General features: G+C 61.5%; 67 protein-coding genes and 3 pseudogenes (1 of these 70 only partly in view). 37 read left to right on the top strand and 33 right to left on the bottom strand.

The annotated features are described in order from the left end of the window. From A4R35_RS03745 to A4R35_RS03730, 4 genes are all read left to right on the top strand, one after another. Positions 1 to 649, top strand: a 649-nt coding sequence (locus A4R35_RS03745) for a class I SAM-dependent methyltransferase (protein WP_112426676.1), incomplete at its 5' end; no start/stop codon positions are given. 479 nt (positions 650 to 1,128) lie between these two features. After that, positions 1,129 to 2,508: a cystathionine beta-synthase gene (locus A4R35_RS03740; protein WP_112433973.1), complete on the top strand. Its 1,380-nt coding sequence runs from the start codon at positions 1,129 to 1,131 to the stop codon at positions 2,506 to 2,508. A gap of 335 nt (positions 2,509 to 2,843) precedes the next feature. Then, positions 2,844 to 3,272 (top strand): archease, encoded by a 429-nt coding sequence (locus tag A4R35_RS03735; protein ID WP_112426674.1) that lies wholly within the window; start codon positions 2,844 to 2,846, stop codon positions 3,270 to 3,272. Between the two features lie 364 nt (positions 3,273 to 3,636). Continuing rightward, the gene (locus tag A4R35_RS03730; RefSeq protein WP_112426672.1) at positions 3,637 to 5,097 is read left to right on the top strand and encodes an RtcB family protein; all 1,461 of its coding nucleotides are present in this window, start codon (positions 3,637 to 3,639) and stop codon (positions 5,095 to 5,097) included. 214 nt (positions 5,098 to 5,311) lie between these two features. Here the strand turns inward: A4R35_RS03730 and A4R35_RS03720 are convergent, their stop codons facing one another. Beyond that, a complete protein-coding gene (locus A4R35_RS03720; RefSeq protein ID WP_112426668.1) occupies positions 5,312 to 7,267 on the bottom strand; it encodes a DUF505 domain-containing protein in 1,956 nt (651 codons plus the stop codon). 632 nt (positions 7,268 to 7,899) lie between these two features. On the opposite strand from A4R35_RS03720, the gene ftsH reads away from it, so the two are divergent. From ftsH to A4R35_RS03705, 3 genes are all read left to right on the top strand, one after another. Beyond that, positions 7,900 to 9,990 carry an ATP-dependent zinc metalloprotease FtsH gene (gene ftsH, locus A4R35_RS03715; RefSeq protein ID WP_112426666.1) on the top strand — a complete coding sequence of 697 codons (2,091 nt, stop codon included), beginning with the start codon at positions 7,900 to 7,902 and terminating at the stop codon, positions 9,988 to 9,990. Positions 9,991 to 10,116: 126 nt separating this feature from the next. Then, on the top strand, positions 10,117 to 10,806 hold the full coding sequence (locus A4R35_RS03710) for a metallophosphoesterase (protein WP_112426664.1): 690 nt from the start codon (positions 10,117 to 10,119) through the stop codon (positions 10,804 to 10,806). Positions 10,807 to 11,023: 217 nt separating this feature from the next. Further along, a complete protein-coding gene (locus tag A4R35_RS03705) occupies positions 11,024 to 11,509 on the top strand; it encodes an Hsp20/alpha crystallin family protein (protein WP_112426662.1) in 486 nt (161 codons plus the stop codon). Positions 11,510 to 11,627: 118 nt separating this feature from the next. Here A4R35_RS03705 and A4R35_RS03700 read toward each other — a convergent pair whose 3' ends face one another. Continuing rightward, complete coding sequence (locus tag A4R35_RS03700) at positions 11,628 to 13,103, bottom strand: glycosyltransferase 87 family protein (protein WP_112426660.1); 1,476 nt, start codon at positions 13,101 to 13,103, stop codon at positions 11,628 to 11,630. A 417-nt stretch (positions 13,104 to 13,520) separates the two neighbouring features. On the opposite strand from A4R35_RS03700, the gene A4R35_RS03695 reads away from it, so the two are divergent. From A4R35_RS03695 to A4R35_RS03685, 3 genes are all read left to right on the top strand, one after another. Next, positions 13,521 to 14,021 (top strand): redoxin domain-containing protein, encoded by a 501-nt coding sequence (locus A4R35_RS03695; RefSeq protein WP_112426658.1) that lies wholly within the window; start codon positions 13,521 to 13,523, stop codon positions 14,019 to 14,021. Between the two features lie 517 nt (positions 14,022 to 14,538). Next, positions 14,539 to 15,984 carry an NfeD family protein gene (locus tag A4R35_RS03690; protein WP_112426656.1) on the top strand — a complete coding sequence of 482 codons (1,446 nt, stop codon included), beginning with the start codon at positions 14,539 to 14,541 and terminating at the stop codon, positions 15,982 to 15,984. Continuing rightward, complete coding sequence (locus A4R35_RS03685; protein WP_112426654.1) at positions 15,963 to 16,802, top strand: slipin family protein; 840 nt, start codon at positions 15,963 to 15,965, stop codon at positions 16,800 to 16,802. The genes A4R35_RS03690 and A4R35_RS03685 overlap by 22 nt, the downstream gene beginning before the upstream one ends. A 169-nt stretch (positions 16,803 to 16,971) precedes the next feature. Here A4R35_RS03685 and A4R35_RS03680 read toward each other — a convergent pair whose 3' ends face one another. Next, positions 16,972 to 17,631, bottom strand: coding sequence for an orotate phosphoribosyltransferase (locus tag A4R35_RS03680; RefSeq protein ID WP_052889045.1), 660 nt, complete (start codon positions 17,629 to 17,631; stop codon positions 16,972 to 16,974). Between the two features lie 1,035 nt (positions 17,632 to 18,666). Here A4R35_RS03680 and abc-f point away from each other — a divergent pair. Then, complete coding sequence (gene abc-f / locus A4R35_RS03675; protein WP_112426652.1) at positions 18,667 to 20,673, top strand: ribosomal protection-like ABC-F family protein; 2,007 nt, start codon at positions 18,667 to 18,669, stop codon at positions 20,671 to 20,673. Between the two features lie 39 nt (positions 20,674 to 20,712). Here abc-f and A4R35_RS03670 read toward each other — a convergent pair whose 3' ends face one another. Further along, positions 20,713 to 22,578 carry a caspase family protein gene (locus A4R35_RS03670; RefSeq protein WP_112426650.1) on the bottom strand — a complete coding sequence of 622 codons (1,866 nt, stop codon included), beginning with the start codon at positions 22,576 to 22,578 and terminating at the stop codon, positions 20,713 to 20,715. Between the two features lie 240 nt (positions 22,579 to 22,818). On the opposite strand from A4R35_RS03670, the gene coaE reads away from it, so the two are divergent. Continuing rightward, positions 22,819 to 23,427: a dephospho-CoA kinase gene (gene coaE, locus A4R35_RS03665; RefSeq protein WP_112426648.1), complete on the top strand. Its 609-nt coding sequence runs from the start codon at positions 22,819 to 22,821 to the stop codon at positions 23,425 to 23,427. A gap of 222 nt (positions 23,428 to 23,649) precedes the next feature. Here coaE and A4R35_RS03660 read toward each other — a convergent pair whose 3' ends face one another. Next, positions 23,650 to 23,832 carry a hypothetical protein gene (locus tag A4R35_RS03660; protein ID WP_112426646.1) on the bottom strand — a complete coding sequence of 61 codons (183 nt, stop codon included), beginning with the start codon at positions 23,830 to 23,832 and terminating at the stop codon, positions 23,650 to 23,652. 63 nt (positions 23,833 to 23,895) lie between these two features. Continuing rightward, positions 23,896 to 25,227: a TolB family protein gene (locus A4R35_RS03655; protein ID WP_146747101.1), complete on the bottom strand. Its 1,332-nt coding sequence runs from the start codon at positions 25,225 to 25,227 to the stop codon at positions 23,896 to 23,898. Between the two features lie 282 nt (positions 25,228 to 25,509). Here A4R35_RS03655 and A4R35_RS03650 point away from each other — a divergent pair, with 282 nt between their 5' ends. Beyond that, positions 25,510 to 25,812, top strand: coding sequence for a GlsB/YeaQ/YmgE family stress response membrane protein (locus tag A4R35_RS03650; RefSeq protein ID WP_112426642.1), 303 nt, complete (start codon positions 25,510 to 25,512; stop codon positions 25,810 to 25,812). A 252-nt stretch (positions 25,813 to 26,064) separates the two neighbouring features. On the opposite strand, the gene A4R35_RS03645 is transcribed toward A4R35_RS03650, so the two are convergent. After that, positions 26,065 to 27,090 (bottom strand): alpha/beta hydrolase family esterase, encoded by a 1,026-nt coding sequence (locus tag A4R35_RS03645; protein WP_189361283.1) that lies wholly within the window; start codon positions 27,088 to 27,090, stop codon positions 26,065 to 26,067. A gap of 364 nt (positions 27,091 to 27,454) precedes the next feature. On the opposite strand from A4R35_RS03645, the gene A4R35_RS03640 reads away from it, so the two are divergent. Then, the gene (locus tag A4R35_RS03640) at positions 27,455 to 29,329 is read left to right on the top strand and encodes an ATP-binding protein (RefSeq protein WP_112426639.1); all 1,875 of its coding nucleotides are present in this window, start codon (positions 27,455 to 27,457) and stop codon (positions 29,327 to 29,329) included. Beyond that, positions 29,326 to 30,057, top strand: a complete 732-nt coding sequence (locus A4R35_RS03635; protein WP_112426637.1) for a response regulator transcription factor — start codon at positions 29,326 to 29,328, stop codon at positions 30,055 to 30,057. The genes A4R35_RS03640 and A4R35_RS03635 overlap by 4 nt, the downstream gene beginning before the upstream one ends. Before the next feature lie 806 nt (positions 30,058 to 30,863). On the opposite strand, the gene A4R35_RS03630 is transcribed toward A4R35_RS03635, so the two are convergent. The 4 genes from A4R35_RS03630 to A4R35_RS03615 all read right to left on the bottom strand — a co-directional run bounded on the left by A4R35_RS03630 (position 30,864) and on the right by A4R35_RS03615 (position 34,305). Next, positions 30,864 to 31,334 (bottom strand): hypothetical protein, encoded by a 471-nt coding sequence (locus tag A4R35_RS03630; RefSeq protein WP_112426635.1) that lies wholly within the window; start codon positions 31,332 to 31,334, stop codon positions 30,864 to 30,866. 219 nt (positions 31,335 to 31,553) lie between these two features. Then, positions 31,554 to 32,279, bottom strand: a complete 726-nt coding sequence (locus A4R35_RS03625) for a universal stress protein (RefSeq protein ID WP_112426633.1) — start codon at positions 32,277 to 32,279, stop codon at positions 31,554 to 31,556. Beyond that, a complete protein-coding gene (locus tag A4R35_RS03620; protein ID WP_112426631.1) occupies positions 32,279 to 32,560 on the bottom strand; it encodes a TMEM128 family protein in 282 nt (93 codons plus the stop codon). Before A4R35_RS03620 ends, A4R35_RS03625 begins: the two co-directional genes overlap by 1 nt. Then, the gene (locus tag A4R35_RS03615; RefSeq protein ID WP_112426629.1) at positions 32,557 to 34,305 is read right to left on the bottom strand and encodes an APC family permease; all 1,749 of its coding nucleotides are present in this window, start codon (positions 34,303 to 34,305) and stop codon (positions 32,557 to 32,559) included. Before A4R35_RS03615 ends, A4R35_RS03620 begins: the two co-directional genes overlap by 4 nt. Positions 34,306 to 34,951: 646 nt before the next feature. Here A4R35_RS03615 and A4R35_RS03610 point away from each other — a divergent pair. The 3 genes from A4R35_RS03610 (at position 34,952) to rsmG (ending at position 39,363) form a co-directional block, all read left to right on the top strand. After that, positions 34,952 to 36,355, top strand: coding sequence for a sigma 54-interacting transcriptional regulator (locus tag A4R35_RS03610; RefSeq protein WP_112426627.1), 1,404 nt, complete (start codon positions 34,952 to 34,954; stop codon positions 36,353 to 36,355). A 147-nt stretch (positions 36,356 to 36,502) separates the two neighbouring features. Beyond that, positions 36,503 to 38,608 (top strand): VWA domain-containing protein, encoded by a 2,106-nt coding sequence (locus A4R35_RS03605; protein ID WP_112426625.1) that lies wholly within the window; start codon positions 36,503 to 36,505, stop codon positions 38,606 to 38,608. Beyond that, on the top strand, positions 38,608 to 39,363 hold the full coding sequence (rsmG, locus tag A4R35_RS03600) for a 16S rRNA (guanine(527)-N(7))-methyltransferase RsmG (RefSeq protein WP_112426624.1): 756 nt from the start codon (positions 38,608 to 38,610) through the stop codon (positions 39,361 to 39,363). The genes A4R35_RS03605 and rsmG overlap by 1 nt, the downstream gene beginning before the upstream one ends. 77 nt (positions 39,364 to 39,440) lie before the next feature. Here rsmG and A4R35_RS03595 read toward each other — a convergent pair whose 3' ends face one another. Next, positions 39,441 to 40,481, bottom strand: a complete 1,041-nt coding sequence (locus A4R35_RS03595) for an alpha/beta hydrolase family protein (RefSeq protein ID WP_112426622.1) — start codon at positions 40,479 to 40,481, stop codon at positions 39,441 to 39,443. Between the two features lie 561 nt (positions 40,482 to 41,042). Here A4R35_RS03595 and A4R35_RS03590 point away from each other — a divergent pair. From A4R35_RS03590 to A4R35_RS23835, 4 genes are all read left to right on the top strand, one after another. After that, positions 41,043 to 41,933 (top strand): FAD binding domain-containing protein, encoded by an 891-nt coding sequence (locus A4R35_RS03590; protein WP_112426620.1) that lies wholly within the window; start codon positions 41,043 to 41,045, stop codon positions 41,931 to 41,933. A gap of 383 nt (positions 41,934 to 42,316) precedes the next feature. Next, positions 42,317 to 42,856, top strand: coding sequence for a (2Fe-2S)-binding protein (locus A4R35_RS03585; protein WP_112426618.1), 540 nt, complete (start codon positions 42,317 to 42,319; stop codon positions 42,854 to 42,856). 6 nt (positions 42,857 to 42,862) lie between these two features. Beyond that, positions 42,863 to 45,256, top strand: coding sequence for an aerobic carbon-monoxide dehydrogenase large subunit (gene cutA / locus A4R35_RS03580; RefSeq protein WP_112426616.1), 2,394 nt, complete (start codon positions 42,863 to 42,865; stop codon positions 45,254 to 45,256). A gap of 139 nt (positions 45,257 to 45,395) precedes the next feature. After that, a complete protein-coding gene (locus A4R35_RS23835; protein WP_146747100.1) occupies positions 45,396 to 46,616 on the top strand; it encodes a family 16 glycoside hydrolase in 1,221 nt (406 codons plus the stop codon). Between the two features lie 157 nt (positions 46,617 to 46,773). On the opposite strand, the gene A4R35_RS03570 is transcribed toward A4R35_RS23835, so the two are convergent. From A4R35_RS03570 to A4R35_RS03560, 3 genes are all read right to left on the bottom strand, one after another. Beyond that, positions 46,774 to 48,714, bottom strand: coding sequence for an ArnT family glycosyltransferase (locus A4R35_RS03570; RefSeq protein ID WP_146747099.1), 1,941 nt, complete (start codon positions 48,712 to 48,714; stop codon positions 46,774 to 46,776). A 358-nt stretch (positions 48,715 to 49,072) separates the two neighbouring features. After that, complete coding sequence (locus tag A4R35_RS03565) at positions 49,073 to 50,047, bottom strand: threonine ammonia-lyase (RefSeq protein WP_112426610.1); 975 nt, start codon at positions 50,045 to 50,047, stop codon at positions 49,073 to 49,075. Positions 50,048 to 50,458: 411 nt separating this feature from the next. Then, positions 50,459 to 51,865, bottom strand: a complete 1,407-nt coding sequence (locus tag A4R35_RS03560; RefSeq protein WP_112426608.1) for a solute carrier family 23 protein — start codon at positions 51,863 to 51,865, stop codon at positions 50,459 to 50,461. Positions 51,866 to 52,688: 823 nt separating this feature from the next. Here A4R35_RS03560 and A4R35_RS03555 point away from each other — a divergent pair. Beyond that, a pseudogene (locus A4R35_RS03555) lies at positions 52,689 to 53,300 on the top strand (TetR/AcrR family transcriptional regulator); the annotation flags it as partial. A 43-nt stretch (positions 53,301 to 53,343) separates the two neighbouring features. Here A4R35_RS03555 and A4R35_RS24585 read toward each other — a convergent pair. From A4R35_RS24585 to A4R35_RS03530, 5 genes are all read right to left on the bottom strand, one after another. Next, positions 53,344 to 54,435: a zinc-dependent alcohol dehydrogenase gene (locus tag A4R35_RS24585; RefSeq protein WP_262982317.1), complete on the bottom strand. Its 1,092-nt coding sequence runs from the start codon at positions 54,433 to 54,435 to the stop codon at positions 53,344 to 53,346. 182 nt (positions 54,436 to 54,617) lie between these two features. Beyond that, positions 54,618 to 55,742, bottom strand: coding sequence for a mannosyl-3-phosphoglycerate synthase (locus A4R35_RS03545; RefSeq protein ID WP_112426604.1), 1,125 nt, complete (start codon positions 55,740 to 55,742; stop codon positions 54,618 to 54,620). A gap of 617 nt (positions 55,743 to 56,359) precedes the next feature. After that, a complete protein-coding gene (locus tag A4R35_RS03540; protein ID WP_146747098.1) occupies positions 56,360 to 57,538 on the bottom strand; it encodes a helix-turn-helix domain-containing protein in 1,179 nt (392 codons plus the stop codon). 267 nt (positions 57,539 to 57,805) lie between these two features. Then, a complete protein-coding gene (locus tag A4R35_RS03535) occupies positions 57,806 to 59,011 on the bottom strand; it encodes a glucosaminidase domain-containing protein (protein WP_112426600.1) in 1,206 nt (401 codons plus the stop codon). Positions 59,012 to 59,129: 118 nt separating this feature from the next. Next, complete coding sequence (locus A4R35_RS03530; RefSeq protein WP_112426598.1) at positions 59,130 to 60,920, bottom strand: glycosyltransferase family 39 protein; 1,791 nt, start codon at positions 60,918 to 60,920, stop codon at positions 59,130 to 59,132. A gap of 293 nt (positions 60,921 to 61,213) precedes the next feature. Here A4R35_RS03530 and A4R35_RS03525 point away from each other — a divergent pair, with 293 nt between their 5' ends. Both A4R35_RS03525 and A4R35_RS03520 read left to right on the top strand, forming a co-directional pair. Next, positions 61,214 to 63,493 (top strand): glycoside hydrolase family 3 N-terminal domain-containing protein, encoded by a 2,280-nt coding sequence (locus tag A4R35_RS03525; protein WP_112426596.1) that lies wholly within the window; start codon positions 61,214 to 61,216, stop codon positions 63,491 to 63,493. Positions 63,494 to 63,629: 136 nt separating this feature from the next. Continuing rightward, entirely contained in the window at positions 63,630 to 65,201 is a 1,572-nt protein-coding gene (locus A4R35_RS03520; protein ID WP_112426594.1) for a glycoside hydrolase family 43 protein, read from the top strand. A 166-nt stretch (positions 65,202 to 65,367) separates the two neighbouring features. Here the strand turns inward: A4R35_RS03520 and A4R35_RS03515 are convergent, their stop codons facing one another. The 4 genes from A4R35_RS03515 to A4R35_RS03500 all read right to left on the bottom strand — a co-directional run bounded on the left by A4R35_RS03515 (position 65,368) and on the right by A4R35_RS03500 (position 73,398). Beyond that, the gene (locus A4R35_RS03515) at positions 65,368 to 67,308 is read right to left on the bottom strand and encodes a methyl-accepting chemotaxis protein (protein ID WP_112426592.1); all 1,941 of its coding nucleotides are present in this window, start codon (positions 67,306 to 67,308) and stop codon (positions 65,368 to 65,370) included. 84 nt (positions 67,309 to 67,392) lie between these two features. Further along, positions 67,393 to 69,198: an ABC transporter substrate-binding protein gene (locus tag A4R35_RS03510; protein WP_112426590.1), complete on the bottom strand. Its 1,806-nt coding sequence runs from the start codon at positions 69,196 to 69,198 to the stop codon at positions 67,393 to 67,395. A 31-nt stretch (positions 69,199 to 69,229) separates the two neighbouring features. Further along, positions 69,230 to 71,425: a methyl-accepting chemotaxis protein gene (locus A4R35_RS03505; RefSeq protein WP_189361279.1), complete on the bottom strand. Its 2,196-nt coding sequence runs from the start codon at positions 71,423 to 71,425 to the stop codon at positions 69,230 to 69,232. A 389-nt stretch (positions 71,426 to 71,814) separates the two neighbouring features. Beyond that, positions 71,815 to 73,398, bottom strand: coding sequence for a serine/threonine protein kinase (locus tag A4R35_RS03500; protein WP_112426586.1), 1,584 nt, complete (start codon positions 73,396 to 73,398; stop codon positions 71,815 to 71,817). A 529-nt stretch (positions 73,399 to 73,927) separates the two neighbouring features. Between A4R35_RS03500 and A4R35_RS03495 the strand changes: the two genes are divergently transcribed. After that, a complete protein-coding gene (locus tag A4R35_RS03495) occupies positions 73,928 to 75,073 on the top strand; it encodes a class II histone deacetylase (RefSeq protein ID WP_189361277.1) in 1,146 nt (381 codons plus the stop codon). A 137-nt stretch (positions 75,074 to 75,210) separates the two neighbouring features. Then, positions 75,211 to 76,263 carry an EamA family transporter gene (locus tag A4R35_RS03490; protein ID WP_189361275.1) on the top strand — a complete coding sequence of 351 codons (1,053 nt, stop codon included), beginning with the start codon at positions 75,211 to 75,213 and terminating at the stop codon, positions 76,261 to 76,263. A gap of 57 nt (positions 76,264 to 76,320) precedes the next feature. Here A4R35_RS03490 and A4R35_RS03485 read toward each other — a convergent pair whose 3' ends face one another. Together A4R35_RS03485 and glgB are read right to left on the bottom strand one after the other, a co-directional pair. Beyond that, on the bottom strand, positions 76,321 to 77,232 hold the full coding sequence (locus tag A4R35_RS03485) for an LOG family protein (protein ID WP_112426580.1): 912 nt from the start codon (positions 77,230 to 77,232) through the stop codon (positions 76,321 to 76,323). Between the two features lie 48 nt (positions 77,233 to 77,280). Next, positions 77,281 to 79,314: a 1,4-alpha-glucan branching protein GlgB gene (glgB, locus tag A4R35_RS03480; RefSeq protein WP_223258174.1), complete on the bottom strand. Its 2,034-nt coding sequence runs from the start codon at positions 79,312 to 79,314 to the stop codon at positions 77,281 to 77,283. Between the two features lie 789 nt (positions 79,315 to 80,103). Here glgB and A4R35_RS03475 point away from each other — a divergent pair. The 4 genes from A4R35_RS03475 (at position 80,104) to A4R35_RS03460 (ending at position 83,904) form a co-directional block, all read left to right on the top strand. Continuing rightward, a complete protein-coding gene (locus A4R35_RS03475) occupies positions 80,104 to 80,463 on the top strand; it encodes a TraR/DksA family transcriptional regulator (protein ID WP_112426576.1) in 360 nt (119 codons plus the stop codon). A gap of 327 nt (positions 80,464 to 80,790) precedes the next feature. Continuing rightward, entirely contained in the window at positions 80,791 to 81,420 is a 630-nt protein-coding gene (lspA, locus tag A4R35_RS03470) for a signal peptidase II (RefSeq protein WP_112426574.1), read from the top strand. A 98-nt stretch (positions 81,421 to 81,518) separates the two neighbouring features. Continuing rightward, the gene (locus tag A4R35_RS03465) at positions 81,519 to 82,457 is read left to right on the top strand and encodes an RluA family pseudouridine synthase (protein WP_223258173.1); all 939 of its coding nucleotides are present in this window, start codon (positions 81,519 to 81,521) and stop codon (positions 82,455 to 82,457) included. Between the two features lie 574 nt (positions 82,458 to 83,031). Continuing rightward, entirely contained in the window at positions 83,032 to 83,904 is an 873-nt protein-coding gene (locus A4R35_RS03460) for a hypothetical protein (RefSeq protein ID WP_112426570.1), read from the top strand. Positions 83,905 to 84,421: 517 nt separating this feature from the next. Here the strand turns inward: A4R35_RS03460 and A4R35_RS03455 are convergent. Then, positions 84,422 to 84,787, bottom strand: coding sequence for an HU family DNA-binding protein (locus A4R35_RS03455; RefSeq protein WP_052889087.1), 366 nt, complete (start codon positions 84,785 to 84,787; stop codon positions 84,422 to 84,424). 272 nt (positions 84,788 to 85,059) lie between these two features. Here A4R35_RS03455 and A4R35_RS03450 point away from each other — a divergent pair, with 272 nt between their 5' ends. The 5 genes and pseudogenes from A4R35_RS03450 to A4R35_RS03430 all read left to right on the top strand — a co-directional run bounded on the left by A4R35_RS03450 (position 85,060) and on the right by A4R35_RS03430 (position 89,945). Continuing rightward, positions 85,060 to 85,794, top strand: a complete 735-nt coding sequence (locus A4R35_RS03450; protein WP_112426568.1) for a GntR family transcriptional regulator — start codon at positions 85,060 to 85,062, stop codon at positions 85,792 to 85,794. A 5-nt stretch (positions 85,795 to 85,799) separates the two neighbouring features. Beyond that, positions 85,800 to 86,852 carry an ADP-ribosylglycohydrolase family protein gene (locus A4R35_RS03445; RefSeq protein ID WP_223258172.1) on the top strand — a complete coding sequence of 351 codons (1,053 nt, stop codon included), beginning with the start codon at positions 85,800 to 85,802 and terminating at the stop codon, positions 86,850 to 86,852. Next, positions 86,849 to 87,067, top strand: a pseudogene (locus A4R35_RS25230) (cytosine permease); the annotation flags it as partial. The gene A4R35_RS03445 and the pseudogene A4R35_RS25230, both read left to right, overlap by 4 nt. A gap of 67 nt (positions 87,068 to 87,134) precedes the next feature. After that, positions 87,135 to 89,297: a PfkB family carbohydrate kinase gene (locus tag A4R35_RS24945; protein WP_262982316.1), complete on the top strand. Its 2,163-nt coding sequence runs from the start codon at positions 87,135 to 87,137 to the stop codon at positions 89,295 to 89,297. Positions 89,298 to 89,468: 171 nt separating this feature from the next. Beyond that, positions 89,469 to 89,945, top strand: coding sequence for an Hsp20/alpha crystallin family protein (locus A4R35_RS03430; protein WP_112426566.1), 477 nt, complete (start codon positions 89,469 to 89,471; stop codon positions 89,943 to 89,945). Positions 89,946 to 90,113: 168 nt separating this feature from the next. Here A4R35_RS03430 and A4R35_RS03425 read toward each other — a convergent pair whose 3' ends face one another. Continuing rightward, positions 90,114 to 90,701, bottom strand: a complete 588-nt coding sequence (locus A4R35_RS03425; RefSeq protein WP_112426565.1) for an SLOG cluster 4 domain-containing protein — start codon at positions 90,699 to 90,701, stop codon at positions 90,114 to 90,116. A gap of 117 nt (positions 90,702 to 90,818) precedes the next feature. After that, positions 90,819 to 91,982: a tyrosine-type recombinase/integrase gene (locus A4R35_RS03420; protein ID WP_112426563.1), complete on the bottom strand. Its 1,164-nt coding sequence runs from the start codon at positions 91,980 to 91,982 to the stop codon at positions 90,819 to 90,821. An 805-nt stretch (positions 91,983 to 92,787) separates the two neighbouring features. Here A4R35_RS03420 and A4R35_RS03410 point away from each other — a divergent pair. Then, positions 92,788 to 93,771, top strand: a complete 984-nt coding sequence (locus A4R35_RS03410) for an aldo/keto reductase (RefSeq protein ID WP_112426559.1) — start codon at positions 92,788 to 92,790, stop codon at positions 93,769 to 93,771. 387 nt (positions 93,772 to 94,158) lie between these two features. Here the strand turns inward: A4R35_RS03410 and A4R35_RS24580 are convergent. The 4 genes and pseudogenes from A4R35_RS24580 to A4R35_RS03390 all read right to left on the bottom strand — a co-directional run. Next, positions 94,159 to 94,932 (bottom strand): annotated as a pseudogene (locus A4R35_RS24580) (phosphotransferase); the annotation flags it as partial. 124 nt (positions 94,933 to 95,056) lie between these two features. After that, positions 95,057 to 95,941, bottom strand: coding sequence for a sulfurtransferase (locus A4R35_RS03400; RefSeq protein WP_112426555.1), 885 nt, complete (start codon positions 95,939 to 95,941; stop codon positions 95,057 to 95,059). Positions 95,942 to 95,965: 24 nt separating this feature from the next. After that, the gene (locus tag A4R35_RS03395) at positions 95,966 to 96,508 is read right to left on the bottom strand and encodes a DUF6391 domain-containing protein (protein ID WP_112426553.1); all 543 of its coding nucleotides are present in this window, start codon (positions 96,506 to 96,508) and stop codon (positions 95,966 to 95,968) included. A gap of 114 nt (positions 96,509 to 96,622) precedes the next feature. Continuing rightward, positions 96,623 to 97,571, bottom strand: partial view of an FHA domain-containing serine/threonine-protein kinase gene (locus tag A4R35_RS03390; RefSeq protein WP_189361273.1) — the 3' portion only. 614 nt of this gene lie beyond the right edge of the window; 949 of the gene's 1,563 nt are visible here — the last part of the coding sequence; its start codon lies off the right edge, out of view — the gene reads right to left on this strand; the stop codon is at positions 96,623 to 96,625.

Genomic DNA, 97,571 nt, shown 5'->3' with positions numbered 1-97,571 from the left:
CCGGGCCACCCTGATCGGCGTCGACCTCAGCCCGGCAGTGATCGAATACGCCACCGCGCAAGCCTGGTCGCGCGGCCTGGAGAACGTCCACTTTCAGGTCATGGACGTCATGGAGCCGCTCGCTTTCCCCGATGCCTCCTTCGACCTGATCAATGGCCGGCTCCTGTGCGGCTTCATGCTGCCGGAGGCCTGGCCGCGGCTGCTCGCGGAGTGTCGCCGCCTGCTCGTCCCCGGCGGGGTCGTGCGCCTGACCGAGATGGAGGAGCCGCTGACGACCAGTCCCGCCTTCGAACGCTTTAGCGCCTTGGTGACCGAGGCACTGCGGAGGGCCGGCCAGAGCTTTTCCCCGGACGGGCGGCATCTGGGCATCACTCCGGTGCTGCCCCGGCTGGTGCGGCAGGCCGGCTTTGTCGACGTGCGGCTGCGACCCACCGCCATCGAGTGGTCGATGGGCACCGAGCAGCACTATCCGGTCTTCAAGGACGCGCTCATCGGGTTGGAGCTGGTCCAGCCCTTCCTGATCAGGGCAGGCGTCGCCACGCCCGAGGAACTGACCTCCTTGTATCAGCAAGCGGTGGCTGAGATGCAGGCCGACAACTTCTGTGCCATCTGGCAGCTCCTTACGGTTTGGGGAAACCAACCTGCATGAAACCTCCTCGGGAGAGGGTGAGCTGGGTGGCTTCCCTCTCCCGAGGAGGTTATTCCTCCTGCTCCCTATTCTCTTGCTCCTTTGGAAGAGAAAGATAGCCCCGTTTCCCTGGCGGGTATATAAAATGTTGTCCGTTTCCATGCAGTCCACAACCTACTCTGGTGGTGGCAGCGGCTCATAGCAGCAACACCCAGGCCTGGAGGGGGGAGGTCACTCTCCTCTGCCAGCCTGACACTTGCTCTGCTGATAGCCATGCTTCTGGGCCTCTGGCCAGGCTACGTTTCCTCATGCTATACTGTGGCTACGAGATCAAGCAGGTCCCGGTCCACTGGGTGCGTCGCTTGCGTGGTGGGCCGGGTCGGGTCTCATCTCTCTTATCCAACACGTGCCCACCCAACGAAAGAAGGCCAGTAACTGCTGCAGAGAGGAAGCGTGGAGATATGCAGGAGAAGCATGCGGCTGAACCCGCTCCAGGAGACATGCGCTACTATGATTCCATCCTCGATGCCATCGGCAACACCCCACTGGTGCGCCTGCGCAAAGTCGCTGCCGATGTTCCCCCCCTTGTGCTCGCCAAGATCGAGATGCTCAATCCTGGCGGCAGCGTCAAAGACCGTATCGGACCGGCAATGATCGAATACTGTGAGCGTCAGGGCCTGCTGCGTCCTGGGGGGACCATTGTCGAACCCACCAGCGGCAATACCGGTCATGGCCTGGCCATAGCTGCCGCCATCAAAGGCTACCACTGCATCTTTGTCATGACGGACAAAGTCAGCGAAGAGAAGCGCAGCTTGCTGCGGGCCTATGGGGCTGAAGTTGTCATCTGCCCGAGTACCGTGCCCCCCGATTCGCCCGAGCATTACAAGAACGTGGCCCATCGTCTCGCTAAGGAGATTCCCGGGGCCTGCTGTCCCGATCAGTATTCCAACCCCGCCAATCCGGCTGCTCACTATGCCAGCACTGGACCTGAGATCTGGCGCGATACCGCCGGGCGCATCACGGCCTTTGTGGCGGGCATTGGCACCGGCGGCACCATCACCGGTACCGCTCGCTATCTCAAGGAGCAGAATCCGGCTATCAAGGTCATCGGCGCCGACCCGGCAGGCTCTGTCTACTCGGGCGACACTCCCAAGCCCTACAAAGTCGAGGGCATTGGTATGGAGGTCTTTCCCAAGAATTACGATCCCTCCATCGTCGATGAAGTCATTCGCGTCGAAGATCGCATCTCCTTCTACTGGGCCCGGCGCCTGGCTCGCGAAGAAGGGATTCTCGTTGGTGGCTCCTCGGGCACCGCGCTGGCGGCAGCTCTTACCTACGCACGCCGGCTCACTCCCAATGATGTCGTTGTGGTGCTCTTCCCCGATACCGGACGTGGCTACCTGAGCAAGCAGTTTAACGACACCTGGATGCGCGAGAACAACCTGCTCATGCAGGCTGAGAGTGAGCAGCCAACACTGCGCGACGTGCTCACTTATCGGCGCACGCATGAGGGTAGCATGCCGCTGGTTGTCAGCGTCGCCCCCCAGGACTCGATCGCTGATGCTGTTCAGCTGCTCCGTCGCTATGGGATCAGCCAGACGCCTGTGATGGAGAACGGGCGCATGGTGGGCAGCCTGACCGAGGATCTGCTGCTCCTGCATCTGGCAAGCGGAGAAGCGCTGAGCGAGAAGACGGTCGGCTCGCTCCAAGGCCCACCTTTTCCCGAGCTGCCCGCTGATGCCCCTATCCAGGAAGCCTATACCCTCTTTCGGAGTGGTCAATCGGCGGTGGCCGTCATGCAAGGTTCCCAGCTCGAAGGCATTGTCACCCGCAGCGACCTGCTGGAGTTCTGGGCTCACAGCCGGGAGCGAACCTGCTAGCTAGCACCCCGCCGCACCCACACCCGCATCGCTCCCCGCTTTATGAGACTGCGGCGCTGGGCTGCGCTATACTTGAGCGGCATAACAGGGAGCAGGGGAGAGCGCGGCCCAGCAGCATCTGCGCTCCCCCTCATCTTGACAAAGCGCAAATCTGCTGCTACCATCGAAACGTGGTGTTTGAATGCAGCGGACTGGCCGGCATTCGGGAAGGAGGCAGCCATGAAACACAATACCAGAGCGGTGTCTCCGAGGTGGAGAAGTGCCACACGCTGACCAGCGCTTGCCCAGATGCAAGCAGGGAGTACAATCCCAGGTGGCAGAAAGTGGGCAGAGCTATGGATGAGCTGCCGTTTGAAGTCTTCGAGCACACGGCAGACGTCGGATTGCAGGTCTATGGGCGGACACTGCCGGAACTCTTCATCCATGCAGCAGAGGGGATGGAGAGCCTGATGGTGCCTCTGGAGCAGGTCGAGCCCAGAATCAGAAGGGAGGTGGAGGTTGAGGGGGACGATCTGGTCTCGCTGCTGATTGCCTGGCTAAGTCGTCTGATCTTCCTGTTCGATACCGAGTTCTTGCTCTTTCGCCAGTTCGAGATTGAGGACTTCTCCGAGACCCAGCTGAAGATGAAGGCGCGTGCGAGCGGCGAGCCATATGATGAGCAACGCCACGAGCTGAGCAGTGCCATCAAGGCGGTCACCTGGCATCAGGCCGAGGTTGTCTCCACCGCTAACGGCTATCGGGCACGCATCATCTTCGACATCTAGTCCTCGGCCCTGCTCGCCGGAAGCGCTACCGCGTCTCTGTGTGCGCCTGTCGCTCTCCTGCTTCACTCACCCAGGCCCTGCTATCTCCTCAGCTATCCATAGCCAGGTGCTCGCAGGAGGGAGAGAGTGCCTTGCTGTTCACTGCTACCGATCCCTTGGCCCTCCTGTCAAATGACCCCGTGCCGTGCTCGGGACTCGACTGGTCCAATGGCGTCGTCTTCCATAAAGGTCGTTGACCAGCGAAGAACGGACTGTCGCGCGCTATCCCACCGCTGGCTGGTTGGCAGTAACAGCGCAAGCAGCCCACGTTTCTCCTTTGAAGCAAAGTTGAGGCAAGCACAAGAAGAGCAAGGAGGGATTCACGATGAGCGATACCGGGGTGAAGGTTCCTCTCCAGCGGATTGATGCCTATCGCTGGCGCATCCCCCAGAGCTACCAGCCGGAGATGCGCGTGCCGGGCATTGTCTATGCCGATGACGTTCTCATCGAACAGATTCGCCAGGACAACTCGCTGCAGCAGGTAGCCAATGTGGCCACGCTGCCGGGCATTGTCGGCTACTCGCTGGCCATGCCTGATATCCATTGGGGCTATGGCTTCCCTGTCGGGGGCGTAGCTGCCACCGATGTTGAAACAGGAGTGGTTTCCCCAGGAGGGATCGGCTTCGATATCAACTGTGGGGTGCGCTTGCTTGCTACGGGTCTGAGCTATCAGGAAGTGAAAGGGAAGGCCGATCGCCTGGCCGATGAACTCTTCCAGCATCTGCCCTCGGGTGTGGGCGGCAAGGGCATGCGCAGCCTGAGCGAAAGAGAGCTGCGGGAGGTTATGGTGCGGGGGGCGGCCTGGGCTGTGGAACAGGGCTATGGCTTTCCGGAGGACCTGGAAGTCACCGAGGAAGGAGGCTGTTTGACGGGAGCCAGTCCTGAAGCCGTCTCAACGACGGCCATCCAGCGCGGCGTCAACCAGCTCGGGAGCCTGGGCGCCGGTAATCACTTCTGCGAGGTCCAGGTCGTCGATTACATCTACGACGAAGAGGCGGCGCGAGCACTTGGCCTCTACAAGGACCAGGTCGTGACGACCATTCACTGCGGGTCCCGGGGATTTGGGCACCAGATTGCCGAGGATTACATTCGCGTTGCTGAGAGCAAGCAGAAGGACTTTGGCTTCAAGCTTGTCGATCGACAGCTGGCCTGTCTGCCGCTGCGCTCGGATCTGGGCAAATCCTATCTGGGGGCTATGGCCTGCGGGGCAAACTTTGCCTGGGCCAACCGCCAGTTACTCATGCACGGCGTGCGCCAGGCTTTTTCCAGAGTCTTCGGGCGCCAGGCGCGGCCTGCAGAGATGCCGCTGGTCTACGATGTATGTCATAATATCGCCAAGATTGAGGAGTACCGCATCAACGGCGAGCTGCAGCGCGTCTGCGTCCATCGCAAAGGGGCCACGCGCGCCTTTCCTGCCGGGCATCCTGCTGTTCCTGAGAAGTATCGCGCGGTGGGCCAGCCGGTGCTGATCCCGGGCGACATGGGACGCTACTCGTTCGTCCTCGTCGGTGCCCCTGGCTCGATGGAGCAGAGCTTTGGGACAACCTGCCACGGCGCCGGACGCCAGCGCAGCCGGACGGCTGCCAAGAAAGCTATCAGCAGCAAAGACTTGATGGCCCAGTTGGAGGCGAAAGGCATCGCGGTGCGGGTGCACAGCAAGGGCCTGCTGGCTGAAGAGGCGCCTTTGGCTTATAAGGACGCCGAGCAGGTGGTGCGCGTCGTTCACAACGCCGGCCTGGCCAGGCTCGTAGTGCGACTACGCCCGATCATCGTCGTCAAGGGCTAAGCTGCCTGGCCTGATCAATGGCCGCTGCCGGTACCGCTGCCGGACAGAAGGGCGGGCTGCCAACCAGCCTGACCGGATCAATAGCCTGGCTGGTTGGCAGCTGAAAGGCCGGACAGCCTGTCAGCCAGTGCTGTCCTCCGGGCTGTCTACCCTCCTCTCGCCAGAGGAGTGCGGACAAGACAGAAGGTCGAACAACTTCCCCGAGCCGCTCTGCTCAGACGCGCTGCTGAAGCAGGGCAGCCGCCTCCAGCACCTCTAGCCCGGCCTCGTTAAGCGTTACCTCACCAATATAATGGCCCATACGCGCTACATGTCGCGTTTCCAGGAACTCCTGCGGCCCCAGGCCCGTGAGACGCTCCACTTCCTTCCACTGCTCCGGCTGAAGACGGACCTTCTGCTCCTTGACATAGAGCGTTCCGACCTGGCGCATGGCCTCAAGCAGGCGTACAATGCGTGGCGTAATGGGATGAGCCAGCTTTGTCGCCCCGGCCACCGCTCGCGCTAGTAGCCGGCCCGCCTCTGTGCGCACAATCTGTCCATCTGCCAGGCGGTCAATCAGCCCGTGTGCCTCCAGCTTATCCAGAGCCCAGGCCAGGCGTTCCCCCTCTAGAGACGCCTGATACTCCGAGACAAATGGCCCTGGCTCCGTCTCTGGAAGGTTGGCCAGCACCTCTGCCTCCACTCGTGTCAGCATTGGCTGGCGCGGGCAATGCTCAGCCAACCAGGAGTAGAGCCGGCCCGCACGGGTCACGCCTCCGCCGCTACCGACGAGGCCCTCCTCGCGCGCTCGCTCCACCCAGGAAGTTGCCAGCCCTGTCCAGCGCGTCACAGCCATGCTCACGGCTTTGACCGCCGTCGAGGAGATAGCGCGTATCTGCTCCTGCTGCTGCTCCTCGACCACACGCTGGCCATAGGGTGTCAGCCGATAGAGCGTCCGCTCGCCATCGCTCTCGGTCCGCACCAGTGCCAGGGCCTCTAGACTGGCTATCAGCTCCTCCAGGTCCCACAGCGAATCAAACCACTCATCGCGGCTACGTAACTCCCCCAGCAGCTCCACAGCACGTCGCTTCAGGGCCGAGCGCTCCTCCAGACGCCGACCATAACGTCCGACGATCTCCCGATAGCGTTCGGCCAACTGCTCTACCAGCGTTTTGCGCAGACGTTCCAGATCAGGAGAAGGTCCGCCATTCTCCTGACGAGCTGCGAGCTGGTGGAGCGTCAGCAAGACCTCGACTTCGGCCTCTGTGAGAGCGAAAGTCCGCACCGAGACGGGCCGCTCGCTCTGCAGGAGAGCGTAGGCACGCAGAGCTGCCTCACCGGCAGGCGTGAGATAGCTATCCAGCCCCATAAAACCCAGTTCCTGAAGCCGCTCTCTCTGGTCAGCTGTGAGAGCCTCGCTGCCGCGATCTACCAGGAGGGCCAGCAGCTTGAGAGTAGGCTCGTCGAGGACGACGGCCCCGAGCGTATAGCCTCCCTTGCGCAGCGCCTCATAGACAGCCTCACCCAGCGCCGTCAGGGCATAGAATCGTCCATCGGGCAGCGACCAGGTGATCAGCTCCATTGCTTCTAGCAGATCAATGAAGTCTCCTGATAGGCCGGGAGCCGGGCGCCCACTGTAGCCCGGAATCATACGCTGAATGGCGTTAGCCAGCTCTCCATCGATCTCCAAACGGGGCCGATGGCGCCGCGCGAAGTCCAGCCAGGCCCGCCCATGCCGATTCAAGCGCTGCACCACGCTCTTATGGAGCGGATCAGTCGCCTCCTCGGTCAGGCCACGGGCCTGCAGCAAGCCCGCGGTCGCTGGCCCCACTCTTCCACCAGCGTGCTCGGCAGCCTGCAGCGCTGCCAGAATATCCGATCCCAAGAAGCGCCAGTTTTGCTCTCCGTTCTCGTGCTCGCCCGCCAGAAGAAGCTGTCCGCGCTCATCGAGTCTGAGGCTGCCCGCCTGCCAGTCGCGGCGCATCTCCTCCAGCAGCTGGAGGGCCTCTCGTCCGGCATAGGTCAGACGATAGGAGCGTGGCAGCTCCAGGGCCGCCAGCCCCTGCAACTCCAAGGCTCGATAGGTCAAGGCCCGGCGATCATCCTCTGCCAGCTCGTAGGCAGCCTGGCCGGCCTCTTCACTGCTTGCTAGCTCCCGTAAGGCTGCTACATGAGCTCCCGTCAAGAGCATGACAACCAACCTCCTTCCTGGCTCCGTTCCTACTCGGCCACAAAAAAAACAGCATGCACACTATCGCCTGATGAGGAAGTGGCGGATCAAGGTTCGTGTCTCAAATCATGACACGAGCCTGCTCTTCTTCCCTTCTCCCAGAAGCGGAACCGCCGACATTGGGCAGGCCAGAACGAGACGGGCTTTTCCAGTGTACGGCTTCTGCTCTCCTCAGTCAAGGTCATCATGACGTATCATAATTCAGACTATCTCATTCTATAGTTAGGAGAACGGGGAGCGCACTTCTTTGCCCTGCTCCTTCACCTGATGAGCTAATTGAGGCACTTGACAAAGAGCGCCAACTTGTCTATAGATTCCCTTGAGAGGAAAATGACTGTCATCAGCTGATCCGGTTCCGAGAACTTGCGCCCGAGCGCCGAGAGGAGAGGCGCTCACGTTCTTTGGTTCGTTTGCTTCAAGCGCTGTTTGCCGGCCTCCGCTCTTCCTTCGTCCGTCCACGTCTTCGTTTTCGGTCCATTGTAGTTGCAAGAGAGAGAGGAGCTTTTTGTGCGTCAGGCAGGCCAGTTACCAGTGGGGTCTCTCTAGCGAATGCCAGACTTGCTGGTGACTGCGGCCTGCCGGAGGAGGCGGCGATGCTCGAACAAAAGCCAAGCACCACGTCAGGCAGGCAGCCAAAGACTCAACGTCTCGGCAGCAATCACCCAGCCAATAAAGGCGCTCCCAGCCCCAGTGGAGAGCAGCGACCGGGGTCATCTTCTCAGCAGAATCAGCCCCAGCCCCGTCTTGGCTTCTGGCTACGGCTCCTGCTGATCATGGTACTCATCAACCTGGTCTTCTATGGCCCGTTTTTCTTCAACCTGACGGGCTGGGGGCAGACGACTACCATCGACCTGCCCTATAGCGCCTTCATCCAGCAGGTTCAGCGAGACAACGTTGCCAGTGTGACCATTAAGAGCGACAATAGTGTCACCGGGACGCTCAAGTCGCCCATCGAGCAACGGCAGCCAGATGGCCAAACAATCTCGGCCACCCACTTCTCGACGTACATCCCCGCACCTGGCGACCCTAATCTGCTGCCCCTCCTGGAGCAGAAGGGAGTCGAGGTGAGCGCTGAACCTGTGCAGCCGTCCTGGTGGCAGACGGCGCTCTCCTGGTTCATCAATTTGTTGCCAGTCCTGTTGCTCCTCTACTTTGCCTTCATGAGCTGGCGGGGCATGCGCCAGCTCCAAGACATGCAAGGTGGAGGACTCTTCGGTTTCGGACGCAGCCGGGCCAAGCTCTATACTGAAGAGCGACCGACGACTACTTTCGCCGATGTGGCTGGAGTCGAGGAGGCCAAAGCTGAGCTGCGTGAAGTTATCGACTTCCTGCGCGATCCTCAGCGTTTCCTGCAGATCGGTGCTCATATTCCCAAGGGAGTCCTGCTTGTTGGTCCGCCGGGCACGGGCAAGACACTGCTCGCCCGCGCCGTGGCTGGTGAGGCTGGCGTCCCCTTCTTCAGCTGCAGCGCGACCGATTTTGTAGAACTGTTCGTTGGCGTCGGGGCCAGTCGTGTACGCGATCTGTTTGCCCAGGCGCGTAAGCAGGCTCCATGTATCATCTTCATCGATGAGATCGACGCCATCGGACGCGCTCGCAGTGGGGCCGGTACCCTGGCCAGCAATGATGAGCGCGAGCATACGCTCGAACAGCTCCTGGTCGAAATGGACGGCTTTGAGCCGCACGAGGCCGTTGTCGTGCTGGCTGCAACCAACCGTCCAGATGTGCTTGATCCAGCCCTGCTGCGGCCTGGTCGCTTTGATCGCCAGGTGGTGGTCGATCGCCCGGAGCGGCGCGGACGCGAGGCCATTCTGCGCATCCACACGCGCCAGGTGCCTCTGGCCCCCGATGTCAATCTAGAGGAGCTGGCCCGCAGTACGCCCGGCTTCTCGGGGGCTGATCTAGCCAATCTTGTGAACGAAGCCGCCCTGGCGGCGGCCCGCAAGGGCAAGTCCCAGGTTGATCGCGAGGACTTCCAGGAAGCCCTCGACAAGCTGTTGCTTGGCGGCAAGCGCGAGGCCCTGATGGATGAGCGCGAACGGCGCACGGTCGCCTACCACGAGGCAGGCCACGCCCTGGTGGCCGCCGTTCTGCCGGATGTCGATCCACTCTACAAGGTGACGATTGTCCCACGCGGGCGCGCTCTAGGCGTCACGCAGTTCTTACCCGAAGATGATCGCCATAACTATCCGCGCTCCTACCTGCTGCAACGCCTGGCAGTGGCCTTGGGTGGGCGCACCGCCGAGGAAGTAGCCCTGGGTGAAATTACCTCGGGGGCCGAGAACGATCTCAAAGAAGCCACACGCCTTGCTCGCCGCATGGTCACCGAGTGGGGCATGGGTGAGAGCACGGGCCTGGTGGCCTACGACTTGGAGCAGGGCGATGGCTTCCTCGGAGGGACCTTGCCGGGCGAACATCAGCGTCTCTACGCTGAAGCAACAGCCCAACGCGTCGATGCTGAGGTGGAGCGCATTGTCGAGCAGGCCCATCAACAAGCCCGTGCCGTCTTGACTGAGCATCGCGCCGCCCTCGATCGCCTGGCAGAGGCCCTGCTCCGCGAGGAGGTCCTGGAGCGCGAGCAGGTGCTTCAGATCATCCGCGAGGCCACTACCCCCGGAGCTGCCTCTGCGGTCGAGGTCAAGGCTGGAAACTCAGCCCCGAGCCGCGCGCCTCTGCTCGAATAGGGAAAGCCAGCCGGCGGCCCGCTTACCACTCTCTATTGGCGTGGTGGCACAGCCCTCACGCGGTTTGAGGGATGGGCAGGCTGCACCTGTTGTTGTCGTCGTTGTTGAAAGGGAGGTGAACCGCTTATGCGGAAGCACGTCAACACCATTCTAGCTACGGCAGAGCCATCGGGCCAATTGGCAGCACTGGAGCGACTGATGCGCCAGGCTCAAGAGCTGGATATTCAGGCAGTGGCCATACTGGGCAACCTGGCAGCGCGTAGCCTCAGCCCGCGCGACTACGGTCGCTTCTTCTCGCTGTTAGCCCAGAGCCGCCTGCCCACCTTCTACGTCCCAGGGCCAGAGGATGGGCCGTTGGCCCTCTACCTGCAGGAAGCAGCCCAGATCGAGGTTATCTATCCCTACCTGCATGGCGTCCACGGGACTTTCGCCCTGGCCCCGGGCTACGTGGTCTTCACTGGCATGGGGGGGACAATTACAGATGACCCTCAGCAGGCTCGCGAGGAAGAGGAGAGCCTGCGCTATCCGGCCTGGGAGGTGGTCTATCGCCTGAAGTTCCTCTCGGAGCTGAAGGATTATGAGAAGGTTTTCCTGTTCCACACCCCACCCTACCATAAGGGCTTCCATGAATCCGGCAGTCCAACTCTGGCCGAGCTGATCAAGAGCTATAGCCCGCGCCTGGTCCTGGTCAGCGGCCCCGAACGCAAGCGTGAGCTGCTTGGCACTTCCGCCGTTGTAGCTCCCGGCTCGCTCGCCAGAGGTGAGTACAGCATCATCGATTTGCAGCACCAGACCGTCGAGGGGCGAACACTGTAATAGAGGAGAAGAAAGCAAAAAGCGTATGGAGTGATTTATAGCCTGATCGGCGCCAGCCTGCCCCGATTGCCGCCGGTCAGGCGTCTCTCCCGGCGGAGGGTGAATAGTCACCTTTCTCTCGCTTCATCTGACCCTGCCAGGAACCGGAATGTGGCCAGCGTAACGGTGCGTAAAAGCTTACACCATTGATTGGACCGCATTGAAAGGAGGTTATAGCATGGCGCTGACACGAGGCTTCGATCCTTTCGCGGAGATGCTCAGCTTGCGCGATGCCATGAATCGCCTGCTGGAGCAAAGCTTCGTGCGACCAAGCTCAGCCCTCCTCGGCACTACTGGCTCGCGCATGATTCCTGTAGATGTGCTGGAGACAGAGCAGGGCTATCGCATTACCGCTCTGCTGCCGGGGGTCAAACCTGAAGATATTGAACTGCTTGCTCACGAGCATAGTCTGACCCTCAAAGCCAAATACCGTGGCGGCGAGGAGGATGAGGGCCAGCAGCAAGGCTCCTGGTTGCTGCGCGAAATCGGCAGTGGCACCGTCGAGCGCACGCTGGCCTTTGAGCGCCCTGTCGATGCCAACAAAATCGAGGCACGCTATGAAAACGGGCGCCTCACCATCTCGGTTCCCTTAAGCGAAGGCAGTCGCCCGCGCCGCATCAGTGTCCGGGCGGCTACACCTGTCTCTGCTGGTGCCACTCCCTGATCCCTTCCCTGGCATCTGGCCTGGCAGGTACCCTGAAGATGCGCCTGAGACGTACGGCAGAGGCAGAGGGAAGAGAGCCGGAAGGAGAGAGCGGCGCCATGACCTGGTGGCCGTCTCCTCAGCGGCTCCCCTCTGCTTCTCTCAAGGCCCCGGCACCGACCGCCAGTTGCGGCTCACTGCGCCGACGCAGGTCCAACAGATTGAACAGGTAGCCAAGGGTCAACAGCAGAAAGAGCAGGTTGCGCAGCTCGACCACAGGAAGAAAGCCAGGCACGCGCCAGACCTGGGTGGCATCCTGAACACGGGTATAGAGGAAGGGATAGATGAGCGAGGTCAGCAGAGCGATCAGCCCGAACCATAACAACCAGCGCCGCTGCGTTGCCGTCAGATAGGCCACCAGCGGCATCAACCACATCAGATACTGTGGGCTAAACACTTTGCCTGTTGCCACGAAGACCAGCAGCGCCGCTAGCGCGGCTTCGGAGAAAGCCAGCCGCCCGCGTACACTTTGCCAGAGCACCAGCCCATAGCCGGCCAGCAGCGCCAGCGTACTGCCGAGAGAAACGGCTGGGACCAGGGGACTCAGCAGGTTAATCGAACCATAGGTGTAGACCACGCGCACCGTCTGTCCCGCCAACGTCGCCAGCCAGATCAGCAGCGTACCGCTGGACTCAATCTGCACGGGGCGCTGGGCGAAATAAGCGAGCTGACTGGCCACTGCTCCCTGAAAGTCCAGGAGGGCGAAGGCCCCTGTCGTTCCGACCACCAGCGCGAGACAGAGCAGCAGATTCCGCCACTGCCAGCGCCGCAGGTACGAGGGAACTTGCGCCACCCACCCCACGATTCCCGCGGCAGTTCTGGCCCCATCCTGCTCAGCGGTGACCCTTGCCGCTTTTCTCGCCTGCTGCTCCGCGAAGAAGAGCGGAGGCAACAGCAGGAGCGGATAGATCTTCAACAGAATAGCCAGAGCCAGAGCGCAATAGGCCGCTGTCCAATGACGACGCTCTGCCGCCAACACGCAGAGCAAGGTTAAGGCTGCTGGCACAAGATCAAAGCGCAACAGAGCCAGGCCCCACTCGCCGAGGAACAGGTAGAACGTGAAGGCGAGCGCCGCCCCACGTGGACCCCAGCGCAGCAAGAGCCAATAGATCAACAGCGCTGCCAGCGCCATCAGCAGCCCAAAAAGCAGGGGATAGTAAGCGGAGGGCACGAGCAGGCCGGGAGTGAAGAGGACAAGCGTCAGCGGTGGGTACTCGATGGGCAGCATATGTAAAGGCGGCAGCCTCTCCACCTGGGCAGGCAAAAACGAGCAATCAATCTGAGGCGCCAGCGCTCGGGCCTGTCCCCCGAACCAGAAAGCCAGCGCGTAGCACTCGTAGCGCGTCACATCAGAAGTTGACCAGACCATCTGCCAGGAGGAGAGCGCCAGCATGACCAACAGTGCCAGCGCCAGAGGCAGAAAGGAGAGCGCTCCCCCGGCGGGATCGACCAGACGCTCTAGCCCGCGTCTGATCCCCAGAGCAACGGAAGAGAGAGCGGAGCCGAGAGTCTTCGTAGCGGGGAGGCATCCCGAACTGCTGCGCACATTTGACATACCTTTCTCACCAGGACTACAATTCGGAACAGCGTAAGATAAGAGAGGAACCGCCCTGCAGGGCGACTTGTTTCTCCTCTCTTAGATGTTGGCCTACTGCCTTGCCTGCCTTATCCCATCGGGAGCGGGGTGCTCAGCGCGGGGCGCGCCCACTGCCCTATCGCGTTGGCCCCGACGCTGCTAGCGCAGCTCGATCCTGCTCGCGCACTCCATGCGCCCAGCGTAAGACTGAAGCGGGCCGAAGCCAGAGCGAGAAGGCCCCCTCTGGGAAAGGCAGCTCGCACCAAGGATAGAGCAATCGCTCTGGTCTGTCAAGCAGCCTGGGGACGGGCATGCTGCCCACTCATAGCCCCAGCCGCCACCAGATCCAGAGGCCAGACAGTATTGCACTGCTTGTGAGAGGAGGACCCAATTCACATGGCTGAGTCCGCCCGTTCCTACACAAAAACCCTCAAGATCGGCGATGTCGCGCCCGACTTTACCCTCAAAAGCCATGTCCGTGAGGACTGGCATCTCGCCGACTTCCGCGGCAAGAAGAACGTTGTTCTGGCCTTCGTACCCTTTGCCTTCAGCCGTGTCTGCTCAGCACAGCTGCCCTCCTATGAGCGCGAACTGGAGCGCTTCCGAAGTGCCGACACCGAGGTTGTTGCCATCAGCATGGACAGTGTCTATACGCTGGACGCCTGGTCACAGGCAATGCGCACCTCCTTCCCGCTGCTGTCCGACTTCTATCCCCAGGGAGCGGTCGTCGATCTCTATGGGCTGCGCCATCCCGCAGGGATGTCGGAGCGTGCCGTCATCGTGATCGATAAGGAGGGCATCATCCGTCACATCGAGGTTACCGCTAGCCCTTCCGATCTGCCAGACAACCAGCAGCTCTTCCAAGTCCTGCACGCGCTCCAGGCCCAGACCAACTAGCTCACCAGGAGCCTCCCTTCTCCAACCAACCAGCCAATCGGACGGCCAGCCTCTTCCTGCACCAGTGAGAGACCCTGGCCGGCTGATTGGCTGGAAAAGAGGCCAATGGACCGACCAGGCACTACGCTCTCTCTCCTCTCTGTTCCGCCCAAGGGTAACCAGTCAGACGGAGCACATTGACGCAGTGAGAAATTTGCGCTATCATCTCGTATAGCAATAAGCAATACCCCAGACCAGTCAGCGGTAAGCACAGCCGAAGCGAGCACAGCGCCGGTCAGGACCACTCAGGCTCAGACTCGGAGAGGAGCGGGAGAGAGGGGCAAGAGAAACCGCAAGATTGATCAAGAGTAAGGGGGACCCAATGGAAAGAGGCAGAGAAGGAGGGACTGTGACCGGCAATCTTCCTCCGGGCTAAGTGCGGGCCTCGCTGGGTGGAACTGGCCTGGGGGCCTGGGATCGGCAGCAGGACAGAGCTGCAGCGCCCCGCTGCAGCCTTTGACCGCAAAGGACAGAAGCTATGGACATGCGCCACCATCGACGAGCGTCAACTGGCGTGCGATCCCTGGTGCTCGGGCTTGTCTCCCTGAGTATGGCTCTACTGGCTATGGCCGGAATAGCCTGCCTGGGCGCCCAACCCGCATGGGCCGCCTCCCCACACGTTGATGTGGCCAATCTCGACAGCGACATCAACCCGGGCGCGGTGCGTTTCCTCCAGCAGGCCATTGCCACTGCGACCAGCGATGGAGCACAAGCGCTTGTCATCGTCATCGACACGCCTGGCGGTGACCTGGACTCCATGAAGCAAATCACCCAGGCCGAGCTGGCTAGCACAGTTCCTATCATCACCTACGTCTATCCGCCTGGCGCACGGGCTGCCTCTGCTGGGGCCTTTGTGGCACTCTCTGCTCCTATCGCTGCTATGGCTCCAACCACACGTATTGGAGCATCCAGTCCTGTGAGCAGCACTGGCAGCAACCTCGATTCTACACTACTCAAGAAGATCGAGAATGACCTTGTAGCGCAGATCACCGGCACGCAGAATCGCTACGGGCGAAACGCCACCCTGGCTGCAAAAATGGTCACCGAGGCTGCTTCCTACGATGATCAGACCGCTGTGCGCGAGCACATCGTTGACCTCGGTGCCCGTTCGCTCTCCGAGCTTCTCCACAGTGTTGACGGACGCAGCGTTACCCTGGTCTCCGGGCGCAGTGTGGTGTTGCATACCACTGGGGTAGCCCTCACGACCTTCAACCCGGGGCTGTTTGAGGCGCTCTATAGCTTTCTTCTTGACCCCAACGTTGTCTTTCTCCTCTTCATTGTCGCCTTGATCGGCCTCTATCTTGAGATCGCCCATCCCGGGGCCATCGTGCCGGGCGTCGTTGGCGGCATTGCTCTCATCCTCTTCCTTCTGGGGGCCGGGTCACTCTCCCCCAACTGGACTGGCCTGCTGCTCATGGGCCTGGCCCTGGTCTTGCTGGTCCTTGATGTCCGTCTGCCTTCGCATGGTGTGCTGACCGTGGGTGCGGTCATCTCACTTATTATCGGCTCCTTGCTCTTCTTCAACAGTGATCAGGTGGAGCATGGACCAGGTGTCACCCCCTGGATCGTCTACCTCATGGCGGCGGTTGTTGGCTCGCTCAGCCTGGCTCTGGTAAGCGTCGTTGTCCGGGCTCAGCGCCAGCGTCGACCCTCGGGAGTCGAGAGTATGATCGGGGCCCGCGCAGTCACGCTCACGCCGCTGACGCCCGGCGGCAGAGTGAATTACAGTGGTGAGAACTGGGCAGCCAGTCTGGTTGAACCCTATACTTCCCTCGATGAAGGCTGTGAGGTCACCATTGTGGCTGTCGAAGGTCTCCGTCTCTATGTCCGACCAAACCAGCCGCCGGCTCCACCCGCCGATGGCACACCGACAGTCCCACCCTCAGAAAAGGAGGATTCCCAATGGGAAACTCTCTCGCTATAAGCGCCATTGTAGTCATTGTCCTCATTGTCGTGCTCATTCTGCTTTCTGGCCTGCGCGTCATCCAACAGTATGAGCGCGGCGTCCTCTTCGTTCTTGGCAACCTGCGCGGCACGCGCGGCCCGGGTCTATGCTGGATTCCTCCCGTGATTGCGCGCCTGCTGAAAGTCGACCTGCGCATCGTCACCCTGACTGTGCCGCCGCAGGAGGTCATCACCCGAGACAATGTGACCGTCAAGGTGACCGCTGTCGTCTACTTCTACGTGGTCAATCCCGAGGCCGCCATTGTCAACGTCATGAACTACCTGCAGGCCACGACACAGATTGGCCAGACTACCTTGCGCAATGTCTTGGGGCAGTCAGAGCTAGATGAGCTGCTCGCCCAACGCAACAAGATCAATCGCGAGCTGCAGGCCATCATTGACGAGTTCACAGAGCGTTGGGGTGTGAAAGTGACTGCGGTAGAGATCAAAGACGTGGAACTGCCAGCCACCATGCAGCGGGCTATGGCCAAGCAAGCGGAGGCTGAACGCGAGAAACGCGCCAAGATTATTCATGCCGAAGGCGAGCTACAAGCGGCCACACAGCTGTCCCAGGCGGCTAATATCATCGCCTCGGAGCCAGGGGCCCTGCAGCTGCGCTATCTGCAGACCCTGACCGAGATCGCCGTGGAGAAAAACTCGACCATCATTTTCCCGCTGCCGCTTGATCTCATCGAGCCGCTTCTCAAGACGCTGCATACGGCTCGTGAGGGCCGGACTGCACCAGTGCCCCAGGATGGCCCGCGTCCTGCCCCTGCCTCGCCTTACCCCCAGGGCTGAGAGCCGCTGCTTGAACAGACTGACAGCTTGCAGCAGGTGAAGAGAAGAGGCCACGGCCCATAACCTCAGCTGGCAGGAGTCCCTGGCCTCTTCCCTCTCTGTACCACGCTGTTGGCCATCCAACAGCTGACCAGGTCCCACGTAGCGAGCGGCTGTCAGTTCTTGCGAGCTATGACTGCCGCAGCTCTGCTCGCTTGCTCTGAAGATATTCTGAGCACACCCGATAGGTTTCTTCGGAGATCAGACCCCGCGACATATAGTGATTGAGCATCACATCGAGCTTGAGGATGCTGATCAGATTATAGCCATGCTGACGAAGACGCTCCGTAGCTCCATGCTCGCGGTCGATCAGCACAATAACATCTTTGACCTTCAGGCCGTGCTCTTCGAGCAGGGCAGCTGTCTCCAGCACGCTGCCACCGCGCGTGATCAGATCATCAATAATCAGCGCTGTATCTCCCGGTGTGTAGCGGCCCTCGATCCCTCGCTGGCCAGTCCCCTCTGGACGAATACGCGCGTAAATCAGCGGCGTATTCGTCTCTAAGGAATAAGCCGTTGCCAGAAGCAGCCCGCCGACTGGCACGCCAGCAACTACATTGAAGGGGTGGACCCGCGGACGCCTCAGCGACTGGGCAAGGCTGATCTCTTGCTGCATGAGTTTGCTGGCCACGCGCAGCGCCAGTGGATTGCTGATCAGCACCTTGGGATTGACAAAGACCGGGGAACTTACCGCCGACTCGCTGACCGTGAAGTTCCCAAACTGGACTCCATTTAGATCGAATAGGGCCTGGGCTAGCCAGAGGTTGTCAAGAGACTGCTCTTTGACCACGTGACATCCTTCCTTGCGACGAAGAGTTGGGTGGTAGGAGGATAAAATAGGCCTCTCGCTTGAGCACAGTATACCATACCAGCAAAGCAAGAAGGCAGAGGAGCAGGAATCCAACCAGGGAGGAAAACCCTCTGCCTGTCGTCTCTCATCATTAATGAAAAAACTGTCATGCTACTGGAATAATCCGACCCATATCTTCCCCTTTCCATGAAAAAATATTCATCTGACCAGGTGCGCCGTTCATGCAGTGTTCACGAGAATGAGCTATACTCTTTGACGTAGATGGTTGCCCGTGCCTTATACAAGCACATGCATCTTTGGATATGGCGGGGATCAGTGGCAAGGGATGAGGCCGGGAGGTAGGGAGGTGAATAGGGATCACAAGGGGTGGCTGGCTGACAGTGTAGAGGGGAGGAGAATCCGCTGTATAAGGCAAAAAGTCGATGACGGGGAGTGGATGGTAGGGAGGCAAAAGGGACAGCAGAGCGGAATCACCGGCACCGAGGAAACGAGAACGGGCTTGGAGGAACCAACCGCTGTTTGGGCTTATCCCAAAGAGGGAAGTGTTGGAGGATGGGGTGGCAAGGGAGCGGGATGAGAGTAGGTGGCATCGCTCACGGGCAATCTTCTCTCCACCATGCGGCTGACTGGACGCTTCTCTGATCGGTCCTCTCTGGGCAGTGCACGGAGAAAAGACCGTCGAGCATCTGGTCAGCCGCTCTGTCTTGGGGACGGTAGGGCCACCGCTCTCTCTGGAGACCCGCCATTCCTGCTGGGCGGGGGCAAGATCTCGGAGGAATCCGGGAGTGCTTGCACCAGGCTTGCTTTTATGATACCCTGTCTCTGCCTGCCGATCCGGGATGCGACGCGGGACCTTCGGGCGAGGAGAGAGCGGCGCGTCCGCTTGACCTGGCGAGCGTGCGACCTCGCCGGCGGGCGCGGGCGGCCAGTCCTTCCCACAGCGAAGGTGGCCGAAGCGCGGCTGGTCTATACTCGTACTCACACACTCTCACTCAGAAGCAACTGCACTGCTCTATGCCACTGATTAGCGTCAACGGTCTCGGGAAAGTCTATGGTGCTGAGCATCTCTTTGCCGGTGTCACCTTCCAGATCAACGAGCGCGATCGCATTGGACTGGTTGGCCCCAACGGGGCCGGTAAGTCAACGCTGCTGAAGCTCCTGGCCGGCTACGAGGAACCCGATGAGGGCACCATCCTGGTCGCGCGCGGGACCCGTATCGGCTACCTCTCCCAGACGCTCGACCTGCAACCGCAGCGCACTCTCCGCGAGGAGCTGCTGACGGTCTTCGACTACCTGCGCTCCTGGGAGCAGGAGCTGCAGGCGCTTGCCAATGCGATTGCCAGCGCCAGCGAGCGCGGTGACATCCGACAGCGCGAGCAGTTGCTGCAGCGCTACGCCGAACTCCAGCTGCGCTTTGAACATGCCGGTGGCTATACCTATGAGCAGCGTGTGCAGCAGGTGCTCGATGGCCTGGGATTCAGTCGCGAGTTGCACGATATGCCCATTGCCCAGCTCAGCGGCGGTCAGCAACGGCGGGCGGCCCTGGCTCGTCTTCTCCTGCAAGAACCCGACGTGCTCCTGCTGGATGAGCCAACCAACCATCTTGATCTGGAAGCTCTGGAGTGGCTGGAGGACTACCTGCAGGAGTGGAAAGGGGCGCTGGTCGTCGTTGAGCACGACCGTTACTTTCTCGACAAGATTGTCTCCCGCATTCTGGAGCTGGCCTTTGGGCGGGTCGAGGAGTATCCTGGCAACTATAGCAAATATCTGCAGCTGCGTGCCGAGCGCTTTGAGCGCCGCCTGCAGGAATACGAAGAGCAGCAGGAATTCATCCAGCGAACCGAGGAATTCATCCGCCGTTACAAAGCCGGTCAGCGCAGCCGGCAGGCCCGGGGACGCGAGAAACTGCTCAGCCGCCTGGAACGCCTCAACCGCCCCCAGGAATTCCAGGAGCTGCACTTCGATCTGAAGCCCTCGGTGGAAAGTGGGCGTGTCGTCCTCTCTACGCAGGGACTGGTTGTCGGCTATCGCCAGCCGGGTCGTGAACCCCGGGTGCTGGTGCATATGCCCGACTTGGAGATCATCCGCGGCGAGCGCATTGGTCTGCTCGGTCCCAATGGGGCTGGTAAGACTTCGCTGCTGCGTACCCTGATTGGCCAGCTGCCGCCGCTGCGTGGCAAAGTGGTCCTTGGCCACAATGTCCATGTCGGCTACTACTCGCAAACTCATGAGGATCTCGATCCCAGTCGCACGGTCCTGGATGAGATTCGCGAAGTAGCGGCCCTCAGCGAAGAAAGTGCCCGTGCCCTGCTAGCACGTTTCCTCTTCGAGGGCGACGATGTCTTTAAGACTATCGGGAGCCTGAGCGGCGGCGAGCGTAGCCGCGTGGTGTTGGCCAAGCTGACACTGCAGGGACCCAATTTTCTGGTGCTTGACGAGCCTACCAATCACCTTGATCTGCCCTCTCGTCAGTTCCTGGAGGAGGTACTGGCTACTTTCAGTGGAACTCTGCTCTTTGTTTCGCACGATCGCTACTTCATTGATCGCCTGGCGAGCAAGGTCTGGGTGATTGGTGAGGGCAGGCTGCACTCCTATGAGGGCAACTATAGTGACTATCGCCAGCATCTCCAGCGCGAACGCGGGCGCTTGCTGGCGCATGAACGCCAGGAGGAAAACGCTCGCGCTGCCTCTCAGGAGGCGGCCAGGCCGGAGACAGCGCTCGCGGAGGTCGGGACAGACCATGCTGGGGCTGGGCGGCGTCCCGGACGCGAGCGGCGCAGCCGCCGGGTAGGGCAGCCGCGCCTGCGCAGTCTGACCGAGGTTGAGCAGGAGATCGAACAGCGTGAGCAGCGTGCCCGCGCCCTGGAGGAGGCCCTCAATGAGGCCGCTGGCAGAGGAGACGTCGCCGAATTGCAGCGACTGACCAGCGACTACGAGGCAACCAGAGCAGAGCTAGAGCAGCTCCTCGCTGAGTGGGAGCAACTGGCGGCAAGCCAGAGCCAGATGGAGGCCTCCCGCTAAGGAACAGAACGGGCGGCGCCTCTGTTCTGTTGGCTTGCCTTAGCGACGGCGCGCGCCGCGCAGCCAGCCGCTCAGCAATCCAACAAGGGCCAGCAGGAATGGCAAGATGGCTACCAGGCCGAACCAGAGCAAGGCAAATTGGATAGCCGTAAAGCCCCGCGGATTGGCCTCAACCAGAGCCGCCAGGCGCGTTCGTCCGCTTTGGGTCAGAAGCAGATAGGCAGGCAAAGCCGTGGCTAGCAGGCTTACCAAAGGGATAGGGAGAAAGCGCCAGATGCCGTCGAAATAGCAACCAGAGAGCGCATTGGCACAGAGCAAAGCCAGGCCCAGGCCCTCGATGGTCAAGGACAAGGCTCCAGGCGCTCCTGGATGCTTGATGGCCAGCCAGGCCCCAAGCAATCCCAGCCCCAAACCGGCCACCTGCAACGCCAGGCTCATCAGCAAGGCCCGTCCCCGCCGACGTGGGCCTCGACCACTCTCCGCAGAGGCGCCAGCCGTTGCGGCAGCCCCGGCGCTAGACGAAGCCGTGCTAGGGCTGGGGCCGGGGAGAGGCGCGCCAGTGGGCGCTGCCGGCGTCTGGGCGACCGCCATCTTGACTAGAATTGCCGATCTGATCGTCTGCGTCTCTGCGTTGTGTGGATCAAGGGACAGCGAGCGTTCTACTGCCCGGAGTGCCTCCTCGAACTGTCCCAGGTTCGCCAGGAGGGCGGCGCGCATGCTCCAGGCCAGGGCGTTGCCTGGCTCCTGGCGTAGCACTTGCTCGACCGCTTGCATGGCCTCAGCAAAGCGGCCTGCTGTACCGAGCAGCTGGCCTTTAAGAAGGAGCGCCTCGGTATGGGTCGGCATAAGCTGTAATACCTGCTCCAAAGAAGTGAGAGCCTCGGCAAGCTGTTGCTGCTGGAGCAGGGCGCGCGCCTGCTGAAGCAAAAGAGCGGCCTGCTGCTCCGCCCTTGGCGTCGCTATGGCCGAGGACGGCTGCAGGGGAGAGAGCTGAGCGATGCCAGCGGGGGTCTGGGTCGGTTGCGGCATCTGGCCCATCTGGTGAACGGCCTGCAGAACCGTCCCCGGGCCTCCTGGCCGCTGGGGTAGGCCGGGGTGACCGTTGTCTCCACCGGCGCCGGCCCTGGCTACGGCTGTCGCCGGTCCTTCGGTCTCCTCTTCGCCTACCAGGACCACTGGCCCGAGACCCTGGCCAAAGAGCTGCGGACGCTGCTGCTCCCCGAGGCTCTGCTGCAGGTAGAGGGCAAGACGCTGAAAAATAATCTGCCCGCTTGTGGGATCAGCTGCTCCCCCACACAGCCCGAGCAGCAGGCGATGGGCCAGCATGCCCACATTTTGCTCTCCCTGTTCCGGCGCGAACTCGTTCCCGCGACAGGAGCAGAGCAGAAAACGGTTAGGTAGCTGCTGCAATGCTGCCAGGAACATGGGACCGGGCAGGGGCTTGCAATCGAATGGCGAGGCTCGCCGCTGCCCCCAGAAGCGTCCTGTCTGGAAGCAGTCGAGGACGCAGACAATAGCCCGCGCTGGGCTACGCCCGAGCAGCTGCAGCAGGGTTGTGGCTAGCGGCAGACCGCTGGCGGGTTGCTGATAGAAAGTATCTGCCAGCGCAAGGTGACCCTCAGCCCGCCCTTCATCGAGAAAAGCGTGCCCGGCGAAGTAGAGGAAGAGCGTATCATCGGGGCCCGCAGCCTGGAGGCAGAGCTGCGCGAGCCACTGCTCAATACACTGTCGCGTGGCCTGCGCCCCAAGCAGAAGTTGCACGTCAGAGGGATTCCAGCGTCCTCCCCGGCTATTCACCAGCCAGTGCGCAATGGCCCTGGCATCTGTCTCGGCGTAGCGAAGTGGTCGAAAACTGCTATCCTGGTACTGATTAATGCCGATCAGAAGGCCCAGGCGTCTGCCCATGCACGCTCCTTACTGCGATAGCAAAGATTGCGGAGTTATTGTACGATAAAATTCGCCAGCTTGGAAAGAAATGGTGTACGTCGGTACTTTTGGCAGGGTGAAAGCAAAGGCTGGACCGGGCGATAAGAAGCCAGACCAAGTGAGGAGGCTGACCAGCTCTCCCGCCGTCGAACTGCAAGCCAGCCTGGCAGACAACTGCTTGCCCCGATCATCTTGTTGTGAGAGGAGCATTGTTTAGCGATGCCGCGTGTCATTGGCCTGACAGGAAATATTGCCTGCGGGAAAACAACCGTGGGCAAGATGTTATTGGAATTGGGAGCAGAGCGCTACATCGATGCTGATGCCCTGGTCCACTCGCTCTACGAGCCGGGCCAGCCGATTACGGCCAGGATTGCTCAAGTTTTTGGCCCCTCCGTTTTGACCCCGGAGGGGCGAGTTGATCGTCAGGAGCTTGGCCATATCGTCTTCCGGGACCCCGAGGCACTGCGCCGGCTAGAAGCCCTTGTCCATCCCGCAGTTGGGGCAGCCATTCTGGAAGAGCTGAGCCGGGTCAGCCCCTCGGGCATCGCAGTGATCGACGCCGTCAAGCTGCTGGAAGGTGGGCACGCCGCTCTCTGCCAGAGCAAATGGCTGGTGATTTGTTCGCCTGAGCAGGAACTCCGTCGCCTGATAGAGCGCAGTCACCTCAGCGAGGAGGAGGCTCTGGCGCGCCTGCGCGCTCAACCTTCGGTCGAACAGCGTCTTCCGCTGGTCGATGAGGTGATTGATAACAGTGGCTCTCTGGAGGAGACCCGCCAGCAGGTGACCAGGGCCTTCACTCGCTTCTGCCAGCGCTTTCCTCCCTCCTGAGCACGCGCTCGCTGAGAAGCGAGGAAATAGAGCCGGCCTTCTTGGCCGGCCCACCCTCTTGCCAGTCAGTCTGCGCTCCTGATCTCTCGCTGCTACCTTGCCTGGCGACCCTACCTGGCCAGGCTACAACGGCCACCTTTGATCGGAACCCTGCGCTCTGGGCAGCCTGGCGCGTAGTCAGAGACCTCCCTGCCCTCCCAGGGTTTTCGCGCCTTGCCTCTCCTAGAATTCCTTATGCTGGTTCTCTAGCTTTCGGTGAAGCTCTTCGATACGCTCGATAACTTCATCGAGGGTCCGAAGCCCCAGCTCTTCCATGTCATCGCGAATAGTCTCCAGAATTTCTAGCATTTCAAGGTCGTCATACTCTTCAGGATCAAACTCTTCCTGTTCGAGATCATCGGTCATGGTTATACTCCCTTCTGAGATTGCTGCCCTGGCTGAGCCAGCGGCGCGTGAACCACTTGCCCATTATAGCAATGGGGCCTGGAAGAGAAAAGAGACAGCGCTATCTTGATAGCTCCAGCCGACCTGAGTGATGGGGCCGTTTGTCAGCAGACGGGGAGCCGCAAGTGGCTGACCTTGGGCATTCAGCGTCAGCAGGTAGAGGCCGTTGCCTTCGTGAAGCAGGCTGTTTCCCTGCCACCACAGCCGCCCGCGCGTCAGGAAGACAAAGCTCCGGCTATCGCTCCCCCAGAGGCTATTTGGCACAGGCTCTAACAGCGCGCCCACCGCTGGTAGCTGGCTGCTGGCTGCACCGAGCGGCCCCAACGGAGTCCGATCGCTCAAGAGCAGCTGCTGTCTCCCCGTCTGGACATCGACCAGCCACAGGGTATGGCGCCCATCGAGCAGCAAGAAGCGCCCGTCAGGAGACCAGAAAGGGACGCTGTCGCTCTCCGCCCGGATGCTCAGGCGAACGCTTCCATCCAGGTTAACGATGAGATAGCGGCCATCGGCTGTGAGGGCCAGCACTTGCTGCCCGCTGCTCGACCAGGCAAACTGCTGGCAGCTACAGGTGAGAAGCGGGCGCGTCTCGCCCGTTGGCCGCTGCAGGAGCAGAGCAACCTGCTTCGCCGAGCCGTTTGGGGCCGTTGAGACCGCGTAGAGAAAAGACGGCTGTGTCTGGTGCGGCTGCCAGAGAACACGCTCCAGGGTGGCTGGCAGAGGGTGACCGGGCGGAAGTCCAGGCGAGAGCCAGCGCTGCTCAGGGCCACTGGGGTTGAAGGTGAAAAGACCGTCTTGATCAACCCCCAGAATGCTTCCAGCCCCGTTGTTGAGCGAGGGGATGGCCAGGCTGGCTGGCAGTGTGCGCGTAGCAATGCCGCCTGGCTGGTCGTTTTGGGCAAGCTCCCAACGCAGCTGAGAAGTGCTTCCTGTGAGGGTGAGACGATAGAGCAGACGGCTGCCCGTGGGGTCCCACCAGGCATCGCTGATGCGCACGGCGGCGCTCGAGAAGAAGATTGGGATGGGCGAGCCGCCGTCAACGCCAACGGTATTCAGCCCGGCAGGCGCGTCGGTCACCAGCCCGGTCAGGGGATCTGGCTTGAGACGGCGCCCCGCCGCGCTCTGCGCGTAATCACTATCCAGCGTGCGGAACACCAGCAGATGGTGATCGGGCGACCAGCCTACTCCCACCACCGGGGGGGTATTGTCAGCTACTTCATAGGCGCCGCTGCCATCGGGGTAGATGGTCCACAGCTGACCATCGCGCACAAAAGCAATTTTGGCTGTGCCGCTGTAGCCCGGGCTGCAGGCGCTTGGTCCCAGCGCGAGCACGACCCAGCTCAGCAGGACCAGAGTCATGATACGCCGCCTGCTGCAATTCATGCTCCAGAGTATAGCGCTCCCTCCTTTGCTCGTCAACCTTGCCTGGGGACCGACACAGGAGGCGCCTGGCTTTTCCTGCTCCTCCCGCTCATGAAAGACGAACCTTGTATCCCTTTTTGATCCCTTCGCCGTGTTAAGGATGGTGAGTGTGATTTGTGCCAGCGATCGAGGAGAAAAGTAAAGAAACCTACCTGGCACAAATGATCATTCAATCATATTCAGTCTTCTTTTGGTCTACTCGAAGGAGGGACACCTATCATGACAGCAGCTTCGCTTGTGCTTGCTGCCACGTTAAATCCTGGTGGCATCATTGCCTGGCTTATCATTGGCCTGATCGCAGGAGCGCTGGCCGGTTTTCTGGTCAAGGGAGGCGGCTTCGGCATCGTTGGAGATATCATCGTTGGTCTCATTGGGGCCTTCCTTGGTGGTCTCATCATGGATCTGCTGGCGCCGGGAGCCAGCTTCGGTTTCTGGGGTAGCCTGGTCGTGGCTCTGATCGGAGCCTGTATCCTGATCTTTCTCCTGCGCCTCTTCTCGCGCGGGCGCGGCAGCACCGTCTAAGAGGGTAGTTCAGGCTGAATCTGGATGCAGACAGACAGACAAACAAACTTCGCATACCTGCACTGCATACCTCACGCCAACGAGCGAGTCTGTCTGTCTGTCTGTCTGGTCCAATGGCCAGGCAGGCTCACGAACGTGGAGGCACCTTCCTCTAGCTTGGCTTGCCATCAAGCCGAGGAGAGCCTCACTCGTGAGCCTGCTCACTCTTTGATACGATGACTATTGGAGCGTGAGCCATCCCTGCCTGCCTCCTCAGACGCCAGCCAGCGGGTGAGCCGCGAAGAACTGCCAGATCACCGCTGTCGCGTTGAGTGTGTGGGTCGTCTTCCCAAGATAGGGCACAGGGATCAGCGAGCCGGGCCAGGTATGGCCGCCTCCAGTCACCCGGTAGTGGACCACCAGGCCGGGGGCTGTGCAGCGGGACCACTCTTCGCCAGTGATATCGTCTCGGGCCAGAAAGACGTCTGGGCCTTTTTGGCAACCATCGCGTCTGGCCCAGTCCTCCAGCCATTGTGGAATAGGAGGCAGGCCCACGCTCGCTTTTCCCTCGTAAGGAACGATGAAATCGCCTGTCCCATGAATCTCCAGGATGGGAACACTACGCTGAGGATGGCAGCCCCCGGGAATAGGGTAGAAGGCACCCGAAACCGGTGCAAAGGCGGCAATTTGCGTCGAGAGACGACAGGCCAGCAGGGCCGTCAGCCCTCCCCCATTCGAGAGACCGGTGGCGAAGATTCGCCGCAGATCGATACACCAGTGCGTTTCCAGCGTCTGCAGCAGGTCTCTTGTGAAGCGCACGTCATCGACGGGCGTGGGATGAGGGCCATAAGCGTTCCAACCAGTCTTGCCGTCGGGGGCCAGAACGCCATCGGGATAGACCACAAAGAAATCTTCGCGGTCTGCCAGCACAGAAAAACCCGTATAGGTCTCCTGCTGCTTGCCACTGCTGCCATGCCCGTGGAAGTTGAGCACGAGAGGCAGGGGCAGGTCTGGCTGGTAGCCCGAGGGAATATGCAGGCGGTAGCTACGGGTTACTCCACCTGATAGCAGCGTCTCCACCAGCGTGGTGCCGCGGGCGACAGCAGGTTGTCCACAGCCTTGACTCTTCTGACTTGTCACTGCCGGTGTCGGGGACGCCTGGCCGCTATCTCCACTCTGGAGGCTGGTGCTCCCACCAGGGCCGCCTGAAGCAGTGCTCCCACGGCAGCCGCTCAGCAACACCACTAGAAGGAAGACCACCCAGGCCACACGATCGCCACTCCAACGTGCCTGTCGCATAAGCGTTGCTCCTTCAGAGGTAATAATGATGAATGATCGGAGAAGGCTGTTCTCTGGCGATCCTTCCTTTGGAGAAGACGCTCCAGGCTGCCCCATCTGGTGGATGGGCTTTAAGCCTGTTGACTCCTGTGCGTTCTCTCGCTCCCGGTTAGGGGGGCTGGCGCCAGTCTCTCCCGCTCGCTCTCTCCCTCCCCTTGCCGGTTAGCAGGAAAGCAAGCAAAGAATTATAATAAAGGGAAGCGTCAAGCAGGGAGAGATCTCTCCCTGTTCCCTCTAGAGGAATGGGAACTGTACCCCAGCACTGGTCAAGCGGTCTCTGGGGGGCCGTACCTGCGCCTGACGCAGATCAAGGGGCATCGTGACCATGAGAGAGCAACGTCATCCAGGTGACCACTTTCCTCCGTTGCTGGAGCGACCGCAGCGGAGCTGGCAACGTCTGCTGGTCGATTCCCTGCTGGCATTCTTTGCTGCGGCCCTGGTCACCGCTGTGATCTATACCTTTGCGCTCTACCCGCGCATTCCCAACATCTCGCTGCTCTATCTCCTGGTGGTGCTGGCGCTGGCCAGCACACGCGGTCTCTATGCGGCGGTGCTGACTTCCGTTCTGGCCTTCCTTTTCTTTGACTACTTCCTGGTTCAGCCGCTCTACAGCCTGACCGTCAACCGTTTCGAGGAATGGCTCGCCCTCTTCGTCTTTCTCACGGCGGCAATCATCACTGGACAGATGACCAATGCGCTGCGCAGGCAGGCGGATGAGGCCCGGCGGCGCGAGCGGGAGACCCGCATTCTCTATGATCTGGTGCGAGCTGCCAACCACGAAGAGGACTTCCAGCACCAGCTGGCTATTGTGACGCAGGCCGTGGTCCAGGTCTTTGCCCCCTGGGGGGTCTGCGACTGCGTACTGCTACTGCCCGATGAGCAGAGCAGGTTGGAAGTACTTGCAAGTGCGCAGACACCTCGGGAGCGCTTTCGGCTCTCGTCGGACGAGCAGGCTACTGCAGCCTGGGTCATGGCTAATGGCCAGGCCGCCGAGCTACATGATGTCCCTCTGGAGGGGCATGGCCCCTATGGGCGGGGCCTGCGCGCCACTCTGCAAAGTTCGCTGCGTGGCTGGGGCCGGCGCCGCTATGCCCGACTGCTACCACTCAAGACGGGCGAACGCGTTCTGGGCGTGCTTCTGCTCCTCATGGAAGAAACCGAGTGGCCCCACCTGGGCAAAGCCCGCACCCGGCAGCCGCGCCTCAATGGAGCCTCGGCGGTCCTGGAGGGACCGTTCTTCTCGGCTTTTCTTGACCAGGCTGCGGCAATCATCGAGCGCGCTCGTCTCAGGCGGGAGGGCCTGCAGCTAGAGCTGCTGCGCCAGACTGATGCGCTGCGCACCGCGCTGCTCTCTTCCGTCTCACATGACCTGCGCACTCCTCTGGCCTCCATCAAAGCGGCAGCCAGCAGCCTTCTGCAGGAAGACATTGTTTGGGACGAGGAGAGTCGGCGCAGCTTTGCTCTGACCATCGAGCGTGAGGCCGATCGCCTCAACCGTCTCGTCGAAAATCTGCTCGACATGTCGCGCATCGAGGGCGGCGCCCTCAAGCCTGAGAAGGAATGGTATCCTCTTGACGAATTGATCCACGATGTCCTGCTGCAACTGCAGCCGCTGCTGCAGCAGCGGCTGGTGCAAGTTGACCTGGAGGAGGACCTGCCGCCCGTGCCGGTCGACTATCTGCAGCTCAGTCAGGTGCTCACAAACCTGATCGAAAACGCTGTGCGCCATACCCCTGCCAGCAGTCCAATCGAGATCAGCGCCAGACGGTGCAAGGGATATGTGCAGGTCAGTGTTGCCGATCGCGGGCCAGGCATTCCTCCCGCTGATCTGGAGCGCATCTTCGACAAATTCTATCGCGTGAGGCGTGCAGGAAGTCCAGGTAGCGGAAGCGGGCGCGCCGGGGGCACCGGACTTGGCCTGGCTGTTTGTAAGGGCCTGATCGAGGCCCACGGAGGACATATCTGGGCCGAGAACCGCCGAGGGGGGGGCGCCGTCTTCCACTTTACTTTACCGCTCAGCGATCACGAGAGCCAGACTGCGGGAGAGCAAGCTGAAGCAGCCGCCGCTGCGCCGGGAGCGACCATACCAGCAACCTGGCCTGTCCAAGCGCCTGCCTCGCGCGAAGAGGCCGCGGAGTCGAACAATCTGGCTCAGGTTGGTAAGAGAGAGCAGAGGGAGGAGGAGCAACCGCTCTCATGAATACAGCAGGAGGGGCACGTATCCTGGTTGTCGACGATGAGATCGAGATTGTCCGGGCACTTCAGCGCAGCCTCAGCGCCTATGGCTATGAAGTCTATGCCGCCAGCAGCGGCGAAGAGGCCCTCGAAGCGCTTGGCCACTTTCGTCCAGATGTCATGCTGCTGGATCTGGGACTGCCAGGGATCAGCGGGCTGGAGGTCTGTAAGCGCGTGCGGGCTCACTCGAATCTGCCGATCATTGTCCTCTCGGTGAAAGACAGTGAGCGCGATAAGGTGCTGGCGCTCGATCTGGGAGCTGATGATTACGTCGCCAAGCCTTTTGGGATGAACGAAGTGCTGGCCCGCATCCGAGTTGCGCTGCGGCACGCGGCGCCGTTGCAGGGGGGGACAGCTGCCGTCTTTAAGGCAGGCCCGCTCCGCATTGACTTTGCGCGTCGCCTGGTGCAGCTCAACGGTAAAGAGGTCAGGCTCACCCCGACAGAATACGAGCTGCTCAAGGTTCTGGTGCAGAACCGAGGCAAGATCATGACACGCCAGATGCTTCTGACCCGCGTCTGGGGTAGCGGCTACGGAGGCGAGGCTCACTACTTGCACGTCTACATTGGGCAGTTGCGGCGCAAGATCGAACCGGACCCGGCTCATCCTCGCTTTATTCTCACCATCTCCGGCGTCGGCTATCGTTTCTCGGCTGAGGAGGAGACAGCAGGCGAGGAAGCAGATGAGGGGTGACGGAAGGCAGGCGAAGGGGAAGTAGCCCGCCAAGGAGTAAGAAGCCTGGCGCTCCTTTGGCGCCACCTGATCCGGAGCAGATGGCCACTGGCTGCGGGCTGATTGCTGCAGAGCAGAGACATTTCAAGAGTGAGGGGCGATCCCTCTGAGTGGCTGAGCAGCCTCCACTGACCTTTGCCTTGCAGGGTCCAGGAGGCTCGTCCGCTGCAACATAGTACAGAGGGTCGTCCTGCAACCTGGGTGCTCTGCCTGCCAGCAGGCTCCCCAACGCCAGGCCCCACAGGTAAGCCACCTGCCCGCCCGGCCTCAGGGCAGACTCAAGAAAGACCAGGCTTTGGCTGGGCTGGTGGAACAACCATACGCACCACTCTTCTCGGACGCTGCACCGGTGAGGGCAGGCCCAGGTGGTGGCTGGCTCCTGCCTCACGCGGGGAAGTTCAGGATGGTTCCCCAACCCTTTTCCTCGTCTCCTGGGCATTCGGCTGTGATCCTCTGCCCCAGCCACTGTGGCTATCAGCTTGACCACCAGTACGGCGTCATTGCGGTTCGCCAGGTACCCAGCATAAGCGGCAGCGGACTGATATCGTGAGCGGGCCAGAAGGCAGCCAGGGCAAGGCCGCCGTCCCTGCCGCAGACGCGGACCTGGACACCAGACTCACCCGTGCCTGCGGACGGAGGCGGGAGAGGCAGAAGCGGACGGGCTGGGGGCTATTTCTGGTCAGTTAAGTCAGAACTGGCCCAGCCCACAGCGCCGTCCCGCCGGTCTCCTGGCCAGGAAGACAGGAACCGAGAGGCTCTTCAGGTTCTTAGATGCTCACCCAGATCAGTGGCCAGAAATTCTGGACACTTCCCTGCACATAGAAGCCATCTTGAGCCTTTTCTAGCTGGAACGAATAGTACCCGGCGCCACCAGTGACCGTCACCGTCCCGCCGGCCTCGGGTAGCCAGGCCGTCCCAATGGGCACATCATTCAGGTAGAGGGTCAGCAGCATGGCGTAGCCAGGGCGGTAGTTATAGGAGGTAAAGATCCACTGGTGCGTCCCAGCATCCAGATAATACTCGTCGCTGCGCGTGACCGCCGAAAAACTATAGCCGAAGCTATAGTGCTGATCGGGGCTATTATAATAGAAGCGTGAGCGAAGGATAGGCAGCTGAGCCCTTGTCGCCGTAGCTGGCTTATGGGCCAGGGCTGCCGCCTGGGCATGAGCCGGCAACAAAAGCCAGCAAGAGACAACCATCGTCAGGGCAACACTCAAGGCAAGAACCCAGCGTTTCATCAACTGCACTCCTTTCCAGCATTCCCAGCTAGCTTGCGGTATCTGCCAGAGCTTGTAGCCCCTGCTGAACAGAGAACTACTAGTATAATTATAACGCGTTTTGCAAGATCAAAAAGCGAAAAACATCAATATATTGATCTGCATTGCCAGGCCAGGTATTACACAAGTATTTTAGGAAGCAAAGGCTGGTGGGTGCTAGTGGAGGGAGGAGTCAGGAGCTCAGCGACTGGTACCGCTAAGCTCCTGGGAGGCCTCATGTGTAGGGCTGCCACGCTGGGGCTCCACGCCAGAGGCATGCTGCAGGGTGAGGGGGGCAGGCTCCTGCTCGCGCGAAGGAGGAACGCGGGCCCCGCTGAGCACCAGCACCTCGCAGGGAGCATGCTTGAGGACATACTCGACGGCGGGATCGATCTGCTGCAGGCTACCGCGCACGCGCACGGGGCAGTTCGCCACAATAATCAGATCAGCGGCGCTTTGCGTTGCCTCGTAAACAATGGCCGGGCCGGCCTGCCGAGCCTTCAGTAGCCGTACCGTTAGTGTTGAAGGCGTTTGGCTCTGGCGCGCCACCGAACGTGCACGCTCTATCAGAGCCTGGACACGTTTCTCTTCCTCGCCCAGTGTTGCGTCCAGGGGCAGCATGAAGGGCACCTCAATCACGGCCAGCGCCCAGACGCTCCCATTGCGGTGGCGAGCCATCTGGAGTGCCAGGGCCAGTGCGCGGTCGGTCTCCTCACTACAGTGCAACAGCGGTACCAGAATCCGAGTCATTTTATTGAGTGAGCGTACGGCCCGGCTGGCCGTGCGGCTCAGCTCGGTCTCTGGAGGCAGATGGAGCATCCAGCCGAGGACCCCGATAATCGAAGCGGCAAACAGCAGGGCGATCACCACACCGGTAGGAGTAATCAAGAGTGGATTGGTTGAGGTGGCTACCAGCATCGCCAGCATTACTGCTCTCCTCCCCTGCGTTGGCGGGCGTGGGCCAGGCGCCAGGGAGGGAGCAGCTGAAGACGCACCATTCCCAGCGCCACAAAGGCCAGGCCCAGCAGCAGCAGCGTCCAGGCCTGCCAGCCCAGCCAGAGTGCCCGCAGGCTAATGATCATTCCCAAAGGAATAATGAGGACGCTGACCATCTGGCGGTAGCGCCCCCGCCAGTCGCGGCTGCTCTCTCCTTTCTGCTCTAGCCTCTCGCAGGCCTGTTCCCTCTCTCGGTTTCGAGGTACCCTCATCCTTCTCTCCTTTGCTCCTCTTCACGAGCACTTGTCGTCGTACGTCGACCATTGCCTCGGCTCTCCTGGGGTGGTACCGGTACTGACACCACACGAGCAGTGGGAGGAGCCAGAGGCGCGCGCCCCTCTTCGCCGGCGAGAAGGCGTTTGCGAGCCAGGTTCTCGCGCAGCTCCTCGACCAGGTCGTACTCCTCGGCGTCCGCATAAACAGCCAGTTGCTCCTCGGGCCAGTTGCGGGGCACGCTGCCAAAGACTGGCAGACCCGAGCGCTTGCGGTGCCAGACATAGATGAGCAACCCCAGCAGCAACCAGCCTGGTCCCGCCAGCCGTCCGATAGCGTGCGTCAGTACCACCATCACCAGCATACTGCTGATCCCCAGCAGGCCCAGGATACCGACCACTGGCAGGAAGCGGCTTTCTCCATCTTTCCCGCGGAAGCGGAGATTCAGCGGCACCTTGAACGGTCGTGGCGTCCAGGGGTCGACGAAGCGCAGCACCAGCAGCGAGATGAAGACCAGAATATAAGCTGTCGCGGCCCCAAAGGCGTACATATTGCCCAGGACATCGTAGGCATTGGGCGAGAGGCCAGCCAGCCACAGCTCCAGCAGAGCAAAGCCCGAGAAGACTACCAGCGTGCGCACGGGGGTGCGAAATTTGGGATGCACTCGTGCCAGTTGCCGCGGCAGCAGGTCGTAGCGCGCCATCGAATAGGTGATGCGCGACGAGCCGAACACGCCCGCGTTCGACGAGATCAGCACCAATGTCGCGCCCAGCAGGGCCACATAGGGACCGGCGACCAGGCCGAGAAAAGGGATATGGCTGGCAAGCCAGGCGATCGGATCGCCGTTATGCTCGGCGAAGGACTGCCAGGGCAGCATTGCCAGTCCCAGATTCGAGAAGGCCAGTGCGTAGATGAGCACCGTCAGAATCAGGGCCAGCGAGGTTCGCGGTACCACCTTGCCAGGGCGAATCGTCTCCTGGCTGGCCTGACTGATCGATTCCAGGCCGACGAAGGAGATGATCGCCAGCGAGGCCCCATACGCCAGGTGATAAGGGTCGGGCCAGGACTGAGTCATCTGCCGCAGCAAGAGTTGCGGATCAAACGCGAACAGGAAGCCGAAGAAGAGAATCGTCGACTCGCTGATCACATCCAGGGCGCCTAGCACCTCGTTGAAGCGCGAAGATTCGCGCACCCCGATAATATTGAGAATGGTCAACAGGACCACGAAAATGGTCGCTTCTAGAATGAGCCACGGCTGAACGCCGGCCAGCGTCAGACCGCCCAGGTGCAGGTCGATGCGCGTATTCAGGACTGGCAAGAAGAAATTGATGTAGCCAGCAGAGGCCAGAGCGAAGAGCGAGATGTCAATAGTAAAATCCAGCAGGACGGCCCAGCCAGCCACAAAGCCCCAGAAATCACCCAAGCCGCGTAACACATAGAACTGGCCACCGCCAGCCATTGGATAAGCAGCCGCCAGCTCGGTGTAGGCCAGGCCAACCATCACATAGACCAGGCCGGCGAAAAGAAAGGCCACATTGGTCGCGCCCTGGGCCGCGGCCATCACAATGCCCAGTGCCACATAGACATCGGCCCCCACATCGGCGTAGCCCCAGGTATAGGAACCCCAGACCCCTACTGCCCGCCTGAGTCCCGGCCCCACGCTCTCCTGGGCTGCTGCTGTGGTAGTGTGCCCATCGGCCTCAGTGGAGGCGAGTGGCGCTCGCGCTGACTGATTGCCGAGCATGAGACTTCCCTCCTTCTCTGCAGGACGGGGCCGTGGGAGCTGATCCTTCTTCCGTACGGCTCTTGGGCCGGTCTCGTCCTTCCGGCAGGAAGAAAGTGGAAGGGCTGAGTCCCGGCTCCTGCGGCCCCACCCTGTGAGAGTTACCCCCATTATAGAAGCGGCCTCCTCAAGGAAGGCTCAAGAAAAAGGAGGGCCTGCTCAAAAGCTGCTCAAGATGGCCCCCTTCTCCCCAGACGGTCTGCATACTGCCGTTGCCCTTGCGCTTTCTTTCTCCAGAAGATAGAATAGGATAGGTTCCACACGTTTTCCTGGTGAGTGGGCGTTGGGAGACCCCCAGGCCCGTGGCCGGCCAACAGGGCGGGGCGCGGGACGCTGCAGGATCTCTGCCCCGTTGCCAGCCAGTCTGTCTGCCTGAATCACTCGATCAAGCAAGGGCATCGGCGGCGGGCGGCAACGCAGCGGCTGCCTTCGACCGGCTGCTCGCAGCGGTTATGCTCCTGTGCTGGATCAGCGCATTGGTCCGTGGCACGCCACCCATGAGCGTGGCCCTGGGCCAGGTCGAGAGAGCGGAGCGCTGGGGCGCGAGGAGCGCCGGAGGCGCAGAGCGCACACGTAACCACCCCCGAGAAAGGTAGCTTAGAGCGGAATGACCATCACAACACAACCGCGCACAATCGGAGAATTACGTGAAAGTGGCTACAGGGTCCTCTCCGTCAAAGAAGAGATGCGCAAAAATCTCATCGAGAAGATGCGTAAAGGAGAGGAACTGTTTCCCGGGATCATTGGCTACGAGGACACAGTGATCCCGCAGATTGAGAACGCGATCCTTTCCGGCCAGGACATCATCTTCCTCGGCGAGCGTGGTCAGGCCAAGACGCGCATGGCGCGCAGCCTGGTCAACCTGCTCGATGAGGAGATACCGGTCATTGCTGGCTGTGAAATCAACGATAATCCCTACGCGCCGATTTGCAAAGCGTGCCGCGATAAGGTAGCTGAGCAGGGAGACAAGGTAGAAATCGCCTGGCTCCCGCGGGATCGCCGCTACAGTGAGAAGTTGGCCACACCAGACATTACCATCTCCGACCTCATCGGTGAGGTCGATCCCGTGCGCGTTGCCGAAGGGCGCTATCTCTCGGACGAGCTGACCATCCACTATGGCCTGATCCCTCGGACCAATCGCGGTATCTTCTGTATCAACGAGCTGCCCGATCTGGCTGAGCGCATCCAGGTCGGCCTGCTCAATATCATGGAAGAGCGCGATGTCCAGATTCGCGGGTATAAGATTCGGCTGCCGCTCGATGTCTATGTGGTGGCTAGTGCCAATCCCGAAGACTATACCAACCGTGGGCGGATCATCACGCCGCTCAAGGACCGCATTGGGTCCGAGATCCGCACTCACTATCCGCTCGATATCGAGCATGAGATCCAGATCATGGAGGCGGAGAGCAACCGCTTCCCCACCGATGGGCTAGAGGTCGTAGTGCCACGCTTCATGAAGGAGATCGTTGCCACGGTGACCCACCTGGCGCGGCGCAGCAACGACATTAGCCAGCGCTCCGGTGTCAGCGTCCGTGTCTCGATTACCAACTATGAGAACGTGGTGAGCAATTCCTGTCGCCGCGCTCTCCGGCTGGGTGAGCGCGTAGCGGCTCCGCGCGTGAGCGATCTCTCGGCGATCATCGCTTCTACCAGCGGCAAGATTGAGCTGGATACTGTGGGCGAGGTCAAGGAGGAGCGTGTCGTGGGCCGCCTGATTAATGGGGCAGTGGCGGAGGTCTTTGGCCAGTACTTTGAGCCGCGCGAATTCGAGCAGCTCCTGGCTGGCTTTGAGCGCGGCCTGAGTGTGCAGGTCGGCGATGATCTGCCGGCGATGGAGTACGTCAATCAGCTCTCGCGCGTCGGCGGGCTGAGCAAGGCCATCGATAGGTTGCAGGCTCGCGGGCATCCCGCGACCATTGCGTCGGCGGTCGAGTTCATCCTTGAGGGCCTCCACCTGAATCGCCGCCTCAACAAAGACGAGGTGAGTGGCAAGATCCGTTATCGACGCTAAGAGGCTCACTGCGGCTCCCCCTGTCCTGTTATGGACTGCCGCCGAGCTGGGCTGGACTGGGTGCGCCAACGGGCGGGTAGCAGCACGCTGGCGGCGGCTTCGTCCCAGCTGAAACGGGGGGCAGTGGGGAGCAGAGGGAGATTTCCCATGTTGAAGCGCTTTTTCCGAACCCGCTACGGCTATTCGCGCTGGGATGGTACCCAAGAGATCGAGGGACTGGATGCCGATGACATCATGCGCGCCCTCGCAGATGACTACCTGGAGCAGGGCGATTTGCAGCAGGCCCTGCGTCGCCTGATGCAGGATGGTATGCAGCGGCCCGATGGGAGGCGCAATCTCGGCCTGCGCGAACTGCTGGAGCGGCTACGCTCTCAGCGCAGTCAGCTGCTCAATCGTTATAATATGGCCTCCGGCGTCATGGATGATCTGCGTCAGAAACTGGAGGAGATTAAGCAGCTAGAGCGCGAAGGGATCGAGCGCCGCCTCAAAGAGGCTCGGGAGCTGGCTGAGGCCGAGCAGGCTCGTCAGACTGAGCCCGCAGGTTCGCCCCAGGCCCCGACCGACGAAGATACTGCCAGCAGCGATGCGCTGACCCCTGAGCAGAAGCGCCGCATGCTAGAGACCATCGCTCAGCGCAAAAAGCAGTACCTGGAGAACTTACCTCGCGATCTGCCAGGACAGATTAAAGCCCTCTCCGAGTACGATTTCATGGAAGAGGCGGCGCGCGAGAAGTTCAATGAATTGCTGGAAAGCCTGCGCCAGCAGATGATGCAGCAGTTTTTCCAGGGCATGCGGCAATCGCTGCAGAGTATGACGCCCGAAGATATCGCCCGCCTGCGCGAGATGATCCGCGAGCTGAATCGCATGCTGCGTGAACGGCAGCAGGGTCTCAACCCGGATTTCGACTCCTTCATGGAGAAGTATGGTGAGTACTTCCCCGGGGTGAATACGCTCGATGACCTCATCGAGCAGATGCAGCAACGCATGGCAGCCATGCAAGCCCTGCTCGAAAACCTCTCGCCGGAGCAGCGCCAGGAGCTGGAGAATCTCATGGAGCAGCTCATCAGCGACGATCGCATCCGGGTTGATCTGATGGAGCTGGCCCAGAACCTGCAGGCTCTGGCTCCCCTGGACGACTATCGCATGCGCTTCCCCTTCCGCGGGAGCGAGCCCCTGCCGTTCAACGAGGCTCTACGCATGATGGGCCGGCTGCAACAGATGGAGGGTCTGGAGGAGCAGCTCCAGCAGGCGCGACGCCTGGACGACCTGGAGGCCATCGATAGCGAGAAAGTCCGCGAGCTGCTCGGCTCTGATGAGTATCGCTCTCTGGAAGAGTTAAAGGCCCTGATGAAGATCCTGGAGGAGGCCGGCTATATTCAAAGGAAAGGGAACCGCTGGGAGCTGACGGCGCGCGCCATCCGCAAGATTGGTCAGAAGGCGCTCCAGGACATCTTTGACAAGCTCAAGCGCGACGGCTTCGGACGCCACGTCAGTCCTTTCCGTGGTCCTGGTGGCGAGCGCACTGATGAGAGCAAGCGTTACGAGTTCGGCGATCCCTTCTTGCTGGACCTGCAAAAGACGGTCATGAACGCCGTCTACCGCAATGGTACAGGCACGCCGATCAGACTCTCTCAGGAGGACTTCGAAGTCTACCGCACGGAGTTCACGACGCAGTCGTCGACGGTGCTGATGCTCGATATGAGCATGAGTATGATCTATAACGGCTGCCAGCAGGCAGCTAAGAAGGTAGCGGTAGCCCTGGAGAGCCTGATTCGCTCGCAGTTCCCGCGCGACAACCTCTACATCGTGGGCTTCTCATTCGTGGCGCGTGAGTACAAGCCAGAGGAGCTGATCGAGATTGGGCGCTATGATCATAGCCAGGGCACCAATCTGGCCCACGGGTTGATGCTGGCCCGCCAGCTGCTCTCACGCCATCGCGGGGTCAACAAGCAGATCATCCTGGTGACCGATGGGGGCCCGACGGTCTGGTACGAGGAGGAGCTGGGAGGTTGGCAATTTGCCTACCCACCTAACCCCTGGGCCGAACAGCAGGCGCTCCTGGAAGTCCAGCGCTGCACGCGTGAGGGGATCACCATCAACACCTTCATGCTCGAAGATGATCGCTGGATGGTCAGCTTCGTTAACCAGATGGCCGAGATCAACCACGGGCGAACCTTCTACACCGATAAGAACAACCTGGGTGAATACTTGCTTGTTGATTATCTCAACAGCAAGCGCAAGCGGATCTCGTAATGAGCGAAGCAGAGGAGACGCTGCAAGCTTTTATAGAGCAGCTCTATGCGCAGGCGCCCGAGGCCGCTGCCCAAGCTGCTCAGGCTCTGGCCCGTTTCTTGCGCTACCGTGAAGAGCTGCTACGCTGGAATGAGCGCGTGAATCTGACCGCTATTGTCGATCCCGAGGAAGTGCTAACACGGCACTTCCTCGATTCGTTAGCGATCCTGACAGCGGTCGATCCACCAAGCTGTCGCCTGCTGGACATCGGCAGCGGTGCGGGCTTCCCCGGTCTGCCGATCAAGATCGTGCGTCCGGCCTGGGCGGTTACCTTGCTGGAGGCGACAGCTCGGAAGGTGGCCTTTTTGCGCCATGTGTGCCAGGTGCTGGAGCTGGAAGGGATCACGATCGTGCATGGACGGGCTGAGCTATTGGGGCGTGATCCGACCTACCGCGGTGCCTTCGACCTGGTGACGGCGCGGGCCGTGGCCGCCCTGCCAGTCGTGTTGGAATATGCGGCCCCCTATTGTCGGATGGGTGGCACTATTGTGCTGCCGCGCAAGGGTGATAGTCCCGAAGAGATGGCGCAGGGCCTGCGGGCGGCGGAGCAGCTTGGCCTGACGCTTGAGGCTCAGCTAGCGGTCACCCTGCCCGGTCTTGATGACGGGCGCTATCTCCTCCTCTGGCGCCAGCACCAGCCTTGTCCTCTCCACTTCCCCCGCAACAACGCTGCCATCCTCAAGCGCCCTGCCGGTGAGCGTCTCGGTGGGTACTGAGGGCCGGTCTGGCTGACCGCTCCCTCAGCACCCACAAGAGGTACAACGAAAGGAAACGCAGAAACGCAAACAAAAGCTCATTTGAGCTTTGAAGGGAGGGGTGTCTTGCACAAGAGCGCGTTGTTGATCGCTTGCGCCACCGCCTGCTGGATCAGGTAACCGGTCAGCGAGTGGGGATCAGCGGGATTGTTCTGGACCGGCGTGCAGATCACTGCCTGCCCGGGAGGTCCGGGAAAGAGCGGGGCAAGCGCCGGGACAAGCGCGACAATATCGTTGGGATCATAGAAATTCTGCCAGGTGGCGACATTGGCAGGAAACGGGTGCTTTTGCCCAGGGGGCACCAGTGGTAGCAGTTCCTGGTAGATGAAAGGACTCAGCCCCAGAGGCGACCCCAGGGTGATGAAGGCGGTAATCGGAATCTCGCGATGCGTGTTAAGGACGTCATAGGCGACGACCGTCCCCAGGCTGTGAGCCACTACAATGATCGAGCGGCCTGCTTGCTGACGCAGGAGCGCGAGCAGACGCCCCATGACCTGGGTCCGTAGCGCGGCGTTATGCAGGTAGAGATCGACATCGCTGACAAAGAGTCGTAGCAGCTCGCGGGGCGCACCCAGAATGTGCTCTAGCCCCTGGAGAATGTGCACCAGGAGTGAGTGCAGCCAGACGAGACCACCCCCAGTATGGGGCGAGAACGCTGCTGGAGCCTGCTCTCCTTCAGCGCTTCCGCTCTCGATCAGTCCGCGTTGGTGCGCTTCGCGCAGAATAGCTCGCGCTACATTGATCTGATAGAGCGGGTCTGCCGCTGTGTGAGCCGTGAGCTGGGTGGCCTGCTGCACACTCGGGGCCGTCGCTCCCCGATAGCTGCTTATTTCTCCTGGCCAGGTGACTGCCGTGCTCAAGCGCTGACCAGCAGCCCCCCCGCTTGCAGGAGCCAGGGCGGCATCCGGGAGAAAGAGGTCGCCATAGAAGGCCAACAGGATGCGCTCGCGCCCGATCGCGACTGGCGCCGGGAGTCTCCCCAGGCCCTCCAGTATGCCTCCCTGGAAGTCGGCCAGGATCTGGTCCTTCAAGTGCCACTGTTCGCTTCTTCCATGTACACAGACGATAACGCTATCCACTACTCGTTCTCCTTCTTCTAATGCTTAAGCAAGCAGCCGCGCCACGTAAATGTAAATACTCTCTTATTCTATTGTACTGATTCGCAAACATATACATATGTAAAAGCAGTGGGAGCAGAGAGAGGAGAAGATGCGGTGAGAAGGGCAGGCTAACGGGTGGAAGTAAGTGGAGAAGGGCTGGTGAGCAGGGAGGCTTGACAGCAGTTGGGAATAGGGGTACTCTTTTGGGTATTCCCTCACCCTTCCAGGCCGGGTCAGTGCTGGGAGTGGGGCAAGAAGAGCGGTCGCCTGTTGGCCTGGTCCCCACCCTTGGGTTCAGGTGGGTCAGGGTCTGATCCAGGCGGCAGGCCTGGCCTGGAGGCTCGGGCCGGGCCGGGCAGACACCTGGCAGGCGAGCTGCCTGGGGGAGCGGAAAGAGAACCAGGCGTTGGAGCCAGGTTCAGCTAGAAGCGGCGACCTGGGCAACGCGATCCGCACGCAGGGGAGAAGTCGTTGGCGTTCTCTGGAGCTGAAGCCGAGGGAGAGAGCGCAAAACGATCAAGACACTCGGAGCAAGCAGCGATGAAACCACCACGCTTTCAATATTGCGCGCCGCGCCTCCTTGACGACGCGCTGGATCTGCTGGACCGCACTGCTGAGGAGGCCAAGATTCTGGCGGGTGGCCAGAGCCTGATGCCGCTCTTGAATATGCGCCTGGCCAGGCCCGCCTATCTCCTGGACATCAACCATATTTCGGAGCTGCACTATATCGAGGAGGAGACAGACTACCTGGCGATTGGCGCTGTGACCCGACAGCGACAGGTTGAGCGCTCGCCCGCAGTGCAGCAGAAGCATCCGCTGCTGGTCGAGGTCATCCGCCATATCGGCCACTTCCAGATTCGCAATCGCGGGACGGTTGCAGGCAGTATTGCCCACGCTGATCCGGCGGCGGAGCTACCTGCCCTGCTGGTCTGTCTGGACGGCATGGTGGTGGCTCAAAGTGCCCACGGCGAGCGCCTACTGCCAGCGGCTGACTTTTTCCAGGGTTATCTGACCACCGAGCTGCGTCCCAATGAGATGGTGACCGAGGTGCGTTTCCCCTGGCTATCACCGGCTGCTGGCTGGGCCTTTGCCGAGTTCGCGCGCCGCTCCGGTGATTATGCGCTTGCTGGGGCCATTGTGGTGCTGACGGCAGGACCTGATGGGCGCTGTAGCTCGGCGCGCCTGAGCTATCTGGGAGTGGCCCCAGTGCCGCAACGCGCTGGCGCGGTGGAGGCGCTGCTCGTTGGGACGACCTTGGACGCAGCCACTCTGGAGGAGGCTGCGGCGGCAGCTCGCACGCTCGTCAGCGAGGAGATGCAGGATATCCACGCTACCGCCGAGTACCGCCGTGAGCTGGTCGCGGATCTCACGCGCCGCCTGTTGCCGCTGGCCTGGTCGCGCTGCTTGCAGGCTCGCTCCGGGCCGGCCTGAGCCGTTGCCGCCATCAGAGAGAGGTATGCCCACCTGTGCCCGAGGCAGACCGCCCAGCATCTACAGGCCCCGCCCAGGGGCCATTCCTCTTCTCTGTTCTTTTCTTTTTCTCTCGTCTTGCCTTGCAAGCCGTCAACCAGCCAAGTGGCTAAGAGCGCGTGACAGGCCAGAACGAGACAGCAAGTCGCGGCCTCGCCACACAAGCGTCCACGCGCGGCCTGCCGGGAGTAAAGTGAGCAGGCGCGACCTTGCGCGACCTTGCTCACAGATCAAGCCGGCCAAGCAGCAAGCGGTCAGGCTGCCTGACCAGCCTGTGAGGTGGACATGGTGTTCGTTCCAGCCGGCTGGCAGCCTGGCTAGTAACGAGAAAGGGGTTGTTGCCTATGTATGCCTTCGATGAGCCTGGGTCTCCTCCGCAGTTCTGTGAGGAGTATGATCTGACGGTGACGGTCAATGGCTGTCTCTATCAGCGCCGCATCCCGGTGCGCATGCTCCTGTCAGATTTCCTGCGCCATGAGCTGCATTTGACTGGCACCCATGTGGGATGCGAGCATGGCGTCTGTGGCTGCTGTACGGTACTGCTCAACGGGGAGGCTGTGCGCTCGTGCCTGCTGCTGGCTGTGCAGGCGGATAACATGGCCCTGACCACCATTGAAGGGCTGGCTGGCAGCGCCGAGGAGCTGCACCCTATCCAGCGGGCTTTTCAGGAGAAGCATGCGCTGCAGTGCGGCTTCTGTACTCCTGGTTTCATTATGTCGGTCCACGCCTTCTTACATGAGCATCCTGACCCGGATGAGCGGCAGATTCGCCAGGGATTGGCCGGTAATCTCTGCCGTTGCACGGGCTATCAAAACATTATCGAGGCCGTCAAACTGGCTGCCCAGTATCTGCGCAGCTCTCAGTCTCAGAGGGAGGAGGCATAAGCGCCTATGGCCACACGCTGGTTTGGTGCTCCGGTTCAGCGCTCCGAGGACCCGCGCTTGCTGCGTGGTCGGGGAACGTACGTCGATGATATCGATTTGCCAGAAATGTTGCATGCCGCTGTCTTGCGCAGTCCCTATGCTCATGCCCGTATCAAGCGCATCGATGTCTCGGCAGCGCGCGCCCTGCCTGGTGTGCACCTGGTCTTGACGGCGGAGGATCTGGGCGAGCTGCTGGAGCCATCGCCGCTGCTGGTACCACACCCGGCGTTGACGCAACCGCGTACACAGCTGCCTCTGGCGCGTGATGAGGTGCACTATGCTGGGGCCGCCGTGGCTTTTGTGGTGGCAGAGGATCGCTATCTGGCCGAAGACGCCCTGGAGCTGATTGATGTCGACTACGAGCCGCTACCAGTGGTGGCCAGTCTGGAACAGGCGGCGGCTGAGGGGGCTCCGCTGGTCCATGCCGATGTGCCCGGCAACGTGGCCGCCCATCTGGTGCAACGTGTCGGCGATCCCGAAGGGGTCATCGCTTCTGCCCCCCATGTGCTGCGCGAGCGCTTTGTGATGGAACGCGGCTCTGCCATGCCGATGGAGGGCCGGGGAGTAGTCGCTCGCTGGGACCCGCACGAGGGGATGTTAACCTGTTGGATCTCGACCCAGGGGCCGATCCCCATCCGCAATGGTCTGGCGGCCATGTTCCGTCTGCCAGAGCATAAGGTGCGCGTGGTGGCTCCCGACGTGGGTGGTGGTTTCGGCACCAAGATTATGATGTTCTACCCGGAAGAGATCCTGACGCCGCTGGCGGCGCTACGGCTGGGACGCCCGGTGAAGTGGATCGAAGACCGCGCCGAGCATTTCCTCGCGGCGAACCAGGAGCGGGGCCAGATTCACGATGTGGAATACGCCTTTGATGACCAGGGCATTCTGCTGGCTGTGCGCGATGTCTTCTTGCACGATACCGGGGCCTATACGCCCTACGGGATCATTGTGCCTATTATCACGGCCTGCACTCTGCCTGGCCCCTATCGCTTGCGTCATTACTACAGCGAGTTCAAGGTCCTCTATACCAATAAGGTACCGGTCAGCCCTTATCGCGGCGCAGGCCGCCCCCACGCGGTCTTTGTCATGGAGCGCATCATGGACCGCATTGCGACAGAACTGGGCCTTGATCCACTGGAGGTACGCAGCCGTAACTTTATTCGGCCCGATGAGTTTCCCTGGGATGTCGGCCTGGTCTATCAGGATGGCGGGCCAACGATCTACGATAGCGGCAACTACCAGGCTGGCCTGGAGCGCCTCAAGGAGGCTCTGGGATACGAACAGTTTCGTGAAGAGCAGCGACGGGCACGCGAGCAGGGGCGCTATCTGGGCATAGGGGTGGCCTGCTATGTTGAGGGCACGGGGATCGGCCCTTACGAGGGGGCCCAGGTGCGCGTCGAGTCGGATGGACGAGTCTATGTCTCAACGGGCGTGACGACTCAGGGGCAGGCCCATCAGACAACCTTCGCCCAGATTGTGGCAGATCAGCTGGGGGTCGACCCGCGGGACGTGCTGGTGACGACGGGGGACTCACAGGCATTCTACTGGGGCGTTGGCACCTTTGCCAGCCGGGCCGCCACAGTGGCCGGTTCGGCGATCCATCTGGCGGCGGTCAAGGTCCGTGAGAAGGCCAGGCAGGTGGCGGCAGACCTCTTTGAGGCCTCGCCAGAGGATATCGAGCTGGCCGATGGCAAGGTCTTTGTGCGTGACGCTCCTCAGCGGGCCCTGACACTGGGTCAGGTGGCCATTGCCTCCAATCCGTTGCGCTATTCTTATGGAGAGAATGCTCGCAAGCTGATGCAGATGCAACTGGCCGGGCCACGCCCTGGCCCTGCGCTCCCTGAAGAACGTGGTGGTCCGGGACTGGAAGCGACAGCGTTCTATAGTCCCCCGCGCGGGACCTTCGCCAGTGGAGTGCATGGGGCCATTGTCGAGGTCGACCCACGGACAGGAATGGTCACCTTTCTCAAGTATGTGGCTGTGCACGACTGTGGACGAGTGATCAATCCGCTAGTGGTTGAGGGTCAGGTGCACGGAGGTGTGGCCCAGGGTATTGGGGGAGCCTTCTACGAGCGCCTCGTCTTCAATGAAGAGGGGCAGCTGCTCAACGGTAGCTTCATGGATTACCTGCTTCCTACGGTCGAGGAGATCCCCCCACTTCAGGTTGAGCATGTGGAGACCCCTTCACCACTCAATCCGCTCGGAGTGAAAGGGGCGGGCGAGGCCGGTACTATTCCGGTGGCGGCCCTCTTTGCCTCAGCCCTGGATGACGCGCTGGCGCCCTTCGGTCTGCGCATCCGCGAAATGCCACTTGATCCATGTCGTCTGCAGCAGCTGCTCAAAGAACATCAGAACACTTGAAGCGCGTGGATCGTGTGAGATACCGCGATTTGTGAAAAATTACCGGTAGACATTCAGGCGGCGATATGCGATACTCAACCTGGCTAGCCATGCGTGTGAGCCGAGTATGCCAACCAAGAAGAGTGGAGGGTCCTATCTCATGTCTTCAATGTATCCTCCGTATGAGGGTGGGGCCGCAGGTCAGGTCTGTCAGCGCTGTCGGATGCCGTTAGCTCCAAACGAGATCTATTGCAGCAACTGCGGATACTATAATGCACCGGCTAGCAACCAGCCTGCGCCATCGAATCCAGGAGTCCCCTGGGGAGGAGGGGCTGGAGGCTATCCTCCAACAACCTACGGTCAGCAATATCCGGGCAGCGGAGTACCATCGCAGTGGGGCCAGTCGGCCACCCCTGCTCCGACTCCCCCGCCGCCGTCCTCGCCGGGCTTCAGTGGAGCGCCGGGCTACTATGGGGGGGCGCCGTCCTCGCCGCCGCCCTCACCGGGGTACGCTTTCCCTGACCAGGTCAGTGCTCCTCCTTATCCCTCCCCGCCCCCGGGCGGCTATCCCCCCCAGGCAGGGGGCTATCAAGTACCGCCCTTGCCGCCCGTTCAGCCGCCTGAGCGGCCTCGCGGGGGGCCGAATTTCGGTCTGATTGCCTTGATTGCGGTGGTCGTCCTGGTGCTGGTGCTTGGTGGGATCGGCGTCTTTGCTCTTACCCATCGCAGTGGAGGAACCACAGGAACCCTGACCCCAACACCCGCGCAGAGCACGGGGGTCCCAACTGCTACGCCGCTATTCAGTGACAATTTTGCTAACAACAATCACGGCTGGGATCTGACCAGCGTGCCAGGTCGTTACTCGGTCAAGCTTGGGAACGGGCAGCTCCTCCTGGAGGAGGATAACAACCGCATTCTGCCAGAGTTCGTGCCCGGCAAGACCTTTGATGACTTCAGGCTGGACGTGGACGTTGCTATCACGAAGGGAACCCAGGAGAACAGTGGCTTCGGTGTCTATATCCGTGCCTCGGCTAACCAGAATACGGAGCTGGCAACCTACTATCGCTTTGCCATGTACGGGGATTCAACCTACGCGATCTTCAAAGGCGTGGTCGATTCCTCGGGTCAGCCACTTGATGATCAGAAGCTGGTTGGCTACCTGTCGACCACGGCCCTCAAGCCGATCGGTCAGGTCAACCATGTTGAGGTTGTCGCCAAGGGGTCGACGATGACGCTCTCAGTGAATGGCCAGACACTCAACAGCGTGACCGACAGCAGCTATAAGAGTGGCTCAATTGCCCTCTACGTCTCGAATCTGCCCGATACGCCCAAGGGAGTGGTCGTAGCTTTCTCGAATCTGGCGATCTATCCTGCTTCCTGAGCACGGTGGAATAGCCGGGGAATAGCCTGCCCACTCCGGCCCATTGGTTTGCGCTTCGGGCCGGGTACTGAGACCACGGGTGAGAGCCAACAGACCGGGAACTGGTAGACTGGCAGACCGGCAGCGTGGCAATGGAGACCGGTGCCTCCCTGACCATTCAGGCTGTTGAAGGGTCTAGGCCGCTGGCCGCTGAGGGCGGGGCTGGTGCTGAGGATGATGGCCGGGGCTGGTAGACGAGGTAGCCGACGAACTGATAGAGACGGTAGGTCTGTGTGGCGCCGGGGGAGACGAGCACATGGTGCTGGAAAAAGCTGGCCTGCCGACGTCCCGTAGTGGCATCGAGCAGTCCGTCGGCGACAGGAAAGACATAGGCGGGCGAGGGCGCCCTCTCAACAATCAGACGATATGGTTCATAGCGGTTAAAGCCGGGGTGCAGCTCAGCGTCGAGGACGCTGCAGATGATGCGTTCCTGGCTCAGGAAGACGAGCCAGTTGCAGGTCCAATATTCAGAATAAACCCGTGTGGCGCCAATAGTCTCCAGATCGTGAATTAAGGTCAGCCGCCGCTGGTAGTCGGCCTGGGACGCGGGAATGGCCGCGAAGGTGCGGGCGGTGCCGACCACAAAGGTCAGCGCCACCAGCAGCAGGAGGAGCGTCGAGGGAAGCACCGTGACCATTCTGGCCCCGTGGTCACGGGCGCCGGTGCTGGTGGGGCGGAGCTGCCGCCTAGTCTGGCAGATGTGTTCCAGGGCCTGGATGCTCCGCTGCCAGAGCGGCCAGAGCAGGACCGGAAGAGCCACCAGGGCACAAGTCAGGTAGCGGAAGGTGGTATCCGGCGAGACGGCGGCTACGGGGGCAATGGCGTAAAGGGAGAGTGTCAGCCCAACGCTTGCCAGCAGAGCCAGTTGCGTGCACAAGCGAATCGTCTCCTGCCGGGCCTCACTCACCCCGGGTGATTTTTGCCCGGCGCTCGCGAGATGCGCATAAGGAGAGTGATGGCTATGATGGCTGAGCCAGGGTAGTGACAGGTAATGAACCTGGCGGAGACGGCGCAGACAGAAGATGGCCGCCAGCAGAGCCAGCACCACGTAGGCGGCTCCCCAACCCATTTGAGCTGAGACGCAGAGCCAGGTCTGCGAAGTCGGTAGTCCCCAAGGCGGAATAGCACTGAGCGGGCAGCGCGGCTGGTAGCCTGTGGCCCACGGGAGGGCGATGAAGAAGGCTCCGCTGAGCTGGTGGAGGACAGTCAAATGGCGAGCTGCTAGCTCGTCAGCGCCGCCGTGATGGATAGACAGCAGCACGGCTAGTGAGTTCTGGCTGAGCGGCGCCGTCAGGTTGTAGTAGAGCAGCGGCTCCGCCCCGATCATCATCCCCAGGAGCAAGCTCAGGCCCGCACGCCCCCACAGCTCGCGCCCGCAGAAAAGCGCCAGCAGCGCCAGCGCTGCCAGCACGAATGGACCAATCAGGAAGTCAATCCACAAGGCCAGGCCGATACTGATCCCAAGCAGGAAATAAAGCCCCACTCGCCCCCAGGCGGGTAATCGGTGCTGAGCGCTACCCGGCTGGAAGGAGCATGCCAGCCAGGCTGAAACCAGCAGAATCAGAGGCGCGAACATCAGCATCTCAGGGTATTCTCCCACCGCGCGCAGCTGGAGAAAGAGCAGGTCCCCCGAGCCAAAAGTAAAGAGCAGGAGGCAGGCGAAGGCAAAAGCTCTGTCATAGAGGAGGCGCACCAGGCCGTAGCTGCTCAGCAGAAAGCCCGCAACGAACGGCAGCAAGGCCAGGCGCAATGTGAAAAGCGAAGGGCCGAAGAGACGGAAGAGAGCGGCAGCGACATATCCTTCGACTGGTCCCATATAAGGTAAACCATAGAAGAAGATAGGATGATCGCCCTGGAAAGCGACGTGAAGCGCCACCAGGCCCATGTTGGCCTCATCGCTATTAGTAACAGGCCAGGGGGAGCGAATCAACAGGAAGCGTAGCATCAAAGCGAACAACAGGATCAGCGCCACGGCAATCCATTCCAGGGTAGAGCGAGAGAGGAGTCTGGTATGTTGGGAAGATTGCGACGAGGTAGCGAGCCGCTCAGTGAGCCTCATTCTCTCGGTTCTCCGTTGCTGAAGATGGTGCATGCTGCGCCCCTGATCTCCAGCCCCGGTCCAGACAGTTCGGAAACAGACTGTCCAGCTAGCTGGCACATTACCTGGGGACTGGACCGCGAAGCGCCGGTCGGTCGATCCTATCGCCTGTGCTTTGTCATGTCTCTCCTCAGAAAAGAGGAACGAGTTTGATCGGAAGTGGGTCACGTCCCCGTACTGCGCTGCTGAGAAGGCTGTCGCCTGCTGGTCAGCGCCGCGGCTCTCCCCCCCCGGACAGCATGGCCCCCTCCTGGCAGCCAGGAAGGCAAGGAGAGCAAAGGAGACCAGCCAGTCCCGGACTGACTGACTGACTGGATCATCAGGGCCAGTTGCTCAGGGCTTGGGCGTAGAGCGCCGGGTCCACGTTGCCGCCACTCACGATGCAGCAGACACGCCGACCGCGGAAGCGCTCCGGGTGCAACAACAAGGCTCCCAACGCCAGAGCGCCTGTCGGCTCAACCTTCAGGTTGGCCACCAGGAAGAGGCGGCGCAGCGCTTCCAGCGTTACCTCATCTGGGACCTCGATGATCTCCTCCACTCCCTGGCGGATAATCTCCCAGTTGAGTCGTCCCAGCGAGAGGGTGCGTGCTCCGTCGGCAACCGTCTCCGGCTCCATCTCATTGGAGAGCAGCTGTCCGCTGCGCAGCGAGCGAGCGGCATCGTTGCCGGGCAGCGGCTCTGCGCCAACGATGCGTGTCGGACGTCCAAGAAAGTCACGAGCAATGATCTGACCTGAGATCAGTCCACCTCCTCCGACTGGTACCAGCAACACATCGACCTCGGCCTGGCGCAGGATCTCCTGCCCGAGGGTTGAATTGCCTGCTACCACGCGGTAGTCGTCGTAGGCTGGGGCGATGAAAGCCTCGGGCTGTTCGCAGGCCAGCTGGGCCACGCGCTCCTGACGACTGACGCGGCGCACATCGGTCAGCTCGACTCTTCCTCCATAGGCCTGGACAGCTTCGATCTTCACGCGGGCCGCCGTCGAGGGCATGACGATCGTCGCCTCTTTCCCGAGCAAGCGCGCTGCATAGGCCACCGCTTGCCCAAAGTTCCCGGAGGAGGCGGCGATAATCTGCCGCTGAGGAACGCTGGCCAGCAGCTGGTAGGCGGCGCGGAATTTAAAGCTGCCCGTATATTGAAAGGTCTCACTGGCGAGTAGCAGCTGACAGTCCAGGGCTTCGGAGAGACGGGGAACGGGTAGCAGCAGGGTAGGACGCAGGTAGCGTGGCAGCCTCTGCCACACCTCTTCAACGTAGGCTGACGTCAACTCGGGAGCCAGATCATAGCTGTGCATAGCGCGTGTAAACTTCTTTTCTGGGCAGGTGGCAGGTTGTCAAGATTGGCCATGATTGGCCATGACCAAAAAGAAAAGACAAGAGGAGCGCCGCCCTAATGGCCTTCCTTCCCTGCCAAGGCGGCAGGATGGGATCGCAGCAAAGTATCTCTACGACGCTCCTTTTGTCATTGTACCATTGCGGACAGACGGAAGACAAGATACCTCTGCCGTAGCTACTCAGACAGGCTGGCCTCCTCCTCGCGCGGGCTAAGGGATCAGAGCCAGAGCCGCAGTGCGGCTCTGGCTGTTGAGTTGTGTCTGGCGGTGCGATGGCGTACGCTCACCCACTCTCCCCGATTCTCTTCCCTCCACCCAAGGTAAGACCAGGAGGCTGCCCTGAGCCGAAGCAAAGCGAGCGAGCAGACAAAGCTATGGGCGCTGCTCCGGCGGCTCTGGCTCCAGCGAGCGCTCGCCTGCCGGATTCAGTCCCACTGCCGCATCGGCTGTCACCGTCTCCTCTGGCTCCGGCGCTGGCTCACGCAGGATCTGGTAGAGGATAATCGACCCGAAAGTAGCCACCCCGATGGCGCTCAGCTGGAAGCTACCGATATTGAGCGCCAGATTCCCGGCCCCGACGATCAGGGCAAAGGCCACGGTGATCAGATTGCGGCTCTTTGAAAAATCCACACGGTTCTCGACCCAGATGCGTCCACCAGTAGCCGCAATCAGACCGAAGAGCACGATCGCCAGGCCGCCGATCACTCCAGAGGGGATGGTCATGATCAAAGCGCCGAACTTCGGACAGAAGCCCAACAAAATGGCGACAACAGCAGCAATGATGAAAATAGCGGTAGAGTAGATACGAGTGACCGCCATAACACCAATATTCTCGGCGTAGGTTGTCACTCCGGTACCTCCCCCAAAACCGGCGACGATCGTAGCCAGGGCGTCACCCAGGAAAGCGCGGCCCAGATAGCGATCCAGATTGCGCCCTGTCATGGCCGCCACAGCCTTCACGTGACCAGTGTTCTCGGCCACCAGGATGACTGCCACTGGGGCGATCAGGGCTATGGCGCTGGGTGAAAAGGTTGGCGTTGAGAAGTGGGGGAGGCCAATCCAGCTGGCCTTCTCCAGCCCTGAGAAGTCGATTGGCTTGCCCAGGTGCAGACCATTAGCAAACAGCAGGTAGATCAGATAACCGATGATACCGCCGAGCAGAATAGGTAAGCGGCGCAAGGGACTGGGCAGAAAAACGGCCACGAAAGCGACCGCCAGCACGGTAATGAGGCCCATCCAGGTATCGAAAGCTGAGCCGCTGACATCGCTTACGGCCACCGGGGCCAAATTCAGTCCAATGACAGCAACGACAGCGCCGGTCACAACTGGGGGCATCAAAATATCGATCCAGCGGTAGCCAGCAGCAATCACGATCAAGGCAATGATACCGTAGACTACCCCTGCGGCGATAATACCGCCCAGAGCTACCCCGATGTTAGGATTGAGGCCCGGGCCGTGGAAGCCGCTGGCGAAGCCAGTGGCGGCCAGCACCACTGCGATAAAGGAGAAGCTAGAGCCAAGATAGCTCGGTACTCGTCCGCCCACGACCAGAAAGAAGAGCAGCGTTCCGATGCCTGAGAAAAAGATGGCCGTGTTCGGATCGAAGCCCATCAAAATCGGTGCCAGTACGGTCGAGCCGAACATAGCCAGCACGTGCTGCAGCCCTACCAGAATGGACTGTCCCCAAGGAAGGCGCTCGTCGGGCGCAATGATCCCTTCGGTCTTGAGTGTCCAACTGCTGAAATAGCCGCGTTTCTCCGCGGTGTCTCCTGTTGCCATGTGGAAAACCCTCCTCATAGAAACAGTTGGCCAAAGGTGGATGCCGGACTCGATAGAAAGAAAAAGAGGGTAGTTTGTAGAAGAATGCGCTACCCGGAGTGTGAGCGAAGCTCTGAGATGATCGATGAGGTTGCGACCAGATCGGTGGGACTAGATGTGAGCGCTATGGCCTCCTTTCTGGCACCTGCGCGGCGGGCACAGCTGGCAGGAGTGACCGCGGACCAAGCAGGCAGGGCCTATTTCCTTAGATTATACCCTATTCTGACCCCAAATGCGAGACATCACCTGGGGCTACAAGCAGGCCAACCTGACTCATCTAACGCTTCTCGGCCAGAGTAAGGGAGGTAAAGGAGCTGGCTACCTTCCGCGGGCAACTGGAAAGCGGAGGCCGCCAGCGCGAGGTGATGGTTTTTGACAGACAGTGGTTGCCATTCCCGGCCAATCCTTGTGCCTGATCACGACCCTCCTTCGCCTCCTCGCCTGCTGGCGGAGGTGGCTCTAACGTCTCCACCCCTGGTCTACGTAGCGCTACTGGGGGCCAGTCGAGCGATTGGGCCTCGCCAGCCGGGCTGACTGGCGGCCTGTGTGATAACAGCCGGGCCGACGTTCGGGAAGTCCTCTGGTAACGGCGTATTGCTCTTTCTCCTGAGTGAGGCGCCCGGCGCCTCTTTCTGTCCTGTGCACTGGGCAGGTGAGGGCTGCTCTGCTAGAATAGGGGCAAAGCCTGGTACAGAGAGGACAATGGCATGGCAAGCCCGGCGCCAGCAGAGCAGCCACCGAAGCGTTGTCGAGCTGTGCCTGGGCAAGACAGCCAGAGAAGGGCATGAGGCCATCTCGTGATCAGCAGCCAGAGAGGAAGGATCGAAGAAACGTGAGAAACAGCCAGCTGAAGCGACAGAGCAGCGAGACCCTGAGCGGTCAGCTGAGCCACGGCGAACCCCGCTCCGTCAGAGAGGCCATCCTGACCGCCGCCGTTGAGCTATTTGCCCGCTACGGTTACCATGCGGCCCCGTTGCGTGACATCGCCCGTATGGCCGGCATTCAGGCGGCCAGCATCTACTATCACTATGCCAACAAGCAAGCGCTGCTTGTTGAGATCATGGAGACCTACATGCGCCACCTGAATGCCAACCTGGAGCGCATCATACGCGAGCAACCAGGGCCGCTGGAGCGGCTACGGGAGGCCATCGCTAACCACATCCGTCTCCACACCAGCTTCAAGAACGAATTCTTCATCATCGATACCGAGATTCGAGCCCTGGAAGGAGCCAACCGTGACTACATCATTGCTCTGCGCGACCACTACGAGCGCCTGATTCAGGAGATCCTGCGTGATGGCATGGAGCGGGGGGTCTTCAAGCGGAGCGACATCAAGGTCACCTCCTACGCTCTGATTGCCATGTGCACCGAAGTCGCCACCTGGTTCCGTCCGGGCGGGCGACTCAGTGTGCAACAGGTCATTGACCTCTACAGTCAACTCATTCTCCAGGGTCTGCTCTGCGAGGGAGGTCCCGAGCGAAGGCCGGCGGAATCAGAGCATACTTTACCCCCTGCTTCTGGAGCAGCAGGTGAAGGGCCGTCACGGCCTCAGTCAGGGGGAAGCGAGCCGTGATGAGGGCTTCGACCGGAATCTGCCTGCTGGCGATCAGCTCCAGGGCGCGCGCGAAGTAGGTAGGAGTATGGTGGAAGACTCCCTTAAGGGTCAGCTCATCGTAGTGCAGCGGGCGCGTCTCCAGCGAGATATGCGTTCCAGAGGCGCACCCCCCGAAGAAATTGACCAGGCCGCCACGGCGCACCAGGGAGGCTGCCAGCTCCCAGGTCTCGGGTGTACCCACGGCCTCGATTACCACATCGGCTCCGCGCCCCTCGGGCGTAGCAGCTCGTAGCAGAGCGCACTGCTCCTCTGAGGAGAGGGAACCGGTCTCAAAGACCTGTTCGGCGCCGAAATGGCGGGCGAGGGCCAGTCGTTGCTCGCCGTGTCCACTGACCAGAACCCTGGCCCCCCTCAGACGGGCGGCTGCCGCCAGCAGCAGGCCCAGGGGGCCAGCGCCGATGATCAGCACCGTGTCACCGGGCTGGATCTCGCTCTCCTCAACCCCATGCAGGGCGCAGGCCAGCGGCTCTGTCAGGGCAGCCGCTGTAAATGAGAGGCCCTGCGGCAGGCGATAGAGATTGCGCTGCACAATACGTGCCGGGACCAGCAGGTACTCAGCATAGGCTCCATTCAGCAGTAGCAGATCCTCGCACAGGCTGTAGCGACCGCGGCGGCAGTAGAAACAACGGTCGCAGGGAGCGGAGTTTGCCGCAACCACGGCGTCGCCCTCCTTCCAGCCCTGTACCCCCGGGCCGACAGCGGCCACGATGCCCGCGGCCTCATGGCCAAAGCCGGCGGGTGGGTGCTTGAATAAGAGGGGATGGCCGCGTACGTAGGTCTTGACATCGGTACCACAGGTAGTAGCCGCCGCAATCTGCAGAACAAGCTCGCCGGGGCCTGGCTCGGGGATAGGACGCTCCTCCAGGCGCACATCGCCCGGCGCATAGAACATCGCCGCCAACATCTGTCCAGGCATAGCGTATGACTTCCTCCCTTACCTCTCACGTTGCAGCTCGTTTCATTGTGGCCTCTCGGCGGGGGCCTGTCAAGGGGCGGGCGGGGGCCTGTGCTCCACCCCAACAGGCGAGTGTAGCGAACGTCGGACGCCGGGTCGCCGACGTGATCTCATCCACCGGCCAGGCGAGTAGACAGTGCGGGCTAGCTCAGCGAGGTCTCCAGCAGGCTATCGCTACCGCGGCCAGGGCTATCAACAGGCTCCAGCAAGCGATAGCGATCGGGGAGATCCTCTTCTCCGCTAAGGTCCAGCTCCTGTAGAGCGGGATAGACCAGCGGAGGGACCAGTGTCAGCTCTAGCTCCTCACAGAGACGCAGCAGCGCGTTCTCCACCTGGAGCGGGAGGTATTCTTGAAAGAGCAAGAGAGCGCCGAGACTCGCCGCGATCATCTCACGGATATGATCCTCATCGCGCTTGGTATGAAAGTGAGGGCTATGGGAGTGATACTGCTGCAGCAGCGCCGTCGCGGGGGTTGGATAAAGCGGGCTGGCCTTGAAGAGCAAGTCGAGGAGCAGGAAGGTTTCCACAGCGAAACCGGAGGCGAAACGCAATGTTTGGGCCGTTGTCAAGGTCATCCCCTGCTCTCCGGCGTTAGAGGAGGTAATAGTCTCTGGGAGACCAGACCAGGACTGACAGAGTAGGGAGACAATTGGCGAGACCACGCTCGTGCAGCGGCCAGCGCTGGCCTCGACCAGGGTGCCATTGCGCAGGCCGGGCTTGGCAGCCCAGCAGATGCGAATATTATGCAAGGTCCCACTGGCGTGGTAGGCGTAAGTTGTATGCGCAGCCATGAACAGGCGGCCCATAGCCAGCGTATACTCCAGCAAGGCACAGGGGACCAGATTATCGGCGTCGTAGAAAACGAGCCAGCGGGGAAAACGCAGCAGGTAGGCCAGCAGCGTTCCGAGATACATTCCCTCCCCCTTCCCATCGCGCACATGGCCGCTGCTATCCAGAATATGGGCAACGCCGTGGGCGCGCAGCAGTGTTGCCAGGACGTCGTCCTTTTGGTGCACCACGAACAGCTGACGGTGGGAGGCCAGTCGGGCCCGCAGGCCCAACCTGAGCATCTCATACTCCTCTGGGGGGCAGTTGGTCACGACAATGATCGGACTGTTCACTGGCAGATACCAGAGTACTCCGGCCAGCGTCTCCAGGCTCTCGGACTTGTGGGAGATGATGAAGGCGGTGTGGGCCAGGAAATGGGAAAGATCGTGGAGGTTGTGCTCTTCGAGAAGATGGGCAAATCGGATGGTGTCAATGAGCATATCGCTTGCTTTTCCTTTCTAATCGAGAGGAGTTGCGTCTGTCGCGACCGGAAAGATTCGACCATCTGTAGAGAAAAGACGCACGGAGGGGGGCTTTCATCTCATCGAGGCCGGCAAGAGCACGGAAAGGTATGGACCGAGCCGCTATCGGCTCCGCTCCCGACCGCTAAGAGAGTGAGCCACTCCCCCGGGCACCGCCATTCTGCTTCAGAGGCAAGGGCGGTGACCCAACCCTGGCTAGCAACCTCGCTAGCCAGCCAGAAGGGAACTCTGCCGTACAGTAATACGTTCGCCTCCCAAAAGGCGCGCCGCGTGCCGGCTCAAAGTACTACTGGCTGCTTACTAGGATGGATGGATAGGCGGAGAGTTGAAACAGCCAGGCAGTAGACAAAGGCAAGAACCACTCCTGTACGGCTTTGCATGTGCTCCTCGTCGCCCCGGGCGGGGGATAAAGGCCCCAAGAGTGCGACCCGGGGTGCCGAGAGAGGACGAGGTGGGCATCCGACCAGGGAGCGAGGCCCCCCACGCAGGTGGGCCGACGCCGGGCCGGGGGCCGAATGGGGAGAAAGGAGACAGGTGCTGTCTCAGCTCCCTCCTTCCTTCCCAGCTTACTCCGCTCAGAGAGAGCCATCGTGACTATCGAAGCCAACGGAGGGGGGACTGGGAGAGAAGTGCTCCAGGAATCGGTAGAGGCGCCGTAATTGGCGCTCGTGTTCTCCTTGTTGCTGTTCGACATTCAAATAGAGCTGCGAGAGCAGCTCGTAGCGCTGGGTCTGCTCATTGAGGCGCAGGAGCAGTGTTCCCAGTTGCTCCTGTTGTCCGGCCAGCACCCCCAGCAGCTCCTGCTGGGTCTCCTGTTGATCTCGGCGGCGCTCCTCCAACTCCCGTTCAAGATAGCTGAGCTGAAGTCCCTGCTGATCTTGCCGATCATGCTGTTGCTCCACGCGCTGGCGCTGCTCGGCTACCTGAGCCGTCAGGAACGTCATCTGTTGGGTAAGTTGTCCCAGAGTATGCGCCATCTGCTCCTGCTGAATACGCTGCTCTGCCAGCTGGGTAGTCAGGTGAAGTATCTCTCGCGTGAGCTGCTCGTGGACTTCAACCTCCTGTTGCACATGGGTCGTCAGGGCCTCGATCTGCTGGCGAAGCAGGATGAGCGTCTGCTGCCACTGCTCACTGGTCTGCTGTAATCGCTCCGTCAGCTCTTCGAGTTGCTGCTCCAGCTCAGTCTGGCGGGTGCTGTTCTGGATCTGGAGGGCGGCGATTTCATCCTCAAAGGAGGTTTGCAGCCGGGTCAGGGCCTCATCGACAGCCAGCCGCTGTTGCGCGGAGGCCTCCTGCTGTTGCTGAAAACGTGCCTCCAGTCGGCTACGCAAGCGTTCCAGGGCCTCATGCTGGCGCTGGGCCTGCTCGCGGACGAGCCTGCGCAGGGCAGCCATCTCCTGAGAGACAAACTCGGGGGAGACGACCGGATGGGCTTCCCGAGGGGCTTCCGCGGCTGGCCGCTCGGGTAGCGAGCGCTGCTCTGGCTGACCACCCTCGTTCCTGACTGGAGCGGGAGTCTGGACCGTGCCCGCCGAGGCAGCAACGCTAGCGTTGAGCAAGGCCAGATCGCTAGCGCGGATCAGGCGTAGCTGGCTCCTGCTCTCTAGCGAGTGGCGACGTACTGGCAAGAGGCCTTGACTGATCCAACGTTCGATGGTCGCCTCACTCTGCCCGCTCGTACGGGCGGCCTGGCTAACGGTTAACCAGCGATCTTCAGGGTTGGCCAGCTCGTCGACGAGGTGTTCCTGCTGCACGGCTTCTTCTGTCCTTGCAGGCGAGTCTTCCTGCATGTGTTCCTCGAACATGAAAGCAACTGCCTCCAGCTATCCGCTGGTCTCAGTATATGTTGCCAGCCCGGGGACGTCAACAGCAGAAGGCAGGAGGCTGGTCTCGACTAGTACGAGTGGCTAGTTGAGGTCAAGGCTGAGAGGAGGGATAACCCAGTGGTCCAGTCTGAGTGATAGGCTGGACCAGGTGAGGCCCGAGGCCGGAGCAGGCAGAAGCGCACGCGGCTTGCCAGCCTACTGTTGTGGGCTGGTGCCCTGCGCTTGCTGCTCCTGCCCGGCTTGCTCGCTCTGCTGGCGCCAGAGGGTGACCTGGCGCTCAACCATCTGGATAAAGGTTTTCACGACCAGGGGATCACGACTCTGGGCATAAGCTGGGACGAGCTGTCCAACAGTGCCGAGGCCCTGCTGGTCCAGGTAGTAGTTACGCACATAACGGAACCAGTCGCGGATGCCGTCCTCCCAGCTCTGGTAGCTCCGGTAGCCACTCAAGGAGCGGCAGTGGCAATCGGCAGTGACTGGGGCATGCAACAGGCCGGGCGAGTGGGTGACACGCGCCAGGCCCACGGTGCCGAAGGTGCTATCGTGCAGGAAGAATGCCAGGGCATAGACGGGGTCGATCCCCATCTGCTCTCCAGTCTGGTAGATCAGTTGGGCGTCGCCAACCAATGGTGACTGGTATTGGGTCAGCAGGCTGGCGATGAAATCGACCGTGACCGTCGGGCGCCCCTGGAGCGCGTAGCCATCGGCAGGATAGGGCACGGCAGTGGCCCCATTGCCGGCTGAGGGCCCGATTGCCGTTGGTGTAGGCACCGGTGTCGGCTGTTGGCCGGTACTACTTGCGTTCGTTGCGGGAGTCGTTCCACTGACCGGACCAAAGAGCCGCAGTTGCTCGCTGCGCCAGGTGTCGACCGCTGCCTCGACTGCCCGGATGTAGCCCGTCACGTCGTTGTGATCAGCCGCCGGGGCATAGCGCGGAATGATCTCCTCGACGGTGGTCAATCCCCAGCTATCGATGTAGACGGTGCGAATGAGCCGATACCAGGCGACGAAGCCGGCCTCCCAACTGGGAAAAGCTGCAAATCCATCGATGCAGGCGGCATCGGGAATGCAGCGCAGGTTACCCAGCGAGAGCGTCGTCTGGGCGATGCCCGCTGTCCCAAAGGTGCTTTCGTGGAAGAAGAAGGCTAGGGCATAGACGGGGTCGATCCCGTACTCGATCCCGTCGTCGTAGAGTGCCTGGCCTTTGCCAGCGGCTGGTGAGTGATAGCTGGTGAGCACGAGGTCGATCAGAGCGGGACTGACGGAGGGTGGTCCCGCAAGGACGTAGGGGCTAGCCGGCTGCGGCGCGGCGCGCAACGTTGCGCTCTCCGAGGCAAAGGAGGTAAAGCAAAAGAGGAGAAGCAAAAGGCTAACGATGAGAATTTTGCCGATTCGCTGCATGCGTCCGCCTTTCGTTATGGCCTCTCTTCCCCTAATGATACCCCATTTCGCTCAGAAAAGGCAGCCCCCCTGTAAAAAAGGTGGGGGGAGGTCAAGCGCGGTTGACGAGCCGGGCCGGTCAGGTTTGTCCCTGGCGTAGATAGAGTACAAAGCCAGGAAGGTTCACGCGCCGGTAGTGGCGGCTGGCAAGAGTATTGGCCTGACTGCTGAGCAACGGGAACTCGCCGTTCTGGGCGTCGCTGAAGAGATAGGCAGCTCGGGGGTCGGCACTGACCTCCTGGTAATAGGGGGGATAGCGCACCAGGTCATTGCGCGTGAGCCAGGGATTAATGGTTGCGCAGATCACCTGCTCCTGGCTCACAAAGGTCAGGCGGTCGCAGATCCAGTAACCGGAATAGACGTGACGGACCCCCCAATGCTCCAGGGTGGCTGCCAGAGCAACGTATTGCTGCTGACGCTGAGCGGCGCTGGAGATCTCAGGGAGGTTGGCAAGGGTACCCTCCAGGAAGGCCAGAACAAGCAAGGCCAGGGCTGTCCCGGCGAGTAAGCGCTGGGCACGGGCGTAGACGCGTCCACGGTAGGCGGCAGTCTCGAGTAATAATGAAGGCTGGTCCTGGAAGGCGTTGCCGATGCCTGGGTGGAAGCTCTGTTGAAAGAGGTAGACCGGGGGCCAGATGAGGGCAGGGGTCACGATCAGCAGGCCGACCAGGTAGCGCATGCTCTGAGGACGCTGCGCCGCTGTCAGGCTGACAGTGTAGCTCAGCAGCGTGATGAGACCTGCGAGCAGCAGGAGCAGGCGACTGGCATGCAAGGCCCATGCCCGTCGCTTCTCTCTCCTCAGATGGGCCTCCTTTGAGGACTGCCAGAGCTGCCAGAGGTGGCGCAATGACAAGAAGAGGGAGCTGGCGAGCAGGAGGAGAAAACCAAGGCTCCAGCCGCCGTAGAGGGCGGCGCAGCTAAGGCTCTGGCCATGCTGCCAGCCGTAGAAGGGCAGGGCGTCCAGAGAGCAGGTCGGCGTCATGCCGGTGGCCAGGGGCAAGCTGTAAAGAAAGGTGCCAGCCAGTTTCTTGAGCCAGAGCTGCAGACCCGTAGGAGGTATCCCGGGATAGCGATTCTGGCTATAGAGGGCCAGGAAAACGCTGAGCGAGTCCTGGCCGGCGGGAGCCCGGAGATTGTAGAGAATCAGCGGGAAGGCCCCGAGGGCCAGACCGGCCAGGAGGAGGAACGGCAGGACCGGGTACCTTAGCCATTCACGCCAGCTAAAAAGCACCAGGAGAATCGCCGCGCACACGAGGAAGGGTATCACCAGCCAGTGACTCCACAGACCCAGGCCGGCTACAAGTCCCCAGGCGAAGGCAGCTAGCAGACGCCTCTTGGGCCATGACTCCCCTGGCACTTCCGGCTGAGTCTGCGCCAGCCAGGCTGCCAGAAGCATGGCCAGCGAACCAAAAGCCAGGGTCTCCACAGCTCCTCCAACGGCGCGCATTTCGGGGGTCAAGACATAGCGTGGCGCCAGGCTGAGCAGCACCAGCGAGAGGAGGGCCACCATGCGCCCGTAAAGCAGCCGGGCTAGCTGGTAGAGAGCGAGCGCAAAGAGGAGGAGAAAGACCAGCATGGCCAGGCGCAGCGAAAGCAAGGAGGGGCCGAAGAGGTGAAAGAAGACGGCAGCCACGTAGGCCTCGCCGGCCCCCATATAGTTTTGCCCATAGTAGAAGATAGGCCAGTCCTGGCCACGGGCGATATGGAGAGCCATTAACCCCATCGTTCCTTCCTCGCTGTCGGTGCCGGGCCAGCCAGCAAGGCTGAAGCCCAGGCGTATCGCCAGCATGGCGACGATGAGAGCTGGAGCGGCGAGCTGCTCGCCTGCTCGTCGCAACTGCATACGCAAGGGTGATAAAGAGGCCATCATTCCCCTTTCCTTGCAGAAGAGGACAGAGACGAGGCACCTGCCTGCCCAGGGGCAAGGATTGCCTCTCGGCTCTCTACCTTGAGTGAATCTATTCTAGACGACTTGCCGTGCGTTGCCTAGACGATTGGGCGGAAAATACCGGCATTGGCTGTCTTGCTGTTCCTCTCCCCCGGCTTGACCGCCAGGAAGCAAGAGGGGACCGATCGACGGTTGCCGACCACGAGATTTTGGTGAGGCAATTCAGCTATACTGTGTCGTATCAAGGCTGATGACGGAGGAGAAGAAAGCTGACCATGAGCCGAGATGAATATGCTGGGCAGGTCCAACAACGGATCGACGCGTTGTTGGCCTCGATGACTCTCGAAGAGAAAGCCGGGCAACTCACGCAGTATTTCTACTTCCCGGGTTTCACCCTCCAGACCTCCTTTGTGGAGGAGGAGATCCGCTCTGGGAAGGTGGGGAGTCTTCTCTTCGTCGCCGACCCGGTGCAGGTCAATCGACTCCAGCGCCTTGCGGTTGAGGAGAGCCGCCTCAGCATCCCGCTGCTCTTTGGCTTCGACGTCATTCATGGACTGCGGACCATCTTCCCCGTGCCGCTCGGGCTGGCGGCCTCCTGGGACCCGCAGCTGGTCGAGCAGGTGCAAACGGTAGCGGCACGGGAGGCGCGCGCTGTCGGTATTCACTGGGCTTTTGCCCCGATGGTGGATATTGCTCGTGATCCTCGCTGGGGCCGTATCGTCGAAGGGGCCGGAGAAGATCCCTACCTGGGCGCGTGCCTGGCCGCTGCCCATGTGCGGGGCTTTCAGGGCGAGGGGATTGGCGCAGCCGAGCGCATAGCCGCTGGGCCGAAGCACTTTGTGGGCTATGGAGCTGCGCTAGGCGGACGTGACTACGATGAGGTCAACCTTTCGGAGAGTGAGCTACGCAACGTCTATCTGCCGCCGTTTGCAGCGGCGGTTGAGGCAGGCGCTGAAAACATTATGAGCTCCTATGTAGGGATTAATGGGGTGCCAGCGGCGGCAGATCGCCGGCTGCTCACCGAGGTGCTGCGCAACGAATTAGGCTTCCAGGGATTCGTGGTGAGCGACGCCAACGCAGTAATCGACCTGACCACGCATGGTCTGACTCGCGACGATCGCGATGCCGCTCTGCGGGCGCTGCAGGCTGGCCTGGATATGGAGATGTCTCTGGGTGTACAGTTTGGGGGTGAGACTGGTCCAGCGGCGCGTCCGGCGGCGTTCTCCACGCTGCCAGAGGCGGTGCGTGCTGGCCAGATCGAGGAGCGACTGCTCGACGAGGCGGTGAGACGGGTGCTGGCGCTCAAGTTCCGCCTGGGCCTCTTTGAGCACCCCTATGTTGATGAGACGCGCGCCAGCATGGTGCTCAGCTCGCCCGCGCATCGTGAGCTGGCACGCGTGGCTGCTGAGCGCTCGGCGGTGCTGTTGCGCAATACAGGTATCTTGCCGCTCGACCGTGCAGCGCTACGTCGACTCGCTGTGATTGGGCCACTGGCAGCAGATAAGCGGGCGACCCTCGGCCCGTGGGTCTTTGTGCCGGAGCTGGAGCGTACGGTCACCGTTCTAGAGGGACTCCGTCAGATGGCAGGCTCCACAGTGCAGATCGACTATGCTCCTGGGGTGCCGCTGCCAACCCGTCCCATCCCTTCGCCATTTGCTGCTCTCGACCAGCTCGTCGCAGACGCATCTCTGTCGGGGGAACCGTCATTGGACGAACGGGCCGAGTTCGAGCGAGCCATTGCCCTGGCCCGCTCGGCGGATGTCGCCGTGCTGGTACTGGGCGAGGCGGCAGACATGAGCGGGGAGGCGGCCTCGCGCTCAACGCTCGACCTGCCAGGCCGGCAGTTGGAGCTGTTGGAAGCGGTGGCCGAAACCGGGACGCCACTGGTCCTGGTGCTGCTCTGTGGCCGGCCCCTCGATCTGCGCCGTGTGGTTGAACGGACGGCAGCCCTGCTGGTGGCCTGGCACCCGGGCAGTGAAGGAGGCAACGCCGTGGCCAGGCTGCTCTTTGGCGAGGCGACTCCCGGGGGTAAGTTGCCCGTGACCTGGCCGCGCAGCGTAGGACAGGTGCCCTTGATCTATGCGCATCTACGCTCGCACCAGCCGCAGACCAGCGGGCTACGCTACTGGGAGGAAGAGAGCACGCCCCTCTATCCTTTCGGTTTTGGCCTCAGCTATGGTGAGGTGGAGTATAGCGATTTGCAGCTGAGTGCTACCTCGATTGGCCTCCACGATACGCTGGAGGCCAGCGTGGTGCTCCACAACCGCTCGCAGCGTCCTCTCGAAGAGGTAGCGCAGCTCTACCTGCATCAGCGCTATGGGAGGGCGGCCCGTCCGGTACGTGAACTGAAGGCGTTTGAACGCGTGAGTCTGGCCCCCGGAGAGAGGCGTACGCTTCGCTTCACGATCGGGCCAGAGGCGAGGCGCTACTGGAGCGCCGCCGCGGGAGCCTATGTGCTCGATGAGTCCGTCTTTGACGTTTGGGTGGGCGGCTCGTCGCAGGCCTCCTTGCACGCCGAGTTCACTGTGCAGACCGACAGCCAGGTTGGCCGCTGACCCAGCCCGCGGAAGGCAGCGATCCCGTGGGCGCTGGTTCCGAGGCAGGCGGCCTGCCTGGTCTGGGTCAGCGCTCCTCTGGCTGGTCGGCGTTTGGTAACAGCGTCTGGAAGGACCATAAAGGTGCATACAGACCATGCAGGTGCAAAATCCGATCATTCCTGGTTTCCACCCCGACCCGAGCATCTGCCGTGTCGGCGATGACTACTATCTGGTTACCAGCTCCTTCGAGTATGTTCCCGGTGTGCCTGTCTTTCACAGCCGCGACCTGGTCCACTGGCGGTGTCTTGGCTATTGCCTCACTCGCCCTGAGCAACTGCCCCTGCCGCGGAGCGAACCGTCGCTGGGGATCTTTGCCCCAACCATCCGCTTCCATCAGGGCACCTTTTACATGGTCACCACCAATATGGACCTGCAGGCAGAGAGAGGAGGAAGGAGCAACTTCTACGTCACCGCCCGCGACCCGCGTGGCCCCTGGTCCGATCCGGTCTGGCTGGAGCAAGGGGGGATTGATCCCTCGCTCTTCTTCGATGATGATGGTCGAGTCTATCTGACGAGTACTGCAGAGGGTCAGGAGCAGGGCATCCAGCAGAGCGAGATCAATCCGGTCACAGGCCGGCTCTTGACGCAGCCCCGCCTTCTCTGGCGAGGAACTGGCGGTGCCTACCCTGAAGGCCCGCATCTCTACAAGATCAATGGCCGCTACTACTTGATGATCGCCGAAGGAGGCACCTCATATGGCCATATGGAGACGCTGGTTCGGGGACCAACGCCGTGGGGGCCGTGGGAAGCCTGTCCCCACAATCCTATCTTGAGTCATCGCAGTCTGCTTAGCCCAATTCAGGCCACTGGCCACGCCGACCTGGTGCAGGCCCGGGACGGCAGCTGGTGGCTTGTCTGTCTGGGGATCAGACCTCAGCCCTTCACCGAACTCCATCAGCTGGGGCGAGAGACCTTCCTGGCCCCGGTAGTCTGGGATAGCGGCGGCTGGCCACACGTCGGCGAGAATGGACGGCTCAAGCAGACCTTCGAAGGGCCACAGCTGCCTCCGGTGTCCTGGCCTGCCCGTGCCACGCGTGATGACTTTGATCAGCCCACACTCGGTCTCGACTGGAACTTCCTGCGTTGGCCTCCCCCAGACAGCTGGTCGCTGGCCGCCCGCCCTGGCTTTCTGCGTCTGCTCGGCAACGCAGCCACACTTGATCAAGGCTGTGGCGTGGCCTTCGTGGGAAGACGACAGGAGCATGGGCAGTGCATCGTGACAGCGCAGCTCGAATTCGTTCCTCAGATTGAAGGTCATGAAGCCGGTCTGACCGTCTGGATGAACCGCGAGCACCACTATGAGATCGCTGTCCTCTGTCAGGAAGGAGAACCCTGGGTCATTGTGCGCCGGCGCATCGGAAGCCTGGCGGCCATCGTCGCCCGCGAGCAGGTAGAGGCAGGGCCGATCACCCTCGGCATTCGAGCTGTCCAGCCGACGCAGCCCGCGTTCGGTGCCGTCTCCCTCTATCTTTTCTCGTATGCTCAAGGTGAGGCAGGGGGGCGCGAGTTGGCCCAAGGTGAGGCTCGCTATCTGACCTCAGAGGTCGCTGGTGGCTTCACAGGCGTCTACTTCGCCCTCTATGCGACGACCAACGGAAGGAGCGGCACTGCAGTCGCCGACTTCGACTGGGTCGAGTACCAGCCCGCTCCTGACTTCGCCTCCTGAAGTCAGCGACTGTGCCGCTGAGGAGCGCGGGACCGGAGGGGGAGAGGGAGGGAGGTCAAAGAGCCTGCCAACCTCTGGTCCCGTCCTCGACTCTGGCCCTGCTCTCAGTAAGCTCATCCGGCTTGCCCCTCGCGGGCGCTGGCTAAGCCAGTCGTGGCCGTATCGTTCAGGCAGTGCTGCCCTCGCGCAGACGGAAGACCTCGACCGAGCGACGCAGGTACTCGACCCGCTGCGCCAGTGCCTCGACATGCTGCGACGCCTGGCGCGTATTCACATTCATCTGACGGGTCGCCTGGGAGAGGCGCTGCATGGTTTGAACAATCGCGGTAAAGGCCTGCAGCTGGCGGGCCGTCATATCTGTAATGCGCTCAATCTCACGTGCTTGCAGCTCGACGGCTTCAGAAATCGTCTCCAGGGCAGCCCCAGCCTCCTGAGCACGATCAGCTCCAAAGGCGCTTTCATGCTCTGTGGTGCGCATCGAACTTGTCACTGCACTGATATCCTGCCGTACCCCATCGACGATCTGCACGATCGAGCGCGCCTGGCTATTGGCTCGCTCGGCCAGACGCTGGATATCAGCCGCTACCGCTCCGAAACCGCGCACTGACTCCCCCTCGTAGGCCACCAGGGTCGCCGCATCCTGAGCCAAACGGTTCGTCTGCTCGACAATGGCTGAGATCACCTCGACGGTACTGTTAATAGCGCGCGAATGCTCGTCGAGCTTCTCAACCTTGGTAGCGGTCGCCTGGACATTCTCATAGATGCGCTTTAGACCTTCGAGCACCTGTTGGACGGCCTGGCGACCCTGGCGCACATGCTGAAGCGACTCGTGAGTACTTGACTGCAGCATATTGGCGCGCTCAGCGATATTGCGGCTGGAGGAGGCAATGTGCTCGATCTCGCGGGTCGCGCGGGCGATCTGCTGCAGCTGCTGGTCGCCTGTTTCTACCAGGCGCGCCAGAGCATCGACGACGACCGTTGTTGAGATGGCCACCTCGCGTGCTGCCCCTTTGACACGCATGACCAGGCTGCTCAGCTCGGCCAGCATATAGTTAAAGGCATTGGCGATAATCTGCAGCGTCCCGCCGGTCATCCGCGCGCGCCCGCTCAAATTGCCCTGGCTGACTCCGCTGACATCGCCGACCAGAGCCTCAATCTGCTTCTGCAAGGCATTGCGCTGATCTTGAATCTCCTGGATCAGGCGCACCATGTGATCGAGCATGCTATTGAGCGAGCGCGCCACCAGGGCGATCTCATCGCGGCCAGAGACCGGGGCGCGAACGCTGGTGTCGCCACGGGCGATACGGCGCGTTAGGCGAGCCAGCTGGCCCAGGGGGCGGGCGATTGTCCAGTAGACAAAGGTTCCGACCAGCAAGACCACAGCGATAATCAAGATGGCAGCCAGCGCGATCTCAATCGCCGTCTGTGTAGCCTGGGGGCCGGTCACCTCGACCACCTTGTCGCCGACGGTCTCCGTGAGATCGACAAGGTGCTTCCAGTCATTTTCCAGGGGGGTATAGACACTGTTGGCCTGTTGCAGCAGCTGGGTGGTCTTGCTCGTCGTGCTGGAAGATTGCAACGCTGCCAGCTCGCGATCTTGCGCTTGCAGGTAGTGCTCCCACTCACCTGACAGGATGCGCTGCAGCGTCTGCTGTTGGTCGCTGGCCAGGCCGCGGGTACTGCTCTCGCTCTCTAGCAGCGTGCGGATGGGGGCCATCTGCGGCGAAGTGGCCAGCTGGTAGTTGTGCTGGTAGCTTGTCAGGCCCTGGGCGAAGCTTGACTCCAGCGTTTTGATCTCGGCGGTCAGGCGCTGGCGCAAGGCAGCCAGATCAGTATTGGGGGCCCCAGCAATAGTAGTTGACACGAATGTCTGGGCCTGCAGGGCGATCAGGTCGGCATGCATATGCTGCAGGTTGGCCAGCTGAGTTGTGACCACGTGGACGGCATCAGTGCTCACCTGGACCGCCTGGCTGCGGCCATTAAGGGTATCGATATAGGCGCGTCCGAGCAGCCAGAGGATGATGCCCGGAATGACCGCCACTAGCATGGCCGCCAGAAAGAGGCGCCGCACAATGGGCGCCTGCGAGATCCATCTCATCGAAACCATCGCGCTCACGTTCCCTTCTTGCTTGCTTGTCTACACCTGGTCGTGCGCAGGGCAGCGATCGGACAAGTGGGCCGCTCGAACCACTCAGACATGATGCAGGGTGAGAGCCACCTGCTCATTATCGGGGTAGCTATAGGGGGACGGCACGGCGTAGGGATTGTGCTCATCGGGCCATCCCACAAAGCGAGCCGTGGTGTACTCATACCAGTTGACGCTGTAGAGCAACGGAATCGAGGGCAGCTGCTCCACCATAATGCGCTGCAGTCCAGTGAGGGCCTGCTGCTGCACTGTGGGATCGGTCGAGTGGGCATATTGAGCCAACAGCTGATCGGTTGTGGGGTCGCTCCAGCGCTCCCAGTTCGAGGGAGCAGATTTCCCGATCGGGGCCGTGTTGGCGCTATCGAGCAAAGCATCGTACAGATAGTAAGGAGAGGGGCCGCTATTGGTCCAGGAGATCGCGCTCTCAAAGGAACCCAGCTGCAGATCCGAGACATAGGTATTGAGCGGGAGCGCCTTGACCGTGACCGAGATGCCGATCGCGGCCAGATCCTGGGCCATCAAGGCACAATCCTTTTCCCAGTCGGTCCAGCCAGAAACGACCTCCATGCTGAAAGCCAGCCGTCGGCCCTCGCGGTCCACGAAGATGCCATCGCTTCCTCGCGTAAAGCCGGCACCTTCCAGCAAGCGAATGGCGCGCGCCCGATCGACCTGGAACGAGAGCGAGCGATACTGCGGAGCCAGGAATGAACGGTAGGCAGGCAGGACAATGCCCGTCGGATGAGGCGGCGGCTCGTAACCGTTCTCTCCCTCCTTCGAGAGACCCTCACGGTCGATCGCCAGACTGATAGCCTGACGCACAGGGAGCAGATTGAAGGGATAGCGGGCCGTATTGAGATAGAGCATGACGACAGCAATGGGAGGCAGCCAGTAACGGTTGTGAGTCGGATCACGTGCCACAAAGCTCTGGAGATTCGAACTAAAGAGGCCCGTCCAGTCAATAGACCCCTGGGCCAGGAGCAGGTCAGCGCTGGCATTGGAGACATAGGCCGGATAACGCAACTCGCTGATATACGGCTTGCCCGGCTGCCAGTAATGTGGATTACGTTCCAGGATATAGAGCGTGGGATCAAACGACTTCAGGATGAAGGGGCCGGTGCCGACCGGATTCGGATTAGCTTCGTGTACGGGATCTTTGACGTGCTCCCAGATATGGCGGGGCACGATGTAGGTCTGGCCGCCGATGTACCACTCCTCTGGAAACGATGGCTGCTTGAAAGTAATGACCACGCGGTACGGATCGGGGTTCGTCACCGCCTGGAGAGTGGTCCAGATGCTATGAAGATCCAGGGCCGGAAAGCGATGAAGCAAGTTGAGCGTAAAGACCACATCGTCGCTGGTAAAAGGCTGACCATCGCTCCACTCGACTCCGCGGCGCAGCTGGAAGGTGAGCGTCTTGAGGTCGCTAGACCAGGAGAAGCTGGTCGCCAGCCAGGGCTTCACCTGACCAGTCTCCTGGTTAAAGAAGAGCAAGGTCTCATAGATCATCCCCTTGGTCCCGCTGAGCGTCGAGTTATCGGCGGCAAAGGGATTAAAGAAACGCTGGAAGCGTCCATAGGGGCCGGGGACAATAGTTAAGGCTCCCCCATACTTGATCTGTGAACCTGGCTGGGTGCTACTGGTCGGCGCACTGCCAGGCACACAAGCTGTCATCACCAGCAGCAGGGCTGCAGCCAGCACCAGGAGCCGGGGAACACGCCAGCGCTGGCGCCTGCCGCGGTGTTGAGTCACCCGGAGTGGGCCAGGACCAGGCGAGGAGCCGCACCACGAAGCGAGACTGAGACTGTGAGGCTCACAGGTAGGGCGAGTGTGATCAGGGACAGTGCTGGGCATGGTGCATCCTCCTTGACATCAACATCAGATCCTACTGATAGGACTCGCCGTCGGAAGCTTGCGGCGGCTGCGGGACCCACAGCTGTGAAGAGGGTAAAGGGGTATTGGGGCTGGACCCTGATAGCCCCGTCGGTGGCAGAGGTGTCACTGCCCCGCTGGGAGGCAATGGGGTCTGTGGCGGGAGGGGCAGCAGGCCGGGCTGGGATTGGCTGAGCGGGGCACTCACAGGCCGCGTGCCTGAGCCAAGCGGAGAGATCGATCCTGTCGTTGTCAGGCTACGCCGCTCGCTTGCAACCGCTGTCGGGGCCGCTGACTGCTCACGTGAGACCCTGAAGGCATCGACAGAGATTCGCAGATGCTCAACCAGGGAGGCCAGGCGCTGCATATGATGAGTTGCCTCACTCAAGCGGGCCTTGTTCGTCTGCGTCAGATCGGCCACGTACTGCATAATCTGGACTGCCGCCGTGGCCAGCTCCATCTGTCTGGTCACCAGGCTTGTGATATCGGCGATGTCGCGGGCCTGGCGCTCAACGGTGGCAAAGATACCCTCCAGGGTGCGCTCGATGTCCTGAGAAACCTTGCTTTCCACAGTGGTCTCGCGCTGGGTACGCTCCATAGAGGTAGCAGCCTCGGCAATATCCTCCTGGGCATTGCGCACGATGCGCGCGATGTTATTGGCCTCCAGCTTGGCCTGCTCAGCCAGCCGGCGGATGCGTACGGCCACAGCGCCGAACTCCTTGCGTCCCTCGCCGGCCATCGCGGCCTGGATAGCTGAATCGAGCGCGAGGCGGTGGGTCTGGTAAGCCAGGCTGAAGATGACTTCCACAATATCGTTGATCTCCTGTGAACGTTCGCCCAGGCTGCGTACACGCTGTGTCGTTGCCTGCACATGGGACTGAATGTGGCCGAGGCGGTTAATCGCGTCCCAGGTGGCTTGATGCCCACCAGTGGCGCTGCGCTGCGTGTCCTGAGCGATGCCTTCCAGGATCTGGGCGTGTTGGGCCACCTCCTGACTCGCCAGAGCCATCTGCTCCACCCCGCTCGCTGCCTCATTGATCTGCTGAATCTGAAATTCCCCGAGCTGGCCGAGGCGAGTCATCTGTTCCAGCGTGAGCCGGGTCGAGGTCTCCACCTCGCGCGCCACCTGCTTGATACGGATCACCAGGCCCTCCAGCTCGCTGATCATGTAATTGAAGGAAGAGGCGAGCACTCCCAGCACATCGCCGGTCACATCAGCGCGGATGCGCAAATCGCCCTCGCCAACCCCTTTCACCTCGCTCGCCAGATTCCCGATGCGCGTTTGCAGGAGATCGCGCTGCTGCTGCGTATTCTCCATCAATTGGACAATGGTGTCGAGCATCGTATTCATTGAAGCAGCCACACGGGCGATCTCGTCGCGTCCGCTGAGCCTGGCGCGCGCCATCGTATCGCCCGCGCTAATGCGCCGGGTGAGCTGGATGAGCTGGCGCAGTGGACGGCTGATCGTCAAGTTGACAAGGTAGCCAATGGTAAAGACAAAGAGCATGGAGATGGGGATGGCGGTCACGGTCCCAATCAACATGGGGACGGTCTGTGAGGGACCAACGCGTACGACCTCGGTGTTGACTCGCTCGGCAATGTCTACAATGCGTTGCCAGCTCGCTAACAGCGGCGTATAGAGCTGATCAGCCTTCTGCAGGAGCTGGGCTGCCTGGGCCAGGGGCATGCGTGTATCGAGGCCGATCAAAAGGTCGTCCTGGGCGGCCTTGTACTGGGGCCATTGATGCTCCAAAATAAGGTCGAGCAGCTGCTGTTGCTCACTAATAATAGTGGTGTGCGGATCATTATCAAGCAAAATCTGCCGGATGTCAGCCATCGCTGGGGCAGTGGCGAGCTGGTATTGTTCTTGATAAGCCACACTGTCAACATCGAAGCTCCCTTCGATGCTGAGCACCTGCAGGATGACGTCCTCTTCTGCGCGCGTCACGGTAGCATCGCTGGTGCTATTGGTGGTGACACTTGGCAATAGGGCCACCAGCAGCGCGTGCATACTCTGCAGGCGCGCTAGCTCGGTGGTGGTGATCTTGATGGTCTGGTTACTGATCAGGACAGCTTGCCTTCCCGACTCCAGGGCATGAAAATAGATACTGCTGAGGAAAACAATCGCAATAAAGGGAATGATGGTTGCCCAGGCGAAGGTGGCAAAGAGCCGTAGGGAAATCGGCGTGTTACTGATCCATCTCGGCATCTTCCTGGCCTCCTCTCTTGCGCTCGGCTCCGTCGCGCTCTCTCTGCCGCTTGCGGGTTCGCTCGCAGGACCACATGCGGTCATTGACGTCAAACGCTGCCAGTGATGTTGAGCTAAGTATACAATATCAGTAGTCATGGAATTCCTAAATGGTTGATTAGTCACCTGAATTTCTTACTGACATTCTTCTCTGCGTTGTTACGGTACCGGTACCGTAACAACATCAGAAATCGATTCACAGTGCAAAGGGGAGGTTTGTCCGCCGGTGAGGAACGCGGGCGATGGAGCGCTGCGGGCCTTGGGAGCGGGTCGCAGGGTCGTGGAAAGGGTGCAGCGAGCGCGAGGAGAAGAGCGAGATGAACGGCGACCTGGTGACGGAGCGGATGGGGTCAGCGGTGCAGGGGGAGGGGGGGCAGTGTTAGTAGAAGGAGGGCGCCGGGCAGGGGGGGTGGAAGGCTGCCGGCGCTGTGAGCGGAAGCAATCAAAAAGAGGAAGACGAAGACCAGGAGCAACACCGCCAGAGCGATGGCTGTCAGCAGGATCGCCGTGCGCAGGCTCAGGCCCTTCTCGGGCAAGGCGAGCGGCCACCCCTGGGATTGGGCCGCCTGGGTCGACGGGGAAGGGGCCGGGGAGGCGGGGGACGGTCTACGTCGTGTGCGTGTCAGTCCTCCCTGTCCCTGGGAGTCGCTGACGACTGGGGCGGAGGGAGCGGCCTGAACGCGGGTCGATGGGAGCACCAGGCGCTGTGGTTGCTCCTGACTGGCCTGACTGCCAGAGCGGGCCGAACGAGCCGGGCCGCCTGGGGCCTGTAGGCTGGTCCAGCCACAGCGGGGGCAGCCTGTCTGTGAAGAAGCCAATGGCATCTGGCAGACTGGACAGCTGACGCCGGGGGTGCTGGTGCGAGCCTGGTGCAGATCCTCATAGAGCTGGGGCAGGTCCGGCTGCGTCTTATGTGGATCGACGGCGCGCCCTCTTTCCGCTGTGGGGGGGGGCGGCTCCTGACGCGTTGGCTGTAGCTGCTCCAGTACCTGTCTCAACTCGGCCTTGAACTCTGCCACCGACTGATAGCGCTCCGTAGGCTTGAGAGCCATTGCGCGCTGAATAATGGCGTTGAGCCGCTGCAGAATCTCTGGCGGGAGCATAGCGAGCTGAGCCACATGGCGCGGCATGCGCGTGCCGCGTGTGGGTCGAGCGGCCTCGAAGCGGAAAGATTTACCTGCCTTCTCCTCTGCCAGCAGGCGAGCCAGCTGCTCCTGAAGCGAAGGCAGGCCAGAATGTCCCTGCTGGAGCGCCTGATTGCGGGCGGAAACGCTGGCTGGCTCCTGCATCGTCAAGGCGAAATACAGTGTCCCACCCAGGGCGTAGACGTCGGAGCGGGGGTCGGTACCGCTCCCGCCGGGGTACTGTTCGGGCGGAGCATAGCCGGGCGTGCCTTGATGGCGGGCGAAGAAGAGGGTGCGCGCTCCGTCAGCCACCGCCTTAGCGTTGCCCAGGTCGACCAGATAGGCGGTTCCATCGGACGTGATGCGGATATTGTCGGGCTTGATATCGCGATGGATCACCGGCGGTTGCTGACTATGGAGAAACTGGACAGCGTCGCAGACCGCCAGCAGCCAGCCCAGAATCACAGGCAAAGGAATAGCCTCATCGTGCTGGCGGGCCAGACGCAGCTGCTCGGTCAGGTCGCGCCCTTCGATATAGCTCAACACGACATAGTAGCGTCCGCGCTCGCTAAAGGCATCGATAAAACTGGGCAAGTGGGGATGGTGGAGGCGGCTGAGCACGCGAGCCTCATGCTGGAGCTGGGCCTGACCACTGGCACCGGTGACCAGGTATTCTTTCACCGCACAAGGCTGGTTCGTGCGCAGATCCACCGCCAGGTAGACATGGCCGAAGCCGCCGCTGCCCAGGGCCCGTTCGATGCGGTACTGGCCACGCATGATCGTCCCCGGCGGGATGGTTTCGATCATCATAGATGCTCTCTCTTCCTCCAGTTATCGCTCGGCTAAGAATAGGGAGAGGCGGCGCCCCATGAGGCCCCGCTGCATTATAACACTCCTGTCGCGCCACTGTCATGGACACACGCTACAATGGCTAGCGCTAGCTCGCTGGCTGCGAGGGAGAGGAACCGGCGGGCAGTGACCTCCAGCCGGGCGCAAGCCGCCCTCTTCTCCGAGGCTCTCCTGGAGAGACAAACGCCCCTGTTCCCCTTTTCTTACCGATGAACCTGTCTCTGAGGGCAATGCGCCTTTTCTGGGGCCTTGGTCGCCCTGGCAGCGGCCCCGGGCTGTCGACCGCCCCTGGTGGCATCCGCCCCCCGTCACAGGCCAGCTCATCTCAACAGGTGTGCATTGGCTGGTGCCAGGGCGACCTGGGCGTGCTATGCTAACAACACTCCTGTGCTTCTTACTGTCCCAGTCGCCCCCGGTGGTCCTGCTTTGCCTGAAGCAGCCGGGGGGCGAGCCTTCTGAACCTGAATTGAAAGGTAGAGTGAACGAACGGATGCCTGTGGAGAGCTTGACCAGCGGTTTGCTCTTCGACGAGCGTTTTCTCGCCCATGATGCGGGGGTCGAAACCTCTGTGCAGACCCGCGAGGGAAGCTTTCAGCTCGATCCAGAGCCGCATCCCTCGGACGTGGCCATTATCAAGCGCACCTGGCAGTTTCTGGAGCGTTCTGGCCTCCTCGGGCGTATGCGACACCTGCCTGCGCGGCCTGCCCGGGAGGAGGAGTTGCTCGTCTATCACACGCGCCCCTATCTTGACGGCTTGCAGGCCCATGCTGCGGGTGGACCGCGGCATGGCGACTGGGGCGAGATCGACGAGGATACACCGGTGAGCGTCGGCTCGCTAGAGGCGGCCTTTTGCGCTGCCGGCGGGGCCTGTCAGGCCGTGAAGGCCGTGATGGACGGAGAGGTACGCAATGTCTACGCACTACTGCGACCACCCGGTCATCATGCTGAGCGCAACCGGGCCCTGGGCTATTGTATCTTCAATAACGCGGTGATTGCCGCCGAGTACGCGCGCCGAACCTACGGGTTGGAGCGCGTGATGATCATCGATTGGGATGTCCACCACGGCAACGGAACCCAGGAGGCTTTCTACGCAGACCCGGGAGTGCTCTTTGTGTCGCTGCATCAGCGCGACTGGTATCCCCGTCTGTCGGGTGAGTTAGAGCAAGTTGGGAGGGGAGCCGGCGTAGGCTACACTGTGAACATCCCCCTGCCGGCAGGCACAGGTGACCGCGGCTATATTGCTGCCTTTGAGCAGCTGGTGCTGCCGATCGGTCTGCGCTATCGCCCGCAGCTGATCCTCATCTCGGCGGGACAGGATGCGAGCTGGCTTGATCCGCTGGCGCGCATGATGATGACGCGTCAGGGGTTCCGGCGCCTGAGCGAGCTGGTGGCTGGCCTGGCCGATGAGGTCTGCGAGGGGCGCCTGGTTGCCCTGCAGGAGGGCGGATACAGTCGCGCCTACGTGCCCTATTGCACTGCGGCCATTGTCGAGGCTCTGCTCGGCGTCGACCTTGGGATTGTCGATCTCTATGCCGGTGCCTGGGAGCTGGAGCGCAGTGCGACCATCTTTACACAAGCCACTCGCCAGGCCCTGGAGGAGGCCCGACGCTGGCATCGTCAATGGTGGCCGCTGTGAATGGCATAGGGAGGGAAGCACTGGCGAAGAGATGGAGGGATGACCAAGGTCAACCTGACCTGGCGGAGGGCGAGTGGTGGGGCCCAGTCAGTCAGGCGACTTCACGAGACCTGGCATGGTTCAGAAAGGATCATCGAGTGTTGAATAGCAAGGGCGAGGGGCGCTGGCGCCTCCGCGGCTATCTGCTGGTTGGGCTGGCCTCGCTCCTCTTTGGTTTCAATGGGAACCTCGCGCGCAAGCTGTTCGATGAAAGCGCGCTCACGCCGCTGACGCTGGTGGAATGGCGCATGCTCATCGGGGGGGCCTGCCTGTTCATCTTGCTGGGCGTGGCCCAGCGCGGGAAAATTTTGCCACCGCGCCAGAGCTGGGGCTGGCTGCTGGCCTTGGGCCTGGCGATGGCGACAGTGGCCTATAGCTACTTCATGGCCATTAGCCGTCTACCGGTGGCGATCGCCCTGGTGATCCAGTTCAGCACCCCGGCCTGGCTGGTGCTCGGTGAGGCGCTCTGGCGACGTCGCTGGCCGGCCCTGCCGGTATTGGGAGCCTTGCTGCTGGCGGGAAGCGGTCTTGTGCTGGTGACGGGGGCCTGGCAGCAGCAATTCCTGCGTTTGGATGGTCTGGGGTTGCTCTACGCGTTCCTCTCGATCCTCTCCTTTGCCGCCTACCTGCTGCTGGGGCGACGTGTTGGGCGCGAGCTGTCGGCCCTGAGCGCGACGACCTGGGGAGCAATCGTCGCTGCCCTTTTCTGGCTGCTCGTGCAGCCGCCGTGGCATATACCGCTTGCTAGCCTGCGGCCGGGTCTGTGGCCGGCATTGGCAGCAGTAGGGGTGCTGGGTATGGCCCTGCCGTTCCTGTGCGAGCTGGCGGCCTTGCGCTATCTGGATGCAGGCCGGGTGGGTATCGCGGCCATGTTAGAGCTTGTAGCTGGCAGTGCCATCGCCTACGTCTGGCTTGGCGAAGCATTGACCCCTGATCAGCTTCTCGGAGGGGTGCTCGTCATGCTCGGCGTGGGACTCCTTCATTACGAAGAGCTGCGCCATCAGGCCAACGGGGCCATTCCGCCAGCGGAGCTGGCGCCAACCACAGTGGAGGAAGATTCCGGGGGGCAGCCAGGTCGGGGGGCATGCCTGCGCGACCTGGCTGTAGGTCAGGGACAAGAGGGCCAGGGGGGGCCGGGATCAGCGAGATGAGGATGAGGGCCAGAAGAGGCTGGGTGAGCCATCGCCGCCGTGAGGGAGGGGGAGGACTCAGCGAATCGACTTCTCGCGATTCGGGTCCTCGCGCTCCTGACGATAGGTCTCGTAGGCTTCGCGTACCAGGCGGCAGATCTCCCGGGGATCATCCGAGACGCGCAGCAGCTCGGCATCGCCTGGAGAAATCTTGCCTTCGGCCAGCATCGTCTGGTGCAGCCAGTGCAGTAAACCGCCCCAGTAGCGAGAATCGTAGAGGATCACCGGGAAATGGCTGACCTTACGCGTCTGAATCAGGGTCAGAGCCTCGAACAGCTCATCCATAGTGCCGAAGCCGCCCGGAAAGATCACGAAGGCGTTGGAGTATTTCACAAACATGGTCTTGCGAACCATGAAGTAGCGAAAGTCAATTGAGATATCCAGGTAGGGGTTCGAGGCCTGCTCGAAAGGCAGCTCGATGTTGCAGCCGATAGAGAGATTGCCACCCTCCTGAGCCCCTTTATTGGCGGCCTCCATAATCCCTGGCCCGCCTCCGGTGATGATAGCGAAGCCTGCCTGTGCCAGCAGGCGCGCGGTCTCCACAGCAGCGGCATAGGCGGGATCATTGGGCCGGGTGCGAGCCGAGCCGAAGATGGCCACTGCTGGAGGAATATGGGCCAGCGCGTCGAAGCCATTGACGAACTCGCTCATGATGCGAAAGACGCGCCAGGGGTCGGTGATGGTAAAGTCAAAGTGGAGCGCGCGCTCCAGGGCATGCTCATCGGCCTGGATCTGCTCGCTCGGAGGTGGCTCCGACGGGCTCACCAGCGGGCGCGTTGGGCGCGTCAGCAGGCGTTCATCCTCGGTCAGGGGCCGGCGCTTACTCTGGAACGAGCGGAAGCGCTCTGCCTCCTTGCGACTCCGATGGTTAAGCTGGTTGCCTTTCGACGACTGATGCGGCGACGGTGAATGATTATGATTGCGACTCATCGTCCTTCTTCCTCACGAATAGTGCGGTCCCTCTGCTTATTGTTCTGATTATTCGCCGGACTGGCTGCCGGTGGCCAGTGTGGAGGGCGAGCCGAAGGGGCGCCACTTTAAGACAATGGTGGAGAGCGGCGGCAACGTCAGCACGATTGACTGCGGACAGGACTGCCAGGCGATTGGCGCGCTAGGAAGCGGCTGAGGATTGCCGAGGCCGCTGCCACCGTAGCGCAGATCATCGCTATTGAGCACTTCGTAGTACTCGCCGGCCAGGGGAGCCCCAAGGCGATAGCCGAAGCGCGGCACCGGCGTGAAGTTACAGATGAAGACGAGCGTTTCTTCGGGGCGCCGACTGCGACGTTGAAAAGAGATCACGCTGTTCTCGCTATCGTGGCAGTCGATCCAGGCGAAGCCCTCCGGCTCGCAGTCCAGCATACTCAAGGCTGGCTCCTGCAGGAGGAGATGATTCAGGTCGCGAACGAAGTCGCGCAGCTGGGCGTGGTGTGGATCGCTGGGCGGCTCCAGCAGATGCCAGTCGAGGCTCTCACGGTAGTTCCACTCGCGCCACTGGCCGAACTCGCCGCCCATGAAGAGCAGCTTCTTGCCCGGGTGCCCCCACATGTAGCCCAAGAAGGCGCGCAGATTGGCAAAACGCTGCCAGAGGTCGCCCGGCATCTTGGTCAACAGCGACCCCTTCATATGGACCACCTCATCGTGAGAGAGCGGCAGCACGAAGTTTTCAGAGAAAGCGTATGTCAGAGAGAACGTGATATTATTATGATGATAGCGTCGATAGATAGGGTCAAGACGCATATATTCGAGCATATCGTGCATCCAGCCCATATTCCACTTCATGCTGAAGCCCAGTCCTCCGACATAGGTGGGGCGCGAAACCAGCGGCCAGGCAGTAGACTCCTCGGCGATAGTCAGAGCACCCAGCTCCTCGGCATAGACCGCCTCATTGAGTTGGCGCAAGAAATCGATGGCTTCCAGGTGCTCACGTCCGCCGTAGCGATTCGGGACCCACTCACCGGGACCGCGCATATAGTCCAGGTAGAGCATTGAGGCCACGGCATCGACGCGCAACCCATCGATATGGTACTCGCGTAGCCAGAAGAGCGCGTTGGCGATCAAGAAATTGCGCACCTCGCTGCGACCATAGTCGAAGACCAGCGTGCCCCACTCGCGGTGCTCTCCCTTGCGGGGATCGGCGTACTCATAGAGGTGGGTGCCATCGAAGAGGCTCAGGCCGTGGGCATCCCTGGGGAAGTGAGACGGCACCCAATCGAGAATGATGCCAATGCCCTGCTGATGGAGATAGTCGACAAAGTACTGGAAATCCTCCGGGCTGCCGTAGCGGCTGGTGGGGGCATAGTAGCCAGTCACCTGGTAGCCCCAGGAGCCATCATATGGATGCTCCGCAATAGGGAGCAGCTCGACATGGGTGAAGCCCAGATCCTTGACATAGGCGGCCAGGGCGTGAGCCAGCTCACGGTAGGTCAAAAAGCGATCCTCCTCGACGGCCTCGGGGCGATGGCGCTCGGGGACATGGCGCCAGGAGCCTAGATGCACCTCGTAGATCGACAGAGGAGCGGAGAGCTGCTGGCGGGCCGCTCGCTGGCGCAGCCACTCCTCATCGTGCCAGCGGTAGCGACGCAGGTCGGCGACGATGCTGGCAGTAGCAGGGCGCAGCTCAGCGGCAAAGGCGTAAGGATCGGCCTTCTCCAGTACCTGGTGATTCACCCGCGAAACGATCGCGTATTTGTAGAGTGCGCCCACCTGCACGCCGGGAATAAAGCACTCCCAGACGCCCAGCTCACGATGGCGAAGCTGCATCGGGTGAGCGGAGCGATTCCAGCCGTTGAAGTCGCCGATGACAGAGACAGACTCGGCGTTGGGAGCCCAGGTAGCGAAGTGTACCCCGCTGATCCCGTTGACCACCCGTGGGTGGGCGCCCATCTTGTCGTAGAGACGATACTCCCGACCCTGCCCGAAGAGGTAGAGATCAAATTCACTGAAGAGCGAGGGGACGGACTGACTGTTGGTCGGCTGCTGGGCATGTGCTCCATCCTCAGAGACTGTTGACATGGCCTTCCATTCCATCCAGGCGCGAGATTGGGTCTGCTCCGTTCTGCTTGCTGACTCATCCAGAGCACAGAGAACAATTCTAGCATAACACAGAAGGCAAGAGAGAAACTCCCCCTCCCTCGCTCAGCTTATCTCGGAGCTGGCTTGGCGGCCTGGGCTGGCGAATGCGACGAGCAAGGTCCAGAGGCCAGGGAGACCGACTTGCCTTCCGTGAGATTTGGTGTACAATTTGAGGACATGTGAGTGATGTGAGGTGATGTAAGGGCTGCTGGCATGCGCTAGAGAAGCCTGGCCAGCCAGCTCGTCGCTAGCGTGTGGCAAGTCAGGCTGTAGCCAGGCGAGACCACCGGCAGAAGGGAAGTGCGCGGTCAGAAGCAGCAACCTCTGTGCGGACCGGCGCTTGTGCCACTGCTGCTGCCAGTGCGCGCGAGGCGCGAAACACGGCGGAGGTGTCCCTCCCTCCCTGCCCAGCCTTTCCGGGCGGGGAAGGATGCCGTTGGGCGGAAAGAGTAGCGAGTGGCGATCGACGGAGAGGCTTGCCAGTCTCTCCTGGCCAACCGGCCACTCGCCAATCGGGTGAAGCAAGCGGCGGTCGGCGCCGCTCGGCTGAGAGAAAAAGGGTGGACGAGTAAAAGAGTGGCGTGGGCCTGTCTGGGGTGGACTGGGTGGGAGTAGGCGGAAGCAGGAGAGCGCGTGGTGGTCTGTACCGCCTGGTTGGCGAGCTTGTGACGTGAGGAGGTCGGTGGCTGGTTTTCAGGAGCATGGCATGATCACGAAGGAGGCCAAGTCATGAGCATCGACCTGGCAAAGATGAAGGCATTGCTGGAGGCAAAACGTGACGAGCTGCGGGCGGATATCGCCCAGTTGACTGCTCCGCCGGTCTCAGTGGAGCCGTTGCCCCAGGATAACGAGGACTCGGCAACCGAGATTCAAACCTATCAGCAGGAGCAGTCGATTCTCGAAAATGAGCAGGCCCTGCTAGCGGAGGTCGAGGCGGCGCTGGCCCGCATTGAGGAGGGGACCTACGGGCTGTGTGTCAGTTGCGGACGCCCCATTCCTGAGAAACGTCTGGAGGCCATTCCGTGGGCAGCGCGGGATGTACAGTGCGAATCCCAGCGCCAGGCTGGCCGCGAGAGCTTTGCCCGCTAAGCTCGGCGCGGATCAGCAGCGCAGCAACACTCCATCCTCTCAGACCGGCAGTCCAGCGGGGATGGCTGGGCAGCTGGAGGATGTCACGACCGGAGGGAGCGGTCCAGGCGGGATGGCTGTGAGCCTGCTCGCGGACCGCTCCTTTTCAAGGGAAAGAAAATCGGGTACAATACAATAGCCCTCGTGAACACGCATACAAAGAAAGGTCGGCGGGAGCAGTGCCGGCCCGATCAGCAGAGGCGGAGGAGGGCAAGGTCTCCTTCCTGAACGTCGGAGGACCGACGAACCAGGTGGAACGAGCGAGAGAGAAAGGAAGAACGAGGAGCAGTGAGCGCGCGTCGCGCACGTCTCTACGATCTGCTAGCCCTGCTAGTAATGGTTCTCGTTGTTGCTCTTGACCAGTGGACCAAGGCGCTAGTGGTTAGCTATCTGAGTCCTCCCGACAGTGGGCGCGTGGTTCCGCTGCTGGGTGAATATCTGTCCCTCTACTATACCCGCAATAGTGGAGCGGCCTTCGGCCTCTTTGCCAACAGTGTAGTGCTGGCGGGACTGATCGCCGTGGCAGTAGCGGTTGTCATCACGCTCTATCTACGCGGCTTGAATTCGGGACCACTGAGCTACAAGCTGGTCTTCGGCCTGATCATTGGCGGGGCAGTCGGCAACCTCATCGATCGTGTGCGGCATGGCGGCTACGTGGTTGACTTTATCCTCTTCCGCATTCCCCAGATTGGCTTTCGGTTCGCCGTCTTTAATCTGGCCGATTCGGCCATCACGGTGGGGGTGATCCTGCTTCTCCTGCTGATGGTCACAGGCGCTCTACCGCGGACCTCTGGCTCAGCTGAGCAGTCCCCCAGGCGGGGAACGACGGAGGTGGAGATCGAGCGGGCGCCAACGGAGCAGACGGCGACCTCGCCAACGCTGCGTCCGGGACAGCCCCCGGCTAATTCTCATCGCTAAAACCGTGTCTCTAGACGCTCAACGCAGAGGGAGCATAAGCAAGGAGCATGTCAGCCCCCGAATCCACATTTTATCGTCCTCAGTCAGAACAAGAAGCCGTGTCAGCAGCATCTCGCAATGAAGTGCGCAAATACGAGGTTGGCCCCGCCGAGGCTGGCCAGCGCCTGGATCGCTTTGTACAGCAGCTGCTAGCACCGCTCTCACGGGCAGCGGTGCAGCGTCTGATCGAAGAGGGAGCAGTGCTTGTCAATGAAGAGCGCGAGAAGGCAGGCTATGGGCTGCGGGCCGGCGATGTGGTCGAGGTCCTCTGGCAGCTGCCCCAGCGCGTGACGGAGGTGGCGCCGCGTGCGCTGCCCCTGGAGATTGTCTACGAAGACGATGATCTGCTGGTGGTCAATAAGGCAGCCGGGATGGTGGTGCATCCTGCCCCTGGCCACGAGGAGGATACGCTGGTCAATGCCTTGCTGGCCTACCGCCCCCAGCTGCGCGAGGTCGGCAGTGGGGAACGTCCTGGCCTGGTACATCGCCTGGATAAGGATACTTCGGGGTTGCTTCTGGTGGCCAAGCATCAGCAGGCCCTGACGGCCCTGGCCGATATGATGCAACGACGCCAGATCCACAAGCGCTATCTCGCTCTGGTAGTGGGCCAGGTGCCGCTTGACCAGGGCACGATCGAGGCCCCCATTGGACGCGACCCGCGCAACCGCCAACTGATGACCGTGACCGCCCACCATAGCCGTGAGGCGCGGACTCATTTCCGGGTCGTGCGCCGTTTCGCCCAGCATACGCTCTTGTCGGTCGAGCCGGAGACGGGCCGTACTCATCAGATTCGCGTGCACCTGAAGGCCATCGGCTACCCCGTGGCAGGTGACCCGGTCTACGGGCGCAGCAATCACCGCTTGCCTGGCCTGACGCGCCAGTTTCTGCACGCCGCACAGCTTGTCCTGCCCCATCCAGTGACGGGGACAACGCTCAAGCTAGAGGCCCCGCTTCCCGCTGATCTGCAGGCCGTTCTGGAGCGAGAAGAGTTGCTCTGAACGCTGTTCCTTCCGCTTGCCGAGCGGCCTCACCCTCTTCATTGCCCCCCGGGAAAGTTGCTTATAGGCCCCTGGCAAAAAACAGGGGGGGATGCTACACTATCCTCAGCAAAGGGAGCCGGGCTTCCCTCACAGGTGAGAGAAGCAACGGCAGGCCAGGTCAGGCCAGTGAAGTGAGTCCTGGCGCTGCTCGTAGAGCGAGCGGCTATCTCATTCTTCACTTCGCCTATGCGTGACGTGTTCGCTTCCAACGGTGGCACCTCGGCGGCAGCTCCCCGTCTGGAGCAGCGAGCCGCGAGCACATGCCTTGCTCTGCGCACCAGCTCGATGAGACGCACACAACGCTAGCTCATATCCTTGTTCCTCCTGTTCATCGCTTGTAGGAAGCTCTTCTCCTCCCTCTTGACTGGAACATATGTTCTATGTTACCCTGACAGGAGAAGGAGAGAAGAGACGACAGGCGGAAGCCAATACGAGTGCTCCGACCGCTGTCGCTATTTCTGAGGCACTGCAAAGGGCAGTGCAAGCTTGGCTGAGAGACTGACGCTTGACGAGACGAAAGGAGAATCAGGCCATGCCTGTACTTGAAGCGACCGACAGGCTCACTCCGAAGAGTGCCCTGCGTCATCGTCCTCTGCAATCGGAGAGCGGATCGGAGCGAGCAGCGGGATCGGTGGAGTCAGTAGAGCCGGTGGCGCAGCGGGCCTCGCGTCCGCGCCCGACGCTGGCCGACGTGGCTTCCGAAGAGATCGCGGAGTGGAGGCGGGTCGAGATAAAGGGAGCAGGCCAGAGCGGGCTGAAGCGCCCGCTGAGGGGGGCGGGCCGGGCCACCAGTGGATCGCGTGCCACCCTGACAGTGGATCGCCCTACGACGAGCACTCCTCCTGTAGGGCAGCGGGGCCAGCCCGCAGGCGCGGCGCCAGCGCGGGAGGAAAAGACAACAGGCGGGCGACCGCCACAGGCGCGCCGCTGGTTCCAGGCTCATCCGTTGCTCTATCTTGGGTTGGGCATGCTCTGCATGCTCCTCCTCTGGTGCCTGGTGCTGCCGCTGATCTCGTGGGGACAGACGACCCTGGATGATCTACGCTACGGGCGCCCGCGGACCTTTCAGATCGATGCCTTTGTGGGCCACAATGAAGCGGCGGGTATCCCAAGCCACTTCATTGCGCTCAATTTAAACGGTCACATCGAGATCATAGAGCTGCCAGGAGGCGATCCGACTCATGCCCGCATCTATAGCGGGCCCCAGCTCTATGACCCAGACGCCAGTCTGGTGCCGGTGACCCTGAGCTTCGCCGATGTCAACGGAGATCACAGGCCGGATATGCTGGTGCACTTTCAGGGTACGCGTCTGGTCTTCATCAACGATGGCAACGCCTTCCGTCCGCTGCGCCCTGATGAGCGACCCGCTGTGCTCCAGTACCTGGAACGCCATCCGAATCTCTAGCTAGGGACGAGCGCCGGTGAACGAAAGAGCGACTCTCGCCTGGAGTCGGGAGGAGCCGCATAAGGAATGAGAAGGAAGGGACTCCTGTCGCAAGCTGCTCCTTGCTCTCCACCACCAGCGGCTTGCGACAGCCAGTCCCTTCGTCCCTGGGTACGGGCCTGGACGCTGCCTTCGACTTGGCTCTGCTCAGCCAGAGGTGTCGCGCTGGTGCAGCGCCAGGCCGGCGAATCATCTTGTCAGCTCAGTTGCAGGCCCTCCCTTTCGGTGTGTGCGCTGGTACACTGACCCTGACTAACCGCAGGGCACAGGCTCGTCGGCCCAGGGTCAGTCAGTCCAGTTGGCTGCTGCGGAACCGGACTCGCCGACTCGTGAATGCACTCCTGACAGCCTCGCGTAGGGGTGGATTAGCTGTCTGGCCAATCAGGCTGATAGCGAGACCCAGAGAGCCAGCGTTTCTCCTGGCGGTAGCGCAGGGGAGACAAGCTCAGGAGAACCGCGGGAGGGGAGGGAGAGCGCACTAGTGGTGCCGCCGCTCTCCCTGCCGCTCGCTCTCCCCATGCGCTCGTCCCTGCTGCCCCCTGGCCGCCTGGGCCAGGACAGCCCCCACGGAGAAGCCGACTCGTTTACGCGCGGGAATGGTAATCTGCTGCCCCCCACGGATGGATTTGACTTTGCGCGGAGCAACGGTGCGCAGGCTCCAGGTGCCGAAGCCCATCAGACGAACCTCGTGCCCACGAGCCAGTTCCTCGCGCACGACTTCGGTGAAGGCATCGATAACTTTGCCCGTCTCCTTGAGGCTGAGGCCGGCCCTGGCCGCCGTCTGGTGAATCAGCTCGTCTTTGCCAATGACACTATGGTGCTTTTCAGACGAGACAGTGGTCATATCGGTTATTCCCTCCTTGTGCTAACGAAATGGCGCTGCTGAAGGCCATTGCGCCGCAGGGCGCCCCTTCACAACGCTTCTTGACGCAACACACGTTCCCGGTTTCGGTGAGCGTCTTGGGTCTCTCAGCGACTCACCATGCTGCCGCATTATGTATGGGAATGGTGTTACCATCCATTTCCACTATACAGAGCCTCACCAAATACCGCAGGAGAAAGCTCCTAGCATTCCCCTTGACATGCTAGACAGGAGTGGTTAAACTTGTCTACAAGATGTCTAGACAGAATAGAGCCTATTTGCAAATCTGCGCTGCCCTTGAGGAGGAGATCCGCAGCGGACGCCTGCCAACAGGCCAGCGGCTACCGGGTGAGTATGAGCTAGCGCGGCGCTTTGGCGTCAGTCGCATGACCGTGCGGCAAGCGCTGGCGGAGTTAGCGCGCAAGCAGCTTATTCAGACGCGAGCTGGCTCAGGCAGCTATATCACCTTTGATCATCGGCCTCTGGACTGGAGTCAGGGCTGGTCGCGGGCACTGATGCGTCAGGGGGCGCAGGTGACGACGCGTGTGCTCTACTTTGGGGCGGTGGTCGAGCCCGAGCTGCGCGAGTGCCTGCAGGTGGAGGCGGAGCATTTCATTGCCCTGGACCGCCTGCGCCTGCTAGAGGGGCGTGAGCCAATCTCGCTAGAGCGCAGCCGTATTCCGCTAACGGCGCAGACGAGGGCCTTGTTGGATATCGATTTCGCCCATGAGTCGCTGATGGAGGCACTGACGGGGCGTTTAGGGCTGGTGCCTGCGACTGGAGAAGAGTGGGTAGAGGTGACGCGCCTGCGTACGGAGGAGGCCCATCTCTTAGGGAAGGCGATTGGGGAGGCGTTCTTGCTGAGCCGGCGAGTGACACGTGATCACGAGGGGCAGGTGATCGAGCATGTGATCAGTTTGCTGGACCCGTCGCATTTCCGCCTCTATATGACCTTTGAGCTGAACCAGAACGAGCGACCGCGGAGGTAGCAGCCATGCATGAAGCGCGCCGAGCAGCGCTACGCGACCAGCAAGAGATGATGCGCCGGGCGCAAGGGACCTTGCTGGGGCTGGCGATTGGTGATGCCCTGGGCATGCCAACGCAGATGCTGCCGCGCCCGGTGGTGGCCCGGCTTTTTCCGGTCCTGGAGGGGTTTGAGGCTGGCCCCTCGCAGAATGCCATCAGTGCTGGACAGCCGGCTGGTCGAGTGACCGACGATACGCAGCAAGCTCTGCTGGTGGCACGTCTGTTGGTGGAGGGCCAGGGCCATGTAGAGGGCGCGCGGTTCGTAGAGGAACTGCTCCGCTGGGCCGAGCAGGCGGAGGCCGATGGCAGTGAACAGCTTGGGCCATCGTCGCGGCGGGCCTTGGAGGCGGTACAGCGAGGAGCAGCTCCCGAGGAGGCCGGGCGGCGGGGCGATACTAATGGGGCGGCCATGCGCATTGCTCCTGTGGGGATTGCGGTGCCGCTAGAGCCGGTTGAGCGCTTTCTGGAGCGAGTTGAGGAAGCCTGCCGCCCAACTCACTTTACGGGCCTGGCGATCGCCGGGGCGGCGGCGGTAGCGGCGGTCATCAGCGCTGGTCTGGAGGGAGCAAGTTTCGTGGAGGCGGTCAACGAGGCGCGGCGTCTGGCACGTCTGGGGCAGGAACGGGGGGCCTATGTGGCGGGGGCCTCGGTGGCGGAGCGACTGGTCTGGGCGGTGGACCTGGTAAGCCAGTTGGATGAGGAGAGCGCGCAGGATGCGATTGTGGATCTGATCGGAACGGGAGTGGCGACGCAAGAGGCGGTGCCGGCGGCCTTTGCCATTGCACAGCGCTGGCGGGCTGATCCCTGGCGAGCCTGCCTGATAGCGGCCCGCCTCGGCGGGGACAGCGATACGATTGCGGCTCTGGTGGGAGCTATGCTCGGCGCCTGCTCTGGTTCAGAGGTTTTCCCTGTCGAGGCGCGCACCACGGTGGTGCAGGTCAATGCTTTGGACATCGACGGGTTGCTCAGCGAGCTATTGGCTTTGCGGACCCGCTTGCAACAAGAGGAGGTACGCCTGTGAGCGTGCAACAACAGCTACAGCCGGAAGCTGATCGTCCCTGGGCTATCGAGCTGCATGGCATCGAGCCGATTGGGGATGGTGAGCGTCACGGAGCGCCCACTGAACTGTTTTGGGTCTGGTTTGCCGCTAACATTGGGATCTTAGGCATTGTGTACGGTGGTATCTTGACTGCTGCCGGGTTGAATCTCTGGCAGAGTCTGCTGGTCGCTGTGGTGGGCTCAGCCGGATCGTTCGTGCTCGTCGGTGTGCTGAGTGTGGCTGGCAAGGTGGGGGGGCGCGCCAATGTTGACGCTATCACGAGCCCCCTTCGGGACGCGCGGCAATCTGGGTCCGACGCTCATCAGCTGGGTCAGTCTGGTTGGATGGGAGACGATTACGGTGATTACGGCTGCCTATGCCCTGCTCGGATTGCTGGGTTTGCTGGGGCTGCCCGCGACCCCTGTCTGGACACTGGCCAGCCTGGTGGTGGTAGCCGTGCTGGTGGTGCTTTTTGGCCTGCTCGGTCATGCGACGCTGGTCTGGATTCAACAGGCGGCGACCTGGATCTTTGGCCTGCTGACACTGGTGGTAGTGCTGTTCTTGCTGACAAAAACAGACTGGGCAAAGGTGCTGGCAGCTCCGCCAGGTCCCTGGGATAGTGGAGTGCTGGCAACGTTAAGCATTGTGATTGCAGGGACGGGGATCGGCTGGGCCAATGCCGGCGCTGACTATACTCGCTATCTGCCGCGTGCGAGCAGTGGCTGGGCTATCGTCGGTTGGACAGTACTGGGGGCCGCGCTCCCACTGGTGGTGCTGATTATGACAGGGGTTTTTCTGTCGAGCCGCTTGCCAAACCTGACGAGCGCGACTAACCCGATCACGGCCATTGGCCAGGAGCTGCCGCCCTGGATGGCAGCCCCTTATCTGCTGACGGCTGTAGGCGGCTTGATCGCCTCTGCCGATCTGTCGATCTATTCCTCGGGGCTGAATCTGCTGGCGCTCGGCGTGAGGCTGGAGCGCTACAAGACTGTCCTGATTGATGGGGTGCTGATGGTGGCCGGGGCTGCCTATGTAATGCTGGTGGCTCAGGATTTCTTCGGACCGTTTGAGAGCTTTTTGCAGCTGCTCTCGGATGGCTTGACAGCCTGGGCGGCGGTCTTTGTGGTGGATATGCTTCTGCGTCGCGGCTATGATGCGCGCGGTCTGATAGAGACGGGGCCCGGAAGCCCCTATTATTATCGAGCTGGGGTGAACTGGCGGGCGTTCATAGCCTGGCTGCTTGGCATTGTTGTGGGCCTGCTCTTTACGGTCTCGCCCTGGTTCACAGGTCCCCTGGCGCGGGGCGTCTTCGCCTCTAGCAGCCTTGGTTATCTGTTGGGCTTCGTGGTGAGCGCGCTCGTGTACTGGCTGCTGATCTTGGCTGGTGGAAGAAGGGACGTGCTGGAAGCCGCCGGCGGGCTGGCCCCGGAGGTGCCGGGGGGGGGAGGGATCGGCATGAGCCAGCTGCGACTGCGTCCCCGACGTTTGGTGCTGGTGGGGAGCGTGCTGGTGGATCTGCTGCTCTATGTGGATCGCCTGCCCGAGCGCGGTGGCGATCTGCTGGCGGAGCGTGCACTGCAGGCGGTGGGAGGAGGCTTTAATGTCCTGATTGGGGCGCTGCGGCTGGGGCTGCCGGCGGCTTATGCGGGCCGTATTGGGGATGGGCCAATGGGGCAACGGGTGCGCGCTGAGCTCGCGTCGGTGGGCATTCCGGTGCTGCTGCCTCCGGTGGAAGGGCGGGACACTGGCTTTGATATCGGCTTGGTTGAACCAGATGGCGAACGGACCTTTGTGACGGCGCCGGGCGTGGAGGCGGAGCTGAGCCTGCCTGAGCTGGAGGGGCTGGCCTTGCAGGAGGGGGACGCGGTCTACGTCTCGGGCTACGATCTCTGTTATCCTCTCTCGGGCGCGGCTCTGGAGGCCTGGTTGCCGGGTTTAGCGCCAGGCTGCCTGCTCGTGCTGGACCCGGGGCCGCTGGTGGCAACCATTCCGACGCAGCGACTGGAGCAGATCTTACGCCGCGTGGATGTGTTGAGCTTGAATGCGCGCGAGCTGCAGCTGCTGAGCGGCGAGGAGGAGCCAACCCGTGGGGCTGCGCGCCTGTGTTCACAACTTGCTCCCCAGGGAGTCGTGGTGGCGAGGGTGGGGGCTGAGGGCTGCTGGCTGGCGAGCGCTGGGGGGGTACCGTTGTTGGTTGCACCCAGGCCGGCGCGAGTGGTGGTAGATACGACAGGAGCTGGTGATGCCCATGTGGCCGCCTTTCTGGCGGCTCTGGCTGCGGGCCGGAGCCTGGAGGAGGCAGCCCACGAGGCCCATGTGGCCGCCTCGCTGGCGGTGGAGCGAGCCGGGCCGGCGACGACACCAACGCTGGTCGAGCTGGAGATGGCCCTGGCGGCAGGTAGAAAGAGCGGGGGAGTATGGGAATAAATTCCCCCCTGTGCGGGTTATCACTGGGTGGAAACGGGCGAAAGGCAGCCGGTAGCGGCGCTCCCGTCTGGTACAGGCCGTGCGCCGAGGGGAGCGACCTCGCCGGCAGTCAGGACAGTTGGTTGTACGCCATTCGCTCTCTGATCATTGCTGCAGAGGGGGGTGAGTGCCATGATGGTCATGACGCACTTCGATCCACTGCGCGAGATGATCAGCCTGCGCGAGGCGATGAACCGGCTGTTTGAGCAGAGCTTTGTCCGCCCGCTGTGGCGTCTGGATGGTGAGCCGCGTCCACAGCTGCCGCTGGATGTCTACGAGCAGGAGCAGGGTTATGTCGTCAGAGCGCTGGTTCCTGGGGTCCAGCCTGAGAATATCGGGTTGGAGGTGCAGGGCCAGAGCCTGGTGATCCGCGTCCACTATCCAGCGGCGGTGGAGGAAGGCCGACAGGTCAATTGGCTGCTGCATGAGATTGGCAGCGGCGCCTGTGAACGGGTGGTGACCTTCGAGCGTCCGATTGACGCTGAGAAGGTCGAGGCACACTATGAGCACGGTGTGCTGATCATCACGGTGCCCGTGGCCGAGGGAAGCTTGCCCAGGCGGATCAGCATCACCACTGCCGAGTCTGAGCGGCAGCCGGTGATGGCCTGAGAGCGGCCTCCTGCTCCTTCGCTCGGAGGCCCCGGCATGCTGATCGCAGGCCACTCTCCGATGATCTGGCTGTGATCTTCCTCGCTGTGCCTCCGGCGGGCACCCTGAAGTGCTCACTCAGGGTCCGCTACCCTCTTCCTCCCTCTTCATGCGCTCTCGCTTCCTGTGTCACTCCAGGCGCTGCAGAATGAGCGAGAGCAGCCTCGTCGGGTTCCCTTCAAAAAGGACCGGCGAGGCTGTTTTTTTGCGCAATCGGGGGTACCAGACGGGCAGCTCATCAGCCAGACCGCCGCTGCCGATAAGGATGCCGATGGGTTTGCCTTCGTAAATCAGGTTGGTGAATTCGTTGAGAGTGCCCCAGCCGCCGCTGATGATGATGCCGGCGTCGCTGTTGACCGTCGAGATGACGTTACGGTATTTCAGGCGAGCACCCCAGTCCTGTTCTGCCGTAGCTGGGGTCAGGCCGAAAAGGTCGTGGTAGCTGGGGGGGACATAGATCAGACGGCGGTAGATGCCAATGTCGTCCTGGGGGTAGGCGCGGCGATGCTCATCAAGGTTGAGGGCCGGGGTGAAGCCCCAGACCTCAGCCCCGTGCTCGAAAGCAGTTTTGGCCACGGCGTAGGGCATACCGCTGCAGGCGCCGGTGATGACGATGCAGCCATGTGCGGCCAGGGCCTGGCCCAGCTCGCGGGCCAGGCCGAGGGCGCGCTCGCTCTCGACGATGTTGGAGCCATAGACACCGATCTTGAAGGCCATGCTTTTCTCCTCCTCTGTGTGGTGGCGAATTGGGCTGCGCTACCAACCGGGATAGGTGAGGGCAGTGCTTTGCCTGGCCATTGCTATTGTAGCCTTCTTGCTCTTGCTCTGGTCAAGTCAAGGAAGAAGGCCCTCGTTGGCAATCTCGGAGGCCACATAGTAGCGCAGTACCATTGCTGGCGAGTTCCAGCCGCCGGCTTGCTGGAGCTGGGCCAGGTTGCGCTGGTGGCCGGCGTGGTAGGTCGCCCAATAATGGCGACAGTCGTGGGGGGAGAGATGATCGATGCCAAGCTGGTCGCCGAGGTCTTTGAGCAGGTACTCAACGAGGCGCGTGCTGATGTGTCGACCCTTGTAGCCTGGGAAGAGGTAGCGCTCGCCGGCGACGTCGGGTAAGTAGGCACGTAGGGCCTGCAGACAGTCGGCAGACAGGCGATGCGTCTGCTCCCGGTCGACCTTTTCACGGTAGAAGCGCAGGAGACCACGGCTGAGCTGGACGTCCTTGACCTGGAGCGCGACCAGCTCGCCGACGCGCAGTCCGAGATCGAGCAGGAGGCAGAGGATGACGCGGGCGCGCCGTCCCTGGGGGGTGTTGGGATCATGGCAGCGCTTGAGCCAGGCAACCTGCTCCTCGGTCAGGGGGTTCGGTTCGGCTTTTTTGGCACCGCGCCGCGTGATGGGACGCTGGCGGTCAATGTGGCGCCCCTCCTTATGGCGATAGCCCTGGACACGGCTGATGCGATAGAGTTCTTCCTGACTGAGCACACCGGCATCAGCAGCCAAACGGCAGTAGCGCTTGAGGGTGGAGAGACGCACGTTCATGGTATCGATGGCGTAGCCCTGGCGCTCCATCCAGCTGAGAAAGAGCTGGATCAGACCGGCAGTGACAAAGCGCCAGGTCGAGGCTTCCAGAAAGAGGGCCTGGGTGAGAGTGGCGACGTCTGCTTGCAGGGCGACCCCCGTGGTGCGGACACCAGCTTCGAGACAGAAGGTGGCGAAGGCTTTGAGATCCCAGAGCTGGCGAATGCGCGTGTTATGGGCCTGCCGCCGATGGTAGCGAGCAAAGACCTCGTGCTGAGCATACAGATCAGCGATGTCCGCGATGCGCCGCAGGAGGTCCAGGTCCTCGCCTGCCAGGGTGCCCAGACCCTTCCTCTCCTCTTCAGGAGCACCGGGCTGTTCCTCTCGCTCGCGTACGATCCCTGTCAGCATGGGCTGCGCCGGGGGGAGCAGGGCCGTACGCTGCTGCCCTGGAAGGCGGGAGGAAGTTTTCTTCTTGCTCATATTGTTCTCTATTCGGCTAAAATATATATTTGTCTTTATATGAAGTATAAGCGTGGAAGAGAAGGTTGTCAAGGGTTGGTGGCCTGTGATCCTTTAGGAAAGAGAGTCTACTCTATCGGGGCTTCGAGGAGGCCTAACGGGCGTTCCGTGTCTTATAGTCTGCCATGCCATCACCTATCTCCCGCCCACAGATCGCCAGCGCAGGCAGCTCTCATCTCTTTCTTTCCCCTTCACTGCAACCGACGTTTCTGAGGGAGGGGGGTGAGGTGAAGAAAAGAGAAGAGAAAACATTTGAAGGGCGGAGGCAGCCATTGACAGTCCACGGCCTTCTGGAGGCTGAGCTGGGCCGGTGCGTTTCTCCGTATCACAGCCCGGCGTGGAATCAGTCAGCGAAGGCGAAGGGTGCACTCCCCAAGATGGAACGCAGGCTGAAAGACGCCGGGGCCAGGGACCAATTTCGTATTTCTCCGAATAATACGAAATTTTGAAGATGGCCACAAAAGAGCTGCCACCTCCGACTCCGATCTCGGTCCTCCTGTGCCCTTTGTTCAGCCCCCACACCCCGGCAGCAAGCTCCAGCGGCCCGCCAGACCGCGCGATCCGCGCGCAGCCGCAGCCTCCCGTGGCAGAATCGGCCAAAGATCACCCAGGATCTGCCTATATCCTCTGCTTGTGGGGACGCTATACTCTCTTGCAGAAAGCCACGGTTCCTGTCCTGACTCACGCAGGACAGTAGACCTGGCTGCCGCTCTTCCCGGTGAAGAAAAATAAAAATATTGAGATTAATAGAGATGAGAGGTGAATCGTGCAGTATGCCAGATTAGGCAAAAGCGGTCTGGAAGTCTCCCGCATCTGTCTTGGCTGCATGAGCTTTGGTGACCCCAATCGCTGGATGCATCCCTGGGTTCTGGACGAAGAGCAGAGTCGGCAGATCATCAGGAAGGCTCTTGACCTGGGCATCAACTTCTTTGACACCGCCAATGTCTACTCACTGGGAGCCAGCGAGGAGATCCTCGGGCGCGCCCTGAAAGACTTCGTCAAGCGCGATGAGGTTGTCATTGCCACCAAAGTCTTCTTCCGCATGCGCGAAGGACCGAACGGGGCTGGTCTCTCGCGCAAAGCCATTCTCAGCGAGATTGATCACAGCCTCCGGCGCCTTGGAACCGACTACATCGACCTCTATCAGATCCACCGCTGGGACTACCAGACCCCGATTGACGAAACAATGGAGGCACTCAACGATCTCGTTCGGGCCGGCAAGGTGCGCTACATTGGGGCTTCAGCCATGTACGCCTGGCAATTCCAGAAAGCGCTCTTCGTCGCTGAGCGGCATGGCTGGACACGCTTCGTCTCCATGCAGAATCACCTCAACCTCATCTACCGCGAAGAAGAGCGCGAGATGCTCCCGCTCTGTCGCGCCGAGGGCATTGGGGTCATTCCCTACAGCCCGCTGGCATCCGGCAGATTGGCGCGTGAGGCCTCGCAGCCGCCGACCAGGCGCGCCGAAACCGACCAGGTGGCCCGACGCAAATATGACGCCACTGCTGCCGCCGATCAGGGGATCATCGAGCGCGTCGGCGAGCTAGCTGGCAAATACGGCGTGCCCCGGGCACAGATCGCCTTGGCCTGGCTGCTGCAGAAGGAGCCAGTGACTGCCCCCATTGTCGGCGTCACCCGGATCAGCCAGCTGGAAGAAGCCGTTGGCGCCCTCAACGTTCATCTGAGCGCTGAAGACATCGCCTATCTCGAAGAGCCATACATCCCTCACCCGGTCGTCGGTCCCGAGTAAGCCGCCGACACAGCTGTGACCTGTCCGGTCGCGAGGACAATGAGGCTGTATTAGAGCCATAGCCAGAGAGAGCACAGGAGGAGGCTGCCGCACCGTTTGCCTAGCCGGCGGCGGCCTCCTCCCACAGCTCGGCCAGCCAGCGCCGCGCGCGTCGCAGCCAACCCGGCCAGGCGCTGGCCCAGGCCGGCGCTCCAACAGATCATCGACCTGCTCCTGGCTCTCACCTGCGTCCAGCGCTGCCTCCTCGGCAAAGAAGAGATCCTCCAGCGGGCCGTTGACCGTCAGGATGGGCACCGTCAGCGTCAGGGCCTCTGCCAGGCAGGTCGCTTCCTGCCCCTGGGGAGGCGCGATCGTCCCATAGCCCCGCAAGAATGCCCGTGCTCGCTCCGGCTCCAGTCCCCGCGCCACCAGCGGGCGTGTCTGACCCGTCCCCGGCTGCCAGTCCAAGGCACTGAAGGCAAAGAGCGCTGCCGCCACCTCCAGAACGCGCTTCTCCCAGCGCGAGGCATAGAAGCCCGAGACTGAACATACCCCCTCAGCATTGAAGCGCAGATGCAGCGCCTGATAATCTCCATGAACGTGCAGCTCGGGCACTCCACGAGCTGCCCCCAGAGTCATCATCGCTGCTGGCAGCACTGTCTCCCACTGCTCGACCCAGGTTTGCAGGGCGCTGGCAATCGCTCCCACCTCGCAGCGCTCGGCCCGCTCACGGGCCAGATTGAGCCAGCCCTGGACCAGCCCGCCCGCCTGTAGCTCCGAGGGCCAGCGGTGCTGCGGACCTGGGAAACGAAAAGACGCCTCATGCAACTGGCCCAGCATTCTTCCAGCGGCCTCAACCCAACGCAGCCCGCGAGTCCCGGCGCTCGTGAAGTCCTCCCCATCCAGCCACTGCTGCAGCTCGAAGCACTCCTCCCCCAGCGGCAGACAATAAGACCCCGCTGGCGTCTGGCGTAGCGCTGGCACCGGCAAACCGGCCAGGCGCAAGAAACGCTGAAAGCGATAGCAATGCTCATGATCCTCGCCAGCTGGTCCCTCCGGGCGCGGGCGCAGCAGATAGCGCTCGCCCTCAACCTCCAGCAGCAGGCCCAATGGCTCAGGGCTATAGGGGGACGTCAACAGCTCCAGGGGCTGCCAGGACGAAGAAAGGCCGAAGCCCTCCATGATTCTTTGGAGATCAGGCCCGCTGATCCCCGGCCAGCTCCCACCCTCATCCCCTACAGAGTCAGAGGAGAAAAACCCCTCCATCAGCATGCCTCACAGTCCAGCAAGCAGAGGCAAAGCCCCATTACACTTCCGCAGGCAGATCGGGGCGTAGGCCCCATTCATTCCAGGAACCATCATAATTTGTCAGATGAGGATAGCCCAACAGAGCCAGGCTGAAGAGGACGACCGTTGCCGCCACTCCACCATTACAGTAGGCGATCACTCGCTCCTCCGGGCGCAGCCCGGCACGCGCAAAGACCGCAGCCAGCTCCTCATTGCTGCGAAACTGGCCCGTCTGTGGATCGACCAGCTCCTCACGCGGGATATTGATGGCCCCCGGAATATGGCCCGGACGGCCAGGACGGCGCACCACCCGCCCGCTATACTGCCCGACATCGCGCGCATCGATCACCTGGATACCCGCCTGTCCCAGTGCGGCCAGTACCTCCTCAGCCGTGGCCCGCAGTTCTGGCTGCACACGCGGCGTAAAGACCGCCGGCGGATACTGTGGCACGTCCGTCGTCACCGGTCGCCCTTCGCGCAACCAGCGCGAGAAGCCTCCGTTCAAAACGCGTACCTCGTGATGGCCATAGTAGGTCAGCGCCCACCACAGGCGTGTCGCAAACTGCGAGGCCGGATGCGCGTCATAGGCCACCACCACATGCTCATCGCCAATGCCTACCCGTCCCAGGACCTCGGCAAAGCGTTCCGGCGGGGCAATCTGCGCCTTTACCTCGCTGTCGGGATCAATAATATCGCTCGTCCAGTCAAGATAGACCGCGCCAGGGATGTGACCCCGCTCATACTCAGCACGCGCCCCTTCATACAGCGCCTCCTGCTCACCTGCGCCGCGCTCCACCGTCCGCACATACCCACGCATATCCACAATGCGCAGCTGTGGATCATGCAGGTGCTCCTCCAGCCAGGCCGGCTCAACCAGCAAGCGGTCACGCTGCCCACTCGTCATTGTCGCAAAGCCTCCTTTCTCCCGTCACCAGGAGAACAGCCGCGCCGCCTCCGGGTTCTCCGTGCTCACAAAGTGGGCCGGTGTTCCCAGCACCTCGAAGCGCCGCACCCCAGTGATACGCATTGATGGCGAAGGCGTCTGTGTCGTCAGATAGCGCTGAACCGTCAACCCGAGAGGCCGCGCCAGTACCAGAGCCGCAGTTGTCGCCAGCACCACATTATTGAAGGTATTGAACGGGCGCCGCATGCGTGCCACCGTCATCGCCGACAGGCCGCTCAGCAAACCTGCCACGGCCAAATTCGTGCCACAGCGCTCGTGGATCGCCAGCTCTGGCTGCGTCGTACGCAGCAAGTGCAGCGCCTCTTCAGCCGCCGGCAGCACTTCCTCGGTTGGCACATTGCCAAAAACCACAAAGCCCAGCGCCGAAGAGACCCCCGAGAAACGCACCTCCGGAAACTTGCGGCTCAGCAGCACGATCGTTGCATGCTCCAGTGCATGATTTTGGCGTACAGCGCTGCCCAGCAGCAGCTGCTGCAGTGCCGCATTGAGCGGATTCAACGAAACCATCGCTCGTTACCCTTTCCGAGCAAGGAACAGACCAGCCTGAACAGGGACTCCATCAACCAGCCAGGCAGCTCTGTCAGCCTTGCCTGCTAGGAGCAACAGCTCCTCTTGTCCCTACTATTTATAAACTATATGAAAGATCAAGCGTTCATCGCCGAACTGGATCAGATCGCCATCGCGCAGTACCGTCTGCTGAATGCGCTCGCCGTTCACCAGGGTGCCATTGGCGCTCTGCAGATCCTCCAGGTACCAGAGGCCATTATCGAACCAGAGTCGAGCATGGCGACGCGAGACCGTGCGACCGGCAATAATGAAATCATTGCCATTTGTGCGCCCAATCGTCGTCACATCCTGATGGAAGCGGAAAGAGCGACCGGCGAGCGGTCCACTCTGCAACGTCAAGCTGGCCAGCACCACCCGCCCCTGAGCATCGACATAGCGATCCTTTACGGCCTTGCGGTCGGCCAGCTCATAGCCGCAGGTCGTGCAGAACAGGCGTGTACTTGGGTTAGGTGTACCGCAGCGGAAGCAGGAGAGCGTCACCGTCGGGAAAGGGGTGCTCGAAGGGGGACGGGGTAGAAACGCTTCTCCCGGACCCTGACCAGTTGTTGACCCGCTGATAACGCCAGGGGCCGCGGGCAGGCCAGAGGAAGGAAAGGAAGGAGGAGCGGACTGCGCTCTACCCCCAGGAGAAGCGGGCCACGTCCCTGGCTGTGCCGAGAGCAGCGTAGCCGCAGACCCGCTGCTGTCGGAGAGGGCAGGGGGCATAGTTGACAACCGCCATGCGCGTGGCATGGGCAGGCGGGCAGCATTCAGCGCAGCCACCAGGGCCTCCGCCATCTCCTCAATGGACTGGTAGCGGTCGGCAGGCACCTTGGCGGTCATCTTCACAACGACCTGCTCAACCACTGCTGGCACCCCTGCCTGACGCAGCGGATCGATCGGCAGCGGCTCCTGCAAGTGCTTCAGCGTCACACTGACCGGATTCTCCGCCGTGAAAGGCACCCGTCCTGTCAGACATTCGAAAAAGACGATCCCCAGAGAGTAGATATCGCTGCGCTGATCG

Origin of the sequence: Thermogemmatispora tikiterensis (genome assembly GCF_003268475.1) — a bacterium.
Classification (GTDB): Bacteria; Chloroflexota; Ktedonobacteria; order Ktedonobacterales; family Ktedonobacteraceae; genus Thermogemmatispora; species Thermogemmatispora tikiterensis.
Note: the sequence above shows the minus strand (reverse complement) of the source record. Positions and strands in the feature narration are given on the sequence as shown.

Coding starts and splice junctions, on each gene's coding strand:
- A4R35_RS03635 (WP_112426637.1), top strand. CDS start 29,326: ATGAATACAGCAGGAGGGGCACGTATCCTGGTTGTCGACGATGAGATC.
- A4R35_RS03670 (WP_112426650.1), bottom strand. CDS start 22,578: ATGGGCAGACGCCTGGGCCTTCTGATCGGCATTAATCAGTACCAGGAT.
- A4R35_RS03500 (WP_112426586.1), bottom strand. CDS start 73,398: ATGATGATCGAAACCATCCCGCCGGGGACGATCATGCGTGGCCAGTAC.
- A4R35_RS03660 (WP_112426646.1), bottom strand. CDS start 23,832: ATGACCGATGATCTCGAACAGGAAGAGTTTGATCCTGAAGAGTATGAC.
- A4R35_RS03690 (WP_112426656.1), top strand. CDS start 14,539: ATGGACATGCGCCACCATCGACGAGCGTCAACTGGCGTGCGATCCCTG.
- A4R35_RS03655 (WP_146747101.1), bottom strand. CDS start 25,227: ATGACTCTGGTCCTGCTGAGCTGGGTCGTGCTCGCGCTGGGACCAAGC.
- cutA (WP_112426616.1), top strand. CDS start 42,863: ATGGCCACACGCTGGTTTGGTGCTCCGGTTCAGCGCTCCGAGGACCCG.
- A4R35_RS03560 (WP_112426608.1), bottom strand. CDS start 51,865: ATGGCAACAGGAGACACCGCGGAGAAACGCGGCTATTTCAGCAGTTGG.
- A4R35_RS03455 (WP_052889087.1), bottom strand. CDS start 84,787: ATGACCACTGTCTCGTCTGAAAAGCACCATAGTGTCATTGGCAAAGAC.
- A4R35_RS03605 (WP_112426625.1), top strand. CDS start 36,503: ATGTTGAAGCGCTTTTTCCGAACCCGCTACGGCTATTCGCGCTGGGAT.
- abc-f (WP_112426652.1), top strand. CDS start 18,667: ATGCCACTGATTAGCGTCAACGGTCTCGGGAAAGTCTATGGTGCTGAG.
- rsmG (WP_112426624.1), top strand. CDS start 38,608: ATGAGCGAAGCAGAGGAGACGCTGCAAGCTTTTATAGAGCAGCTCTAT.
- A4R35_RS03730 (WP_112426672.1), top strand. CDS start 3,637: ATGAGCGATACCGGGGTGAAGGTTCCTCTCCAGCGGATTGATGCCTAT.
- A4R35_RS03430 (WP_112426566.1), top strand. CDS start 89,469: ATGATGGTCATGACGCACTTCGATCCACTGCGCGAGATGATCAGCCTG.
- A4R35_RS03620 (WP_112426631.1), bottom strand. CDS start 32,560: ATGAGGGTACCTCGAAACCGAGAGAGGGAACAGGCCTGCGAGAGGCTA.
- coaE (WP_112426648.1), top strand. CDS start 22,819: ATGCCGCGTGTCATTGGCCTGACAGGAAATATTGCCTGCGGGAAAACA.
- A4R35_RS03420 (WP_112426563.1), bottom strand. CDS start 91,982: ATGAGCAAGAAGAAAACTTCCTCCCGCCTTCCAGGGCAGCAGCGTACG.
- A4R35_RS03485 (WP_112426580.1), bottom strand. CDS start 77,232: ATGAGTCGCAATCATAATCATTCACCGTCGCCGCATCAGTCGTCGAAA.
- A4R35_RS03525 (WP_112426596.1), top strand. CDS start 61,214: ATGAGCCGAGATGAATATGCTGGGCAGGTCCAACAACGGATCGACGCG.
- A4R35_RS03625 (WP_112426633.1), bottom strand. CDS start 32,279: ATGCTGGCGATGCTGGTAGCCACCTCAACCAATCCACTCTTGATTACT.
- A4R35_RS24945 (WP_262982316.1), top strand. CDS start 87,135: ATGTTGACGCTATCACGAGCCCCCTTCGGGACGCGCGGCAATCTGGGT.
- A4R35_RS03615 (WP_112426629.1), bottom strand. CDS start 34,305: ATGCTCGGCAATCAGTCAGCGCGAGCGCCACTCGCCTCCACTGAGGCC.
- A4R35_RS03585 (WP_112426618.1), top strand. CDS start 42,317: ATGTATGCCTTCGATGAGCCTGGGTCTCCTCCGCAGTTCTGTGAGGAG.
- A4R35_RS03400 (WP_112426555.1), bottom strand. CDS start 95,941: ATGACGAGTGGGCAGCGTGACCGCTTGCTGGTTGAGCCGGCCTGGCTG.
- A4R35_RS03570 (WP_146747099.1), bottom strand. CDS start 48,714: ATGAGGCTCACTGAGCGGCTCGCTACCTCGTCGCAATCTTCCCAACAT.
- A4R35_RS03645 (WP_189361283.1), bottom strand. CDS start 27,090: ATGCGACAGGCACGTTGGAGTGGCGATCGTGTGGCCTGGGTGGTCTTC.
- A4R35_RS03395 (WP_112426553.1), bottom strand. CDS start 96,508: ATGGTTTCGTTGAATCCGCTCAATGCGGCACTGCAGCAGCTGCTGCTG.
- A4R35_RS03740 (WP_112433973.1), top strand. CDS start 1,129: ATGCGCTACTATGATTCCATCCTCGATGCCATCGGCAACACCCCACTG.
- A4R35_RS03505 (WP_189361279.1), bottom strand. CDS start 71,425: ATGCCGAGATGGATCAGTAACACGCCGATTTCCCTACGGCTCTTTGCC.
- A4R35_RS03495 (WP_189361277.1), top strand. CDS start 73,928: ATGCCTGTGGAGAGCTTGACCAGCGGTTTGCTCTTCGACGAGCGTTTT.
- A4R35_RS03510 (WP_112426590.1), bottom strand. CDS start 69,198: ATGCCCAGCACTGTCCCTGATCACACTCGCCCTACCTGTGAGCCTCAC.
- A4R35_RS03630 (WP_112426635.1), bottom strand. CDS start 31,334: ATGAAACGCTGGGTTCTTGCCTTGAGTGTTGCCCTGACGATGGTTGTC.
- A4R35_RS03425 (WP_112426565.1), bottom strand. CDS start 90,701: ATGGCCTTCAAGATCGGTGTCTATGGCTCCAACATCGTCGAGAGCGAG.
- A4R35_RS03460 (WP_112426570.1), top strand. CDS start 83,032: ATGCCTGTACTTGAAGCGACCGACAGGCTCACTCCGAAGAGTGCCCTG.
- A4R35_RS03685 (WP_112426654.1), top strand. CDS start 15,963: ATGGGAAACTCTCTCGCTATAAGCGCCATTGTAGTCATTGTCCTCATT.
- A4R35_RS03475 (WP_112426576.1), top strand. CDS start 80,104: ATGAGCATCGACCTGGCAAAGATGAAGGCATTGCTGGAGGCAAAACGT.
- A4R35_RS03700 (WP_112426660.1), bottom strand. CDS start 13,103: ATGTCAAATGTGCGCAGCAGTTCGGGATGCCTCCCCGCTACGAAGACT.
- A4R35_RS03610 (WP_112426627.1), top strand. CDS start 34,952: ATGACCATCACAACACAACCGCGCACAATCGGAGAATTACGTGAAAGT.
- A4R35_RS03705 (WP_112426662.1), top strand. CDS start 11,024: ATGGCGCTGACACGAGGCTTCGATCCTTTCGCGGAGATGCTCAGCTTG.
- A4R35_RS03530 (WP_112426598.1), bottom strand. CDS start 60,920: ATGATGGCCTCTTTATCACCCTTGCGTATGCAGTTGCGACGAGCAGGC.
- A4R35_RS03710 (WP_112426664.1), top strand. CDS start 10,117: ATGCGGAAGCACGTCAACACCATTCTAGCTACGGCAGAGCCATCGGGC.
- A4R35_RS03640 (WP_112426639.1), top strand. CDS start 27,455: ATGAGAGAGCAACGTCATCCAGGTGACCACTTTCCTCCGTTGCTGGAG.
- A4R35_RS03545 (WP_112426604.1), bottom strand. CDS start 55,742: ATGCTCATTGACACCATCCGATTTGCCCATCTTCTCGAAGAGCACAAC.
- A4R35_RS03515 (WP_112426592.1), bottom strand. CDS start 67,308: ATGGTTTCGATGAGATGGATCTCGCAGGCGCCCATTGTGCGGCGCCTC.
- ftsH (WP_112426666.1), top strand. CDS start 7,900: ATGCTCGAACAAAAGCCAAGCACCACGTCAGGCAGGCAGCCAAAGACT.
- A4R35_RS24585 (WP_262982317.1), bottom strand. CDS start 54,435: ATGCCTGGACAGATGTTGGCGGCGATGTTCTATGCGCCGGGCGATGTG.
- glgB (WP_223258174.1), bottom strand. CDS start 79,314: ATGTCAACAGTCTCTGAGGATGGAGCACATGCCCAGCAGCCGACCAAC.
- A4R35_RS23835 (WP_146747100.1), top strand. CDS start 45,396: ATGTCTTCAATGTATCCTCCGTATGAGGGTGGGGCCGCAGGTCAGGTC.
- A4R35_RS03720 (WP_112426668.1), bottom strand. CDS start 7,267: ATGCTCTTGACGGGAGCTCATGTAGCAGCCTTACGGGAGCTAGCAAGC.
- A4R35_RS03535 (WP_112426600.1), bottom strand. CDS start 59,011: ATGCAGCGAATCGGCAAAATTCTCATCGTTAGCCTTTTGCTTCTCCTC.
- A4R35_RS03735 (WP_112426674.1), top strand. CDS start 2,844: ATGGATGAGCTGCCGTTTGAAGTCTTCGAGCACACGGCAGACGTCGGA.
- A4R35_RS03695 (WP_112426658.1), top strand. CDS start 13,521: ATGGCTGAGTCCGCCCGTTCCTACACAAAAACCCTCAAGATCGGCGAT.
- A4R35_RS03450 (WP_112426568.1), top strand. CDS start 85,060: ATGTCTAGACAGAATAGAGCCTATTTGCAAATCTGCGCTGCCCTTGAG.
- A4R35_RS03520 (WP_112426594.1), top strand. CDS start 63,630: ATGCAGGTGCAAAATCCGATCATTCCTGGTTTCCACCCCGACCCGAGC.
- A4R35_RS03445 (WP_223258172.1), top strand. CDS start 85,800: ATGCATGAAGCGCGCCGAGCAGCGCTACGCGACCAGCAAGAGATGATG.
- A4R35_RS03565 (WP_112426610.1), bottom strand. CDS start 50,047: ATGCACAGCTATGATCTGGCTCCCGAGTTGACGTCAGCCTACGTTGAA.
- A4R35_RS03650 (WP_112426642.1), top strand. CDS start 25,510: ATGACAGCAGCTTCGCTTGTGCTTGCTGCCACGTTAAATCCTGGTGGC.
- A4R35_RS03590 (WP_112426620.1), top strand. CDS start 41,043: ATGAAACCACCACGCTTTCAATATTGCGCGCCGCGCCTCCTTGACGAC.